We start from the raw sequence: 90,816 nt of genomic DNA, 5'->3' as shown, positions 1-90,816 counted from the left end.
TTTTTATATCCTTTATCCCGTAACAATATATGCTTTTCAAAGTACGCCAATAGTTTTCCAGTTACTTCTAAGTAGTTGCTTAATTAAATATCTTTTCAGAATTTCCATCTACTTTTCGAGTGTCTTCCCTAATTTACTTTAAATGGCTAATTAAAAATTTTTTATTATGTTTTCTTAATTTATTATATTTTTTTAAGTAAGCTACAACAATAACTAGATGCTTACAATTAAAACGTGAAATCTTACATTTCTGTAAGTATACAATTTTGCAATTTAAACTCATATTATAAAATCTAGATTATTTTTCACATCAAAACAAAAAAAACCCCAACTTAAAATTAAATTGGGGTTTCTATATTATTTTTGAGGTGCAAAATCAACTTGATTTAATGACATTATTGTAATTATATCGCCATCATCTAAATTTACAGTTACTTGTTTCACTCCAGAATTTCCTAAAATTTCATTTACTTTAGGCATTTGATTCTTACTGTAAACTACAAAATTTCCTTCTCCAACTACTGGTGTCACTACATATCTTCCACTACCAATATCTTCTCCTACACTCCACCTTCCACTATAAAGTGATGTTACTTTATAGTCTGTAATAAATGGAGCTGTAACAGGTTCAAAATGTGTTTTGTTTATACCTTCTAATTGTATTTGTTCATCCTTTACGAGCTTAACCCTTGCTTTAGAAATTCCCATATCTCCTACATTTCCTAAAATCTCATTTACAGTTAAATCTGGTTGCTGCGTATTTTGAATTATAAAATTGCCCTGTCCATCTGCTGGAGTGACATCATATAATCCTTCTTCTATATCTTTCCCTACTGTAAATGTACCGGCTCCCAAATCTGTTACTTTTCCCTGAACCTGCCTCTGCTTAATCTCTTGCTTAGCAGCCGATTTATCTGTATCTTTATTAGTTGAAGCTTTCATATTCGAATTACTACTTGTACTATTAGTTGATGTCTTAGATTGATTTTCACATCCTAATACCAAAGCAATACTGCCAATTATAATAAGTACAAGTGTTATAGTTATTACTTTATGTTTCATAAAATAATTTCCTCCCTAACTTATATGGCTTTAAATATATTGTAATAAAATAGTAACATCTTACTCTAAAAAGTACTAATTCTATCACTTAAATTTGCCTATTTCTTCTTTCAATTTTCCCATTCTCTCACTTGACATTGCTATTTGTTCAACTATACTGTTAGTTTTAGAATTAACATCATCTATCTTTTTAGCAACATTTGTTGTACCCTCAGCTCCCTGTGATGAAGCTTCAGCTAGCTGATCTATAGTTCTTACCATATCATTTACTGATGTTGAAAGGTGCTTTGAAGTACTACTAAAATTTCTTTGCAATATCCTCTATAGCATTTCACTTTTTATCTGAGTAATTTTGCTTTGCATTTCTTATTCCTTTTCATTCATTGTATTAGAATCCGTAGCAATTATATGTTCATACTCTAAAACCCTAAAATCAGAAGTCATATCGCTAATGTTTTGTGAATGCTGCATTGAAGGCATCCATGTTTCATCTATAAATATTATTTCCTTCTAAGTTTAAATTGTTTACATATTTTAAATTAATTTACATCAATTTAGTTATACCCTCCATTAACTAAATTACATTTGAGTTATATATCGTGCCCAAATTTAATTCCTTTACATAATAAAAGTAATTGACAAAGCTTACTCTTTTAATCCAAAAAAGTCCATTACAGTTTTACAAATACTAAAAAAGGACTTCTATAACATAACTATTATAAAAATCCCTTCTCTTATTTTTATCCGATGACTACCTGATCTAATACTCCCACGCGCACAGCGAAAGCGACTATCACCAAATCAAAGATTTGGAATATCTGCTTTTTTCCAAGTGGGAGTAAAGATCAGCTATGTCCCTGGATAACGATTTTTCCTAAAGGATAACGCCTTCTAAGTGCTGAAGCACTAAGAATCCTGTTAATAAGCATCAGGTGGAGTCAAAACTCCATCTGATGCCAAAAACTCTGTTTATATAGCTCTTTTAAATCCTTTTCCCATTATTTCAGAAGCATCAGATATACTTATAAAAGCTTTTTTATCACAAGAAGTAACAATCTTTTTTAATTCAGGTAACTGAGATAAAGGAATTATACAAAAGAGTATCTTTTTTTGTTTTTCCGTATAGGCACCTTCTCCATAGAGCATTGTTACTCCACGGTTAAGGTCTTCAAGTATATGTTTAGTAACATCTCTTTCTTTATCAGTAATAATGATTACCGATTTAGATTTATATAACCCTTGTACTACTTTATCGAGTACAGCAGATGTTAAATACATAGCTATTAACGTATAAAGAGCATTAGGTATTCCAAATATAAAAGCACTAATAGAAACTATAATAAGATTTATATAAAAAGATATTTTTCCTATATCAAAATTAGAATGCTTTTTTCTAATGAGCATAGCTATTATATCCAAACCACCTGTAGACCCATGATATGAAAAAACAATGCCAAATCCTATTCCATTTAAAACTCCACCATAAATACAATAAAGTAAATTATCATTAATATGTAATATATTTGATATAGGTTGTGTAAGAATTAATCCTATTGAAAATGTTAACATTCCTATCAATGAATAGATAGTAAATCGTTTATTTAATTTTATTATGCTTAAAATAAATAAAGGAATATTTAATATAAGTACAACATATCCTGCTTGTATTTTAAATAAATACTGTATTATTAAAGCTATTCCAGTAACACCACCGCTTAATAAATGAGCATGAGTTAAAAACATGTTGACACTAATACATCCCAAAAAACTTCCCAAAATAATAAGCACTACATTTATAATGTCATCTTTTTTTATAAATTTCATAATAAATTTCATATTTTTATAACGACCCCCTTCCTAATTAGTATATTTATTATAATAGTTTTTTCTCACAGGTTCAATATTACAGATTTTTTACTCATACTAATACACACTTATATATTTTTTAAAAGTATAAGTGTGTACCCAAAATAATTCTATTCTCAAAATAATATATAAAGATTAATATAACCTATTATTTACTAATAAAATATCACTTTTTTCTTTTTATTTGTCCTTCGACAATGTTAGGCTGGGATAAGATGGCTGCAATACTACAATTTTTATCAACAAAATCGTTCATCTTTTTAATTTCTTTGTCATCTGCATCTGTTTTAACCAAGATATCTACTTTGATATTTAAACCTATTCCATTTTTAATTTCATCAAAATCACCAGTGATTTGAGCCTCACATTCTTCTAAAGTAATTCTCCTTTTCTGAGCATAACTACTTATCACCATTAATTTGCATCCAGCTAAAGCCACTAATAGCATTTGACCTGGTATGGCACCTTCATCCTTTCCGCCATTCTCAATTGAATGGTCCATAATGTATTCATGATTTCCTACTTTAGCACATACTTTAAATGTTCCATCCAATTTTGCATTACATTTAAGTGTTAACATTACAAACTCACTCCCTCAATAATTTATCATTCTAAGTTATTCTTTATTTGCATTTTAACGTGTTTGTATATAATATGTGACTTTCTATTGTAATGTAAATAAATCTTTATATTTTTTTTACTTTACTTTCAAGTTTATCTGATGGCTACCTACTGTAACACTCCCTCTTCTATCAAAGGAGATACTAGAAATCTTGAGCTTCAGCAATTTAGAGTTCTTATGCTGTGTATAATAGTAGGTACACCCCTAGATAATTCATCTAAACTTATTGGTAGAAACAAAACTCTAAAAGAAAAGTGACTATCACCAAATCAAAGATTTGGGATATCTGCAATTGTAAATTGACTACTAACATAAACAATATCAATGATAAGACGCTTGTATTTTTATCAACATGCGTTTATTATAAAATGCGCGTTGTATAACTTCAATCATTAATCTATTGCGATTTTGTTGGTTATTCATCATATAATAGACATGTGTTGAATAATTATTGAAATTTTTTTGTGGAGGTTTTTTATGGAGGAAAAGAAACTTGATAGGCGTGTGAGAAAAACTAAAAATGCTCTACTTCAAGCCTTGACAAAACTTATGTATAAAAAGAAAGTTAATAGTATTACAGTAAAAAAAGTTTAAAGATGCTATAAAGCTCTGCCAGATTCCTCTAGACGATACATCCTCGGAAGCAGAATCTCACTATGTTATGCCTTTCGCTATATCAGGCTGTATTGGAGTAATACAACAATGGTTGAAAGATAACATGATTGTTTCTCCTAAAGATATGGCTGCCATTCTTGTTAAAATGCTTTAATTTAGAGATATAAGATAATTAAGTTCTGTTTTGCATAAAAAACATTTTGGATTAATTTATTTTTAACATTGATCCAAAATGTTTTTTATTTACAACAAAAATGTTTTGTCTCAGTTATGTAGCTTAAAACATTTTTTTACTCATTTCATCTATTGCCTTACTTACTGTCTCATATACATTTGGGAAATACCCCTTAGGTAAACCCGCAGTCAGGCATGGAATAAAATATTTCTTTCCGTTAGCTTTGCAAGCTTCTTCCACATGTTTGATACAATTTTCAAGTGTCCAATCCGGAAAATCAATCAAACCGCTGTGGAGCCCTCCCATAAAGGATATTTTTCCACCATATTGCTTGATCAGTTCAGGAATGTTATTAGTGTTCATAACGCCTTGCCAGATATCGACGCCCATTTCGATCATATATGGAACTAGGTTAGCGGCATAAGAATCACTGTGGTGAACAATCAATTCAACACCATTGGCTTTATAGTAACCATAGATTTTTTTATAAGACGGAAGAAAGAACTCTTCAAACATTTTAGGAGCCACAAAAGAATTTTTTTGGCTGCCCCAATCATCATGATGGAAAATGCAATCTGGATGAAGTTTTTCAACTATCACTTTTGCAACATCCATCTCATACTGAGTAATGGCATCAATTAACTCATGCATAGCTTCAGGCTCTTCATATAAACCCATTAATGCATCTTCCATACCCATAAGATGATGTGTCATTTCAAAGACACCTGGAGCATAGAAAGGTGCCACAAATTCCTCGTTACGGTCGACAGAATTGGCATGAGCAATAGCTGGAGCCCAAGCTTCATTGGAAGTTGGAATTGTAGGAATTTTAACATACTTCTTCCATTCAGTAACATCTTTTAAAACTCTGTGTTCGTCATCATGAACAGGGAACGCACCAAGTTGACCTTCTGGCCACTGCCATGTTATCCCCCAATTATCTTTCCAAGTACTACCGTAGTTAGATCTACTTCCCAAAGGCATTTCCATGATCATATTCAAAAATTCATATTGATTAACAAAACGATCCGGATTTCCACCTTTAATAGTTTCGAGTAAATTCTGTCTTTTAGTTAACATACAACAATACCTCCTTATATTATTTATGATATATTTATGCCGTTGCTAATTCTTTAGCTTTAACTGCAGCACTACCTGCATCAGGTGTATATGCATCTGCTCCTATTGAAGCCGCAAATTCAGCTGTTACAGGAGCACCACCAACCATTATCTTGAATCCTTTTAATCCACTTTCTTTTAAAGTCTCAACTGTTTTCTTCAAAGCTGCCATTGTTGTAGTAAGAAGTGCTGAACATGCTACTATTTTTACATTTTCATTTGCCTTAACTGCTTCAACAAATTTATCAGCAGGTACATCTACTCCAAGGTCTACCATTTTAAATCCAGTGCTTTCCATCATCATTGAAACTAGATTTTTACCAATATCATGTAAATCACCTGCAACTGTTCCAATAATACATGTGCCTAATGAAGTTGAAGCCCCACTTGCAAGATGAGGTTTAAGCACTTCTACACCTCTTGACATTGCTTTTGCTGCTATTAACATTTCAGGTACAAATATTTCTCCTGTGGAGAATTTATCTCCTACAACACCCATTGAGTCAATCATAGCTTGAAGTATATCTTCTGCTTTGCTTCCCTCATCTAGTGCTTCCTGCACCAATCCTTTAATAAGTTTAGTTTTACCTGCCTCTAAATTAACTTTTACTTCTTCAATTTTAGACATTATTTTTTTCCTCCTTATTGTTTATATAATTATTTATCCTCATCATTATCCTTATTATTTATGTAATTATTTCTTTTTACCAAATATTCCTTCTCTGTATGCTCTAATATATTCCATGCAGTACTCGTCTTCACCTAATAGTGCTTCTGTTGCAAACAACATTCCTATTAAATCCTGATTTAATGGATCAAGAATAAAGCTGTCCATTCCTGCATTCATAGCCAATACTGCAAATGCCTGATTGACAATTTTCCTGGCTGGAATATTAAAGGAGATATTACTAACAGCTCCAACAACATGAATCGTAGGATACAATTCTTTGATTTTCTTCATAACTTCGGTTACCATGGTAATCCCTTCTTCTGATGTACACAGCATTTCAATCAAGGGATCAATATGCATTCTGGACGGATCAATGTTGTATTCTTTTACTTTTGCCATTAACTCTGCAAATACATCCAAACGGTCTTTAGCAGTCTTTGGGATTCCTTTGTCGCTGTTCAAGAGAGCAACACACTGCCATTTTGTATCCGCTATTGCAGGGAATGCCACGTCAATCTTGTCCCCTTCCATTGACACGGAATTGAAAAGGCCTGGCTTCTTACAGTATTTCATGGCTTCTACACATGTGTGGGGGTTAGGACTATCCACTGCAATAGGCACATCGGTTGCATCCTGTACTATGTCTATAAGCCATTTCATTGTTTCCAATTCGATATCATCATCCACTGAAGCACAAACATCAATAAAATCTGCACCTGCTTCTGTTTGCTTTATTGCAAGATTTCTTATGAATTCTGCATCTTTTGCTGCAATGGCTTTACCCGTGGAAGGAATCGCTCCATTAATTTTTTCACCAATTATTATCATAATATACACCCCTTCTTTAAACATTTACTTTAAGTTACAATTACATCAATTAATACTACAACACTTTAAATTTCTTTGATTTGTACCTTATGCTTTTCATCTAAGCTTTTTCCACTTTTAATAAATCCAATACGACGCCAATAACAATCAAACGGCATACCAACATATAGTAATCGTTGACAATTGCAATAGCATTGACTAAATTATCATTTTTAATACCTAATATAAATTACTTACAATAGATATCACAACCATATCACCCATTATATACATAGTTGATAAAAATAAAGCAGCGAGAGTCATAAAATTAGATCGGGTAATTTTACAACATTTTTGGATATTATATGTTTATCATCCTACACCAAAAAGTCCCATTAAACATTTACATTAGGAAAATATAACCTTTTTCAGCTGTTCACAGCATTTAGTTAACCCTAATCATGATATGTATGTGTTGTGTTAATTGAAAAGATATGCCATAATTTGCCATTCTCCTGACTTAATTTATACATTTTTTATTATCATATAAGTAACAGAAGAACCAGCAGAAAGCGTTGTAATTTATCAACCATTTGATATAATTATATTATAACAAATGGAAATTTGTAATTCTATTTGCAGAATATACATTTTTTAAAAAATAATTTATACAAAATGTATGAATTAGAGGTGCTCATGAAATTAAATGCATATATTATCAAAGACTACATATCATTTCCTATAATAACAAGTTTTTTGAATTCCAATCCTATTGATTGCAACCTGGAACGTGTGACGGTTTACTGTCAAGATAAGACACGGCAGTCTTCCGATTTGACTTTGATTAAATTAGATGAGTTAATCTCACTTCGAAATTCTGAGCAGGATGGGGCATATATTTGTTTTGGATATGATAAAAGTATAGAATTTAACAAAAACATGGATATTATTTTTGTAACCTCAGAACTTAATCCACTAGAAATAATGGAAAAGCTGCAAGATACGTTCAACCTGTTTTCAAATTGGGAGAAAAATCTGCTAGAATCGTTAGCCAATAATGCTCCACTAAGGGAACTAGGTGAATCTGCACTTCCGTTCATAAACAACCCGATTGCAATATATACGCCGGGACTTCGAAACATTTTTTTCTGTGAGAGAAAAAAAGCGAGAAATCTGATGCTGTATTCAGAGGAAGACACCAATAAATATTTAAGTCCCGAAGAAATTGATGAACTAAAGTTTAATCCGGAATTTATCAGCACAATAGATGCTACGGAACCAACATTATTTTCTGCAGAAATGTGGGGATATCGAATTCTGTTTTACAACATTCGCATTTGCGACATTTACGTAGCGCGCATAGTAGTCAGTGAAACAGAGAGGCCATTCAAGGTGAGTGACTCCCCGTTACTGAAATTTTTAAGCAGCATATTAGAAGTTTCCATGGTCAAGCAAGATTTCCCGATGAACGATCATCCTAAGGGCTTTGAAACAATCATCAACCAGATTTTAGATAAACAAAGTGTGGATGACTCAAAACTGCAGAAAATTTTACAGTATAAGAACTGGAATATAACGGATTGCTATTTCTGCATTGCAATCGAAGTCAGTAGATATGACCAAGTGATTCATACGGTTTCAACTATTGGCTCCATACTTGAGGCAAATATTCCAGGAAGTGTAGCTTTAGAGCAGAAAGACTATATTTTGGCGATTGTGAATTTAAATGCAGCGACTAAGACAAGAGATGAACTTCTATCCGTATTGGTTTATATTTTAAGAGACGGACTTTTGAAAGCTGGTATAAGCGAAGAATTCCACAATTTTAAAAATCTCAATGAATACTATCTTCAAGCATGTGATGCAATCCGTATTGGAAGCATTTATGATGAAACAATTTGGTGCTACCGTTATGAGCAATACGCTCTAAAGCGATTAATTCTCCGGGCAGCGGCTGAATCAAAGATAGAAGCTCTCTGCCCCAAGGGCTTACTTAGGTTAATGGACTATGATAAAAAACACAGGCGGGAATATACCAAAACTTTGAAAATATATTTGCAAAATAACCTGAGTGTTGCAAAAACTATCCGGCATCTTTATGTGCAGAGGGCAACATTTTTATATCAATTGAAGCGGATTCTTGAAATATCCAAATTAGATTTAGATGATCCTAAAGTCAAGCTTCATTTACTAATAGTATTTGAAATAATGGAAGAAAGGAAATTAATTTTGAATGCCAAAGAACATCCTTTTAAAATTTGATATAAATCCTTATTTCTATAAAACAGCATAACAATTTATTATATAAAAAAAATAAGTGCACGTGTTAAATCACTAATGATGTGTCTAACAATTACACTTTTATGGTACTAAAAGAGACATTTATAAATAAAATATAATTATTTATAAATGTCTCTTTTTTTGGATTTCTAAGTCTCTCATGTACTAAATCTTTTACTTCTTCCTAAAAGTAAAATTGGGAAATAACCTAGTTTATGCACCATTTGCTTATTTATTTTTAAAAATTTATGTCAATTTCTATCGCTGAAGATATTAGGCATTTTCAAAGAAATAACTAGTCAGTATGCTAGCCTATTTTCTTTCAAATACCTTAATCCAGTATCATAGAATCTATAAAATATTCCTGAAAATCATCTCTTTTTGATAACTCTATATATGTTGTTTTATTAATAATATCTGCTGCATTCTCTCTTATTTGTTTTGATAGCAAATATGTTTTAGCTCCACCACCTGCACAATTGCCCACAGATTCAATCTTACCCTTGAGTTCTTTTGGTATCATACCTATATCAACAGAGCTTTCTATATCCATATAATTACCAAATCCACCGCCAATATATACTTTTTCTATTTCATTAAAGTTTATGTTCTTTTCTTTTAAAAGTATTTTGATACCAGCACATACAGCAGCCTTTGCTAATTGAACTTCTCGTACATCCTTTTGTGTAAAGGTAATACTTTCCTCATGTATACTATTTTGTGCTAGAATAAACTGTCTCATATTATCTATCTCAACGATCCTATTCTGATAATCCTTGTTTTCCACTTCGTCCGCTCCTGCCATTCTACCTGCTTCATCTAATATTCCAAACTTCACAAATTGTGCGACAGCATCCAACACTCCTGATCCGCATATTCCGCAGGGTTTTTCATCTCCTATTGTTTCATATATTTTATCCTTTGATAAATCAATCTTGCTTATAGCTCCTTTTACGGCACCAATTCCATACTTAATATTTGTACCTTCAAAAGCTGGTCCAGCAGCCGTAGAGCAAGTTACTACTTCATTTTTATTGCCCAGCGCAATTTCTCCATTAGTTCCAAGATCTAATAATAATGAGTATTTTTCTGAATTTAACATACCACAGGATAATATACCCGCAGTTATATCACTTCCTACAAAAGCTGATATACCAGGAAGTAAGCTTACCATTCCTTTAGTCTTAATTCCAATCTCCTTAGTTTCAAGCTCCAGTGCCTTTGTAACCACCGGGATATATGGGGATTTAGTTATATTTTCACATGGAAGTCCAAGTAATAGGTGAATCATAATAGTATTTCCAACAATAACTATATCATATATGTTATCTTCACTTATGTTATTTTTTTTACATAACAGTTCTATCATATCATTAAGCTGACTTACAATATTATCCTTCAATATACCTAATCCTTTTGGATTCTCAATAGTAAAATTTATTCTTGAAACCACATCAGCCCCATAACTCCTCTGGTTATTAACTCTTGAATCTATATCTATTACTTTCCCATCATTTAGATTTAATAAATAGATTACTATAGTAGTTGTGCCTACATCTACAGCCAATCCATAGTTTTGCTGCAAACAGTTACCCTTTTCTAAGTGTAAAAGACGATTCTTATAAAGTGATGCAGTAACATTAAAATCAGCCTCTCTTAACAAATTACTTATTTGAGGTAAATATTGTAAACCAATAAGTAAATCATCACTTTCACAAGCATCACTTAACCTTCTATAATCATCTCGTTGATCATTAATGGATGGTTTCTCAATTACTAAATATTTTTTCTTAACTACAGTATCTAGCGTATATTGCTGTTCTGTCCCATTTATTAATACTTTCATATCTTTATTCTTTTCTAAAAGTACTATTTCTACATCTTCATTTATAGTAAAATTACAGGATAACCTAAATCCACTCTCTAACTCTTCTTTAGTTAACTGTTTTATATCAAGTGGAGTAGGTTCCTTTAATCCTTTTATTACTTTAACTTTACATTTTCCACAAATTCCTTTTCCATTGCAGGGACTATCTATAAATATTCCCTTATCCATTAATACATTAAATAAATTTTCCCCTGATTTAACCCTTATAATATCTTTACCCTTTTCTGAATTAATAATAAGTTCAATTTTTTTATTCAAAATATTCATGTAATTCCTCCTATGAAGTATTTTTCTTTAAATATAATTATATTCTACTTGAACTGACTTATGTAATGTGCAGAACCTATGGAGTAATTGAAATGTCATTAATAGAAAATGGCGATATAAGATAATTAACTTCTTTTTTGCATAAAAAACATTTTGGATTAATTTATTTTTAACATTAATCCAAAATGTTTTTTATTTACAACAAAAATGTTTTGTTTCAGTTATGTAGCTTAAAACATTTTTTTACTCATTTCATCTATTGCCTTAGTTACTGTCTCATATACATTTGGGAAATACCCCTGAGGTAAACCCGCAGTCAAACATGGAATAAAGTATTTCTTTCCGTTAGCTTTGCAAGCTTCTTCTACATGTTTGATACAATTTTCAAGTGTCCAATCCGGAAAATCAATCAAACCGCTGTGGAGTCCTCCCATAAAGGATATTTTTCCACCATATTGCTTGATCAGTTCAGGAATGTTATTAGTGTTCATAACGCCTTGCCAGATATCGACGCCCATTTCGATCATATATGGAACTAGGTTAGCGGCATAAGAATCACTGTGGTGAACAATCAATTCAACACCATTGGCTTTATAGTAACCATAGATCTTTTTATAAGACGGAAGAAAGAACTCTTCAAACATTTTAGGCGCTACAAAAGAATTTTTTTGGCTTCCCCAGTCATCATGATGAAAAATACAATCCGGATGAAGTTTTTCAACTATCACTTTTGCAAAATCCATCTCATACTGTGTAAGGGCATCAATTAACTCATGCATAGCTTCAGGCTCTTCATATAAACCCATTAATGCATCTTCCATACCCATAAGATGATGTGTCATTTCAAAGATACCTGGAGCATAGAAAGGTGCCACAAATTCCTCGTTACGGTCGACAGAATTGGCATGAGCAATAGCTGGAGCCCAAGCTTCATTGGAAGTCGGAAGTGTAGGAATTTTAACGCATTTCTTCCATTGAGTAACATCTTTTAAAACTCTGGGTTCGTCATCATGAACAGGGAAAGAACCAAGCTGACCTTCTGGCCACTGCCATGTTATTCCCCAATTATCTTTCCAAGTACTACCGTAATTGAACTCAACTCCCAAAGGCATTTCCATGATCATATTCAAAAATTCATATTGATTAACAAAACGATCCGGATTTCCACCTTTAATAGTTTCGAGTAAATTCTGTCTTTTAGTTAACATACAACAATACCTCCTTATATTATTTATGATATATTTATGCCGTTGCTAATTCTTTAGCTTTAACTGCAGCACTACCTGCATCAGGTGTATATGCATCTGCTCCTATTGAAGCCGCAAATTCAGCTGTTACAGGAGCACCACCAACCATTATCTTGAATCCTTTTAATCCACTTTCTTTTAAAGTCTCAACTGTTTTCTTCAAAGCTGCCATTGTTGTAGTAAGAAGTGCTGAACATGCTACTATTTTTACATTTTCATTTGCCTTAACTGCTTCAACAAATTTATCAGCAGGTACATCTACTCCAAGGTCTACCATTTTAAATCCAGTGCTTTCCATCATCATTGAAACTAGATTTTTACCAATATCATGTAAATCACCTGCAACTGTTCCAATAATACATGTGCCTAATGAAGTTGAAGCCCCACTTGCAAGATGAGGTTTAAGCACTTCTACACCTCTTGACATTGCTTTTGCTGCTATTAACATTTCAGGTACAAATATTTCTCCTGTGGAGAATTTATCTCCTACAACACCCATTGAGTCAATCATAGCTTGAAGTATATCTTCTGCTTTGCTTCCCTCATCTAGTGCTTCCTGCACCAATCCTTTAATAAGTTTAGTTTTACCTGCCTCTAAATTAACTTTTACTTCTTCAATTTTAGACATTATTTTTTTCCTCCTTATTGTTTATATAATTATTTATCCTCATCATTATCCTTATTATTTATGTAATTATTTCTTTTTACCAAATATTCCTTCTCTGTATGCTCTAATATATTCCATGCAGTACTCGTCTTCACCTAATAGTGCTTCTGTTGCAAACAACATTCCTATTAAATCCTGATTTAATGGATCAAGAATAAAGCTGTCCATTCCTGCATTCATAGCCAATACTGCAAATGCCTGATTGACAATTTTCCTGGCTGGAATATTAAAGGAGATATTACTAACAGCTCCAACAACATGAATCGTAGGATACAATTCTTTGATCTTCTTCATAACTTCGGTTACCATGGTAATCCCTTCTTCTTATGTACACAGCATTTCAATCAAGGGATCAATATGCATTCTGGACGGATCAATGTTGTATTCTTTTACTTTTGCCATTAACTCTGCAAATACATCCAAACGGTCTTTAGCAGTCTTTGGGATTCCTTTGTCGCTGTTCAAGAGAGCAACACACTGCCATTTTGTATCAGCTATTGCAGGGAATGCCACGTCAATCTTGTCCCCTTCCATTGACACGGAATTGAAAAGGCCTGGCTTCTTACAGTATTTCATGGCTTCTACACATGTGTGGGGGTTAGGACTATCCACTGCAATAGGCACATCGGTTGCATCCTGTACTATGTCTATAAGCCATTTCATTGTTTCCAATTCGATATCATCATCCACTGAAGCACAAACATCAATAAAATCTGCACCTGCTTCTGTTTGCTTTATTGCAAGATTTCTTATGAATTCTGCATCTTTTGCTGCAATGGCTTTACCCGTGGAAGGAATCGCTCCATTAATTTTTTCACCAATTATTATCATAATATACACCCCTTCTTTAAACATTTACTTTAAGTTACAATTACATCAATTAATACTACAACACTTTAAACTTCTTTGATTTGCACCTTATGCTTTTCATCCAAACTTTTTCCACTAGTAATCGTTGACAATTACACTGTCAACGACAGAAGTAAACGTCAACAAGACAAAGCTGACAATCAGTAACATCTTTTTGTTTATTCTGTCTAACCAACAAAACAAAAATTACACCTATTATGGATCAATCTGATGATAATAGCATTGACTAAATTATCATTTTTAATACCTAATATAAGTTACTTACAATAGATATCACAACCATATCACCCATTATATACATAGTTGATAAAAATAAAGCAGCGAGAGTCAGAAAAGCAGATTGATTGCTTTCACAATATTTGGGGATATGATATGTTTATCATCCTACACCCAAAAGTCCCATTAAACATTTACATTAGGGAAATATAACCTCCTCAGCTGTTCACAACATTTAATTGACTCTAATAAATATATATCTGTTACGTCAATTAAAAGGATATGTCATAACCTCTAATTTTCATGACTAAGTTCATACATTTTTTATCATCGTATAAATAACAGAAGAACTAGCAAAAATCGTCATAATTTATCAACTATTTTATATGATTATATTATAACAAATGGAAATTTGTAATTCTATTTGCATAATGTACATTTTTTTAAGAATAATTTATACAAAATGTATACATTAGAGGTGATCATGAAATTGAATGGATATATTACTAAATATTACTTTTTTTTCTCTTTGCCATTGATATAACTACTCTTCTCTCTTTTTAGGCAAAGCAAAAGGGACTTCTATAACATAACTATTATAGAAGTCCTTTTAAATATATAATCTATCTTATGTAATCCATCTCAACTCTTGATATCTAAAACTTATAATATCAATTGGCGGGAATATGTGAGAATCGAACTCACCCATCGTGGTATTAGCACGACAACACAGTTTTGAAGACTGGCAGGCACACCAGCACCTATCTACTCCCATTTCAAATCACCAAGTACTATTATAAGTAAACCCAAACCCAATGTCAACGAATTCATACGTGATTAATAAAGGATTCTTTTATCATCTATTCTCTTGGTAAACTTTATAATATCAAAATGCTCCATAAGTGCCAAAGCATACTTTCTGCTAGTTTGCAGCTCATCTCTAAACTCAGCAATTGATATACTTGCATGCTCCTTTATAAAATTTATTACAATATCTTTAGCTTTTTCATAATACTCAGAGAGGAGCCAGAAATTCTCAGAAACTTTAACTATGTCTTCACTATCAACTAAAGATTCAAATACCATTTTAAATGATTTTTTATCCTTGCACATACCCTCTAAATCTGAATACTTTGGTGGAATAAATTTTTGCTTTTTAAACTCACTCAGTATACTTTTTCTAATATCATTTTGCATATCATTGTATTTAGGTTGAAAATCTATTAGTGATACAAAATTTTTGTAAATCTTTATAACATTTTCATTTTCCAAAAGCTCCATTATACAATCATATATTTTTTGCTTAATTTTTTTTCCAAATACTTTATTTTTAATTTCCTCTTTTGATATTCCTATTTTTAAAGGATTATCTTTATGAAACTTTTCTAATATATCCTCTAATATATTAATTTTTTCATTCAAAAAATCCTTATGAAGATATACAGTTTTTTCTCCTCCATTTAATATTACTATTGTTCCACTATCTACTAGCCTTTTTAACTGATCCTTTATGCTGACTTCGTTTTTACCCAAAGCTTTTAATATATCCTCTTCTTTAGGATAATTTTCACTTAAATTTTTAACGACACCCTCTAGTATATTTTGTGTATTCCCTTTTTCTTTTATTCTTAACTCTTCTATATATTCCTCATTAAATCTTTTAGCTTTCTTAGCAGAAGGTTCTATTATAGTTCCTCCACCTATTGTACTCATAGGAGAATAGCTTCTTATTACAAATCTATCTTTTCTCTGGGAAGTAAGCTGCTTTTCCAATCTAAATTGAACGTAAGAATCTTCTCCTGGATTTACTTCCTTCTTATCAAGTATCACTACCCTACATATGATTTCACTAGTACCATGGTAAATCCTTACCCTTTGTCTATTCTTCAAAGGTTTTGGTGCACTCTTTAAATAATATAATTTACAATCTATCATGAGAGATGGTTCCATTAAATTTTCTAGTGATATGACATCTCCTCTATCTATACTGCTAGTTTTTACATTGGCTAAATTTATTCCGCATCTTTCACCTGCTTCAGCTTTTTTTACCTGCTTATCATTTATTTGTATGCCTCTCACTTTAGATAATACTTTGGAAGGATATATTTGTACTTGTTCACCTTCTCTAATACTTCCACTAATTACAGTACCCGTTACAACTGTGCCAAATCCACTTATAGAAAAAACTCTGTCTACTGGAAGCCTAAAATGTCCTCTTACATCTTTACAGGAAACATCTTCTGTAAGTCTATCTATTTCTTTTGCCAGAGAATTTAAACCAATTTTAGTTTTAGAAGAAACTTTGCATATGGGAGCATTCTCTAAAAAAGTTTCTTTAAACTCTTTCTTTATATCCTCTATTACCATATCCAGCCACTCTTCATCTACTAGATCTATTTTAGTAACCACAATAATACCCTTACTTACATTTAAAAGTTGAAGTATTTCAAAGTGCTCTCTAGTCTGCGGCATAACTCCCTCATCTGCTGCAATCACCATAAGTACCAAATCTATGCCACTAACCCCAGCTAACATATTTTTTATAAATTTTTCATGACCAGGTACATCTATAATTCCGGCTTTTTTCCCTGATGGCAAATCAAAGAAAGTAAATCCAAGGTTTATAGATATTCCTCTTTCTTTCTCTTCTTTTAAAGTATCAGTTTCCCTTCCCGTCAAAGCTCTTATAAGTGCAGTTTTGCCATGATCTATATGTCCCGCTGTTCCTATTACAACATGCTTCATGCAAAATTACCTCCAAACTGAAATGTATCAAGTTAGGCATTTGAAAGAAAACACCTTAAACTACAACTCTGTAAAAGCATCTACCAAAACGTCAAAATCTCTATCTAATATAGTCCTTAAATCCATTATAACTTGATTATGCGCTAACCGTACAATTATAGGTACTCCTCTTTTTCTAAACTTTTTATCTACCTGCTCTGGTGATACACTACTGCTTTCAGCTTTAATTACATATGTAGGTATTTTTTGTCCCGGCATAGATCCCCCTCCTACCATGGAATAATCTTTTTCTACAGTAAATTTAAAATTCAAATTCTTATTTTCAAGCTTCTCCTTCAAAATAAAAGCCCTGCGCTTTTGCTCATCTTCACTTGCAAGTATCATATGCAGTGTTGGTATATTTTTTATTGCTTCACTTTCATCTAGATAATATTTTAATGTGCCTTCAAGAGCTGCAAGAGTCATTTTATCTATTCTAAGAGCCCTTGTAAGCTGATTTTCTTTCATCTTGTCTATATATTTTTTCTTTCCTACAATTATGCCCGCCTGAGGCCCTCCCAGCATTTTATCTCCACTAAAAGTAACTACGTCAACACCTTTATCTATACTTTCCTGTACTGTAGGCTCATACTCAAATCCATATTTAGAAAAGTCTACAAGTGTTCCGCTTCCTATATCCTCTACTACTGGTATCCTGCTTTTTACTGACAGTTTCACCAGTTCTTCTAAAGACACCTCTTCTGAAAAACCAATTATTTTGAAATTAGATGTGTGAACTTTTAAAAATGCTCCCGTATTTTCACTAAGGGCATTCTCATAATCTTTGAGATGGGTTTTATTAGTTGTTCCTACTTCCACAAGGTTAACTCCACTGAATTCCATAACTTCAGGTATTCTAAAAGAGCCCCCTATTTCCACCAGTTGCCCCCTGGACACTATGGCTTCCTTTCCACTGCAAAGAGTATTTAAAACCAAGACTACTGCAGCTGCATTGTTATTTACAACTAAAGAAGCCTCTGCTCCTGTAATCCTTTTAATCAGCTCTTCTACGTGGCTATACCTAGATCCTCTTGTGCCCTTTTCCAGATCGTATTCCAAATTACTATAATTATGAGCTGCGTCAATTACATTTTTTAAAGCACCATCACTTAAAATGGATCTTCCTAGATTAGTATGTATGATAACTCCTGTAGCATTTATTACATTTTTCAAGTTGGGCTGTTTTTTTTGTTCAATTATTATTCTAAAGCTTTTCAATATACCTTCTTTTGTAAAGTTTTCAATTTTACCTTTTAAAATAAGATTTCTATAATTGTCTACAGCTTGTCTCAAAGATTCCATTACAATTTCTTTCATTGTAGTGCCAGTCTCTAATTTTACAATTTCTTCGTTCAAGAGTTCATCCATCTTAGGAAGTTTTCTTAATAATTGTTTTTTATCCACAACTTGATTTTCACCCCTTTAAACCATTATTCTACTTCTATATATTTCTTCACCTGAATAGGTATGACTTCACCTATTACAGAAGATTTTACTTCAAGCCTTGAAAGTTCCTCCATAATTTTAATACCTTCTGACCTGCTGCAAGTTATAAGAAGCCCACCAGATGTCTGTGGATCAAATAAAATATCTTCCATCCACTCAGGTACATTTTCTATTGAATATTTACCTTTCAAATAGTCTTTATTTCTATATGCACCTGCCGGTACCAATCCCATTTCGGCATATTCTCTTGCCTCTTGTATATAAGGTATTCTACTTGCATAAAGCTTTAATGTAACACCAGAGGCAGAAGCCATTTCATATGCGTGTCCCATAATTCCAAAACCAGTCACATCTGTACAAGCGCTTACAGAGTATTTACTTACTATTTCTCCTGCATACTTATTTAAAGTAGACATAACTTTAACTGCCTTATCATACGCTTCTTTAGATGCCATTTCTCCTTTTATGGCAGTATTAATTATTCCTATACCTAACGGCTTAGTAAGTATAATTACATCCCCTACTTCAGATCCACAATTTTTAAGTATGTTATTAGGATGTACGAGTCCCATAACTGACAACCCATATTTAGGCTCATTGTCCTCTACAGTGTGGCCTCCCACTACTACTGCACCTGCTTCAATAACTTTATCAGCACCACCTTTTAGTATTTCTCCTAGCACCTCTTCAGGAAGACAGGAAGGAAAACAAACTATATTAAGTGCTACTTTAGGCTTTCCTCCCATGGCATATATATCACTTAGAGAATTTGCTGCAGCTATTTGACCAAAAGTATAAGGATCATCCACTATTGGTGTAAAAAAATCAAGTGTTTGTATTACTGCTGTATCATCATCTAATTTATAAACCGCAGCATCATCCGAAGTTTCTATACCAACCATTAAATTTTCGTTTTCCATTCGAGGTAACTTACCCAGTATTTTAGAAAGGGCCTCCGGTCCTATTTTAGCTGCTCACCCAGAAGTTCGAGTAAGTTCTGTTAGTCTTTTATACTTCAAAATAACACCTCCAATAGAAATTCATTCTCTACAATATTGTACACCATTTTATAACAAACTTCATCTGTCTACATTTACCTTACATCTATCTTATCCTTTATCTTTTCAATGGTTTTATCACCTATTCTTCCCACTTTTTTTAAATCCTCAATAGAAGAAAATTTACCATTTTTTTCTCTATAGTCTATTATCTTTTGGGCAGTAACATCTCCAACTCCAGATATTGTTTTTAATTCCTCTTTGGAAGCCTTGTTTATATTTACCCTTCCGTCTTGTTCTACTCCTCCACTACTGCCTCCTTTTCCTCCGGATTCAACCTTATTTGATCCATTATCTCCTTTTTTGTCTACATATATATAATCTTCATCCTTTAACTTCTTAGCTAAATTTAGTTTACTTGTATCCGCTGCAGCTGTAAATCCACCTGCTTCCTTTACGATATCCTGTATTCTACTATCATTTTTCAATTTATAAACTCCAGGATTTTTAACTTCTCCATTTACATATACGGTTATGCCCTTATCTGATTTACTTTTAGAAGCTTCTCCAGTATTATCCTGATCTTTAAATACTTCTTCACTCTTCACTGCAGTATTACTGGATGGCCTTGAATTCACATATCCTATAATTAAGAATAAGGCAAATATAATCAAAATAACAATTGAACCTATAATTTTTTTCTTATCTCTCATTACTATTCTCCTTTTAGGCATTTTCAAAGAAATAACTAGTCAGTATACTAGGATATTTTTTATCATACTGCGTCGGTAGAACCCTTAGATAGGATTCACTATCTGCGGAACCTGCCTCCTTGTCTGATAAACAAAGTTCTTGGCACCTGATGCTTAGAAATTGTTATCCAGGGACATAGCCGCTCTTTACTCACACTTGGAAAAGTGTGAGTATTAGAGCGGGTTAGTCATCGGATAAAAAATATCCGTCGCATCTTTGACTTGTTATTTTATTTCAAATGCCTTATATAATTGTAATTTGCAATGAAATATATTTATGTTTATAATTTAAATTATTGACAATTTAAAAAAATTATGTCGCATATATATTATTTTTTTGATATAATATTTAGGAATTGTCCTAAAGGAGGAAAAAATGAAAAGAATAGTCACATTTGCACTACTGTTTTTGCTTATTTGTTCTAATAATCCCTATGGAGTAGTTCATGCTAAAGAAATGCCTCCTCCTGTTTCAGCTGATGGCGCTGTAATCTTGGATGCAGCTACTGGCCAGCTTTTGTATTCTAAAAACCCAGACACTGCGTATCCACCAGCATCCACTACCAAAATAATGACTGCACTTTTAACACTTGAAAATACAAATTTAAATGATAAAGTTATAATCGGTAAAAATCCACCAAATGTATATGGAACTAGAGTTGGACTCTGTGAAGGCGAGCAATTAACTGTAAAGGATTTGTTATATGGTTTACTGCTAGCTTCAGACAACGATTGTGCAGAAGCACTAGCAGAGCATATAGGTGGTACTATGGATAAGTTTGTAGTTAAGATGAATAAACGGGCTAAGGAACTTGGCGCCAAAAATACCAATTTTGTAAATCCTACTGGATTATTTGATGAAAACCATAAAACCTCAGCAAGGGATTTAGCTCTAATGATGAGAGCATTATCTAAGCATCCTGAATATTCTAAGATAGCTACTACTATATCTTACACTATCCCAGCTACCAACAAATCCCCACAGCCAAGAGAAGTATGGAATGAAAATAAATTGATACAAAAACAATCCACCTATTATTACAGTGGATGCCTAGGAGGTAAAACAGGATATACTGTACAATCATTTCACTCCTACGTATCTACAGCTACAAGAAATGGACAACAGCTTATAGTTGCACTAATTCATGATAAAAATAAAACTTTTTTTCCTGACGCAGTATCCCTATTTAATTTTGGATTTAACAATTTTACCTTTACTAAATTGTACCAAAAAGGAGCTTTAGTCACAACTTATAATAAAGATGGACTTTCTATTCCACTAATTGCTGCTTATGATTTTTACTATATTAAGCCTAAGGATGATACAAATGTACCCCAGGTAACCCTAAAGGATAAAAACTTAATGTTTAGATTCTTTAAAAAGGGAGATATAGTTGACGAAGCTTCTATATCCTTTGAAGGAAAAGAAATAGGGAAATTAAAGCTTGCAAGCAGTATAGCTCATGGTGAAAAACAAGTATTAAATTCTAATAATATGCAAAAAATTATCATGAAAAATAAGTATTTACTCGCTGTACCAATTATCATTATAATTTTAGCTGTTGTATTTGTGTTGAAAAAACGTGTATTCTCTAACAAATAATCATATTAAAATAAGCTGAAACTTAAAATACATAGGGTTTCAGCTTATTTTTTCTATTAATTTTAGAATATCTTCTGGAATAGCAGTTTCTAGCTCCAATATCTTATTTCCCCTAGGGTGTGGAAACTTAAGCCTATACGCATGAAGTGCCTGCCTATTTATATACATACTGTCATCCTCTTTTCCATACAATGTATCTCCATAAAGAGGATGACCTAAATAACTTAAATGTACTCTTATTTGGTGGGTTCTTCCCGTTTCTAACATAAGCTTTAATAACTGATCATTCTTAAAATCCTTTATTACCTTATAGTGAGTAATACTTTTCTGTCCTCTTTCATCTATAATTCTTCTTATATCTTCTCCTTCTTGCCTATATATTGGTAAATCTATAGTTCCTTCATTTTCTTTCATCTTGCCATGGATAACAGCAATGTAACTTTTTTCAAATTCTTCACTCTTCATATCTCTTGCCAGAGCCATATGAGCAAATTGATTTTTTCCAACTATTATAAGACCTGAAGTATCCATATCCAATCTGCTTACTAATCTGACTATACAGTCTTCTCCTTTTTCCTTAAAATAATACATAAGTCCGTTAGCCAAAGTACCTGAGGGATAACTTCTTGTAGGATGCACCACTATACCTGGTCTTTTATTTACAACTATCAGATCATCATCTTCGTATGCTACTTCTATATCCATCTTCTCAGGCTCTACATTTTGAGATTCTTCTTTTACAAGGTTTAAAGATATACTTTCCCCTGACTTTACTATATGGTTTAATTTTACCCTTTTATTGTTTATCTCTATCCTTCCACTCAAGGCCGCCCCTTTTATAAGTCTGCCTGAAAGTCTCTGAACTCTTTGCAGATAATATCTCAATTTCAAGCCTTCATCTTTTTCGTCTACTGTAAATACTATCTTATTTTCCTTCATACAACTCTTCCTTTCTGTATCAAACTGCTAAATATAATTAATAGTTATGGATGATTCTCTTAAGTGTTAGGAGTTTCTAACTTAAAATAAACTTATACGTAGAAATATTTTACAATAAGCAAGTACATTTAAATATTTTGCATATAAGTCTTAGTGGAAAATTCACAAAAAATTTAGGACTTTTGAATTGTCTGAGGTACGAGTTTTCAAAAGCCCTTATGTTTTTGTAAATTTTCTGCTTAGACTTATCAAAACATTTAATCGTACTTGTAATTGTAAAAATATTCGGAGTATAAGTTTATTTTTCGTTTAAGAACTCTACAATTAATCAACTAATGCTATTACTTCTACTTCAACCAATGCATCTTTTGGAAGCTTTACTTCTACACAAGATCTTGCAGGCATATCCTTTTTAAAATATCTTGCATATACTTCATTTACAGCTGCAAAATCTGACATACTTTTTACATATACAGTAGTCTTAATAACTTTATCAAAACTTGTTCCTGCTTCTTCTAGTAAAGCTTTTATGTTTTCAAGTGACCTCTCTGTTGCCTTTTTAATGTCACTTGAGACTAATTCTCCTGTAGATGGATCCAGTGGAATTTGGCCTGATGTAAATAAAAAGTTTCCAACCTTAACAGCCTGAGAATAAGGTCCTACAGCCCCTGGCGCTTTTTTTGTGTTTATTATTTCTTTTTCCATTATAAAAAAACCTCCTAAAATAAGCTTAAAATTTATAATATACTAATTATAGCGTATTTACTTGTATACAATTAAAATTTATCTATGAGCTTTTTTAAAAACCAAATAATTTCTGCCGCTAATTGTATTTACATGCAAGAGTTGTCCCCTATCAATTACAACTTTTATAGTATTATTAAAGGCATCTAAAAGCGCAGTATCTAAATTTGTAAACGCCTCTTCTCTAAGTATTTCTACTCCTGGGAAATTTCTTAAAGGCTCTATGTAATCTGCAATATACACTATCTTTTCTAAAAGATTCATATCTTTTTTACCTGTGGTATGGCAAGCTACTGCACTCAATATTTCCTCATCATAAATCCCCATAACATTTTTTGCTATAACTGCAGCAATGTTTCCATGGAGAAGTTGAGGATTTAATGCACTTACTTCATCTATAGGAATCTGATTCTCATGTGCCATAGACAAAATTTCATCATTTGACATGTGCTTAGCACAATCATGAACAAGCCCTGCTGTACTTGCCTTTTTAACATCCACATGATAAAATTCAGCTAACTTTATTGCCGTATCCTGTACACTCAAACTATGCTCATATCTGTTTTTCTTCAGCTTCTCATTTAAATATTCTTTGATCTGTTCTTCACTCCACATCCCTTATCACTCCAAAAAATTATTTAATTTTATTTATAAAGATTATGTTGTTTAATAATGTCATAAACACTCTCGGGAAGAAGATAACTCACATTTCTGCCCATTTTAATATTTTTTCGTATATCTGTAGAAGAAATATCAAATAGAGGAGCATCTAAATATATAATTTTAGTAGAATACTTTTTTTCTATTTTTTCTTTCTGTTCTTTTATGTTTTGTGCAGTAAAATCCGGAAACCCTGGCCTATTAAATACTATAAATTGACACAACTTAAATATATCCTCTACCCTGTTCCAATTTTCAATGTCCATTAGACAGTCTACTCCTGTTAGGAAATACCATTTGGTTTTCCTTTCGACTTTATTAAAATGTTTTAAGGTATTATACGTATAGCTTAAATTAGGCTTATTTATTTCATATTTACTTACAGAGAATTTACTTTCCGTACCTACAGCTGCCTTTACCATCTCGTATCTCAAAAAAGCACTTGTTACATCTTTGTTCGCTTTATGGGGAGGATTACCTGTCGGTATAAATACAATATTATTTACTCCCAATCTATATAAAGTTTCATAAGCTATATGTATATGTCCATTGTGTATTGGATCAAATGTTCCCCCAAAAATAGCTTTTTTAACCATCTATTTTCTCTCCATTTATTTTTTTATTACATTACATAATCAAATTCAAAATCATTCAGCTTAACTACATCCCCATCTTTAATTCCCATATCCATTAATTCTTGCATAACTCCTTTGTTTTTAAGTACCTTATAAAAATATCGTAATTCGTCAGGATCATTTACATTGACGCTTCCAAGTAACCTATCAACAAAACTTCCTTCCACTATAAAAGTATTTTCTTCTTTTCTTATGTTATAAGTAAATTTCTTTTCTTCAGGTACAAATTTATCTTCTTCATTTATTTCAATATTTTCTACAGGTATAGTACTTAGTATCCTAGCAGCTTCCTTCATAAGTTCTTTAACACCCTGTCCTGTAGCTGCAGATATTTTAAATACCTTGTCATATCCTAATTGACCAACTTTTTTTCTGAAGTTCTCAAATAATTCATTATCATATAGCATATCTGATTTGTTTGCAGCAATTATCTGAGGTTTATCCCAGAGTTTTACATCATACTTTTTCAATTCATTATTTATTTTTGTAAAGTCATCGAAAGCATCTCTTCCTTCAATTCCTGATATATCTACTACGTGTATTAAAAGTCTTGTCCTTTGGATATGTCTTAAAAATTCAATTCCAAGGCCTACTCCTTCTGCTGCACCTTCTATTATACCTGGTATATCTGCTATTACAAAGCTTTTTATTCCTGAAATATTAGTTACTCCCAGATTAGGAGATAATGTTGTAAAATGGTAATTTGCAATTTTAGGTGTAGCCTTAGTCACTATAGACAAAAGAGTTGATTTGCCTACATTGGGAAATCCTAAAAGTCCTACATCTGCCAGTAACTTAAGTTCCAAGGATATATATCTTTCTTCTCCTGGCATTCCTGGCTCAGCAAAATCTGGTGCCTGCCTTACAGGAGTTGTGAACCTCACATTTCCTCTTCCACCTCTTCCACCTTTTGCAACTATGCATTTGTCTTCAGGATGAGCAAGATCTGCCATTATTTTATTCGTTTTCACATCCTTTACAACTGTTCCCATAGGTACCTTTATGTAAAGATCCTTTCCATTTCTTCCAAAACACTTAGATCCTGCTCCATTTTCACCTTTTTCTGCACGATACTTTTTCCTATATGCAAAATCCAAAAGTGTAGTGCTTTCTGTATCTACTACAAGTATAACATCTCCGCCTTTTCCGCCATCTCCACCATCTGGTCCTCCAAAGGCTACATACTTTTCCCTTCTAAAAGAAATGGATCCATCTCCACCATCTCCAGAGGTTACAAATATTTTAGCTGTATCTACAAACATGTCGCTCACTTCCTTTCAAAAGTTAATTATATTAAATTAAAAAATCACTTTATTCTAAATTCTATTATTCCCACAGATAAGTAAGTAATTCACTCTAACCACAGTATACAACTTTTTTCTTAAAATAAGGAATTTTAAAAAAGCACCCTCATTAGGGTGCCTTAATAATACTATTCAGCTGCTAATTCTTCTAACTTTAAAGGATATACGCTGGCCTTCTTTTTAGTCTTTCCTACTCTTTCGTATCTAACTACACCATCTATCTTTGCAAATAAAGTATCGTCAGATCCTCTTCCAACGTTAGTTCCAGGATGAATTTTTGTTCCTCGCTGTCTAACTAATATGTTTCCAGCTAAAACAAACTGTCCATCAGCAGATTTAGTACCTAATCTTTTAGATTCACTATCTCTACCATTCCTTGAACTACCTACTCCTTTTTTATGGGCAAATAGTTGAAGATTCATAATTAACATAAAATTACACCTCCTCTACCTTTACATTTATATATTCACTAAAATTAAATTCAATACTTTTCAAACCGAGTAACATAGTTTTCACAAGTACCTGACATTTTAAAATGTCATCCTGTTTCATATCTTTTAAAGAAAAGCTTAAAAATCCATCCTTTATAGAGTACTTTAATTTAAGCTTTAACACTTCTGTTATTCCTATTACAGTAGTTTGAGATATGGCAGAAACAGCACTACACACCATGTCATACCCCTGGTTGACTGACTCTGCATGGCCTTTAAGTACAACTGAAACCAAATTACAGGATTCTCTTTTAAAAAACGCTTCAATCATAATTACGCATCAATTTTTTCAATTTGTAATTTAGTGTAAGGCTGTCTATGTCCCTGCTTCTTTCTGTAATCCTTTTTAGCCTTATACTTGAAGACTATAACTTTTTTAGCTTTTCCCTGTGCTAATACTTTAGCACTTACTTTAGCTCCTTCAACTACAGGTTTTCCAATAACTACACCTGCGTCATCTTTACCTACTACTAAAACTTTGTCAAGTTCAACTGTTGAATCAACTTCAGCATCTAATTTTTCAACATATATAACGTCTCCTTCTGAAACCTTATACTGTTTTCCACCAGTAGCTACAACTGCATACATTTAAAACACCTCCTCAATCCAGTCTCGCCTAAAAGGTATATAGAAAATCCATTCTTTCTATAATTTATAAAACCTTTTTTGAGCGGTCTACAAATGCCATTTTAACACATATGTTATTGTTTGTAAAGTTTTTTCAATTTACTTTAAACTCTTTCAGATGTTCTATCTGGCTCATAAACTCAAGGGGTTCTATCTTATAAGATACTTTCTTTTCATAAGTAATATATATTCTCTTATCCCCAGCACCTATGCTTTTTATAAACCTATCCATATTATTTTTAACATCTTTTTCATAAGATACATCTATCTGTATGTGAAAATCTTTTACATCCCTGTCACAACTTATATTTGAAATTTCATTTCTTATGAGAACCATCATATAAGATAGTTTTATTTTTTTTCCCGTTCCATCACAGTACCTGCAATCTTCCTCTATATAATCATATATTGGTTTACCCTGTCTTTTTCTAGCTATCTGCACTAGATTCAACTCCGTAAAAGGGTATATAACAACCTTACTTTTGCTATTTAAGAAACCAGCTTTAAGTTTGTCCATAACCTTTTTCTTATCTGCCTCATCCTCCATATCTATAAAATCTATTAATATTATTCCACTTAAATTTTTAAGCACTATTTGCCTTGCAATTTCTTCCGCCGCTTGTAGATTAGTTATAAATACTGTTTTATCCATTTTATTATTTCTTATGTTTTTACCCGAATTAACATCTATTACAAACATAGCTTCTGTTTTATTTATAACTATATATCCACCACAATTTAATTCTATTCTATTATTTCGTAAATTTAATATTTCATGTTCCATATTATAATGAGACAGAAGAGTTTTTTCACCCGTATACAGTTCTAGGTGTACATTTACATTGCATACACCTTTTAGAAAATCCTCTATATATTTATAATCCACATCATTGTTTACATATATCTTTAAATTACTATCCCACAATCTATCTCTAAGTACTTCACCCAGCGCACCCCCACTATCAAACATGAGTTCAGGTTTTAGGGCATACTGAGCTTTATTTTTTATCTTGTTATATATATCATTCAATTTATGGATTTCTTTATTTATAAATTCTGCTGGAACATTCTGGGCATCGGTTCTTATCATTACCCCAATACCTGATGGTATTTTTATTTTCTCCAATATAAGCTTCTTAAACGATTCATCCTGTATTTTTTGTGAAAACCTCATGCCTTTGCTAAAATTACTTAAAACGCAATATTTACCTGGTAAGCTTATAATCTTAATAACTTTGGCTCCTTTTCTTCCATAATCTTCCTTTGTCACCTGTACCAAAATTTTTTCACCTTTTTTTAAGTTAAGATTTCTAAACTTGCTATCCATATACATATAGGCATTTCTCCTGCAGTTTATATCTATAAAAGCACATTTTATAGCTGGTACTACATTTTTAACTACACCTATGTACACTTCTCCCGGGTAAGCATTGCCCCTTTCTTCCTGAATATGGCATTCTTTTAGAATACCATTTTCCTTTATAGCAATTCTCAAAAAACCTTCCGCACTTCTTTCAACAAATACTTCTTCCAAACCATAGTTCACCTCTCCTTCAGGTTAATATAAGTCTGATACATACTCATATAATGGGAGTAACTTATTCTGTCTTCTCCCATATACTTCTTCTCTCATTATATCAATAAAACAATCTTTGTCAGCATTTTCAGTATTATCTTGTATAAAGCTTGATAAAAGTTCTGGAGATAAATTTTCTACACTTCCACAGCTTATCACAGTTTCTATCCTAAGTTTATTTTCAAAAACATCATAGTTCAATTTCTTTATTAACTTTTTTATATCTATTTCCTTTTCTCCCTTTTTGGTCTTCTTTATTGTATTCCAAGCTGGGGATTTCATTAAGTTTTCCATGCTTTCTTTAAGTTTACTTATGTCTTTATATTTTATGTTGATTATGTACTTAGCTGCATTTATTTCTGCCATAGATTTAAACACTTTTTTATTTTCTACATTTTTTACCTTATCCACCCTTAACACTTCTATTCCACTAGGTGCATTTTTATTTAATTTTTCTTTAATATGATCTTCTAAAACTTCTTCTTCAAAATATAAGTCCATATATTCTCCGCAGGAATAAACTCCTACAGCTAGAGGCTGTGCTATAGACATATTTATATGTGGATTAAATCCCTTAGAATATTCTACAGGAAGCTCTGATCTCTTTATCATCCTCTGTATGGTTCTCAATAAATCAAGGTGTCCTATGAATCTTATACTATGTTTTTTACTGAACTTTATTAAATACTGAGCCCTCAAAGCATTTACCTCCTAAATTAACATTAACTCCGCAATTTTTACATCCCAATCTACAATCTGGAGTTACTTCAGCCTTTTTAGCCTTTTCATTTTCCTCTATTAGGAATTTCTTATTTACTCCTATATCTATGAAATCCCAGGGAAGTATTTCTTCATAACTTCTATTTCTATAAGCATAAAAATCGCCATCTACATTACATTCTTTAAAGGCTTCCTCCCATAAATCAAAATTGAAATACTCCGACCAACTATCGAACTTAGCTCCTTTTTCGTAAGCTTTAATAAGTACTTCACAGAGCCTTCTATCTCCCCTTGCAAATACAGCTTCCAAATAGCTTAAAGGACTCTCATGCCAATTATATACTATATGCCTACTGTTTATGGAAGATCTCAATTCTCTAATTTCTTCTTTAACATCTTCCATTTTTATTTGAGCAGTCCACTGAAATGGTGTAAAAGGTTTTGGCACAAATATTGAAGTACTAACTGTTACTTTTAATCCCTTTTTTCTTTTATCCTTAGGTACTTTGAAATATTCATCCACTACTTTTTGGGATAAATGTGCAATTTCCTTTACATCTTCCATTGTTTCGTAGGGAAGCCCTATCATAAAATACAACTTTATGGTAGACCATCCAGACTCAAAAGCACTGCTTACAGAATCCATCAAATTTTTCTCTGTAACACCCTTATTTATTACATCTCTCATTCTCTGACTTCCTGCCTCTGGTGCAAAAGTAAGTCCAGTTTTTCTAACTTTTTGTATTTCATTTATAAGTCCTACAGAAAAAGAATCTATTCTAAGTGAAGGCAAGGATAACCCTACTTTGTCTTTTTTATGTTCATTTATAAAATTAACAACTAAATTTTTTAAATCTGAATAATCACATATACTCAAAGAAGTAAGAGATACCTCCGAATATCCTGTACTTTTTATAAGCTTATCTGCTGTTTCCAAAAGTTTAGATGTTTTTTTCTCCCTTACAGGCCTGTATATCATACCTGCCTGACAAAACCTGCATCCTCTAGTACATCCCCTAAAAGTCTCAAGAGTTATCCTGTCATGTACTATATCTGTATAAGGCACTATAATTTTATCTGGATATTCCACATCATTAAAATTTTTGATTATCCTTTTAGTAATCCTAGGTGGCACATCATCATAAAGCGGTTTAAATTCTCTTATGGTTCCATCTTCATTATAGTTTACATCATAAAGAGAAGGCACATATATACCCTCTATATGGCACACCGCCCTCAAAAATTCTTTTTTTCTTCCTTTATACTCTTTGTAAAGGTCCATAATCTCGTTCATCTGTTCCTCTGATTCACCTAAAGCAAACATATCTGCTATATCAAAGAGAGGTTCAGGGTTATAGGCACAGGGCCCTCCACACATAATTATAGGATCTTCTTCTCCTCTATCAGAAGCCCTAATAGAAAGTCCAGCTAAATTTAACATATTTAAAATATTAGTATAACTCATTTCATATTGAAGAGTGAACCCTATAAAATCAAAATTCTTTATAGGATCTTTGCTCTCAAGTCCATAAAGTGATATATTATTTTTTCTCATAAGTTCTTCCATATCAGGCCAGGGTGCAAATACTCTTTCACAATAAGTATCTTTTCTTTCATTTAGTATATAGTAAAGTATTTTCATACCAAGGTATGACATTCCAACTTCATATACATCCGGAAAGCAAAATGCATATCTAATATCTACTTCATCCTTATTTTTTACATAGGAATTCATCTCCCCTCCAATATATCGGGCAGGTTTTTCCACTTTAAATAATATATCATCAGAAATTCTATTCATTAAAAATCCTCCTCTTAGGTATCATTCCTATATTTTAGCATAACCAAAAATAATTTAAAATATATAAACCTAAGGCAAAGACAAAATCTATACAATCTTGTTCTTTCCTTAGGTTAAAAAGTATTATTTATCATTTAATATTTCAATAAATTTTTCTAGAGTTATATTTCCATATAACTTCAACCCTTCTATAATTTCTTCTTCGTATATTGTATCTATTAAATTCATCTCATCATCTAAGACCATAAATGTATTATACTTATTCTTATCAAATAGCCCCATAGCTGTAAGCAAATTCTGTTTATAGTATATTGATAAAGCCCTGTTTTCAATATAACCTCTCTTTATAAATTTGTACCTTTTTCTAATTATATCACCCATAATTATATATGATATCCTTTCATTTTCCTTTAAAGAAGTAGTAACTATAAATATCCCTATTATTCCTATACTAAAATTGCTATATCCATTTAAAAATAAGAGAATGTACATAAACATAAGTGATATTCCAATAAGTATACTTGTCATTATCATAATTCTATTTGCTTTTCTATAAGTCATTTTTAAGTTTAAGATGCTTCTCAATATTCTTCCTCCATCCAAAGGAAAAGCCGGTATTAAATTAAATAATCCTATAGCTAAATTTATAGAGAAGAACATATAGAAAATGCTTGAGCAAAAATTCTTATATGCAAAATAAAAAACTGCGCTAAAAATTAAATTAGCTGCAGGACCAGAAATTGAAATCATTAGATCTTCTCTTGGAAATGCTTCATCTATATCTTTAAGTTTTATAACTGCCCCTATTGCTATAAATTCTACGTCAAATCCAGAAAATTTATAATACCTAGCAGCTAAATAGTGAACCATTTCATGAAAGAAAACTATAATAAAAGTATAAATAAGTTTCCCTTTATACCCTATAAAAATCAGAAATATCACATATGGTATAAAATATTTACTTATTTTAATCACAGAAATACCTCTTAAAATTTATTCTTCTTCATTTACTCTAATACGATTCATTACATTTTCAGCCCCGTTTTTAATATCATTTATATTTATATTTTTGAGTTGAGTTTCTATTTTGCTATAATCATAATTTTCATTCACAACTTCCTTAGAATAACTATATACACTTTTAGTCTGTGGAGTTTGTACAATTTTACAAACTATAACGAATGCAAACAACACTAACACTCCTATTAGATCCCTTATAATTCTCTTGACCAAATAATTACTCTTTTGAAAAAAGAAACCCCCACTACTTCTTATTCTATCATGGTGCGGTGAGTAATTGGCTCTTCCTTTTAAAGAATTATAATAATTTTGGTATTCCGAATCATAATTTCCCAATATAGATTCCCCCATTTAAAATGATACACATAATTATATATATTTAAGGGGCAACCTATTTATTACTTAAGCATATTTTTAATAATTAAAAATTAAGAGTTAATAGTTAATAGTTATGGATGATTTTTTTCCGTTAACACTTCAAAAAGTCTAAAACATAGGCTATTGAAGCAAAGCTTCAATAGCCTATAAATTTAAAATTTTTCATAACATAGTGAAGAAAAGTTCTCACTAACTATTAATTCTTCATTCTTAACTATCAACTAAAAAATATAGCTTGTCTACTAATTATGTGACTTTAGTGCTTTTACAAAAACTTCTGCAGAACCTAAATTAGTAGCTAGAGGAACACAGTGAACATCACAGATTCTAAGTAATGCAGCAATATCTGGTTCATGGGGCTGTGAAGTTAAAGGATCTCTTAAAAAAATAACTATATCCATTTCTCCCTGTGCCACTTTACTTCCTATTTCTTGATCCCCACCTAATGGTCCTGAAAGAAATCTATTAACTTTTAGACCTGTCATCTCATTTATAAGCTTTCCTGTAGTTCCTGTAGCAAAAATCTCATGACCTTCAAAAACATCTTTATATCTTTTTACAAAATCTACTATATCGTCTTTTTTCTTATCATGTGCTATAAAAGCAATTCTCATATAAATTTCCCCCTAAAAATTAATCTTTTTCCTTCTCATACCTATGTTTAAAATTAAACCTATTTCTATAAATGCTGCAAGCAGCGAACTTCCACCATAACTCATAAAAGGCAATGTTATACCTGTTATAGGAAGTAATCCTATAGTCATACCTACATTTTGAAAAATTGAAAATAACATCATTGAGGCTATTCCTACACATACTATAGATCCAAAAATATCTTTAGCTTCCCTGGATATTTTTATGGACCTATAAAGTATAATAACATAAAACAGTATCAAAGCTAAAGCCCCAACAAGTCCCCATTCTTCTCCAACTACAGAAAATATAAAATCTGTATGGGCCTCTGGTACATACCCTCCTGATATCTGAGTTCCCTTCAAGAATCCTTTTCCCCAAATTCCACCTGAACCAATTCCTATTTGTGATTGGGTAACCTGAAGAGCATAAGACATTTGATATTTTTCAGGATTAAACAAAGATATTATTCTCATTTTTTGATATTCTTCTATAAGAGGTGTATTTAAAGCTATAACTATTAAAACAGTTAATGCCAAAAGCCCTCCTATTAATACTCTTAAATCCAATTTTGCAACAAAAACTATTCCAAGAACTGCAAAAAAACATACCATTGTCATTCCCATGTCAGGCTGTTTTACAATTAGAGCCATAGGAATAAGTGGATAAATCATAAGCTTCATAAAATTTTTTACGTTGTTTATATTTCCTTCCATATCCTCTAGTTTTTTTGCAATCATTAATACAATTCCTATTTTTGCAAATTCAGAAGGCTGCATGCTAACAGGACCAATTTTAATCCATGATGAAGCTCCATTAACCGTAGCCTGAAATGCTGGTATGCAATTTATTATAAGTAAAAACACACAAAACCAGTATATTATACCAACATAACCTTTTATGACAGAATAATCTACTAGAAGTATAAAATAAGTTAGTACAATCCCTACAGCCATATACATAAGCTGTGATTTTAAAAAATGAGTTCCATCACTCATATGGGAGGCACTATAAATATTTAAACTTCCAAAGATACATATAATTATGGCAGTAATTAGTATAGGAAAATCAAATTCCCTTAAAAGCTTCCTGTTTATGACAAATTTTTCAAGCATTTTATACATCCCTCCAATGCAACTATAATGATTATAACACAGGAACATAAAAAAGCTATGCATAATTTATACATAGCCTATTTATTATACTTAACCTTTTTTATAGGTATACTGGCCACAAGTGCTGCTGAATTTCCCGTTAATTCCTCTGAATTTGTCATTTTTACATCTATTTCAGAACGATCTATCTCCATATATTTTGAAAGTACTTTAAGTATGTCATCTTTTATATTGTCTAATACTTCCTTTGACATATCACATCTGTCGTGTATTAGTATTAATCTCAATCTTTCTTTAGCTACATCTTTGGAAGATTGCCTAGAGAACATCTTAAACAAATCCATTCCCTTACTCCCCCTTTATTTAATACCAAATAGTTTCTTTATTGAAGAAAACAATCCTTCATGGCTAGTATTCAAATCCATAAGAGGCACTTTTTCCCCTGTTATTCTCTTAGCTATATTTCTAAATGCTTGTCCTGATAATGAGCTGCTAGTGAGTACTATAGGTTCACCCTTATTTGTAGAAATAGTTATATTTCTGTCATCCGGCACTACTCCTATAAGTTCTATAGCCAAACTATCTAATATATCATTTACATCCAGCATATCTCCATTTTTAGTCATTTCATAATTTATTCTGTTTACTATAAGTTGATGTTTTTCAATTCCTTTAGCATCTAACTTTCCAATGACTCTGTCAGAATCCCTAACTGAAGTAACTTCAGGATTTACTACAACTAATGCCCTATCTGCCCCTACTATTGCATTTTCAAATCCATGCTCAATTCCTGCAGGACAATCTATAATTACGTAGTCATATTCACTTTTTAATTCTTCAATTAAATTTAGCATATCTTGGGTACTTATATCATCTTTATCTCTTGTTTGTGCTGTAGGCAAAAGATACAAGTTTGGTAGCCTCTTATCCTTTATAAGAGCCTGCTTTAATCTGCACTTGTCTTCTACTACATCAAGTATGGTAAATACAATTCTATTTTCAAGTCCCATAAGAACATCTAAATTTCTAAGTCCTGTATCTCCATCTACTACTACTACACTTTTATTCAAAGCAGCTAATGCAGTGCCTATATTTGCCGTAGTAGTAGTTTTTCCCACTCCACCTTTGCCTGATGTTACTACAATTGCTTCTCCCATCTATACTACCTCCATCAAATAAATTTATTAGACAAATCTCTCTTAATATATGAACGTATACAATTAACGATAATCATCTAAGCAATAAAACCATCTATAGAATATTATACTAGACATAGCAAGAATAATCCAGAATATTATTCAGTACAATTTATACCAATTATATAGCTTTAAAGTTACTAACAAAGAACTTCAGCATAAAATAAAGCTGAAGTTCTTACTAACTATGAGATATCAAATAAACTTATTAGGCAAATAGGGTTCTACTATTATTATATTTTCCCTAATCTTAGCTACTTCTGGATACTGTGGTTTAATATTGTCCTCTGGTGATCTGGTAACTATGTCTGCAATTTGAAGCATTTCCGGCTGCAAACAAATTGAAGCAACTATAGCTTTTGCATTCCCCCCAAATCCAGCATGGGCATATCCATGAAGCGCTCCAAAAACTATTATATTACCCCCTGCATATATTTCGGAACCTGCATTTACATCTCCAATTACAACTATATTTCCCGAATAATTTACTATTTGACCACTTCTAACCGTCCTATGTAAAAATTTAGTTCTTCCTTCGTAAATTCCCGAAAATACTTTGCTTGGTTTTTCACTGCTGTCCTCAAATATGCAATCCTTTATGAGAAATTTTTCAAACAATATATTTTTAAGTTCATTAAATTGCTTTTCATTTAAGCTCTTTAATTCTGTTGTTATTTTCAGAGTACATCCCTTATAAAACATTTTTCCAGTTGAAAGCCTTTTAATTAAACTTTCAAGCATTTCATCAAAATCTTTAAAACCATTATTATTTATAATTATATTTATTCCATCTCTATTACCCTTAATTACTATATTATTATTCCTCATAATTAGCCTCCATAAGTCACCTCATATATTATTTCAACACTCTTTACATAAATCCTTCCTAATCTCCAACTTTATTTTTTAATATAATACTTGTTCTGGAAATTCTTATTTAAGCTAAATTCTAATTAAAACTATTATCATATAAGGGGCTGTCACATTAAGAAATTTACATACAATATATTGTTTTAAAGATTAATGATAAACACAGTATATTGTAATATTTATTCTTAGTGCGACAGCCCCTTTATTTTAATTACTGTTTTGTTGAGTACTTGTACTAGTAGGTGTACTAGTAGTTATACGGCCTGTTTCAGCAAAGTATGCTGAAAAAATATCTCTTGTTACAGTAGCTGCACCATATCCTCCTTGACCACCATCAAACAGAACTGCACATACTGCTATTTCAGGTTTATCAAGAGGCGCAAACCCAACATATTCAGAATAGTCGGTTCTACCTATTTGTTCCTGATTTCCTAAACTTGCAGTACCGGTCTTTCCTCCTGTACTTATAGGAAATCCTCTAAATATCTGCGCTGCTGTACCGCCTTCATTAACTGATCCCATTCCAGCTTTAATGGCCTCTACAGTTTCTTGATTAATTCCAGTTTTCTGTATGACTTCTGGTTTAACCTGCTCAATAATTCCTCCGTTAGAATTTAAATATTTGTCTACCAAATGTACTTTATATCTAGTTCCACCATTCACAAGAGTGGCAATATAATTTGCCATCTGAAGAGGAGTAAACTCATTCAACCCTTGTCCTATAGCAGCATTTTCTATATTAGCCGGTACCTTTAACTGAGCATTTGCATCTGAAACAGTTATACTGTATATGACATCAATCAAATCATCCATCTTTTCATCACTTATATCCTTTTTGTTATTAGGATCTTCCTTTACAAGTTCAGAAAATAATTCTTTGTATTTTGCTTTATCAAAAGCACTCTTTCCATCTTTTACAGAATTCTTTATCAAAGTTTTGATATCATTTTTAATTTGCTTTATCTTGCTTGAATCACTGCTATTATCATATAGATTAAGTGAAGCTACCTTATGACCCTTATCATCCTGACCATCTCTAAGATCAGCCATAACCTGCCACAAATAAGTACTAGCATAGGTATTTTTATTCGATACTGTATTGTATACTTGCCCAAACTTTTCTGGGATTTCTATCCCAGTGGATGCTTTTACATCACTATTTACAGGAACGCCAAGTCCAAACTTCCATGCATATTTGGCAAGTCCATCGTCTCCAAGAGCCTCACGAATTCGCTTACCTACAGTCATAAAATAAGGGTTACTGGATACTTGTAGAGCCTTTGCCAAATCCACTACTCCTTTTGGACCATCCAATATAAACTTTACAATTTTTCCGCCCTGATCAAACTGTCCAGTATCATCTACACAAAAGCCTGGATTTATTACTCCACTTTCAAGACCTGCAATAGCAGTCATTGGCTTAAATGTAGAACCCGGAGGTATTAAAGACTGAGTAGCATAATTATAAAACGGTTTTGGATATATGTCATAAACATCCTGTCTTATAGTAGTGTTATTTTTTATACTTGTATCAAGTGGGAATAATGTATTTAGTACCTGATCCTCTGTCTCTCCTGGAAAGTTTGAAGTTATATTTCTCTTTTCTATATATTCCTTCCCAAAAGCTCCTAAATCCGGATTGAAATATTGTTGATATAAATCTTGAGAAATCATTCCAGGAACTGCAAACATGTTTGGATCATATCCTGGCCTGCTTGCCATGGCAAGTACAGCTCCCGTATTCACATCAAGCACCACTGCTGCTCCTCTAGTTGCATTGGTAGTATCAGATCTATCCTGTCCGTAAGGATTAGCTCTGAGACTTGCCATAGTAGTATCAAGTGCATCTTCTGCTGCTTTTTGAACCGTGGAATCCACTGTTAGCTGAACTGTTTGACCTGGATAAGAGTCCTTTGTACCTAGTTCTTGAACTATTTTTCCATTTTTATTCAACTTTACTATTTTTCCTCCCTTTGACCCTTTCAATCTATCTTCAAGCGCACCTTCTATACCTGCCTGACCTACATAATCACTACTTACATCATAACCTTTTTCCTTGTATTTATCATAATCAGAAGATATTTTAGATATATATCCTATAAAGCTAGATCCCAGTTCCTTATTAGGATAATATCTTATAGGCTGGGTATCCACATCTATTCCCGGGAGTTCATTTGACATTTGTAAAAATTTAAAGGCAGTATCCTTTTTTATATTACTTGCAACTGTTACAGGTTTATACCCAGAATAACTCTGCATTTTTAAAGTATCCTTAATAATCATATATCTTCTCTGATCTTCTAAAGAATATGCACTACTTATTTTATACTTGGCAATAAGCTTTTTGAAAGTATCCTCTGGAGTTATTTTGAGTAGTTCTTTATTCACTAAACTCTTCAAATCATCTTCAGATATATTTTTATTTTTGCTTTTAATTTTCTTTTCTATTTCGTCATTTAATCCTCTATCCCTTTTAAACTTAATTTCAAGATTCTTTCTAGTTTCTTCATCATCACTTCTAAATTCAAACCTATAAGGATTTATCTTAAGTTCAAAATCATCCTTCTGACTTTCCCCACTTTCATCTAGTATCTTAAATACTTTACTCATAGTAGGAAAAAAAGTCTTATCATTTTCATCCGTTTGATTGTATATGAGCACATAACTTTGGTTACTAGTAGCTAAAATGTTACCTTTATTGTCCAAAATTTTTCCTCTTGGTGCCGCTTCCTGTATTTCTGTCAAAGATTTATTATTGGACTGCTCTTTATATTCCTGCCCCTTTACTACTTGGAGAAAGAGAAGTCTTCCAGCAATAGTTGCAAAAATAGCTACCATAATAACTGCTAGTACAGTATATCTTGTAATATTAGAATGCTTCTTCTCTTTCAAAAAATATCATCTCCACCTTTAAAATTTCCACTTAGCTTCCATATAATCTTTACTACAAAGATTATATATTGGTTTATACATAAATATACACAAAACCATATCATAAATTCCTGTGAAAAATACATTTTTTATATTCACATACACTCCACATGAGTATAAAATGCCCATTATTAACAAACCCTTAAACAAAACAAGTAAAAAACAAGAAATAACAGGAATAAGTCTTCTTTTTCTAAATATACTATTTCCTACAATACCTGCAATTACACATACTATCATATTTGTGAACGAGTTTATTCCAAAACCATATGAAAAGTATATATCCTGAAGTAACCCTGCAAACACTCCAAGCCACATACCTTCCCACGTTCCATTTACAATGGAATAGCAAATTACAAATATTATAAGTAACCCTGGATAAAAACTCTTCACCGCAAAAAAAGGCATCAGTGAATTATCCAAAATAAATAGCAGAACTGATAATAGAACTAATACTAATAATTTTTTCATTTTACATCCACCCTAGTATTTTATATCCGTTTTGTCTTGAGGCACCACAATAAGTAGCTCCTGAAGCTTATCAAAATTCACATAAGGTTTTATCAAAGCATTTTTCATTACTTTTCCCTTATCATCCTCTACACTTATTACAGTTCCAATTCTTATTCCTCTAGGATATGAACTATTAATTCCTGATGTTAAGATAACATCTCCCTTTTTTATAGTAGAGTCCTGTGGAAGATAATATAATTTTGCTAAAAATTGATTATTACCATCACTGTATCCTTTTACCATACCACTATTTGTCACATCATTTGTATCTGTCGAAGTACCTTCAATAGTCCCACCTACTGCTAGATTTTCGTTAGCCAGAGACTGTACTATAGACCAACTGCTTTCCACATGGACAACCTGTCCCACCAATCCATCAGCAGTAACTGCGACCATCTGCTTTTTTATACCGTCCTTACTGCCTCTATTTATTGCAAATTCATTTAAAATTCCATCACTACTTCTACCTATTACGTCACAGCCTATATAATCATATTCTGATTTTTGGCTTTTAAAATTCAGCTCTTTTCTTAGTTGGGAATTATCATTTTTAAGTGAATTATATTCTACTAATTTATTTTTTAGTGAACTATTTTCCTTCTTCAATTCCTCATTTTCACTTTTTACCCTAGAAAAGTTTATTATAAAACTCAGAGAATTTTTTATACTATTATTGACCTTGTATAATCCTCCTTGAAAAGAATTAAAAGTAACACCTATGCCATTTCTTACAATTGAGTTGCTATTACCCTTGATACTAAAAGAGATCAAAGCTAAAAAAATAATCGAAAGTACTATTATAGCTAATACAAGTTTATTTCTCAAAAATCTCATAATACATCACTATTTTCTACTAGCTACTATTTTATCAATAGTATCAAGAGCTTTTCCAGCACCTAGTGCAACACAATCAAGAGGTGCTTCAGCTATATGAACAGGCATATGTGTTTCTTGATTTATCAACTGATCCAATCCTCTAAGCATAGCTCCACCACCTGCAAGCATAATTCCTTTGTCCATTATATCTGATGCAAGTTCTGGTGGTGTCTTTTCAAGGGTAGTTTTTATAGCATCAATTATTGCTGCTACAGGTTCCTTAAGAGCTTCTCTTATTTCACCTTCTGTTATATTTATAACCTTAGGTAACCCTGATATTAAGTCTCTTCCTCTTATCTCCATGGAATTTTCTTCACCTATATCAAAAGCTGAACCTAATTCAATTTTTACATTTTCCGCAGTTCTTTCACCTATCATTAAATTGTATTCTTTCTTTATGTAGCCTATTATAGCCTGATCCAACTCATCACCAGCAATTCTTAAAGATTTACTTGTAACAATTCCTCCAAGTGATATTATAGCTACTTCTGTAGTACCTCCACCTATATCTACAATCATACTTCCTGTTGGTTCATTTACTGGAAGTCCTGCGCCAATAGCAGCTGCCATAGGTTCCTCCATTAAAAGCACGTCCCTTGCTCCTGCATGCTTTGTTGCCTCTTCTATTGCCCTTTTTTCAACTTCCGTAACTCCAGATGGAAAGCATACAAATATCCTAGGACTAGTAAATGCTGACTTAGGACTTACTTTTTCTATAAATTTTCTAAGCATAGTATGAGTAACATCAAAATCAGCAATAACGCCATCTTTTAGCGGTCTTATAGCCACAATATTACCAGGAGTTCTTCCTATCATATCTTTTGCTTCATTACCTATTGCCATTACCTTCTTTACATCATTATTTATAGCAACTACAGAAGGCTCTCTAAGTACTATTCCCTTTCCTTTAACATATATGAGTGTATTAGCTGTTCCTAAATCAATTCCCATGTCTCTTGACATTCCAAAAAATCCCATTTATATTACTCCTTTCAATATCCACAAATTCCTTTTTGTTTTAAACTAACATATATTTCGTTTCCTATTATAAGATGATCTAATAGCTGTATGCCTAAAAGTTCACCGCATTCTTTTAATCTATGTGTTATATTTATATCCTCATTACTAGGTGATGGATCTCCCGAAGGATGGTTATGGCACACAATTATAGATGCACTATTTTTCTTTATAGCATAGTAAAATACTTCCCTTGGATGTACCAGTGCAGAATTTAAACTTCCTATAAATACATCTCTAATGCCTATAACTATATTTTTTGTATTCAACATAATAACTTTAAAATATTCCTGCTTCAATCCCTTCATTTCTTCCATGACAAGCATTGCTGCATCTCCTGGATTGCATATCTTATAATCATCACCATCCCTATAGGATTTGAATCTCTTTGCCAATTCCACCACAGCAAATATTTTAGCAGATTTTGCCTTTCCAATGCCCCTAATATTCATAAGATCTTCTAAATTAGAATTAAAAATTCCATTTAGTCCTCCATTGTCTTTTATAATCCTGCTGCTTAAAGATATTATATTTTCTTTTTTTGTACCTGAACCAAGTATTATTGCCAAAAGTTCTGAATTAGAAAGAACTTCTGGTCCATATCTGAATAACCTCTCCCTAGGTCTTTCATTTTGTGGTAAATCCATAATTTTTACTAATTCATTCATTTAAAAACTCCTTATTATAGATTTAACCCCATCTCACTTAACATATTATACAACTTATTTAAAGGTAATCCTACTACATTATAATAACATCCATGGATTTCTCTTACAAAAACTCCTCCATGACCTTGAATGCCATAGGCACCTGCTTTATCCTTATATTCTCCTGTTTTTAAATACTCCCTTATGCGTTTATCGTCTATTTTAGAAAATATTACACGAGTACACACAAAGTCCTTAATTATTTTATTTGAGGATTTATCTATAATTGCTATGCCTGAATATACCTTATGCTCATTTCCGCTTAAGGATTTCAGCATATGAAAACCTTCCTCTATACTACGTGGTTTTCCAAGTACCTTTTCTTTAAAAAATACTATTGTATCACATCCTATTATTATAGAACTACTGTCTTTCAACTTTGAGCACACATTTTTAGCTTTACCTTCAGCTAGCTCCATAACATAAGAACCACAATTTCCATTAAATTCAACAGAATTTTCATCAAAATCACTTACCATAACTTCAAAATTTCCTGTTAATCTCTTTAAAAGTTCCTTTCGCCTACTGGAAGCCGAAGCCAATACAATCTCCATGTCATCACTTCCTAATATCTTCTATATAGTATTATAGCCACAATTATACCAATTATAGTCATAATGTTTATACTAAACTTTGCTCCTAAAGTCAATACTACAACCTTAAGATTTAATATAACTGGTTCAGTCATCCCTACAGAATAAGAATTTTTAAAAAAGTTTAGAAAACTAAAATTATTTCCAATAGCATCTCCTATAAGACTTCCACATATAGCTCCTAAAATTATAAGAAACCATAAAAAGCTCTTACCTTTTTCAGCCCCTCTCACAAAAATCCCCCTACCTTAACATTATATCTTATATAGTTTATCATTTAATAAAAGCATAAACAAGTATATATATTATTGTTCAAAAAAATTTTTTAATTAAACATAAAAATGACAAGTATTGGTGTAAATGTCCCCGTACTTGCCCTTATATTATGACCGATTATCTTAACAAGATAAAATTAATTAGATTTTACTTTTTTTAATATATTAAATATATACATATAATTTTCTTCAGCTTTATCCTTCGTTATTTCTTTAGGAAGCTTGTTTACATATTCTGTTAAATCTTTTAAAACTAATTTATTATTGCCATTTTCCGTTTTTTCACTTTTTAAAGAAGAACACCATTTTTTTAATTCATCTGTTTGTATAGATTTTACATCTTGTTCTGAAAGCTTATTTAGTATCTCTAGATTTGCATTTATTATTTCTGCTATTTCAACATTACACAGATCATCCCTCTTTATTGTAAATGCCATTTTTGAATTGTCTATTTTTTGGTCTGTAAGAGATTTCATCATTTTTTCTCCAACATCCTCTTGAAACACACCTAAAAATACCCTTGTCTTATCTGAATCCTGTATACAAAATGGAAATCCATATTTAGCTAACAAACTCTTTTCCTCTGCTGCGTTATTTTTATCTTTATAAACTCCACCTTGTACAGCTATAAATTCAGTAGATTTACCATCTACAGCTGAACTACTCTTATCAGAAGTATTTTGAACCTTATTTTGAGATACAGTACTGGCCGTATTGTCATTTAAATTTCCTGATGTTCTAAATACCACTTTAAATATAAAAGTTCCTAGTATAAATGCAGCTGCAAGTATTATACACGTAAAAAACACAAAAGACTTAGTACTTTTCTCTCTTTTTAAATCATATCGTGTGTACTTCATTTTTTCACCCCTAATTTTATACTATTTTTATATATTAATATTATGGGATAAAAAAATTATTACTGATAATTATTAAATTTTTTTCATAATTATCATGTCCATGTGCTTTCCATCTATGTCATAGAAATTCTTTACTATTCTAATAGCTTTATACCCAGCACTTTTCCAGATATTCATGTTTTCAATTTCATTTTTAATTGTTCTAGCAAAAAATTCAGTCACATCATATTCTCTAGAAAAATACTCTATTATTTCTTTTATTAAAATGCCCCCTAAACTTGTATTTTTATATACTTCAGATAGATAAAAATACCATATCCAAAGTTCATTTTCATTTTTAAACTCAATTCTCCCCTTTAATATTCCTATTAAAATACTGCCCTTTTCTATTTTTAAAAAGAACTCACACTGACTTATATAGCTCTCCAAAAATCTCTCTCTTAGATCTTCTAAATTTGTTTCTCCCTCTAGGAAATCCTTCCTATTCATCAATTTTTGTATGGACACTAAATCTTTTTCTTGCACATTAGAGATTTTTATATCTTTATATTCTATTTTAACATCCAGCATTGCTTCACCTCTTTTGTACATTTAATTTGATTTAACTCTATTAAAGGATTATACTTTTAAAATTCTACACAAATTTAAAAATTCCTTTATTTATTAAATCAATTGACATAAAAACAACACTGAATTCTTAAATCACTAATTCCAATTAACTACATTACCATTAGTAGACTAATTTAAAACTCTAGCTCCCTGTAAATCTGGATCAAGTAAAATAACCTTCCAAGTATCTTCTAGTTCACTTAAGAAATTTTTCATGGAACTTACAAATTTCTCTGCATTTTTATCCACTACTGCCATAAGTGTAGATCCTGAACCACTTATAAATTCTCCTATAGATCCTAAGTCTTTGGATTTTTTAAAAACATCATCAAAATTTCTTATTAAACTTTTTCTATAAGGTTGATGGATTTTATCTTCAAAACATATTCTAAGTTTGTCAAATTCATTGTTATAAAGAGCACTTATAAGCATAGCAGACCTAGAAGTGTTAAATATACAGTCCTCTTTTAAATAAGATTTAGGTAGAACTTCCCTAGAAAGAGCTGTGCTAACCTTAAAAGATGGTATCATAGCAACAAATTTTAACTTATTTGGTACATTTACCTTTGAATGTTTTATATCCTCGCCCACTTTTATAGATATTACCATTCCTCCAAGTGCTGCAGGTACAACATTATCAGGATGTCCCTCTATTTTCGTAGCCAAATCAATTACATCTTCCATATCCATTTTATTTTCCATAATTGCATTTGCAGCTGTTATACCACCTACTATACATGCAGAACTACTTCCAAGCCCTCTTGACATAGGTATATCACATTTAAGCACATTTATTTTAAATCCATTATAAGAATATCCTTGTTCATTCATAGCACTCACTATGCTTTGGTATATAAGATTTTCCCTAAAATCCTCTTCTAACTTTAATCCACCATTATATATTTCAGTTTTTCCAGTTATTTCTTCAACTTCAATTTCATTGTATAATTTGAGTGCCATACCTAAAGTATCAAATCCCGGTCCCATATTTGCTGTAGTCGCCGGCACCCTAACTTTGACTTTAGTCATATCTAATATCCCTCCAATTTTGTAAAAACCTTTGCTAAAATTCTATTCTCATTATTTATCTAAAACCAATAACTTCTTCACAGACTGCACATTTTTTTCACTTTTTACTTTTTCAATATATTCATCTATTAAATCTTCGTTATCTGCATTTACAAAAGCTACAACTTCTTCCTTATTTCCAGAAACACTATTAGACAAAATATAACAGCTTTTAAAACTTGAAGATATACTTTCTATAATTTCTACTCTATTTTGTGTTTTAATTCTTAAAAGCCATTTACTTTTTAAATTCCAGCTCTTATTTATACTAGCCTTTTCACTACTAAAAGTAATAGTTTTTTCTCTTTTATTTTCAACTATATCTGCTATATCTGCAAAAACTGCACTAGCTGTAGGAAACATACCTGCTCCTTTTCCTGAAAACATCACGTCTCCTACTGCATCTCCTTCTACTAAAATAGCATTGTATTCATTCTCAATTTTCCCGAGCATAGAATCTTGTTTTACCATAACTGGCATAACAGTTGCATATATATCATCTTCAGATACCTTACTGATTCCAAGAAGTTTTATACTACACTTTTGCATTTTGGCATATCTGAAATCATCGCTATCAATTTGTGTAATTCCTTCTATATTTATATTCTTCCAATCCACTCTTCTGTTATATGCAATAGTAGATAAAATTGAAAGCTTTCTAGCTGCATCATATCCTTTAACATCTGATTCTGGATTTGCTTCTGCAAAACCCATTTCCTGAGCAAGTTTTAAAGCTTCTTCATAACTCATACCATTATGACTCATTTTTGACAATATAAAATTTGTAGTACCATTTAATATAGATTTGATACTCTTTATTTCATTTCCCACAAGACATTCATTCATTGATTTCAATATAGGTATTCCCCCTCCAACACTTGCCTCAAAATGAATGGTAACTCCATTTTTTTTAGCTAACTGCAAAAGCTCATATCCTCTTTCTGCCATCAAATCCTTGTTAGCTGTAACTACATGTTTTTTCATATTTAAAGCTCTTTTTATATATTCATAAGATGGATTTAGCCCCCCCATAGCTTCCACTATGATATCCACCTTTTCATTGAATATATCCTCTATATTTTCTGTTAAAAGCCCCCTATTTTTATTGTTTAAGTGTTTATCTACATTTCTAACCAAAATTTTTGATATTACCAATTCCTCATCTAGTTCATCTTTAAATTTATATCTATTTCTAGATATAAGTTCAGCTACTCCACTTCCTACTACTCCATATCCAAGCATTGCTATATTTGCCATTTTACTTCCCCCTAATTATTTAATCTTATCAAGTAATTCTAAAACTCAGATAAATTTATTTAAGTATTAAGTTACATTCTAATGTTAAAAAAACCCTTCCCTACTGGGACGAGTTTTATCGCGTTTCCACCCAATTAACAGTGTCAATTTTTAGTTATCACTAAAATAACTAAGCCCCATTACAGCCTAGGATATTCATCCATTACTTAAAAGCCATTACTGTCTCTCAATATCCATAACGCAGATCTGCGGAAATACCTACTATTAAATTTCAGTATACAACTCAAAGGTGGTTTTCAATAAATATTAACTTAGGGAATATTACAGCCTATGAATCCCCCTCTCTAAAAGCAATACATTATTTACTTTTCCTTTTCATTGTTTTTGCACATAATTAAAACAAACTTCATCTATTCCACTGCTACCAAACTTACACTTATAACGCTGTCTAACTTACCTATCTCTTCAACAAGTTCATTAATTTCTACTTCCAATTTAGAAGCATCAAAAGTTATAGATACAGCAGCCGCATTATTTATGGGTATATCCTGATTTAAAGTCAATATGTTGCCCCTTCTTTGCGCTATTTTATCAAGTATATTTGATAGTGACCCAGTCTTATGAGCTAATATAAGTCCAATAGTTACCTTGTGACTTGTTATACCTTCAGATAATGTAAACACTGAATCTTTGTACTTATAATAACTGCTTCTACTTATGCCTACTTTCTTTACACCTTCTGATATGTCTTTTACACAACCAGTTCTCAAAAGTTCTTTTACCTTTACAACTTTGTCAAACACATCAGGAAGTATTTTAGTATCAATTATAAGAAATCTATTATTCATAAAACCCCGCCTTGTCCGTCATTCAAATACACATGTATGTTGTTGAAGTATATGAATTATAATATCATAATAAAAATAAATATTCAACAGTTTTTATGAAAATTTTTATCTCAAAATGCAAGTAATCCTTTACATGCAAATTATATTTTAATTAAGAGTTAACTCGACTTTCGAACATATAAAATTTTGACTTAATATAAAAAAATTACGACGTAATTTTTCAAGAGGACAATTGACAGAGGACAGAGGACAATGAAGGTAAGTTTTCCTCCTTACGTCAGAAAACTAATTTATTTTTTTAGGATTGTTTTGCTAATGCAAAACAATCCTAAAATTTATATAAGTCAACGATATTTCGCTTTAGCCAAATGAGCCATTAAAAATTTAATTAAAAATTTTTCGTAGTGCAGCGGAGAAAAATCCTCCTTCACTGTCCTCTGTCAATTGTCCTCTGTCCTCTCAAAAATATTGCTTCGTAATTTTTTTAAACTGCAAAACTTGAGGCATTAATAACTAAAAATGCATAATCAAATATAAAGTTTTAACTAAAAAATAAACTTGTGCGTAGAAATATTTTACAATAAGCAAGTACATTTAAATATTTTGCATATAAGTCTTAGTGGAAAATTTGCAAAAAAACTTAGACCTTTTGAATTGTTTGAGGTACGAGTTTTCAAAAGGTCTTAGCTTTTTGTAAATTTTCTGCTTAGACTTATCAAAATATTTAACGTACTTGTGGTTGTAAAAATATTCGGAACACAAGTTTATTTTTCGTTTAGAAACTCTATATATTTTCTTTAATCTTCAAATATTATATATGGTACTGTAACTATAGCTATATTTCTTCTTCTCAAAAGCATGGTTTTAATAAATAATGCCGTTTGATTATGAAGTATATTTCCCCACCATTTTGTAACTACAAATTGGGGAAGAACTACAGTAACTGTATCCTTAGATCCTGCTGAGTACTCTTCGGATTCTATAAATTTAACAAGAGGACCCACAATACTTCTGTAAGGTGATTTTTTTACTATTATTGGTATGTCCACATCATATTCGTGCCATTTTTTCAAAAGCTTATTTGTAGCCTCATCATCTACAGAAACATGAAAAACTATTATATTTTTAGAAATTGTTCTTGCATAATTTAAAGCTTTCAAAAAAGATTTATTCAAAGTGTCAATAGGAACTATTACGTATCTCTTTTGTTCTGCAAAATTTATTTCTTTAGGTTTTTCATCAATAGATAGTCTTAACTGTTCTGCTACTTTAGTATAATGTTTTTTTATAATCGCCATGAAATATACTATAGTTGGTATAAGTATAAAAACTATCCAAGCTCCACTTGTAAATTTTGTTATTCCAAGTAAAACAGCTGTAAATAAAGTTACAGAAGCACCTACACCATTTATAAAAGCTCTGTGAACCCACCCTTGTTTCCTTATTTTAACCCATCTTACAAGCATCCCAAACTGTGATAATGTAAAAGATATAAAAACTCCTACAGCATAAAGAGGCATTAAATAGTGAGTTTCGCCATTAAATAATACAACTAATAAACAAGATATAATTCCTAAAGTTATAATTCCATTAGAATATCCAAGTCTTTTTCCCCTTTTGGCAAACTGTCTTGGTGCAAAACCATCCTTAGCTATATATGCTAAAAGCATTGGAAGTCCTGCGAAGGCTGTATTACTTGCCATAATAAGTATAATTGCAGTAGTTGCCTGAATTATATAAAACATAACATTGTTCCCAAATACCTGAGCTGCTATCTGAGCTACTACGGTTACATTAGAATTAGGAACTGAATGATATAATGTTGCCAGGTAAGATAAACCTAAAAATACTATAAATACAGTAAAAGAAAGAAGTCCTAATACTTTCTTAGCATTTTTTTGACACGGCTCTTTGAAGTTAGGTATTCCATTACTTACTGCTTCAATACCCGTTAAGGCTGTACATCCTGAAGAAAAAGCCCTTAAAAATAAAAAGAGAGTTATATCTCCTGTAACCTGAGGTACTTTATAAGCAGCTACTGGAGTATATCCAAAAATTTTAACCTTACATATTCCCCATGCAATCATAACTAGTATAGATATAATAAACAAATATGTAGGTACACCAAACATTTTAGAAGATTCTCTAAGTCCTCTAAGATTTCCTATAGTCATAAATAGTATTAGCAATAAAGTTATTTGAACTTTATATGGAAAAAGTGATGGAATTGCAGATGTTACTGCTGCTGTTCCTGCACAAGCACTGACTGCAACGGTAAGTATATATCCTATAGTAAGTGATGCGCCTGCTACAAGTCCTGGTGTTGTACCTAGGTTATCTTTGGCTACAATGTATGATCCACCACCGCCTGGATAAGCGTCTATAGTTTGTCTATAAGACATAGTAACTAAAAACATTAAAAGTACAATACACAATGTAGCATAAAACATATATTTATATGACATTATTCCAATTACAGGTATTAATACCCAAAGTATTTCCTCTCCTGCATAAGCCACTGAAGAAATAGCATCACTAGATAATATAGGTAGTCCCCAAAATACATTTAATTTTTCACTTTTTAATTCTTCAGTTTTTAAACTTTTTCCTATTAAAAGTTTTTCTAATTTAGATCCCATTTTTTTGCTCCTCTAAAAGTAAATTTTCTTTTAAGTTTAGTATGGAATGATTATATATTATAATTAACTTTTATCATAACCTTCTTTTGAATATTTAAAGCTTATTTTAAATTAAATTAGTCAATCTAAAGCTTAAAAGTAGGTTATTTATCTATATTATTCATTAATTCTTCAATTTAATACGATTTTAGCATACTACTAATTATTGACTATTAAAACTATTGATTATTTTTCACATATAATGTATTTATAATTCTAATTAAGCAAATAAAAACTATATTTATATGTGTTATATAAATATAGTTTTTATAAGTATCCTATAATTGAACAATATTATTGCCCTTTAAGACCAATATATCAAATTTCTAATATGTACTTATTTTAAATCATGTGCCAGTTCTTTCATCTCAGTAGTCATAGATAATACTTCCTGTAACCCAGAATTAATTTGCTGGATAGATGCTGCTTCATTTTCAGTAGTTTTTGATGTATAATCAGAAGTTTCCAAGGTTTTTGAAACAGAAGTCTGAATATTTGAAGTAAGTTCTATAACTTTAGCAGCAGTTTCCTTTGAACTATCCGAAAGTTTTCTTATTTCGTCTGATACTACACCGAATCCTTTTCCAAATTCTCCCGCCCTAGCAGCTTCAATAGCCGCATTTAATCCAAGCATTTTTGTCTGATCTGCAATACTTTTTATAGAACCTATAATTTCATATATTTTAGACGACAGCTCCTTTATACTTTGAATCTCTTTATTTAAAGATTGTTGATTTTCTGAAACCGTAACAGCAGAAGATGCTAGTCCTTCCATAGCTTGAGATATTTGCTGTAAACTTTCGTTTATGTTTTTACCCATATGTTCTAACTTGTATTGATTATACCCAAGTTTAGATAAAGTATTTGCCATCATATATAATACCTTTGCTATAGCTTCTACTCTATCTTTTTCTACAACTTTTACTTTTCTAAGTGCCTCTATGTATTCATTTGGATCTACTCCTATTTCTAGGGCTATTTTTCTAAATTTATCTTCATCAGGTGGTGCCGTCAAAACTTGTCCTCCAATAACGCTGCCAATAATCTTACCTTGTAATACTATTGGAGCTGCATAATCTGTAAGTCCAGCATGACAAGTATAAACAGCAGGTTTACCTGTTCTATAAGATTCTTCTCCACCTTTTTTATCACATTCCTGGCACCTTTCATTGCCAATTTTACATCCTCTTGTAAGCTTCATGCAGAAATCGGTAAAACAACTTCCTTCAGTTACAGGTGAACCTGTATCATCTATAGAAACACTTGCAGTTCCAGTACCTTTTGAAAAATTATCTTGAAGTTCTTGCAAAAACTTCAAGTCAATTATGTCCTCTATTTTCATTTCCTTAAAATCTTTTTGCTGAGTTTTATTATCCATATCTACATATATCCCTCCTAATTAATACAAGCATAACTTATTATATATTTATCGTAATTATAATCCATTTACTTTATATAATATAACTCAACTCTAGCACATATAAAATTTTAACTTAATATAAAAATATTGCGAAACATTTTTGAGAGGACAATTGACAGAGGACAGAGGACAATGAAGGTAAGTTTTCCTCCTTACGTCAGAAAACTAATTTATTTTTAAGCTTGTTTTGCTAAAGCAAAACATCGCTTAAGTAAGTATCTAAAATCTATGATTTTCAGATACTTACTCACTAAAAGAATACCCATGAAAAATAAAAGGACATAAGTTTCTTTTAAATTGAAGATTTTTCGTAGCATAGCGGAGAAACATCATCCTTCACTGTCCTCTGTCAATTGTCCTCTGTCATCTCAAAAATATTGCGACGCAATATTTTTAAACTACGAAAGTCGAGTTAAGAATTAATTACACTTTATTAATTAGCGTTCATCCCATTCAATAGAATCTACAATACCTACGATAGAAGCATCTATTGGTATATCATTTTGAGAATCACTAGAATTTCTTGATCCACTTCCTGTAACCACAATTACAGTATCATTAGCACCTGCACCTACAGTATCTACAGCAACAAAATGATCACCTATTAAATTTTCTTTTTCATCTATTTTTTTTACTATTAATAGTTTGTTTCCTATAAGCTTTTCACTTTTTTGGGTAGAAACAACCTTTCCAACAACTTTGCCTAAAAACATACATACCCTCCTTTATTTAAGTTTTTCTAATCACTAGTATTATACAATTAAAATATTTGGCAATATTTTTCTACTTTTAATTATTTACATGTTATTTTTCGTTTTTTATTAGTATCACAACTATATTGCAATTTTAAACTTAAATCAATTTTCAGATTTATAATTATATAAATTCAAATCTATGTCATACTTAGTTATCTTTCTGTATATAGTTGCCTTGCCTATTCGTAGTAATTCAGACGCCTTCATGGCATTTCCTTTACAATATTCAAGTGCATTTCGTATACATCGTTCTTCTACTACTTCTAAAGGTAAAATTTCTTTTGATAAATCATTACTTATTTGTATTTCAGCTTTTCCACTCCTACCAATCAAGTACTTTGAGGTTATCATGGTATCCTCGCAAAGATAATAAGATCTTTCCACTACATTTCTAAGTTCTCTTGTATTTCCTTCAAAATTATACCTCTTCAACTTTTCTATGTAGGAAGGGTCTATATACTTGGGATCACATGGATTCTTAATATTAAGCTGACTCACAAAATACTGGGCTAAAAGTTCTATATCTTCCTTTCTGTCTCTTAGAGGAATAAGATGAATATTCATGACATTAAGTCTATAATAAAGATCTCCTCTAAAATTTTTGTTTTCAACCTCATCTTTAAGTACCCTATTGGTTGCCGCAATTACTCTTACGTCAATAGATTTTTCATAATTTCCTCCAACCCTAACTATTTTAAGGTTATCTAATACCCTTAAAAGTTTTGACTGAATATCAAGTGGGAGTTCTCCTATTTCATCTAAAAATATTGTACCTCCATCTGCTAATTCAAATTTTCCTGGATTTCCTCCTTTTGATGCACCAGTAAAGGCACCTTTTTCGTATCCAAAAAGTTCACTTTCTACTAATTCTCTAGGTATTGCAGCACAGTTTACAGCTACAAAAGGCCCCTTACTTCTACTGCTGTAATTATGAATAGATTGGGCAAATACTTCTTTTCCTGTGCCGCTTTCACCTTCTATGAGTATATTACAATTTGTTTTAGCTGCTCTTTTAGCTAACTTTATGACAGTTTTCTCCCTTTCATTTTTTGTAATGACATCATCAAAAGTAAATGAAGCCTTATAACCCACTAAATTATTTACCATCTTATGTAGGTTTTTAGTATCTCTAATAGCTAGTACTAATCCTATTATTCGTCCTCTTAATTTTACAGGCACCAAATTTACAACACATCTTATCCTTTTTCCATCTATATAAAAACTACAATCTTGCGACCATTTGTTTTCTCCAGTAAGTACCACAGTTTTTAATATTTCATCCTTTAATATTTCATTTAAATAAGTTAAATATAAAGTTTCTTCTTTCACTCCCAGTATTTTAACAGTTGTTATATTAACTTTTTTTATTAAAAGGTTTTCGTCTGTAATTATGAGACCATCGTAACAGCAATCAAAAATAGCTTTAAGTATAAAAGATGATATATCATATTCCAATATACTGTCCATATCAATCCTGCACATACTACCTACATCATCTAGGAAACTCATATCTTCCATTCTTTAACCTCCTTCTATATGTAAATCTTCTATTTAGTTTTAGTATATCACATTTTGAGAACAATCATGAAAAATCATTGTATCATTATGATAAATATTTATATAATATCATAATGATATTGACTTTTTGTGTCATTATGATATTATATAAATATAAAGTGTCTTGTTTCAACAGGACAACAATTGGCACAAGAGTTGCTTAAATATAAATGTGAATATATGTTTGAAAAAACATTTTAATAGCCCTAAACCTAAAATCTAAGTAAAAATACTCCAGCATAGTTAGACCCCTATGCTGGAGTATTTTTTACTTATCCAAATTTCTTCTTTAATCTTTGTACTTTGGTATTTAAAAAATTGAGTTAAGTTATATACAACAAAAAACTAAGAGCTTTCACCATATGGCTATGATGAAAGCTCCTAAATATTATCTATAGTTTTATCCGATTGCTACCATTGCTAACCCCCCATCTTCTTCAAAGCGGGGGATAATCACTGCTACGCACCTGAACCTAAGAATCACTTGATATACTTTTTAGCTTACTTCACGTTCGTCGTCATCTTTTTTTTCAACTATATTATTATTGTCATCATAAGTAACTAGTTTGAGAGATTTTGTAGGACAAACTTCTATACAAGCAGGCCCTCCATCCCTATCCTGGCAGAGATCACACTTATTTGCTACCACTCTTCCTTTTCCATTCACAGTAGGATTACCTTCCTCACTCATCTTAAGTCCCTTTTGGTCTACAACTTCTCCATCCCTATATTGAGAAGCTAATTCAATAGCTCCAAAAGGACAAGCTAACATGCAGATTTTACATCCAACACATACATCTTTATTTACACTAACATAACCATTTTCATTTGAAATAGCGTTAACTGGACAAGCTTTACCACAAGGTGCATCTTCGCATTGTCTGCATTGAACAGGAGCACTTACTTTAGCAGTTTTTATCACATTTAAGCGAGGATTAAAATTAATCTTGGATACATTTGTGTTAAAAAAGTCCCCTCCTGAATGTGCAATACCACAAGCTGCTTCACAAGTCCTACATCCTATGCATTTATTAGGATCTGCTACTACGAGGCAATTCTTCATTTTATTAACTCTCCTTTTTTCTTGAGATATATTTAGTGTGCAATAATTCATGAGACTTAGCTCCTAATGGTTTGTCTAAGAACTCATCATATATTTTCTTTATTTCTGGATTTTCATGTGATTTTCTATAAGTAAGATTAGCGTCATGATTATATAGTCCCTTTTTCCTATTATTATAAGCTTCCTCTTTATCTGAATCAAGTATAACTTTAGGTTGTCCTCCACCACTTATACATCCTTGAGGACAGGTCATAACCTCTATAAAGTGCAAATCACATTTGCCTGCCTTTACTGATTCCATAACGTCTTTTACATTTTTTAAGCCGGAAACTACTCCTACTTTTAGTCTAATATCCCCTAAATCTACTTCAGCAGTTCTAAAACCTTCTCCACCTCTTACCATAGTAAGATCTATACTTGGAATAGTTTTTTTAGTATAAAGTTCATATCCAGTTCTAAGTGCTGCTTCCATAACTCCACCTGTAGCACCAAATATAGTTCCTGCACCGGTATACATACCAAGAGGAGTATCAAACTGTTCTTCTTCAATAGTATTAAAATCTATATCAGCATCTTTGAACAGTTGTGCTAATTCCCTTGTAGTTATAACTGCATCTACATCCCTGTGTCCACTGTCATGCATTTCTTCTCTTTCACTTTCAAATTCCTTGCATGTACATGGCATAACAGATACATTATAAATTTTAGCCGGATTAACCTTATTTATCTCTGCTCCATAAGTTTTAAATATAGCTCCAGCCATCTGATTTGGAGACTTACAACTTGAAAGATGAGGTAAAAGTTCTGGATATGTTTGTTCTGCATATTTTACCCATGCTGGACAACAAGAAGTAAACATTGGCAAAACTCCGCCTTCAGCTACTCTTTTTAGTAACTCACTACCTTCTTCCATTATAGTAAGATCTGCACCAAAGTTTGTATCATATACTTTGTCAAATCCTAATTTTCTGAGTGCAGCTGCCATTTTTCCTTCACTTAAAGTTCCAAGAGGCATTCCAAAATCCTCTCCTATAGCAACTCTTACGGCAGGTGCACATTGCACAATTTTAAATACATCTTTGTTTTGTAAAATTTCTTTAACACTCTTTGCCTGACCTTTATTATATGCTGCAAATAATGGTTCATCTACTTCCTTTAACAATCCTCTATCAAATAACCTTTTGCTAACTGGAGTAGGAACATCGTCGTATACAGATTGATAGCCTTTACAAACTTGAATGCATTGTCCGCACATAACACACTTTTCAGTATTTATCTTCTGAGGTTTACCCTGTTCACCTTCTATAGCATCTACAGGGCAGACATCCGCACATCGTCTGCAGCCTGTACATAATTCTTCATCTATATTTATCATAGAAGTACTAGTTGGCATATTTAACATTCCTTTCTTTTCCGGATTTTTATAACTTATAAATTAGAGATTTGCGTTTATACTTAACAGTTCCATAGCAGCTTTCACACTACGATCTTTTTTATCTTCTCTAGGATCTACTAACCTCAAGGCCTCTTTTGGACATTCTTTGACGCAAGCAGGTTCTCCTCCCTCTTCCTTACATAAATCACATTTATAAGCTGCTGCTCTTACTTTAACCTGAATTCCTCCTGTAACTACTTTACCTTGAGTTCTAGGCAGTAAACTTACAGCACCTACCGGACATACTATTGTACAGGTCTGACATCCTATACATGCACTTTCATTTATAATGATACTTCCATCTTTTTCAACTATAGCATTAACTGGGCAGGCATTTAGACATGGTGCATCCTCACAATGTCTGCATTGTACTGGCATTACATTTCCTTTATTTTTAACAAAGAATAACCTTGGAGTAACTTTATTATTCATAGTTCCAATGGTTTTTCCTTGAGTATCTTCTCTATGTTTTGCAGCACAGGCAATCTCACAAGATCTACAGCCTATGCACTTGTCAGGATCGGCTATTACAAAAGAATTAAACTCTGGTTTCATTTAAATTACCACCCCTCTTTTAATTTTCACACGTTCTCAAAAATATTTTTGACATCTTTGGCTGTAACTTTCTTCTTGCAGCTGCTGCACATAAGTTTTTCTGGCTGCTCTTTTCCAAGCCTATTGTAAGCATATTTTACATGTTCTTCTGTAGCAAAATATTCTCCGCACAAATCACACTTAACCATCTTGAATTTTTTGCCCCATATTTCTCTTTCTCCATCTTTATCCACAACCTTTATTGCATTAGTTGGACAAACATTTGCACAGGAAGCACATCCTATACATTCCGGTGAAGATTCGTGATATGGAGTTGCTACTTCTTTATACATACCCCTATTAACTGTTGAAATTGCTCCAGTACCTAATTCCTTGCAAGCTTTTGCGCAAAGTCCGCACAAAACACAATTTTGTTCTGGATCCAATTTGAACCTCTTTACTCTCTTTTCCTCTACTCCAAAGGCTTTAGCTAATTCATTTACCTCTTTATTTTCAGGGCATCTTACTTTTAAAAGCATAACTATGTTTTTTCTCATTCTCTTTATTTCATCGTCATTAGTTATAACTTCTACTTCCTTACTTACAGGGAATATACAGGAAGTTACTATCTTTGCACGTCCCCTATCTACTACTTTAACTATACATAGTCTACAGCTAGCAAGCCCAGGCAATGCATCGCTGTGACATAATGTAGGTATATATATGTTATTTCTTCTTGCTATTTGTAATATGAATTCTCCTTTTTCAGCTTCACAAGCTTTTCCATCTATTGTAATTTTCATATCTACATTCACCTCCCTATAGAACCTTAACAGCATCAAACTTACAGATGTTCATGCAGTTACCGCATCTCAAGCACTTATCAGCATCTATTGTATGTGGTTTCTTAATTTCCCCTGTTATACAATCAGCTGGACAATTCTTTTTACACATATCGCATCCCTTACATTTATCCTCGTCTATACCAAATGTAGTAAGTTTCTTACAAACTCCTGCTCTACATCTCTTATTCTTTATATGCTCTTCAAATTCATCTCTAAAATATCTTATAGAAGCAATTACTGGATTTGGAGCACTCTTACCAAGACTGCACAGAGATGCCTTGCTTGTCATGGAACATATTTCAAGAAGCTCTTCTATGTCTCCTTCTTTTCCATCACCATTGCATATGTCAGTGAGTATTTCAAGCATCCTCTTTACGCCTTCTCTACAAGGTACACACTTTCCACAAGATTCTTCAGCCAAGAAGCTCAAGTAATATCTAGTTACATCTACCATACAGGTTCTATCATCCATTACGATCATTCCGCCTGAACCCATCATGGAATCTGCTTTAACCAAAGTATCATAATCTACTGGCAAATCTAAATATTCAGCTGGTAAACATCCACCTGAAGGTCCACCTATCTGAACTGCCTTAAACTTTCTATCATTTAATACTCCACCGCCAATATCATATATTATTTCTCTAAGAGTAGTTCCCATAGGTACTTCTACAAGTCCAGTATTCTTAACTTTTCCAACTAATGAGAATACCTTTGTTCCCTTACTCTTCTCCATAGTTCCTATAGCATGATACCAATCTCCGCCTTTTTCAATTATTATAGGTACATTGGCCCAAGTTTCTACATTATTTAAAACTGTAGGTTGTCCCCACAATCCTTTTTCTGTAGTGTGTATATATTTAGCTCTAGGTTCACCTACCATACCTTCTATAGACGACATAAGTGCAGTAGATTCACCACATACAAAAGCTCCTCCACCTCTTACTATCTGTATATCAAAGGAAAAATCAGTTCCTAATATATTATTACCTAATAAATTTTCATCTTTTGCTTTATTAATAGCTTTCTGCATATTTTCTACAGCAAGTCCATATTCATCTCTTATATAAGCAAATCCATTTGTACCTCCTACTGCATAAGCACATAATGTCATACCTTCTATAACACTGTTAGGATCTCCCTCCATTATACTTCTATCCATAAATGCTCCAGGATCTCCTTCATCACCATTACATACTACATATATAGGTGATGTATCAATATCTGCAGCAGTTTTCCATTTACGTCCTGTTGGGAATCCTGCTCCACCTCTTCCTCTAAGACCTGATTTTGTTATTTCTTCAAGCACATCTTCAGGTTTCATGCTGCTTATTGCTTTTTTAAGAGCTTTGTATCCGCCTCTTTCAACATAATCTTCCAAACTTATTGGATCTATTTCACCAACATTTCTGAGAGCAATTTTGTATTGTCTTTTACAAAATTCACTTTCTTTATGATTTCTTAATCTCTGTTTTGTAGCAGTCTCAAAATATAATAATTTTTCAATTATTTCCCCATTCATCAATGTCTTTTTTACTACGTCTTCTACATCTTCTACTTTAACTTTAAAATATGCAATGTCATCTGGATATATTTTCAGTACAGGACCTTTCTCACACAATCCATCGCAACCTGTTGCTTTTAATTTAACATTTACTTCTGCATTTGCCCCTAATTTAGCTATTTGTGCCTTCATTTCTTCATATACTTCCATACTGCCTTTAGCTAAACAACCTGTGCCACAACATATATTGACAGTTTTTTTATCACTCATCACTCTCACTCCTATACTCACTAAGAATTTCTTCAACCAGTTTAGGTGTTAAATTTCCATAATATTTGTCATTTATCATCATGACAGGAGCTATTGCACAGCATCCTATACAGTTAACTGTATTTATTGAAAATTTGAGATCCTCTGTAGTTTCACCTGGTTTAATTCCTATTGCCTTTTCAAGTTCATCCATTACAACCATAGAACCAGCAACATGGCAAGCAGTTCCATCACATACAGTTATTATGTTTTCCCCTTTTGGAGTAAGGCTCAATGCCTTATAAAAAGTAGCCATACCATACAGTCTACTTACAGGCGTGTCCAAATACTTAGCTAAATTCTCCAGTGCTTCTCTTGGTATATATTTGTACTTTCTCTGTATATCCTGTAGTATAGCAAGAGTAAATCTCTGCTCTTTAGGATATTTTTCAATTACATCTTGTCCAGACAGGTCTTCATTTTGCTGTTTAGTTAACATTAAATACTTCACCCTCCCATTTGAATATTATAATTGATTTCCCCCTTAAAATATTAGAAGGAATAAGATATTAGCTCTAAACCAAAGATTTGAGCCTCTATACTTAAGAAATAATTTTAAAACATATAACACATTTAATTTAAAATTATTTTAATTACCTTATTTAAAAATTAAAATATAAACTTAGTCCTATTTAATTAGGGACTAATTATTAACATTAAATATTATATTATTTTTATATAACTATATGATTAATTTTTTAAGATTATATTCAAAAATATGTTAACAGAAATTACTATATTATTCTCTGTGGATTTGTATATACATTCATTCTTTCTCCTCTTACAAATCCAATTAATGTAACATTTAAAGCTTTTGCAAATTCTATAGAAAGACTTGTAGGTGCAGATTTAGATATTATTATAGGTACCCCTAGCCTAGCAATTTTATATACCATTTCAAAAGATACTCTGCTGCTCACAAATATTATTTTATCCTTTAAATAAATATTTTTTATAAATGCCTCACCTATAAGCTTGTCTACAGCATTGTGTCTAGCCACATCCTCACAAATAGATATTACTTTATCTTCATCACAAAGAGCTGCACAATGTGCTCCTCCAGTGAGTTTAAACGTCTTGGAATATCCAAGATTGTCCATCATTAGATCATAGATTTTATCGACATGAATGTAAACATTATCATTGTTGATTATACTAATTTCCATGGAATCAATAATATATGAAAAGAACTTACTTTTCTCATTTTCATTAAATGTTATAGGAAGCACTTGCTTTGAATACAACTCTTTATTAAATTGGCTATTTTTCAAAGTTACCCTGGACGCTCCACTTTTTTCATCTATCTCTAGAGATTTTATTTCATCTAGAGATTTTATAACACCTCTAAAGGCCAAGAAACCTATTGTTAATTCCTTAAGTTTTTCAGGCGTACATAAGAGTACTGTCAAATGTTCACCATTTACAAATACATTTAAAGGATATTCACAAATAGTTGATTCCTCTACTGTCTTTTTACATTCTTTGTCATATTTGACTACATGAAGTTCCATGGTTTTCTCCATTTTTGTTACCTCCTATAAAGTCGTTCTCAATAAAATCAGCTATTTTTTTTGTATCATTTATATCAAATACAGGAATATCAGTTATTAAGTTTTCATTGGTTACAATAGCTACAAAATTTTGAAAATTATATTTAGAATTTTTGTAAAGTAAACATTTGCTTGCATTTTTCCTGTATACTTCTATTTTAGGAAATTCGTTACCCTTGAAGCCTTCCACTATTACAATATCTACATCTTGAAAAAGCAACAGCAGTTCTTCTATACTTTTGGGTCCACTTACTTTTTTTATCATAGCCACTGTATTATCCGATGCAATAACAACATTGTCCGCACCTGCCTCTGTAAATCTAAAGCTGTCTTTTCCTGGGTAATCTATCTGTAACTTATGAGCATCATTCTTTATTGCACCAACCTTATATCCTCTGCTTTTTAGAATTCTTATTATTCCTTCTATCAAGGTAGTCTTACCCGAATTTGAACTAGATGAAATAATAGAAATTACTGACCTCTTATTTGAATATAAATTTTCCATTTAAAATATCTCCAGCTTTTGCTATACTAGTTCCCTTTTCCATGATGACGACTCCATTTGACTTAGTAAGCGTAAAAAGCCCATTGGAATCTTGTCTTCCTACATCATAGGCATAATAACGGTTATCTTCCTTTTTTATGTTTACATACATATAGCAGTCTCTTTCTTTTCCTGATTTAAAATCATCTTTTAAAGTTACAGGAAATTCTTCAGGAAACGCATCATCTCTTCCAATCATTTTTTTAATAGATGGTGCTACAAAACTTTCAAATGAATTTATTACCGAAAGCGGATTTCCTGGAAGTCCAAAGAACAATTTATCTTTAAAAGTTGCAAAAACAACTGGTTTTCCTGGTTTAATAGCTACCGAAGTAAACTTTATATCTGTTCCTATTTTCTGAAGAACATCTTCTATAAAATCGTAATCACCTACAGATGCTCCTCCAGTAGTTATGATTATATCTCCCTCTTCAAATGCAGTTTTTATAGCATTAAAAATCTTATCCTTATCATCTCTTATTATTCCATACGATTTAACTTCTGCATTTAAATTTTTAATAAGGGCAATTAATGTATATTCATTACAATTCCTTATTTTACCTTGCATTAAGTTTTGATCTATATTTATAAGTTCATCCCCAGTATTTATTATTATAATTTTAGGGGCTTTATAACATTTTATTTTAGTATAACCTAGTGATGCCAATAACCCTATTTCTGCAGGTCTCAAAATCTTTCCTTTTCTTAAAGCAACATCACCAATTTTTATCTCCTCACCAGTTTTAAATATGTTGGTTCCAGGAGATACCTTTTCTAATACATGAAGTTCTTTTCCTTCTACTTTTACTTTTTCTATTTGAATAACTGCATCTGCACCTTTTGGCACTGGAGCTCCTGTCATTATTTTTATCGCTTCGCCATTTTTCAATACTATATCAGAAAAATCTCCCGCCTTTATGCTTCCTTTAATCTGAAATTTTGACATTTTTTCCTTAGTATCTTCACTTTTTAAAGCATACCCATCCATACAGGATTTGTCAAATGGGGGAAGATTATCTTTTGAGCTTATATCCTCTGCCAATACCCTGTTAAGAGAATTTATCAACGATATATCTTCACCTTTAAGCAGTTTTGTGTTATTCATTACTATATTGAATGCTTCATGTACGTCTATCACAGTCTATCAACTCCTATTGATTTAAAGCTTTTGGCTAAAAGACCTCTTAATCAAGGTCTTTTTAGCCATCTTTATATTAAAATATTAAACATTCATCTTTTTCTTTAAAAGATCATATTGATCTTTTATAAACTTTTCAGCTTCTTTCTGATCTTTTATAGCTTCTATTTTTACTGCACAATACTTTAATTCAGGAGTTTTTGATACTGGATCTAGATTATTAGATGTAAGTTCATTACATGCGCCTACCCACCATTGATAGGTCATATAGACTGCTCCTTTATTTGCCCTTTCAGTAACAAGTGCACGGGCAACCACAGAACCTCTTCGTGAACTTATTCTCATAAGCTCGCCATCTATTATTCCCTCAGCCTTTGCATCCATTGGATTAATTTGTACATATCCTGGTTCATCGGCTAACTGCTGAAGTGCCCTACAGTTTCCTGTCATTGTTCTTACAGAATAATGTCCTACTTCTCTAACTGTAGAAAGAACAAGTGGATAATCTTTATCTGTCTGCTCTACAGGAGGTCTCCATTCTGCTGCAAATAAGTTTGCTTTTCCAGTAGGTGTATTAAATTTATTACCTTTGTAGAGATAAGAAGTTCCAGGATGATTTTCAGATGGACAAGGCCATTGGATTCCTCCTAATTCTTCGAGTCTCTTATAAGTTGCTCCTTTGAAATTTGGACATAAATTTATAAGTTCATTCCATATTTCCTCAGTATTGTTATAATGCATATTATAACCCATAGCACAGGCAATTTCTGAAATTATTTCCCAATCTGGTTTAACATCTCCCTTAGGTTCTACAGCTTTTCTAAATCTCTGGAATCCTCTATCTGCAGAACTAAAGACTCCTTCATGTTCTCCCCAAGACGTGGAAGGTAAAATTACATCTGCATGGAGTGCAGTTTTATTCATAAATATATCCTGAACTATTACAAGTTCCATTTTATCCAGTGTCTCTCTCATTTCATTAGAATCAGGATCACTTTGAACTGGATCTTCACCCATTATATAATATGCCTTTATTTTATCTTCTTTAAGCGTTAATTCAGGAACTTGTGTCAGGTGATAACCAATTTTGTTTGGAAGTTTAACACCCCAAGCTTTTTCAAATTTTTCCCTAATTGCATCGTCAGTTACACTTTGATAACCTGGGTATACATTAGGAAGTGCTCCCATATCACAAGCACCTTGAACATTGTTCTGGCCTCTTACAGGTCCTATACCTACATTAGGTCTTCCAAAATTACCAGTTAATAATGCTATAGAAGCTAGTCCCTTAACTACATCTACAGCTTGAGCAAATTGACATACTCCCATACCATATAATATCATGGCATTTTTAGCACCTGAGTACATTTTCATAGCTTCTACTATATCCTCTGAAGGTATACCAGTAACTTTTTCTGCATATTCAGGAGTATAATTTTCAACTATAGATCTATATTCTTCAAAACCAACAGTATGATCTTCTACATATTGTTTGTTATAAAACTGTTTATTTATAAGTATGTTGGCAAAAGTATTTACAAGAACCATATTTGTTCCATTTTTTATAGGGAGCCATAAATCTGCTATCCTACCAGACTCTGTTATACGTGGATCTACAACTATTACCTTTGCACCCTTTTGTTTTGCCCTAACTATTCTCTTAGCAACTATTGGATGCGAAGCTGCTCCATTATATCCAAAAATAAGTAGTAAATCTGTATCATCTATTTCATGTATACCATTTGACATAGCACCATTTCCTAAAACGTAAGCCAGACCGGCTACAGAAGGAGCATGTCAAACTCTGGCACAGTGATCTACGTTATTGGTTCCAATAACCGCCCTCATAAACTTTTGCATTATGTAGTTTGCTTCGTTTCCAGAACCCCTAGCACATCCTGTTCCCATTATGGAATCAGGTCCATATTTCTCTTTTATTTGTGACAATCTTGAAGCCGTAAAACTAATAGCTTCATCCCAGCTTACCTCTTCTAACTCTCCGTTTTTTCTTATCATCGGATGTTTAATTCTAGATGTCAATATTTTAGGATCGTTTAAAAAATCCCAACCAAAGTGTCCTTTTAAACACAGTGATCCTTCATTTGTCCTACCATTAGCAGGCTCTGCTTTAATTATTTTGCCATTCTTTACATGCAAGTATAAATTACAACCAGCGCCACAGTAAGGACAAACAGTTAAAACTTTTTTATCCATTGTTTTACCCCCCAATAACTTTATATATTAAATTTACCTATAAATTACTTTTACCGATTACAATTTCATTTTAAAATATTCAGAATTTAAAGTCAAGGTTACTAAGGTTACTTTTGTTTAATTTTTTTTAATACTTTATTGAGACTTTATTGCAATTTAAAATAATAGTTCCATTTTTTAATCACTTTTTAAATATAGTTTTAAAATATATTTAAATGAAATACAGATGCATTATGCTGGACATAAAAAGAGAGATCTCTCTCAACCTCTCTTTAGAAATCATAATCTTAAAGATTACTTTTATTTTATCCAAAATACCGTTTAACTTTACTTTGACACCTATCCCAAAATAGGTGGATGTCCTCACAGATGTCTCCATCCTCCTAAACTTTCAATTACAATTATAAGTAGGCTTCATGTACCCATCTAAATATTGAACTTCCGTTTACATAACGTAGGTTCAAAACTAAAGCTTACGTATACCTCAGATCTTTTATAAATATTTAAAATGCTTTGATAACGTTTTTACAGACTTATTATATAATAAGTCATTTGGCCTGTCAATTATACTTTATATATTTTTTTACAATATCTATTGAAACTGTAAAATATGCACATATCTGTACTACTATCATATACATATCTGTACCATTATTCTAGTAAATAGTTCCACACAATCCTTCAAATTTTGCAACTATTCCATCGAAATTTTACTTTCCAACTTTTCCTTCAATATCCTTCCAAACTTCTTCATCCTTTTTATCTTTAATTATCTTATATTCATTTCCTTTTATAGATGTATCAAATTGGCAAATAGCAGAATAAATACAATAACTACATCCTGTCTTGCTTTTATTTTTATATGGAGCTGCCTCTATATCCCCTTCTAGTATCTTTTCACTTAAATCTACTATTGTGCTTCTTACATATTTCCTTAGTAATTCAAATTGCTTCCTAGTTGCTAGAGACGATTGAGTCTTTGAAAGGTTGCCATCTTTCTTTATGGAAGCACATATAATATCTGAAGTTCTTTCCATTTCACTATCCATTTGCCTTATTATCTCAGGATCATTTAAAAGCAATCCATTCATCCTAAGACTCTTAAGTATCCTCTTCTCTATCTCAGAGTCACTTATATTTCCTTCTGTTTTTATTATGGGATCATCCAATTTAAAATATAATATTCCTCCCGGTATACCTTCTTTATTAAATTTTTCATCCAGTTCCGCAAGTATGGCATCCAAATATATTAAAAGCTGCATTTGAAAACCATAATATATGTCTGACAGCTTAAATTCCTTTGTACCAGATTTGTAGTCTATTATTCTAAGATATACAACTGAATCCTGCTCTAATAAATCTATTCTATCCACTCTACCTATGAGACTAACTTCTTCTCCCGAGTGAAGTTTTATTGAAATAGGAGGTATATCTCCGGAGTCTCCAAAAGAAAGTTCATAAGCCCTTGGTACAAACTTACCTCTTTTCATATGTTCTGCTATAAGCCATACTGACCTTGTAAGTATTTTTTTTAAATTATCTGTAATATGTTTATACTTCTTTGAACTGTTCAATATGGATCCTGGCATACCACTTAAAGTACTATCTACTACAACTTTTACATTTTCCTCACACCAATTCCTATCTATATCATTCCAGGTTAACTTTTTTTCTTTTAACTGTATGGAAAACTTTTTAAGTATATCATGCATAAAGCTTCCTAAATCCGGAGAACTTAAATTATACATTTTTCTATCTTCAACTTTAAGTCCATACTGTACAAAATATGCAAAAGGGCACTCTGAAAATTTCTCTAATCTTGAAACACTTATATTCAAATGGCTTCCATAAAGTCTTCTAACTTTACTTTTATCTAAAATTTCAATGTAATTGTTATATGAAAATCCTTTTAAAACAGTTTCAACTTTCTTACTCCAACTAGGATCATTTTTATACCATCTATATACGTTAATCCAAAGTGGATCTACAGAATTGTTATCTTCTATGCTTCTTCTTATATTTGAAATCAATTCATTAAATGTATCTTTAGGTCCATTTACAGCTTCTATTCCTGCTTTATCTCCCAAAATACCTTTTAAATTACTCTCTTCTTGAACCTTAGGAAATAATTTTTTTATAATAGATATGACAATAGATTGTCTCTTACTTTTTCCCTCTTCATCACTCATTGAATAGCTTAATGTTAAATATTTGTCTGCTTTAGTAAGTATTCCATATACTAAAAGTTGTTCTTCAAAAGCCCTGCTTCTAGTATCTTTTGCAAGTTCCATTCCTCTTTTCCTCAATTCATCCCTGTCTTCATCCGTAAATACTCCATCTGCAGATATAGATGCTGGAAATATTCCATCGTTAACTCCAACAATATAAAGTATTCTTACATCGTGACTTCTTAACCTGGTTACACTACTGACTAAAACTTGGTCTAAGGATGCAGGTATTACTCCTATTTCATATTGAGAAAAGCCATTTGCAAGTACTTCACTAAATAGCCCCATTCCAATGGATTCATCTCCTATAACAACTGCTATTTGATCTAATATATCTACTACTATATTCCATATTTGGCTATACTCATTTGCTTTATCTAATTTAGAAGTATTTCTAAATTTCTTTATAAGTGCCTCCACTTTTTCTGGCACCTCTAAATTGAGCAAAAAATTATATAGTCCTTCACACATCTGTTGTCCTGTCTTCTTACCTTTTATATCCTCTGAAAGCTTTAAAATAGGTTCTCTAACTTTATCCCTTATACAGTTTATCTTTTTTAAATATTCTGTCTCTTCTTCAGATATTTCTTCATCAAAATTTCCATAGTTTATTCTATAATTCCACGGCTTTGGATCAGTCCACTTTTTTCCTATTATTCCATTGGCAAGCACATAATTTTCTAACATATCTATCTCGTCAAATTCTAAATTCAAAAGTCCCGTTTTTAAATATCTAAATACAGCTTCATAGGACCAATTTTTTGAAAGTATTTCTACAGCCGAAATTATTAAAATTATAATAGGACTATCATCAATTTCCCTTTTTTTATCTATAAAATAAGGTATATTATATTGATTGAACACAGCTTTTATAATATTTTCATATCCATCTAAATCTCCCGTCACAACTGAAATATCTCTAAATCTAAACCCCTCATCCCTGCACATTTTTAATATATCCCGAGCAGTATTTTCCACTTCAGTATATTTATTTAAGGCTTTAAATATTCTTATACTTGAACTTGATCTTTTATAAGTTTTGTAAGGATACGAAAAAATGTATTGTTCTAGATGCCCAAGCTCTGCATTACCTTTAAATCTGCTGTAAGAATTAGATTTTAATGCCATTGGTTTGTCATAAGCTATATTATTATTTTTAGCTATTTCTAAAAGTTTTTTTTCGGTGATTTTTGTAGGTAAAAATAAATCCATACTTTCAAGAGAAGAATTCTCGCTTAAAATATCTGTACATAAGGTTACATTTGTCCTATATGATTTACATATAATCTTTTCCAGCACTTTATATTCTTGCGGCGTAAAACTATAAAATTCATCAATCCATACTTCCGCATTGTTAAAAAAATTAGATCTATCAAGTTTTTCATATAGCAGGGATAGTATATCATCAGAATCTATATAATTCTTATGAAGCCTCTCTTGAAACTCCGAGTAAATTATTATTATATCTTCTAACTTGTTTTTCAGATTTATATTTTCTATTCTATCCAAGCTATCTTGTAAGAGTTTAATTGATATGTTATACTTTTTTAATTCAGTTATCATATCTGAAATCATATTTACAAAGCCTTGTTTTTTAGTAGATTTCCCAAATACTTTTAATTTCTTTTTATTCCTCTCTATTATTTCATAGAGAAGTATAGCTTTTCCTGAATCATTTACATGCTTTCTTGTACCACCACCTACTTCACCAAACACTCTTTCTGCAGCTCTCTTAAAGCTCAATACCTGAGCTTTTAACATACCCTTTTGTCCCACTGATTTTAATAAATTTTTCTCTGCTTGAAAAGAAAATTGTTCAGGTACCAAAAGTATGAGGTTTCTATTCTCATTTTCTTCTATTCTCTTTTTTATGCTCTGAAGGCAATAATAACTTTTACCACTTCCTGCCCTTCCATATATAAACCTTATGCTCATAATAATCACACACCTGTAATATTAATTTTTCTTCATATTCTTAATTAATTTATTCCATTCATCTACATAACTTCCTAATGACCACTGAGACATAACTGCTGTTTCTCCATTTTTTAAGTCAAACTCCTTGTCTAGTTTGCCTATTTTTTTATTATTTAAAGAATAGATTTTTAACTCAGTTTCAGTTAAAACAACTATAAAATCCCTATTGGGAGAAGTATATGCATCTACTGCATCTGGTATCTCTTTTTTTATTACATCAAATGATGGATATAAATCATCATAATCAGTTAGAATTGTGGGAGCTGCATACATCACATCAAAATCACCATAAGGAATTCTTCCTCTTAGCATCCATCTTCCGCTTCTCCTATCTACAGACCAATTAGTTTGTAACTTATTTTCATCTATTTTATTTTTACTTAAGTTCATCTTTTTTAAATACAAATCTGTACTATATTTTAATCTACTCCCTGCATCATCCCCAAAAGCTTTAGAAAAATCCATCTTATTTCCATTGAAATTATCTAGAGGAAGTACACTAAAATCTCCTCTTTCAAATCTTTGGTCACCATCATCATCATTATAAACTTTCTTGTCATCCATAGAAATATATTCTTCACCTACAAATAATATTTCGCTGCTAATCCCAGAAATGCTGCGATATTTAATTCTTGAAGTTTTATTGTTTCCAAGGGGTTCGCCCCAAACAATATCCTTTTTCACATCTTTTTCCCATACTTTTTTTACTCCAACCTTCCAAAATCCACTTTTCCTTGGGACTACTAAATCTTTTATATTAACAATAGGCATAATCTTCCCATATGAGGAACTTATCCACAAAGTTCTATAATTATACCCTAGTCCCGACTCATCAATACACTTAAGTCCTAAAAGCAATCCGGATTTAGAATTCGTCTCTTTTTGACTCTTTGGAATTATAAGCTTAGGATTATTTTTATCTATATTTTTATCTATATTTTTAAATTCAGAATTGTTTATTTGTGTGCCGTACTTAACGAAAAAAAATATTATTCCATCTGTAAACTTTAACATTACGTTTTTATTTATCTGAATGAATTCATCAAAAAAATTATCTTCAGAAGACACAGTAACTACTTTTATGCGTTTTTCATTTATCCCTATGGAAGAAGGATCAATTTTAAAATTACTTTGAAAATAATCTTTACTATCTAAAACTTTTACTTTAAAACTAGGATTTTTGCATATCAAATTATCAAAGTATACTCCTTTATCACTGAATTCAGCCTTTTCACCTAGCATACTTTTAGCCTTGTCCTCAGAAATAGAAGAGTCACCTGTAAATACATATCTATCTAAAATCCATGTTCCTGCTATAGGTAAATTTATGTTCTTTACGGGAACAATGTTGGGATTAAGAGAGGAATTTATATTTTTATACACTACAAATACTATACATACAACTAAAATACCAATAAGTGCAGTAAGCTTTTTCAAAAATATCACCTTTTCTAAAATTCTAGTTGTCTTCTACTGGAATGGTCAAGGTTATTTCCGTTCCCTTAACCAGTTCACTTGTTATCTCAATTTTTCCTCCATGAAGTGAAACTATTTCTTTGCATATTGATAGTCCTATTCCATTGCTGCACTTGTCACTTTTGCCTTTAAAAAACTTCTCAGTGACTTTTGGAAGTTCATCTTCAGGTATCCCGATTCCAGTATCATCTACTATCATAATTAAGTTTTCATCTCTCACGAAAGCCTTTAAAGTTACCTTTCCCCCTTCTTGTGTAAATTTAAAAGCATTGTCCAGCAAATTGTTAAGCACCTGTTTAATTCTATTTTCATCCAGTAAAATCAAAGGCATGTTATCCTGAACTTTTACAGAAAAGTTTATATTTTGTCGCCATGCCCTTAGAGAAAATTGTTTTTTTATATATTCTATAGTATTTTTTATATCTACATAATCTTTTTTCAATGTAATTTTACCAGATATAAATTTAGAAAAATCTAAAAGTTCTTCTACCATTTTAGTTAGCCTATCACTTTCATTTTCTATTATCTCAAGTCCAGTTTGTAATTCTTCCTTATCACTGAAATCTCCAGTTCTCATAGTAGACGCCCATCCCTTTATAGATGTAAGTGGGGTTCTGAGTTCATGGGATACGGATGCTACAAATTCATTTTTTAGCTTCTCATTTTTTAATATTTCATCTGCCATAAAATTTAGTGCATCAAATAGTTCCCCTATCTCATCGTCTCTCTTTTTCTCAATTCTCTCATTAAATCTTCCACTAGCCATTTTTCTTGCCATAGCTGTGACCTCTCTTAACGGTCTTGTTATACTATTTGAAATGAACACACTTATAATTCCTGCCATTATTATTACTGCAATTCCTATAAATATGAGCATAAAAGATATTTTTTTTATTATCATGTCCACTTCTGAAAGAGAAGTAACAAATCTAAGTACTCCTTCAACTTTTCTATTAGATTTTAAAGCTTTAGATACATACAACACTTTTTCACTAGTTTTTTTATCTGTTTTTATAGAAATGCCTAATTCTCCATTTAAAGCATCTTTTATGTCTTCACCATTCACTTTACCAGGTATAAAGTTTCCTATAGAATCCATAAGCATTCTTCCTGAAACATCTATTACTTGAACTTCTGCAGAAGTATTTTTCCAAAATATATCTGCATTGTCACTTATATTTTTTTTTAAACTGGAAGAAGCTAGATAGCTATTATAAAAATCTACGGAAACTTTTATCTGATTAGAAACCATATTCTCCATATTTTTATAATAGTATCTGCTAATGGAAAATATTAAAAAAGATTCAATTATCACTACAGTAAAAATTATTATAAATAGATAGCTTCCTATCATTCTTTCCTTTATTCCATTTAACATATTATTCTTTTCTCCACCTATACCCTACTCCCCAAACAGTCTCAATATACTTTGGTTTTGAAGAATTTTCTTCTATCTTCTCTCTAAGCCTTCTAATATTTACGTCAACTATTTTTGCATCTCCAGGATAGCTATACCCCCAGACAAGATTTAGGAGTTCATTCCTATTTAAAGCTTTTCCTTGATTTTCTATAAATATTTTCATCAACATATATTCTTTTGGGGTAAGTTCTAATTCCTGTTCACTTCTATAGACTTTCATGGCTCCTTCATCTATTTTAAATTCACCCGATACAAGCACTTCATTTTTACTATCACTTTGTAATCCTATTCTCCTCAAAAGTGCATTTACTCTAGCTATTAACTCTTGGGGGTTAAAAGGTTTTATTACATAGTCATCTGCTCCAAATCCAAAACCCATTATCTTGTCCGTATCCTGACTTCTGGCTGTAAGCATTATTATACCCATCTTAGGAAATTCTCTTCTAAGTATTTCACAAGTCTTGAATCCATCCATTCCAGGAAGCATTACATCTAATATCGTAACTATTGGATCTTCAACTCTTGCCTTTTCTAAAGCTCTTTCTCCCGTACTTGCTTCTATCACTATAAACTTGTTTCTTTTAAAATTTATTTTTAAAAACCCTCTTATAGAAGCTTCATCTTCCACTATTAAAACCTTTTTCACACAAACTTCCCCCATATTTCAATTATCAATTTCAATTTAAAAGTATATAATCTCTCAAACTACAATTTTTTAACCTTTAACTAAAGTTACCAACTTCTTTTGAATTCAACTACCTATATAGATAGTCAACTCTACAATTAAACTTATCCAAATTGTCAGTTTGATTTAAATTCTAAAGTTATAAATACAACTGAGGTTTATAATAAGCACTTTCAAGTAATTATAGATTAAACTTTATAATCTATAGGGGCTCCAATTGAAATTTAAACTTATACATAACATATAATGACAAAATTGAAGGAACATTTAAAAACTTTTCCATAAGTCTTAGTGAAGTATTTTAGAAAATCTTAGGAGCTTAAATATGTTTGAGGCACGAGTTTATCTAAGTTCCTTTAGATTTTCAAAATACTGAACTTTAGACTTATTAAAGTTTTTAACGTGATGAAATTTGTCATTATATGATTTAAGTATAAGTTGACTTTTCATTTAGAAACTTATATAAGGATTACTTCTTTTGAAGCATATCTGCTATAGCAGCCATATTACCAAGAGAAGAAATGGACTCATTTGGCAATATCAATTTATTTGCTGGATTTTTAGCCATTTCCTTCAATGCTTCTACCTGTTTAAGTGCTATTACCTTTTCATCTGTACCTGAATCAATTATAGATCTATTAACAAGGTGAATTGCCTTGGACTGCGCTTCTGCTACAGATTCTATTGCCTTTGCTTTACCTTCTGCCTCCAACATTTGAGACTGTCTCAATCCTTCAGCTCTTCTTATATTTGCTTCCTTTTCAGCTTCGGCTTGCAGTATCTTGGCTTGCTTTTCACCTTCAGCTCTTGCTATATCACTCTGTTTCTGACCTTCTGCCTGAAGTATAACAGCCCTTTTATCACGCTCTGCCTTCATCTGTTTTTCCATAGCTTGCTGAATCTCAGCCGGTGGAATAATGTTTTTAATTTCTACAGACAATATTTTTATGCCGTATGCGTCTGTTATCTCATCCACTACTTTTAAAAGCTCTGCATTTATTTTATCCCTTCCCGACAGTACTTCATCTAAGGTCATATCTCCTACAATATTTCTCATATTGGTTATAGTTGAAAAAACTATACCTGCTTTGTAATCTTCTATATTATACACAGCATCCTTAGCACTTAATATCTTGTAAAAAATAACATTGTCAATAGATATCTTTACATTGTCTTTAGTTATAACACTTTGAGGTTCAATATCTAGTATCTGCTGTTTATTTGAAATTTTTCTTCTCGCAAAATCAGCAAAAGGAATTAGAAAATGCCATCCTGGTTCCAATACCCTATGAAATTGTCCAAATCTCTCTATAATAGTTACATAACCAGTGTTTACTACCTTCATAGAAGAAACTATAACTGCAATAATAGCTACAAGTACAATCAAAATGAAAATTTTACTTATCATATATTTACATCTCCTTTTTTATAATAACTTTATTTCCTTCCATACCAATTATCTTTACGGTATCTCCATCCTTAATAGTATATCCTTCATTCTTTATATTCCAGTATACTCCATCAATTCTTATTCCATTATTCTTTTCCATTTCCTTATCTATAGTGACCTTCTTTCCCACATAAGTTTTTTCCCTAAGCAAAGTAGGTTTTATAGATTTTTTAATATTCTTTTTAACTATAGGATAACAAACAGCTGTAAGCACTATACTAACTGCTAAAAATACTACAAGTTGAACTATAAAGGAATATTTTAATATTCCTGCTACAATGGCAGCAATCGCTCCTATAGTAAACCATACAAATAGGAAAGCACTAGTTACCATGTCTACAAATAGGGCTACTAAACCAATTACAGTCCATAAAATAATATTAAACATGCAAATTCCAACCCCCTATCAAAATTTTTCTATCTTTATATTATAAATAGTATACTACATCTATTCATCAATAAAACTGATTTTATATAAATTTTATTTTTACATCCATAAATTAAAGCTAGCATCTGAAGGCATTCTCCAATCTCCTCTAGGAGATAAACTTACAGTACCTACCTTAGGTCCATCTGGAATTGCAGATCTCTTGAATTGTTGAGTAAAAAATCTTTTTGTAAATACTTTCAGCCATTTACAAATAACATCATTAGTATAATCATTTTTAAAAGCTTGTTTTGCCAAAAACAATATCTTCTCAGGCGAATAACTATGCCTAACAAAATAATATAAGAAAAAGTCATGAAGCTCATATGGACCCACTATGTCTTCTGTCTTCTGAGCTATCTTTCCATTTTTGTCTTTAGGCAAAAGTTCTGGGCTTACTGGAGTATCAAGTATATCTATTAAAATATCCGATATATTTTTTGATACCTCTTTATCTGCTACATATCTTACTAAATATCTTACCAAGGTTTTAGGTATGGAACAATTCACACTATACATAGACATATGATCGCCGTTGTAAGTGCACCATCCAAGTGCAAGCTCAGAAAGATCACCTGTCCCAATTACAAGTCCACCTTCCTTATTTGCTATGTCCATTATAATCTGCGTTCTCTCCCTTGCCTGGACATTTTCATAAGTTACATCATGTATTTCTCTGTCGTGGGATATATCTTTAAAATGTTGAAGGCATGCATCTACTATGTTTATTTCTCTAAGTTCCGTTCCTAAACTTTTACACAAATCCACCGCATTATTATAAGTTCTATCTGTAGTACCAAATCCCGGCATAGTAACAGTTATTATATTGTCTCTCGATATCTTTAACATATCAAAGGTTTTCACTGTAACAAGCAAGGCCAAGGTAGAATCAAGTCCACCTGATATACCTATAACCGCTCTTTTTAAATTAGTATGACTTACTCTTTTAGCAAGAGCAGAAGTTTGTATATTAAATATTTCCCTACATCTAATTTCCCTTTCATCTTTACCTGAGGGTACAAAAGGATGTTTGTCAACAGTTCTGTCAAATTTTCCATAATCCATAGTTTCAAATTGAAATTTAACTTCTATAGGTTTCTCCAAAAATAACTTTACACTATCTCTAAAGCTTACATTTCTTAAACGCTGTGCAGCTAATCGTCCTAAATCTACAATTGTAGTAATAACTTGATTTTCTCTTTTAAATCTTTCTCCAGATTCTAGAATTGCTCCATTTTCAGAAATACACATATCCCCGCTAAACACTAAGTCTGTAGAAGATTCAAACACTCCACAAGATGAATATATATAAGAACACATGCATCTAGCACTTTGAGATGATATTAAATTTCTTCTATAAGTGGATTTACTTACGACTTCATTAGATGCAGAGAGGTTTCCTATAATGTTTGCACCCATAAGACATAAATAACTGCTTGGAGGTACTACTGTCCATAGATCTTCACATATTTCAATTCCAAATTTGAAATTACCACAGGTAAATATCAAGTTTGTTCCAAATGGAATATCTTCTTGAAAATAAAAGTTAACCTTTTCATCTGTAACCTTTAGCCCCTCTGTAAACCACCTTTTTTCGTAAAACTCCTCATAATTTGGAATATAACTTTTGGGAACAATACCTAGAATACTACCCTGGAATATTATGTATGCACAATTATAAAGACAACAATTATATGTAAGAGGTGCCCCTACAGCTATTAGTATGTCTATATCTTTTGAGTAATCACACAGCTTTTTTAAAGCTTCTACGGATTTCTCCAAAAGCAGCTGCTGTTCAAAAAGATCTGCACAGGTATACGAGGTTATACAAAGCTCCGGAAAAACTACAAGCTTTGATTTTTGCTCTAGAGCTCTATCTATACAAAGCTTTATATTATTTAAGTTAAATTCTATATCTGCTACATTTGTTAAAGGACATGCTGCAGATACTCTTACAAAATCCATTGATGACATTATATTTTCCTCCCTAATAATCTTTTAACTTTTATTATATACTTTATATTATAAGTGATATAAAGCAAATTTAAAGCTATTTATGAGTTTAATCTTAAATCCTAAGAAATTGCCTTTTCATTTAGATAAGTGTAAACTGTACAAGGATATTTTTTACTTAGGAGGAGGAAAATATGACTAAAGATAGATTAGCAGAATTAGACATAATGAGAGGAATTGCTTTTATTTTAGTAGTAATACAGCACACTTTTGGCGGTTATTCTTTTATAAAAGATATTTCTCTAGGAAATAGACTTATTTCAAAATTTATTTATTCAATAGGTAAAACTGCTGTACCTATGTTTGTAGCATTAACTGCCATATGCCTCATTTATGTATATTATGATCATATGAATGTATTAAACTTCTATATCAAAAAATTAAAATTTTTAATTTTACCTTATATCTTTTGTTCCCTTATAAATGATTTAATTTTAAACCACAGCACCTATGGTTTTACAAACTTTATAGGACAAATAGTTACCGGTAGTTCTGCCTACCATTTATGGTATATGGGCATGATAATCAGATTATATTTATATATACCCTTAATCTTTCTATTTATAAAGAAATTAAATGGTACAAGCACTTTTATAAAAAAATCGTTTTTTATATTTTCTTTTGTGCTATACTACTTAATGCTAAAAAACAACAATCATGTTACTTCTGCAATTGGAAAATTATTATTTGGAACACCATCTAAATTGCAGCAAAGTTTTATAAATATAACACCTTTACTATGGATTTTTTATTTTGTAGTGGGATCATATATGATTTTTAATTATACAAATTTAAAAGCTATAATAAAAAAATACAAATATGCACTTATTGGCGGATACACTATACTTTTATCATATTTTTATTATGATGATGTAAAAGATTTTATAGGTAATCCACTGCCATTTATTAAATTTGACCATGCTTTATATATAGTATATGTAACTACAGCAATACTTTTCTTCTATATGCTATCTCTTTATATAGACACCATCAACAAAAAAATTAGTATTTTACTATCATTTATAGGAAAGTATTCTTTTCCAGCATATATGCTCCATATTATTGTTATTCAAAAATGGTCAGAAAAGATACCTTCAACTCACTATCTATATAGTCCATTAATAAAACTTTTAGTAACTATAATAATAACTCCTATTATTTGTTGTATGATAAGTTACATTCCTGGAAGTAGATACCTGATAGGTATTAGATCAAAATTTAAAAACAAATCTATAATAGTACAGAAGTTAAAAATAAATGTTAACAGGTAGATTGTTTTTGTTTAAATGAATTTATTTATTCTTTTTATGTACTAACATTTTAATCAATGAATCTTACTTAGTGGGAATTTTTTTCTCCCACTAAGTTTAGATGAATTATCTAGGGGCATAACTACTGTTATCTCCCACTTTGATAGAAGTGGGAGTGTTACAGTAGGTAGCCATCAGATAAATTCAAATTCAATAATATTAATAAAAAAGAAGACTTTGGGAAAAATATTCTAGAGAAAATCCAATATTCTATTTGAAAAAAGCCAGCTTCAGTTGGATATAAATATATTTGGGTAAGCTTCTTTAGATAGCCATTATATAAAACCTACTTTAAATACTAACTTAACTAGCAGTAACTATAATATTATTATATAATATGTTTGAAGTAGAAGTATTTTAAACATTACAGGGGAGTGAAAATATAGTTGATACTAATAGGGAAATTTAATAAACTAAAAATAACCAGGGAAGCAAGTTTCGGATACTACTTAGATGCAGGAACAGGTAGAACTAAAGACGATATACTTCTTCCTAAAAATGATATTACTGAGGATACCCTTTCCATTGGCGATGAAGTCAATGCATTCATATATAAGGACTCAAAAGACAGAATAATATCCACTTTAAAAAAACCTAAGGCAGAAATAGGTGAACTTGCATATTTAAAAGTTGTAGCTAATACTAGTTTCGGGAGTTTCGTAGATATAGGCTTGGAAAGAGATGTACTTGTACCTTTAGCAGAACAAAAATATAAGCTTACTCCAGAAAAATACTATTTATTTTATCTATATGTAGATAAAACCAATAGAATTGCAGCTACTACGGACATAGACAGATATCTGCTTACCTTAGATGTTGAGAACAATGAAGAAGATGAAAAATACACACTTGGCAGTGAAGTAAAAGGGACTATTTATGGATTTCAAACCAATAACAGTGCTATGGTAGCCGTAGATAATCTTTATCGAGGGGTTATATTGAATAATGAATATTTTACAGATATTTATCCTGGGGATGAACTCAAATTAAGAATAAAAAGAATATACGAAGATGGCAAATTAGGACTCACTCCTAGAAGCGTACCTAAAAATGAAAGATTATCTTTAGAGGAGTCTATATTAGATTATTTAGAAAATCATAATGGTTTCATGCCATATAATGATAAAAGTTCTCCAGAAGATATAAGAAATACCTTTCATGAAAGTAAAAATTATTTTAAAAATGCTTTAGGTGGACTCATGAAAAGACACCTTATCCTACAAGATGAAAACGGAACAAGACTTAAAAACACCAAATAATATAGGGGTTTGCAGCTTGAAAGTTAACTTATGCAGGCCATGTAATGACAAATTTCAACACCATAAAAACTTTTGACAAGTCTAAAGCTCGGTATTTTGAAAATCTAAAGAAGCTTATATAAACTCGTACCTCAGACATATATAAGCTTCTAAGGTTTTCTAAAATACCTCGCTAAGACTTACGGAAAAGTTTTTAACGTTGTTTTCAATTTTGTCATTACATTTTATGCATAAGTTTAAATTTCAATTGAAAACCCTATATTCTAACTTAAAAATCAACTTATGTGCAGGAATATTTTTACAATAATGAAGCTCTTTTAAATATTTAATGAACTGAAGGTTGTAAGAAATATCCGGAGTATAAGTTGATTTTTTACTTAGAAACTTTACATTTTCTACAAACAAGCTTTATAATTTCATTCACTAAAAGAGGTACCAAAGAAAGTGCTAATACAAATATCCAATCATTTATTGTAAGTTTAAACACTTTAAATATTGAAGACAAGAAGGGTACTGTAATAACTATACTTTGCATTATTATACCGACAACTATTGCACCTATTAAATACTTATTACTGAAAATTCCAACCTCAAACATAGATTTTTCATGATGTCTAATACTTAAAGTATAAAATAGCTGTGATACACTTAACACTACAAAAGCCATAGTCTGCGCATGTATAAGTGAATTAGCATACAGCTTAGTTCCTATATAAAAGGCAGCTAAAGTAAGTACTCCTATTAAAATACCGTTCACTACTAAAAATACTCCGCTCTTACCTGAAAATAATCCTTTACGTGGATCTCTAGGTTTTTCTTTCATTATATCAGGATCATCAGGATCTACTCCAAGAGCTAAAGCTGGAAGACTATCCGTTATAAGATTTACCCAAAGGAGATGAATTGGCCTTAAAATTGTAGGCCACCCCAAAACTATTGCCATAAATAGTGCTATTATTTCTCCTATATTGCATGAAAGAAGAAATAATATAGATTTTCTTATATTATTATATATATTTCTTCCTTGTTTTACAGCTTCCACTATAGTTGAAAAGTTATCATCTGTAAGCACCATATCTGCAGCTCCTTTTGCCACATCTGTTCCCGTAATTCCCATTGCTACGCCTATATCTGCAGTTTTTAATGAAGGCGCATCATTTACACCATCTCCTGTCATAGATACTATATTCCCTTTTTTCTTCAATGCCTTTACTATATTTACTTTATGCTCTGGAGATACCCTAGCAAATACTTTTAAATTATCGATTCTATCATGTATATCTTTTTCTGATAATTTATCAAATTCAGCTCCTAATATAGCCTGAGACTCGTGATCTGCTATACCAAGTTCTTTTGCTATAGCAAAAGCCGTATTTTTATGGTCCCCAGTTATCATAACTATCCCTATGCCAGATTTTTTACACTCATCTATAGATTTTTTTACATTTTCTCTAGGAGGATCTATCATTCCCACAAGACCCACAAAGGTCAATCCACTTTCCATTGAATCAATTTGGATTTTAGGTGAATCTATAACTTTAAAGGCAACTGACAAAACCCTAAGTGCTTCATTTGACATAGAATTTGCTGCATTAAGTACATTTGACTTTAATTCTTCTGTAAAAGGGACAGCCTCTCCCTTCAGATATATATTTTCACAAATTTTAATTAAATTATCTACTGCACCTTTCGTAATTATACGATACTTATTCCCATATTTATTTAAAGTAGTCATAAGTTTTCTGTCTGAATCAAAAGGTATTTCATTTACCCTACTGTGTTCCTTGTTTTCATCAGATTTAAATACATTGAATTTAACACCCATTTCTAAAAGTGCAATTTCAGTAGGATCTCCAGTCTTAGAACTTTCTGAATAAGTAGCATCATTACAAAGTACCATATTTTCTACAAGTTCTTTATGTATATTATTTTTTAAATCAACAGCTGAAATGTTATTTAAAATATTGTCTGCATAAAACTTTGTAACAGTCATCTTATTCTGTGTCAAAGTCCCTGTCTTATCTGAACATATTATATTTACAGAACCGAGTGTTTCTATAGCTGGGAGTTTTCTAATTATTGCATTTTTACCTATCATTCTCTGTACTCCTACTGCAAGCACTATAGTAACCATAGCTGGCAGACCTTCAGGAATAGCAGCTACAGCTAAACTTATAGCCGTTAAAAACATCTCAAATAAATCTCTCTTTTGAATCAATGATGTTATAAACATAAGTACACATATAATAATAACTACAAAGCCAAGCATTTTGCCAAGCTGACCTAACTTTCTCTGCAGTGGAGTTAAATTTTTTTCATCATTATCTAACATTTTGGCTATTTTACCTATTTCAGTATTCATGCCAGTTGCTACAGCCACACCTATACCTCTTCCATAAGTGGCTAGGGTGGACATAAATGCCATATTTTTTTGATCTCCAAGAGCTATATCCTGATCTTCTAAAATATCTTCTACATACTTATCAGAAGGCACAGATTCTCCTGTTAATGCAGATTCCTCTATTTTCAAATTTCCGGTTTCAACAAGTCTTAAATCACAAGGAACGTACTTACCCGCATCTAATATGATTATATCTCCTACTACTATATTTTCAGAAGAAATCTCTATAACTTCTCCATTTCTTTTAACCAATGCTTTAGGCACCGAAAGCTTTTTTAGAGAATCCAATGCTTTTTCAGCTTTTGATTCTTGAATTAAGCCTATTACTGCATTTAATACAACTACAACCATTATTATGATTGCATCACTTATTTCACCAAGTGCCGCTGAAACCACTGCCGCTGCAACCAATATATATATAAGTACATCATTTACTTGTTCAAGTAAAAGCCTTAAAATTGATTTTTTCTTTTTTTCAATTAACTTATTTTCTCCATATTTTTTTATTCTAATTGAAGCTTCCTCAGATGTTAATCCATTTATTACATCTGTAGCAAATTCTTTTGTTATTTCTTCAATACTTTTTTTGTACCACATAAAATCCCCTGCCTTTCATTCTATTTTTTGAATTCACCGCAATCTTATACACATTAAATACTTATTGTTGTCACAAAATGATACTCTGCAGGATAATATATGTTTATATATTATCAAAATCAAAAAATATGTATTTTAATTTAATTTTAAATACAATTAACTATATTTTTCACAAAATATTATATATAATAGATATATAACTCGACTTTCGCAAGTTACGAATTAATAATGAAAAATTAATAGTAATGGAGGATTATTATGGAAATTTCTAGAATTGGTGTAACTTCTAAACCTTCTTCAAGTAATAAAAATATATCTGTTAAAAAAGACTTTTCCCAGAGTTTTAATTCACAAATGGAGAAAAAGTCAGAGCAGGAACTTAAAAATATGTTTGATAGTATAAAAAAGAAAGGAAACAGACTTGCCATAACAAAGTGCTATTCAGATGTAAGATCTTATAAAAAAATGATAAAAGAATACCTTGAATCCGTCTTAAGTTACATGTATAGCGTAAAAAAGGATATAAGCTTCTGGCAAACTCAATATTTCATAACTGTAGATACTATAGATAGTAAATTAGAGGAGTTAACTAATATGCTCATGAGTGAACAAAAAGATAACTTAAACGTAGCAGCTACTATAGACGATATAAGCGGTCTTTTAGTAGATATATATAAATAAGGGCTTATTTATATAACTGAGGCTAACAAAAGAATTTCTTCATTATCATTATATATTTTGGGAAATTGGGTTATTGGAAGTGGATTAGTACCTTTTCCAACTTCTATAGTAAATCCAGGTCTGCCATGGCTTTTTATGAACCAATCCTTATATCCTGAATAAGATGTTATTCCTGAAGTCTGTTCTAATCTATATCCACTTACCCTGGCAAACAATTCTCCTATCCTCCTTGATTCTGGAGGTGTAAGTGCATTGTACTGCCAGTAAATAACCTCACCCTGACTGTGATATGCCAAAACTAACCTAAAATTATGACTATTTGTAAATACTACCATAGACCTAGTTTCAGGTTCTGATTCAGGATAAGGCCCTGAATACCTGGTAGGTCCTGGACCATATACACCATAACTGGGCTCTGCAGCTTTTGAAAACTCCCACCCTGCATTATAGTTATGATTAATATCTACTCCTCTATTGTTAGCTTGCCAATCCTTAGAAAAATTAGTTTTTCCTTTATTCCACCTTATAAGTTCATTATAAAACGGATTACTTCTCTGTAATCCATTTAAAACTAAATCCACGCCATCTGGATTTACCATTGGAACTATATATATACTACTTCTCCTCCATATATCAGCAGGGCTATAACCTCTTATATTTCTGCCCTCTGCGTAAGCTTTTGCAAAGTTTTCTATAAACTTCATTAAAAGTGGGGTGGTAATCCATTCCAAACTATGATGAGATCCATTATAAGATACCTCATTAGGACCCACTCCAAGTCTCACATAGTAAATCTTCCTTCCAAGCACACTTTGTCCTGCATTTCCTATAATTATAAAAGGATATCTAGCTTCTAGTCCCACTAAATCTTGTTCCAATATATCATAAGTGTAATTTATATTTGTATCAACTACGTCTATATCATAAGGCACCTTAAGTATTGTTCCCGGGATCAACCCCAATGCATGTACTTGTGGATTAGCTACTGTTATTTTGTAAACTTGAGTTTTATATTCTTGGGCTATATTATACAATGTGTCCCCTGGCTTTACAATATAAGTATTATAACCAAGTATAAAATCTCGTAAAACCCTATACGTATTAGGACCTATTATGCCATCAGGAGCTAATCCATTATTTTTTTGAAAATTTTTAACTGCTTCCTCTGTTTCTCTGCCATATATCCCATCTATGGTATTTAAATTGTATCCTATTTTCCTCAGCACAGCTTGTATTTTCATAACCTGAATGCCTATGGAGCCCAGTTTAAATATTGGCATATGAATTCCCCTAAATATTATTACTATATTATTTTTATGCAAACTTTATAAATATGTGATTAATGTATTGTTTTCTAATATTCACTATAATTTTTAGCCCTTTCAATATAGTCTTCTGCTGACCATCTAAGAGACTTCTTTTCTTCCAAAGTAAGTCTCCTAATTACCTTTGCAGGTGAACCCATACATAACACCCCTGAAGGTATTTTTTTATTTTTAGTTACCAAACTTCCTGCTCCTATGATGCTCTCGGAACCAATTTCCGCATTATCTAAAATTATAGAGCCCATACCAATTAAAGAATTATCTCCAATTTTGGCTCCATGTATCACTGCATTATGACCAACAGTAACATATTCTCCTATCTCTGCTGGGCTTTTTTCACCAGTATGAACAGTGCAGTTATCCTGTATGTTACTTCCTTTTCCTACATATATATTACTTACATCACCTCTAAGTACAGTCCCAAACCATATGTTTGCATCTTCACAAAGTTTAACTTTTCCTATAACTTCTGCATTATCTACTACAAAACAGCTTTTATCTATATCTGGTACGTAATGTTCAAATTTTCTTATCATATAATTTACTCTCCTTAAGAATTTAATATTTGAAAACCTATATTTAAATTATAAATCATTATAGTTGCAAAATAAAAACATATGAAGAAAAAAAACTATATTATTTTAAAAATATGCTAAAATATAATACATATTATGAATTGAGTTTTTCTAAAATATATCATATAATATAATGACACTATATATGGTATTTATGTAATCTTATTTACACTATATATAGTATTTTTATTTAATTATGCTTATGGAAACTAACAATTTCATATAACACTTTAATTAAAAAACCCTTAAATATTATTTATTAGGAGGTAGGCCAATTGGACTGCGTAAAAGACTTGTTTAAAAGATACTTTACAAAATCTCTTAAACAAAACAATAATAAAACAGTATATGATTTATTTAAATGGAAAAAAGTTGACGTGTTCTTAAAAGATCATAAAACAGGAAAAGTATTAGTTGATATGAAGAATCTAGAATTTCCTGAAAATTACTCTCAAAATGCTTGCGATATAATAGCTTCTAAATATTTTAGAAAAGCTGGAGTTCCTGGAGAAAATGGTTATGAAAATAGTATGAAATCTGTAACTCACAGGATGGTAAATTTCTGGTGTGAATCACTAAAAGATGAAGGACTTATAAAAACAGAAGAGGAGTCTTCTATTTTTTATGATGAATGTGCATATGCTCTCTTAAATCAGATGTGTGCTCCTAATTCTCCTCAATGGTTTAATACAGGTCTTAAATTATCTTATGACATATGTGGTGCTAAACAGGGAAATTACTACTTCGATGAAAACCTCAATAAAGTAGTAGAGTCTAAAGATAATTATACAAGGACTCAGGCTTCTGCTTGCTTTATACTTTCTATTGAAGATAAACTTCTAGGATCACATTCCATATCAAATCAATTTGTCACAGAGACAAAATTATTTAAGGGAGGTTCTGGAACTGGCACTAATTTTTCTACTATAAGAGCAAAAGGTGAAAAATTATCTGGTGGAGGCTCTTCTTCCGGACTTATGAGTTTTTTAAAAGCATTGGATAAAAATGCAGGAGCTATTAAATCTGGTGGTACTACAAGAAGGGCTGCAAAAATGGTATGCCTTGATGTAGACCATCCCGAAATAATGGACTTTATAAACTGGAAATCCAAAGAAGAAGACAAAGTAAGAGCTCTTGGTAAAATGGGATATGATACAGATATCGATGGTGAAGCTTACGAAACTGTATCTGGTCAAAACAGCAATAATTCAGTAAGATTTTCCGATGAATTTATGAATAAGGTAAGCAAATTAGAACAAAACCCAGATGATACCATTGAGCTTATTGGTCGAACTGACCCAAAGCTTAATAGGATAGAAAAAATAAAAAACATATGGGATGCCTTTAATAATTCTGCCTGGAAATGTGCTGATCCTGCACCTCAGTTCAGTACTACATTTAATGCCTGGCACACCTGTCCTGCAGGTGAAGATGGCAAACTAAATGCTCCTTATAACAGGATAAATTCTACAAACCCCTGCGGAGAATATGCTTTTTTGGATGATACTTCCTGTAACCTTGCTTCTATAAATATATACAAGTTCTATAATATAACCAATAACACTTTTGACATAGAAGGATATTTGCACATAATAGATCTTGTTCAGCTTATTCTTGAATCTTCAATACACTGGGGACAATTTCCTACAGAAGATATAGCTAGAAAAACTTATCTTTTTAGAACCACAGGACTTGGTATATCAAATATAGCTTCGTTATTTATGGTTATGGGGTATCCTTACGATTCAGATGAAGCTAGAACTTTAGCTGCATCACTTGTTGGAATACTTACAGGTGAGTCTTATTACGTATCTTCTCTTATGGCAAAAGAAATAGGTCCATTTAAAAAGTTTGAAATAAATAAGCCCTATATGATGAGAGTTTTAAGAAATCATGCCAGAGCAGCCTCTGTAGATATAGAGTCTCTCCAAGCAATTCTAGGGAATAACTTTTCAAATGAATTTGAAGATCTAAATTATGTTCCGTTAAAAGTAAAACACAGCGTTTTAAAAAAGGAAGGACTTTCTTACATAGGAAAGACTTTAAAAGATTGTTGGATAAATGCACTTAAAAGTGGTATCAAATTTGGATACAGAAATGCCCAAGTTTCAGTTATAGCACCTACAGGAACCATATCCTTCGCCATGGACTGTGGAGCTACTTCAATAGAACCATTTTTCAGTCACATTGTTTATAAGAAGTTATCTGGAGGAGGATTCATGACTATTATAAATCCTGTAATAACCATTGCCCTTAAAAACCTAGGCTATACCTCTGAACAAATAGAAGACATACTGTCCTATGTACTTGAAAAGGAAAATGTATCTGAAAATGACTATACTTATGAAAAAATACTGGATGGCAAAATAGAAGGTGCACCTCACTTAAAAGATGAACACCTAAGCATATTTGATACTTCAAATAAATGCGGCAGCGGCGAAAGATATATTGATCCTATGGGACATGTAAAGATGGTAGCTTCTTTGACCCCTCTTATATCGGGTTCCGTATCTAAAACTGTAAACTTGCCTAAAACTGCTTCAGTACAAGATTTTAAAGATGTTGTTCTTACCTCTTGGAAACTAGGAGTTAAAGGCATTACCCTTTATAGGGATTCTTCTAAAGCTGCTCAGCCTTTAAATACCACTTTGTCAGATTCCAATGATATAAATATCGAAGATTTTACCTATAACCAACTTTTATCAAAGGTAAAGGAACTACAAAAAGGAATAAAGTATTCAAAGCGAGATAAAATTATTGGAATTCGTAAAGGAACTACGCACCCTGCTCAAATAGATGACGTTAAAATATACACTACAGTAAACAGAAATTCTAATGATGAAATATCTGAAATATATATAACTACAGATAGAGAGGGTACTATAATAATGGGTCTTCTAAATTCCCTGTCTAAAGCAATATCCGTTATGCTGCAATACCATGTTCCACCTCAGGATATATCACGAATGCTCAGGGGACAAAAATATGAGCCTTATGGATTTGTTCAGAAGCATCCCTACATAAAATATGTATCCTCAATTTCAGACCTTATAAGTAAAGTAATTGATATAGAACTGGGAGATTTTTCAAGGTGTCAAGTTAAACCTGAAAATTACGATAAAGACAGCTTAGTTTTAGGCAATTCTTCACCTGAATTAAACACCATAAAAACTAATGTAAATGAGACAAAAATAAAAAAAATAGATGGTGAAAAAGTTTATGGTACAGTATGTCCTACTTGTTCAAGCACTAGAATGGTGAGAAATGGCACCTGCATGGTATGTCTTGACTGCGGTTCTACTACAGGATGCAGTTGATTGGTAAAGTAGTTGGTTAACAGTTTAAAAAAATTACAAAACAATTTAATTGGAAGTTGAGTTAATAAATATAAATTTAATTAGGTGGGTGTTAAATTTGAAAAAAATACTACATGTAATAGCTCAAAGGCCTGAAAAAACAGGCAGTGGTACATATCTTCAAGCTTTAATAGAGCAGGGAGATAAAAAAGGTTATTCTCAAGCTGTAATAGCAGGTATCCCTGCAGATGAATTTAACATACACTTTAAAGAAAATGTTAAGTTTTATCCTGTAGTTTTCCAAACAGAAAAGCTTCCTTTTCCCGTAGTAGGTATGACAGATATAATGCCTTATAAAAGTACTATGTATAGAAAATTAGATAATGATATGCTAATCAAATGGAAAAATGCCTTTTCTGAAGTTCTTACAAAATCAGTAGCAGAATTTAGACCTGATATAATAATAACTCACCATTTGTGGATACTTTCCGCAATGGTGAAAGAAATGTTTCCACTTATAAAAACAATAGCAATATGTCATGGTACAGACTTAAGGCAAATGGATTTAGCTCCTAATTTTAATAATTATGTATCCAAATATTGCAGAAATATAGACAATATAGCTGCTCTGCATGAAGATCAAAAAAATGAGATAATAAAAAAATATCAAATATCCAAAAATAAAATTACTGTAGTTGGAGTTGGTTTTAATCCAAACATTTTCTATACTAATGATACTGAAAAAAACATGGATAAGATAAAACTTATTTATGCCGGAAAATTAAATTTTGCAAAAGGAATTCCATCCCTTATAAAATCTTATAATAAACTAGATATAGATAGAAATTCTATAGAACTCATTTTAGCAGGCTCTGGCACAGGCAGCCAATTTAAAGCCATTGAAAAAATGGCTGAAGAAAGCAGATTAAGAATAATATTAAAAGGTTCGATTTCTCAAAAAGAATTATCAAAGCTCTTTAGAGAAAGTCATCTTTTTGTATTTCCATCCTTTTTTGAAGGGCTCCCTTTAGTATTAACTGAAGCCCTTGCATCTGGCATGTTAATAGTAACTACAAACTTGCCTGGTGTCAAAGATTTTTTTGGAGATTACATTAACAAAAAAGGTTTAATAGAATATGTTAAAATGCCTTCTCTGAAAAGTTTAGATGAACCTTTTGAAGAAGACTTACCTAACTTTGAAAAGGAATTTTCCAAGTCTATAGAAAATCAATTAGAAAAAATTAAAAATAAATACTATAAAAAAGACCTAAAAGTAAAACAAATTATAGATAATATGTCTTGGAAAGGTGTTTTTAATAAAATAGAAAATTTGTTTTAATTCATAATTTACTTCAACATTGCCCATTGTATACAACTTATTTTTTATACAATGGGCTTATTTTTTATATTATTCATCAAATAAAAATAAGCTCTAGATACTTAGAAACGAGTATTTAAAGCTTATTTTAGATAACAATTTTAAAATATATTTTCGTCAGTCTATGCTATGATTGAAAGATTAAACACTTAATCATTAGAAGAAAAAAATATAAAAATTTTAACTAAATTTTAGAGTATCTCTTATTCCTTCCAATACCTGTCGTACAGGTTATTCATGTGTTTAGGCATTTTTTCATTGCTTCTTCTTCAAACTTATTTTCAATCTTACGTATGTTCTCAATCTCCTGATCCGTAGCCCTTTCAGCTGCAAATTTAGCAATTATAGGAGTTTTCATTTTAGCTAAAATACCAAAATAAATTTTGTGAAATACTAACTATATTATCCGTATTAATTAGTGATAAGATATAGGTAATTGCGAAACTCACTGATAAAAATGAATAAAAGATGTTTAGAAGTTGCAAAAGCATTGTTAGAAGTTTAAAGACAAATTTTTATGATTTGAAATAACCATATTGATAAAAAAAGGCGCAC

General features: G+C 31.5%; 77 protein-coding genes, 1 tRNA gene, 1 other RNA gene, 1 pseudogene and 1 other annotated feature. Of the genes and pseudogenes, 8 read left to right on the top strand and 72 right to left on the bottom strand.

Annotated features, from left to right (window positions below; all coding sequences use genetic code 11):
• Positions 1-357: 357 nt before the first annotated feature.
• From CLCOS_RS18455 to CLCOS_RS18440, 4 genes are all read right to left on the bottom strand, one after another.
• Positions 358-1,062: a hypothetical protein gene (locus CLCOS_RS18455; RefSeq protein ID WP_063602642.1), complete on the bottom strand. Its 705-nt coding sequence runs from the start codon at positions 1,060-1,062 to the stop codon at positions 358-360.
• A gap of 84 nt (positions 1,063-1,146) precedes the next feature.
• Positions 1,147-1,377 (bottom strand): hypothetical protein, encoded by a 231-nt coding sequence (locus CLCOS_RS18450; RefSeq protein WP_063602641.1) that lies wholly within the window; start codon positions 1,375-1,377, stop codon positions 1,147-1,149.
• A gap of 654 nt (positions 1,378-2,031) precedes the next feature.
• The gene (locus CLCOS_RS18445) at positions 2,032-2,898 is read right to left on the bottom strand and encodes a YitT family protein (protein WP_013237430.1); all 867 of its coding nucleotides are present in this window, start codon (positions 2,896-2,898) and stop codon (positions 2,032-2,034) included.
• Between the two features lie 196 nt (positions 2,899-3,094).
• Complete coding sequence (locus tag CLCOS_RS18440) at positions 3,095-3,508, bottom strand: OsmC family protein (protein ID WP_013237429.1); 414 nt, start codon at positions 3,506-3,508, stop codon at positions 3,095-3,097.
• A 703-nt stretch (positions 3,509-4,211) separates the two neighbouring features.
• On the opposite strand from CLCOS_RS18440, the gene CLCOS_RS22870 reads away from it, so the two are divergent.
• Entirely contained in the window at positions 4,212-4,319 is a 108-nt protein-coding gene (locus tag CLCOS_RS22870; protein WP_242867066.1) for a TetR-like C-terminal domain-containing protein, read from the top strand.
• Between the two features lie 123 nt (positions 4,320-4,442).
• Here CLCOS_RS22870 and CLCOS_RS18430 read toward each other — a convergent pair whose 3' ends face one another.
• From CLCOS_RS18430 to CLCOS_RS18420, 3 genes are all read right to left on the bottom strand, one after another.
• Positions 4,443-5,420: a uroporphyrinogen decarboxylase family protein gene (locus tag CLCOS_RS18430; RefSeq protein WP_065080058.1), complete on the bottom strand. Its 978-nt coding sequence runs from the start codon at positions 5,418-5,420 to the stop codon at positions 4,443-4,445.
• Positions 5,421-5,454: 34 nt separating this feature from the next.
• A complete protein-coding gene (locus CLCOS_RS18425) occupies positions 5,455-6,087 on the bottom strand; it encodes a corrinoid protein (protein WP_063602640.1) in 633 nt (210 codons plus the stop codon).
• A gap of 66 nt (positions 6,088-6,153) precedes the next feature.
• Positions 6,154-6,957, bottom strand: coding sequence for a methyltetrahydrofolate cobalamin methyltransferase (locus CLCOS_RS18420; protein ID WP_063601795.1), 804 nt, complete (start codon positions 6,955-6,957; stop codon positions 6,154-6,156).
• Positions 6,958-7,632: 675 nt separating this feature from the next.
• Between CLCOS_RS18420 and CLCOS_RS18415 the strand changes: the two genes are divergently transcribed.
• Positions 7,633-9,198 carry a PucR family transcriptional regulator gene (locus CLCOS_RS18415; RefSeq protein ID WP_063602639.1) on the top strand — a complete coding sequence of 522 codons (1,566 nt, stop codon included), beginning with the start codon at positions 7,633-7,635 and terminating at the stop codon, positions 9,196-9,198.
• Between the two features lie 349 nt (positions 9,199-9,547).
• Here the strand turns inward: CLCOS_RS18415 and CLCOS_RS18410 are convergent, their stop codons facing one another.
• The 9 genes and pseudogenes from CLCOS_RS18410 to CLCOS_RS18375 form a co-directional block, all read right to left on the bottom strand.
• The gene (locus CLCOS_RS18410) at positions 9,548-11,371 is read right to left on the bottom strand and encodes an ASKHA domain-containing protein (protein ID WP_063602638.1); all 1,824 of its coding nucleotides are present in this window, start codon (positions 11,369-11,371) and stop codon (positions 9,548-9,550) included.
• Between the two features lie 230 nt (positions 11,372-11,601).
• Positions 11,602-12,579 (bottom strand): uroporphyrinogen decarboxylase family protein, encoded by a 978-nt coding sequence (locus tag CLCOS_RS18405; RefSeq protein WP_065080057.1) that lies wholly within the window; start codon positions 12,577-12,579, stop codon positions 11,602-11,604.
• Between the two features lie 34 nt (positions 12,580-12,613).
• Positions 12,614-13,246 (bottom strand): corrinoid protein, encoded by a 633-nt coding sequence (locus CLCOS_RS18400; protein WP_063602640.1) that lies wholly within the window; start codon positions 13,244-13,246, stop codon positions 12,614-12,616.
• Between the two features lie 66 nt (positions 13,247-13,312).
• Positions 13,313-14,116 (bottom strand): annotated as a pseudogene (locus tag CLCOS_RS18395) (methyltetrahydrofolate cobalamin methyltransferase).
• Positions 14,117-15,047: 931 nt separating this feature from the next.
• Positions 15,048-15,144 (bottom strand) — tRNA-Sec (locus CLCOS_RS22145).
• Positions 15,145-15,208: 64 nt separating this feature from the next.
• Entirely contained in the window at positions 15,209-17,116 is a 1,908-nt protein-coding gene (selB, locus tag CLCOS_RS18390) for a selenocysteine-specific translation elongation factor (protein WP_063601794.1), read from the bottom strand.
• 60 nt (positions 17,117-17,176) lie between these two features.
• Complete coding sequence (selA, locus tag CLCOS_RS18385) at positions 17,177-18,559, bottom strand: L-seryl-tRNA(Sec) selenium transferase (RefSeq protein ID WP_063601793.1); 1,383 nt, start codon at positions 18,557-18,559, stop codon at positions 17,177-17,179.
• Positions 18,560-18,585: 26 nt separating this feature from the next.
• Entirely contained in the window at positions 18,586-19,620 is a 1,035-nt protein-coding gene (gene selD, locus CLCOS_RS18380; RefSeq protein ID WP_087877534.1) for a selenide, water dikinase SelD, read from the bottom strand.
• 74 nt (positions 19,621-19,694) lie between these two features.
• Positions 19,695-20,312, bottom strand: a complete 618-nt coding sequence (locus CLCOS_RS18375; RefSeq protein ID WP_063601792.1) for a helix-hairpin-helix domain-containing protein — start codon at positions 20,310-20,312, stop codon at positions 19,695-19,697.
• Positions 20,313-20,727: 415 nt separating this feature from the next.
• Here CLCOS_RS18375 and CLCOS_RS18370 point away from each other — a divergent pair, with 415 nt between their 5' ends.
• Complete coding sequence (locus CLCOS_RS18370) at positions 20,728-21,954, top strand: D-alanyl-D-alanine carboxypeptidase family protein (RefSeq protein ID WP_063601791.1); 1,227 nt, start codon at positions 20,728-20,730, stop codon at positions 21,952-21,954.
• Positions 21,955-21,993: 39 nt separating this feature from the next.
• On the opposite strand, the gene CLCOS_RS18365 is transcribed toward CLCOS_RS18370, so the two are convergent.
• From CLCOS_RS18365 to CLCOS_RS18105, 52 genes are all read right to left on the bottom strand, one after another.
• Entirely contained in the window at positions 21,994-22,893 is a 900-nt protein-coding gene (locus CLCOS_RS18365; protein WP_063601790.1) for an RluA family pseudouridine synthase, read from the bottom strand.
• Between the two features lie 324 nt (positions 22,894-23,217).
• Positions 23,218-23,598 (bottom strand): RidA family protein, encoded by a 381-nt coding sequence (locus tag CLCOS_RS18360; protein ID WP_063601789.1) that lies wholly within the window; start codon positions 23,596-23,598, stop codon positions 23,218-23,220.
• Positions 23,599-23,676: 78 nt separating this feature from the next.
• A complete protein-coding gene (yqeK, locus tag CLCOS_RS18355) occupies positions 23,677-24,252 on the bottom strand; it encodes a bis(5'-nucleosyl)-tetraphosphatase (symmetrical) YqeK (RefSeq protein WP_013237411.1) in 576 nt (191 codons plus the stop codon).
• Between the two features lie 29 nt (positions 24,253-24,281).
• On the bottom strand, positions 24,282-24,893 hold the full coding sequence (gene nadD / locus CLCOS_RS18350) for a nicotinate-nucleotide adenylyltransferase (protein ID WP_013237410.1): 612 nt from the start codon (positions 24,891-24,893) through the stop codon (positions 24,282-24,284).
• A gap of 26 nt (positions 24,894-24,919) precedes the next feature.
• On the bottom strand, positions 24,920-26,194 hold the full coding sequence (obgE, locus tag CLCOS_RS18345; RefSeq protein ID WP_013237409.1) for a GTPase ObgE: 1,275 nt from the start codon (positions 26,192-26,194) through the stop codon (positions 24,920-24,922).
• Positions 26,195-26,364: 170 nt separating this feature from the next.
• Positions 26,365-26,667: a 50S ribosomal protein L27 gene (rpmA, locus tag CLCOS_RS18340; RefSeq protein ID WP_013237408.1), complete on the bottom strand. Its 303-nt coding sequence runs from the start codon at positions 26,665-26,667 to the stop codon at positions 26,365-26,367.
• A gap of 4 nt (positions 26,668-26,671) precedes the next feature.
• Entirely contained in the window at positions 26,672-26,998 is a 327-nt protein-coding gene (locus CLCOS_RS18335) for a ribosomal-processing cysteine protease Prp (RefSeq protein WP_063601788.1), read from the bottom strand.
• Between the two features lie 2 nt (positions 26,999-27,000).
• Positions 27,001-27,315, bottom strand: coding sequence for a 50S ribosomal protein L21 (gene rplU, locus CLCOS_RS18330; protein WP_013237406.1), 315 nt, complete (start codon positions 27,313-27,315; stop codon positions 27,001-27,003).
• Between the two features lie 133 nt (positions 27,316-27,448).
• A complete protein-coding gene (locus CLCOS_RS18325; protein WP_063601787.1) occupies positions 27,449-28,888 on the bottom strand; it encodes a ribonuclease E/G in 1,440 nt (479 codons plus the stop codon).
• A 24-nt stretch (positions 28,889-28,912) separates the two neighbouring features.
• Positions 28,913-29,629 (bottom strand): TIGR03936 family radical SAM-associated protein, encoded by a 717-nt coding sequence (locus tag CLCOS_RS18320; protein ID WP_063601786.1) that lies wholly within the window; start codon positions 29,627-29,629, stop codon positions 28,913-28,915.
• Positions 29,598-31,451: a TIGR03960 family B12-binding radical SAM protein gene (locus tag CLCOS_RS18315; protein ID WP_063601785.1), complete on the bottom strand. Its 1,854-nt coding sequence runs from the start codon at positions 31,449-31,451 to the stop codon at positions 29,598-29,600. The genes CLCOS_RS18320 and CLCOS_RS18315 overlap by 32 nt, the downstream gene beginning before the upstream one ends.
• Positions 31,452-31,574: 123 nt before the next feature.
• Entirely contained in the window at positions 31,575-32,426 is an 852-nt protein-coding gene (locus CLCOS_RS18310) for a M50 family metallopeptidase (RefSeq protein ID WP_063601784.1), read from the bottom strand.
• Positions 32,427-32,444: 18 nt separating this feature from the next.
• Positions 32,445-32,807, bottom strand: coding sequence for a hypothetical protein (locus CLCOS_RS18305; RefSeq protein WP_063601783.1), 363 nt, complete (start codon positions 32,805-32,807; stop codon positions 32,445-32,447).
• Positions 32,808-33,091: 284 nt separating this feature from the next.
• On the bottom strand, positions 33,092-33,463 hold the full coding sequence (gene mgsA, locus CLCOS_RS18300; protein ID WP_013237400.1) for a methylglyoxal synthase: 372 nt from the start codon (positions 33,461-33,463) through the stop codon (positions 33,092-33,094).
• Positions 33,464-33,475: 12 nt separating this feature from the next.
• The gene (gene rodA, locus CLCOS_RS18295) at positions 33,476-34,597 is read right to left on the bottom strand and encodes a rod shape-determining protein RodA (RefSeq protein ID WP_063601782.1); all 1,122 of its coding nucleotides are present in this window, start codon (positions 34,595-34,597) and stop codon (positions 33,476-33,478) included.
• 77 nt (positions 34,598-34,674) lie between these two features.
• Positions 34,675-34,941: a cell division topological specificity factor MinE gene (gene minE, locus CLCOS_RS18290; protein WP_013237398.1), complete on the bottom strand. Its 267-nt coding sequence runs from the start codon at positions 34,939-34,941 to the stop codon at positions 34,675-34,677.
• A gap of 15 nt (positions 34,942-34,956) precedes the next feature.
• Positions 34,957-35,754 carry a septum site-determining protein MinD gene (gene minD, locus CLCOS_RS18285; RefSeq protein WP_013237397.1) on the bottom strand — a complete coding sequence of 266 codons (798 nt, stop codon included), beginning with the start codon at positions 35,752-35,754 and terminating at the stop codon, positions 34,957-34,959.
• A gap of 234 nt (positions 35,755-35,988) precedes the next feature.
• Positions 35,989-36,621 (bottom strand): septum site-determining protein MinC, encoded by a 633-nt coding sequence (gene minC, locus CLCOS_RS18280; protein WP_063601781.1) that lies wholly within the window; start codon positions 36,619-36,621, stop codon positions 35,989-35,991.
• 249 nt (positions 36,622-36,870) lie between these two features.
• Positions 36,871-39,555, bottom strand: coding sequence for a penicillin-binding transpeptidase domain-containing protein (locus CLCOS_RS18275; RefSeq protein WP_063601780.1), 2,685 nt, complete (start codon positions 39,553-39,555; stop codon positions 36,871-36,873).
• A gap of 18 nt (positions 39,556-39,573) precedes the next feature.
• The gene (gene mreD, locus CLCOS_RS18270; RefSeq protein ID WP_063601779.1) at positions 39,574-40,065 is read right to left on the bottom strand and encodes a rod shape-determining protein MreD; all 492 of its coding nucleotides are present in this window, start codon (positions 40,063-40,065) and stop codon (positions 39,574-39,576) included.
• Positions 40,066-40,077: 12 nt separating this feature from the next.
• Positions 40,078-40,941: a rod shape-determining protein MreC gene (gene mreC, locus CLCOS_RS18265; protein ID WP_063601778.1), complete on the bottom strand. Its 864-nt coding sequence runs from the start codon at positions 40,939-40,941 to the stop codon at positions 40,078-40,080.
• Positions 40,942-40,950: 9 nt separating this feature from the next.
• Positions 40,951-41,961 carry a rod shape-determining protein gene (locus CLCOS_RS18260; RefSeq protein WP_013237392.1) on the bottom strand — a complete coding sequence of 337 codons (1,011 nt, stop codon included), beginning with the start codon at positions 41,959-41,961 and terminating at the stop codon, positions 40,951-40,953.
• A 14-nt stretch (positions 41,962-41,975) separates the two neighbouring features.
• Positions 41,976-42,668, bottom strand: a complete 693-nt coding sequence (radC, locus tag CLCOS_RS18255) for a RadC family protein (RefSeq protein WP_013237391.1) — start codon at positions 42,666-42,668, stop codon at positions 41,976-41,978.
• 14 nt (positions 42,669-42,682) lie between these two features.
• Entirely contained in the window at positions 42,683-43,261 is a 579-nt protein-coding gene (locus tag CLCOS_RS18250) for a Maf-like protein (RefSeq protein WP_013237390.1), read from the bottom strand.
• Between the two features lie 11 nt (positions 43,262-43,272).
• Positions 43,273-43,533 (bottom strand): DUF4321 domain-containing protein, encoded by a 261-nt coding sequence (locus CLCOS_RS18245; RefSeq protein WP_013237389.1) that lies wholly within the window; start codon positions 43,531-43,533, stop codon positions 43,273-43,275.
• 179 nt (positions 43,534-43,712) lie between these two features.
• Positions 43,713-44,435, bottom strand: coding sequence for a hypothetical protein (locus CLCOS_RS18240; protein ID WP_013237388.1), 723 nt, complete (start codon positions 44,433-44,435; stop codon positions 43,713-43,715).
• Positions 44,436-44,507: 72 nt separating this feature from the next.
• Complete coding sequence (locus CLCOS_RS18235; protein ID WP_013237387.1) at positions 44,508-45,005, bottom strand: GNAT family N-acetyltransferase; 498 nt, start codon at positions 45,003-45,005, stop codon at positions 44,508-44,510.
• A gap of 168 nt (positions 45,006-45,173) precedes the next feature.
• Complete coding sequence (gene thrB, locus CLCOS_RS18230) at positions 45,174-46,073, bottom strand: homoserine kinase (protein WP_063601777.1); 900 nt, start codon at positions 46,071-46,073, stop codon at positions 45,174-45,176.
• Positions 46,074-46,124: 51 nt separating this feature from the next.
• Positions 46,125-47,369 (bottom strand): homoserine dehydrogenase, encoded by a 1,245-nt coding sequence (locus tag CLCOS_RS18225; protein WP_013237385.1) that lies wholly within the window; start codon positions 47,367-47,369, stop codon positions 46,125-46,127.
• Positions 47,370-47,470: 101 nt separating this feature from the next.
• Positions 47,471-47,757: a binding site (T-box leader), on the bottom strand.
• Positions 47,758-47,779: 22 nt separating this feature from the next.
• Positions 47,780-48,217, bottom strand: coding sequence for an ACT domain-containing protein (locus tag CLCOS_RS18220; RefSeq protein ID WP_013237384.1), 438 nt, complete (start codon positions 48,215-48,217; stop codon positions 47,780-47,782).
• Between the two features lie 797 nt (positions 48,218-49,014).
• A complete protein-coding gene (locus CLCOS_RS18215; protein ID WP_013237382.1) occupies positions 49,015-50,856 on the bottom strand; it encodes an APC family permease in 1,842 nt (613 codons plus the stop codon).
• A gap of 376 nt (positions 50,857-51,232) precedes the next feature.
• Positions 51,233-52,273 (bottom strand): PocR ligand-binding domain-containing protein, encoded by a 1,041-nt coding sequence (locus CLCOS_RS18210; protein WP_063601776.1) that lies wholly within the window; start codon positions 52,271-52,273, stop codon positions 51,233-51,235.
• Positions 52,274-52,752: 479 nt separating this feature from the next.
• Positions 52,753-53,028 carry a EutN/CcmL family microcompartment protein gene (locus tag CLCOS_RS18205; protein ID WP_013237380.1) on the bottom strand — a complete coding sequence of 92 codons (276 nt, stop codon included), beginning with the start codon at positions 53,026-53,028 and terminating at the stop codon, positions 52,753-52,755.
• A 144-nt stretch (positions 53,029-53,172) separates the two neighbouring features.
• Entirely contained in the window at positions 53,173-54,552 is a 1,380-nt protein-coding gene (locus tag CLCOS_RS18200) for a sigma-54 interaction domain-containing protein (RefSeq protein WP_242866959.1), read from the bottom strand.
• Between the two features lie 571 nt (positions 54,553-55,123).
• Positions 55,124-55,690, bottom strand: a complete 567-nt coding sequence (locus CLCOS_RS18195; RefSeq protein ID WP_013237378.1) for a 4Fe-4S dicluster domain-containing protein — start codon at positions 55,688-55,690, stop codon at positions 55,124-55,126.
• A 4-nt stretch (positions 55,691-55,694) separates the two neighbouring features.
• Positions 55,695-57,083 carry a [FeFe] hydrogenase, group A gene (locus CLCOS_RS18190; RefSeq protein WP_013237377.1) on the bottom strand — a complete coding sequence of 463 codons (1,389 nt, stop codon included), beginning with the start codon at positions 57,081-57,083 and terminating at the stop codon, positions 55,695-55,697.
• A 42-nt stretch (positions 57,084-57,125) separates the two neighbouring features.
• A complete protein-coding gene (locus tag CLCOS_RS18185; RefSeq protein WP_063601775.1) occupies positions 57,126-57,680 on the bottom strand; it encodes a 4Fe-4S dicluster domain-containing protein in 555 nt (184 codons plus the stop codon).
• A 26-nt stretch (positions 57,681-57,706) separates the two neighbouring features.
• Complete coding sequence (locus CLCOS_RS18180) at positions 57,707-58,462, bottom strand: 2Fe-2S iron-sulfur cluster-binding protein (protein ID WP_023162856.1); 756 nt, start codon at positions 58,460-58,462, stop codon at positions 57,707-57,709.
• A gap of 16 nt (positions 58,463-58,478) precedes the next feature.
• Positions 58,479-60,278, bottom strand: coding sequence for an NADH-ubiquinone oxidoreductase-F iron-sulfur binding region domain-containing protein (locus CLCOS_RS18175; RefSeq protein WP_013237374.1), 1,800 nt, complete (start codon positions 60,276-60,278; stop codon positions 58,479-58,481).
• A complete protein-coding gene (gene nuoE / locus CLCOS_RS18170) occupies positions 60,271-60,756 on the bottom strand; it encodes an NADH-quinone oxidoreductase subunit NuoE (RefSeq protein ID WP_013237373.1) in 486 nt (161 codons plus the stop codon). Before nuoE ends, CLCOS_RS18175 begins: the two co-directional genes overlap by 8 nt.
• A 295-nt stretch (positions 60,757-61,051) precedes the next feature.
• A complete protein-coding gene (gene fdhD, locus CLCOS_RS18165) occupies positions 61,052-61,840 on the bottom strand; it encodes a formate dehydrogenase accessory sulfurtransferase FdhD (RefSeq protein ID WP_063601774.1) in 789 nt (262 codons plus the stop codon).
• Positions 61,803-62,372: a molybdopterin-guanine dinucleotide biosynthesis protein B gene (mobB, locus tag CLCOS_RS18160; RefSeq protein WP_023162854.1), complete on the bottom strand. Its 570-nt coding sequence runs from the start codon at positions 62,370-62,372 to the stop codon at positions 61,803-61,805. Before mobB ends, fdhD begins: the two co-directional genes overlap by 38 nt.
• The gene (locus CLCOS_RS18155) at positions 62,350-63,549 is read right to left on the bottom strand and encodes a molybdopterin molybdotransferase MoeA (RefSeq protein WP_063601773.1); all 1,200 of its coding nucleotides are present in this window, start codon (positions 63,547-63,549) and stop codon (positions 62,350-62,352) included. Before CLCOS_RS18155 ends, mobB begins: the two co-directional genes overlap by 23 nt.
• Before the next feature lie 84 nt (positions 63,550-63,633).
• Positions 63,634-65,763, bottom strand: coding sequence for a formate dehydrogenase subunit alpha (gene fdhF, locus CLCOS_RS18150; RefSeq protein ID WP_082853577.1), 2,130 nt, complete (start codon positions 65,761-65,763; stop codon positions 63,634-63,636).
• 302 nt (positions 65,764-66,065) lie between these two features.
• A non-coding RNA gene (ssrS, locus tag CLCOS_RS18140) (6S RNA) lies at positions 66,066-66,257 on the bottom strand.
• Positions 66,258-66,473: 216 nt separating this feature from the next.
• Positions 66,474-69,926 carry a helicase-exonuclease AddAB subunit AddB gene (gene addB, locus CLCOS_RS18135; RefSeq protein ID WP_063601771.1) on the bottom strand — a complete coding sequence of 1,151 codons (3,453 nt, stop codon included), beginning with the start codon at positions 69,924-69,926 and terminating at the stop codon, positions 66,474-66,476.
• Positions 69,927-69,947: 21 nt separating this feature from the next.
• A complete protein-coding gene (locus CLCOS_RS18130; protein ID WP_242866956.1) occupies positions 69,948-71,414 on the bottom strand; it encodes a hypothetical protein in 1,467 nt (488 codons plus the stop codon).
• A 13-nt stretch (positions 71,415-71,427) separates the two neighbouring features.
• Positions 71,428-72,822: a sensor histidine kinase gene (locus CLCOS_RS18125; protein ID WP_063601769.1), complete on the bottom strand. Its 1,395-nt coding sequence runs from the start codon at positions 72,820-72,822 to the stop codon at positions 71,428-71,430.
• 1 nt (position 72,823) lies between these two features.
• Complete coding sequence (locus tag CLCOS_RS18120) at positions 72,824-73,510, bottom strand: response regulator transcription factor (protein ID WP_192847921.1); 687 nt, start codon at positions 73,508-73,510, stop codon at positions 72,824-72,826.
• A 508-nt stretch (positions 73,511-74,018) separates the two neighbouring features.
• Positions 74,019-74,957, bottom strand: coding sequence for an SPFH domain-containing protein (locus CLCOS_RS18115; protein ID WP_013237364.1), 939 nt, complete (start codon positions 74,955-74,957; stop codon positions 74,019-74,021).
• Positions 74,958-74,961: 4 nt separating this feature from the next.
• On the bottom strand, positions 74,962-75,387 hold the full coding sequence (locus CLCOS_RS18110; RefSeq protein WP_013237363.1) for an NfeD family protein: 426 nt from the start codon (positions 75,385-75,387) through the stop codon (positions 74,962-74,964).
• 99 nt (positions 75,388-75,486) lie between these two features.
• Positions 75,487-77,403, bottom strand: coding sequence for an NAD(+) synthase (locus tag CLCOS_RS18105; RefSeq protein WP_192847922.1), 1,917 nt, complete (start codon positions 77,401-77,403; stop codon positions 75,487-75,489).
• A gap of 170 nt (positions 77,404-77,573) precedes the next feature.
• On the opposite strand from CLCOS_RS18105, the gene CLCOS_RS18100 reads away from it, so the two are divergent.
• Both CLCOS_RS18100 and CLCOS_RS18095 read left to right on the top strand, forming a co-directional pair.
• On the top strand, positions 77,574-78,710 hold the full coding sequence (locus tag CLCOS_RS18100; protein ID WP_063601766.1) for an acyltransferase: 1,137 nt from the start codon (positions 77,574-77,576) through the stop codon (positions 78,708-78,710).
• Positions 78,711-79,135: 425 nt separating this feature from the next.
• Positions 79,136-80,008: a CvfB family protein gene (locus CLCOS_RS18095; protein WP_063601765.1), complete on the top strand. Its 873-nt coding sequence runs from the start codon at positions 79,136-79,138 to the stop codon at positions 80,006-80,008.
• A gap of 373 nt (positions 80,009-80,381) precedes the next feature.
• Here the strand turns inward: CLCOS_RS18095 and CLCOS_RS18090 are convergent, their stop codons facing one another.
• The gene (locus CLCOS_RS18090; RefSeq protein WP_063601764.1) at positions 80,382-83,006 is read right to left on the bottom strand and encodes a calcium-translocating P-type ATPase, PMCA-type; all 2,625 of its coding nucleotides are present in this window, start codon (positions 83,004-83,006) and stop codon (positions 80,382-80,384) included.
• A 258-nt stretch (positions 83,007-83,264) separates the two neighbouring features.
• On the opposite strand from CLCOS_RS18090, the gene CLCOS_RS18085 reads away from it, so the two are divergent.
• Positions 83,265-83,687 (top strand): YaaR family protein, encoded by a 423-nt coding sequence (locus CLCOS_RS18085; RefSeq protein WP_063601763.1) that lies wholly within the window; start codon positions 83,265-83,267, stop codon positions 83,685-83,687.
• 8 nt (positions 83,688-83,695) lie between these two features.
• Here the strand turns inward: CLCOS_RS18085 and CLCOS_RS18080 are convergent, their stop codons facing one another.
• Together CLCOS_RS18080 and CLCOS_RS18075 are read right to left on the bottom strand one after the other, a co-directional pair.
• Complete coding sequence (locus CLCOS_RS18080) at positions 83,696-84,967, bottom strand: M14 family metallopeptidase (protein WP_063601762.1); 1,272 nt, start codon at positions 84,965-84,967, stop codon at positions 83,696-83,698.
• A gap of 74 nt (positions 84,968-85,041) precedes the next feature.
• Positions 85,042-85,548 (bottom strand): gamma carbonic anhydrase family protein, encoded by a 507-nt coding sequence (locus CLCOS_RS18075; RefSeq protein ID WP_063601761.1) that lies wholly within the window; start codon positions 85,546-85,548, stop codon positions 85,042-85,044.
• A 314-nt stretch (positions 85,549-85,862) separates the two neighbouring features.
• Here CLCOS_RS18075 and CLCOS_RS18070 point away from each other — a divergent pair, with 314 nt between their 5' ends.
• Both CLCOS_RS18070 and CLCOS_RS18065 read left to right on the top strand, forming a co-directional pair.
• Positions 85,863-88,904 (top strand): vitamin B12-dependent ribonucleotide reductase, encoded by a 3,042-nt coding sequence (locus CLCOS_RS18070; RefSeq protein ID WP_063601760.1) that lies wholly within the window; start codon positions 85,863-85,865, stop codon positions 88,902-88,904.
• Positions 88,905-88,992: 88 nt separating this feature from the next.
• Positions 88,993-90,222 carry a glycosyltransferase family 4 protein gene (locus CLCOS_RS18065; protein ID WP_242866954.1) on the top strand — a complete coding sequence of 410 codons (1,230 nt, stop codon included), beginning with the start codon at positions 88,993-88,995 and terminating at the stop codon, positions 90,220-90,222.
• Positions 90,223-90,496: 274 nt separating this feature from the next.
• Here CLCOS_RS18065 and CLCOS_RS23020 read toward each other — a convergent pair whose 3' ends face one another.
• On the bottom strand, positions 90,497-90,619 hold the full coding sequence (locus CLCOS_RS23020; protein ID WP_153042963.1) for a hypothetical protein: 123 nt from the start codon (positions 90,617-90,619) through the stop codon (positions 90,497-90,499).
• Positions 90,620-90,816 lie beyond the last annotated feature (197 nt).

It is taken from the genome of Clostridium coskatii (assembly GCF_001675205.1).
Lineage (GTDB): Bacteria > Bacillota > Clostridia > Clostridiales > Clostridiaceae > Clostridium_B > Clostridium_B ljungdahlii.
Note: the sequence above shows the minus strand (reverse complement) of the source record. Positions and strands in the feature narration are given on the sequence as shown.

Coding starts and splice junctions, on each gene's coding strand:
- selB (WP_063601794.1), bottom strand. CDS start 17,116: ATGAAGCATGTTGTAATAGGAACAGCGGGACATATAGATCATGGCAAA.
- rplU (WP_013237406.1), bottom strand. CDS start 27,315: ATGTATGCAGTTGTAGCTACTGGTGGAAAACAGTATAAGGTTTCAGAA.
- mreD (WP_063601779.1), bottom strand. CDS start 40,065: ATGAAAAAATTATTAGTATTAGTTCTATTATCAGTTCTGCTATTTATT.
- CLCOS_RS18370 (WP_063601791.1), top strand. CDS start 20,728: ATGAAAAGAATAGTCACATTTGCACTACTGTTTTTGCTTATTTGTTCT.
- CLCOS_RS18175 (WP_013237374.1), bottom strand. CDS start 60,278: ATGAGTGATAAAAAAACTGTCAATATATGTTGTGGCACAGGTTGTTTA.
- CLCOS_RS18375 (WP_063601792.1), bottom strand. CDS start 20,312: ATGAGAGATAAGAAAAAAATTATAGGTTCAATTGTTATTTTGATTATA.
- minC (WP_063601781.1), bottom strand. CDS start 36,621: ATGAGGAATAATAATATAGTAATTAAGGGTAATAGAGATGGAATAAAT.
- CLCOS_RS23020 (WP_153042963.1), bottom strand. CDS start 90,619: ATGAAAACTCCTATAATTGCTAAATTTGCAGCTGAAAGGGCTACGGAT.
- nadD (WP_013237410.1), bottom strand. CDS start 24,893: ATGGTTAAAAAAGCTATTTTTGGGGGAACATTTGATCCAATACACAAT.
- CLCOS_RS18240 (WP_013237388.1), bottom strand. CDS start 44,435: ATGAAGTACACACGATATGATTTAAAAAGAGAGAAAAGTACTAAGTCT.
- CLCOS_RS18455 (WP_063602642.1), bottom strand. CDS start 1,062: ATGAAACATAAAGTAATAACTATAACACTTGTACTTATTATAATTGGC.
- CLCOS_RS18360 (WP_063601789.1), bottom strand. CDS start 23,598: ATGGAAAAAGAAATAATAAACACAAAAAAAGCGCCAGGGGCTGTAGGA.
- CLCOS_RS18410 (WP_063602638.1), bottom strand. CDS start 11,371: ATGAATATTTTGAATAAAAAAATTGAACTTATTATTAATTCAGAAAAG.
- CLCOS_RS18445 (WP_013237430.1), bottom strand. CDS start 2,898: ATGAAATTTATTATGAAATTTATAAAAAAAGATGACATTATAAATGTA.
- CLCOS_RS18205 (WP_013237380.1), bottom strand. CDS start 53,028: ATGTTTTTAGGCAAAGTTGTTGGAAAGGTTGTTTCTACCCAAAAAAGT.
- minE (WP_013237398.1), bottom strand. CDS start 34,941: ATGGATTTGTTTAAGATGTTCTCTAGGCAATCTTCCAAAGATGTAGCT.
- CLCOS_RS18090 (WP_063601764.1), bottom strand. CDS start 83,006: ATGTGGTACAAAAAAAGTATTGAAGAAATAACAAAAGAATTTGCTACA.
- yqeK (WP_013237411.1), bottom strand. CDS start 24,252: ATGTGGAGTGAAGAACAGATCAAAGAATATTTAAATGAGAAGCTGAAG.
- CLCOS_RS18440 (WP_013237429.1), bottom strand. CDS start 3,508: ATGTTAACACTTAAATGTAATGCAAAATTGGATGGAACATTTAAAGTA.
- CLCOS_RS18080 (WP_063601762.1), bottom strand. CDS start 84,967: ATGCCAATATTTAAACTGGGCTCCATAGGCATTCAGGTTATGAAAATA.
- CLCOS_RS18210 (WP_063601776.1), bottom strand. CDS start 52,273: ATGGATAATAAAACTCAGCAAAAAGATTTTAAGGAAATGAAAATAGAG.
- CLCOS_RS18250 (WP_013237390.1), bottom strand. CDS start 43,261: ATGGAGATTGTATTGGCTTCGGCTTCCAGTAGGCGAAAGGAACTTTTA.
- CLCOS_RS18115 (WP_013237364.1), bottom strand. CDS start 74,957: ATGATAAGTAAAATTTTCATTTTGATTGTACTTGTAGCTATTATTGCA.
- CLCOS_RS18110 (WP_013237363.1), bottom strand. CDS start 75,387: ATGTTTAATATTATTTTATGGACTGTAATTGGTTTAGTAGCCCTATTT.
- CLCOS_RS18420 (WP_063601795.1), bottom strand. CDS start 6,957: ATGATAATAATTGGTGAAAAAATTAATGGAGCGATTCCTTCCACGGGT.
- radC (WP_013237391.1), bottom strand. CDS start 42,668: ATGAATGAATTAGTAAAAATTATGGATTTACCACAAAATGAAAGACCT.
- CLCOS_RS18415 (WP_063602639.1), top strand. CDS start 7,633: ATGAAATTAAATGCATATATTATCAAAGACTACATATCATTTCCTATA.
- CLCOS_RS18425 (WP_063602640.1), bottom strand. CDS start 6,087: ATGTCTAAAATTGAAGAAGTAAAAGTTAATTTAGAGGCAGGTAAAACT.
- CLCOS_RS18195 (WP_013237378.1), bottom strand. CDS start 55,690: ATGAAGAATTGCCTCGTAGTAGCAGATCCTAATAAATGCATAGGATGT.
- mobB (WP_023162854.1), bottom strand. CDS start 62,372: ATGGAAAATTTATATTCAAATAAGAGGTCAGTAATTTCTATTATTTCA.
- CLCOS_RS18235 (WP_013237387.1), bottom strand. CDS start 45,005: ATGCTGGATGTTAAAATAGAATATAAAGATATAAAAATCTCTAATGTG.
- CLCOS_RS18125 (WP_063601769.1), bottom strand. CDS start 72,822: ATGTTAAATGGAATAAAGGAAAGAATGATAGGAAGCTATCTATTTATA.
- rodA (WP_063601782.1), bottom strand. CDS start 34,597: ATGCTTGAAAAATTTGTCATAAACAGGAAGCTTTTAAGGGAATTTGAT.
- addB (WP_063601771.1), bottom strand. CDS start 69,926: ATGAGCATAAGGTTTATATATGGAAGGGCAGGAAGTGGTAAAAGTTAT.
- CLCOS_RS18185 (WP_063601775.1), bottom strand. CDS start 57,680: ATGAAACCAGAGTTTAATTCTTTTGTAATAGCCGATCCTGACAAGTGC.
- CLCOS_RS18400 (WP_063602640.1), bottom strand. CDS start 13,246: ATGTCTAAAATTGAAGAAGTAAAAGTTAATTTAGAGGCAGGTAAAACT.
- CLCOS_RS18075 (WP_063601761.1), bottom strand. CDS start 85,548: ATGATAAGAAAATTTGAACATTACGTACCAGATATAGATAAAAGCTGT.
- mreC (WP_063601778.1), bottom strand. CDS start 40,941: ATGAGATTTTTGAGAAATAAACTTGTATTAGCTATAATAGTACTTTCG.
- CLCOS_RS18365 (WP_063601790.1), bottom strand. CDS start 22,893: ATGAAGGAAAATAAGATAGTATTTACAGTAGACGAAAAAGATGAAGGC.
- nuoE (WP_013237373.1), bottom strand. CDS start 60,756: ATGTTAACTAAACAGCAAAATGAAGACCTGTCTGGACAAGATGTAATT.
- fdhD (WP_063601774.1), bottom strand. CDS start 61,840: ATGGAGAAAACCATGGAACTTCATGTAGTCAAATATGACAAAGAATGT.
- CLCOS_RS18335 (WP_063601788.1), bottom strand. CDS start 26,998: ATGATTGAAGCGTTTTTTAAAAGAGAATCCTGTAATTTGGTTTCAGTT.
- CLCOS_RS18200 (WP_242866959.1), bottom strand. CDS start 54,552: ATGTGCAGGATTGATATGGACAGTATATTGGAATATGATATATCATCT.
- CLCOS_RS18180 (WP_023162856.1), bottom strand. CDS start 58,462: ATGAAAATTACAATAGATGGAAAAGCTTGTGAAGCTGAAAAAGGAGAA.
- CLCOS_RS18190 (WP_013237377.1), bottom strand. CDS start 57,083: ATGCCAACTAGTACTTCTATGATAAATATAGATGAAGAATTATGTACA.
- mgsA (WP_013237400.1), bottom strand. CDS start 33,463: ATGAGAATTGCTTTTATAGCACATGATAAGAAAAAAGACGATATAGTA.
- CLCOS_RS18315 (WP_063601785.1), bottom strand. CDS start 31,451: ATGAATAGAATTTCTGATGATATATTATTTAAAGTGGAAAAACCTGCC.
- CLCOS_RS18085 (WP_063601763.1), top strand. CDS start 83,265: ATGGAAATTTCTAGAATTGGTGTAACTTCTAAACCTTCTTCAAGTAAT.
- CLCOS_RS22870 (WP_242867066.1), top strand. CDS start 4,212: ATGCCTTTCGCTATATCAGGCTGTATTGGAGTAATACAACAATGGTTG.
- rpmA (WP_013237408.1), bottom strand. CDS start 26,667: ATGTTAATTATGAATCTTCAACTATTTGCCCATAAAAAAGGAGTAGGT.
- minD (WP_013237397.1), bottom strand. CDS start 35,754: ATGGGAGAAGCAATTGTAGTAACATCAGGCAAAGGTGGAGTGGGAAAA.
- CLCOS_RS18100 (WP_063601766.1), top strand. CDS start 77,574: ATGACTAAAGATAGATTAGCAGAATTAGACATAATGAGAGGAATTGCT.
- CLCOS_RS18220 (WP_013237384.1), bottom strand. CDS start 48,217: ATGAATAATAGATTTCTTATAATTGATACTAAAATACTTCCTGATGTG.
- CLCOS_RS18260 (WP_013237392.1), bottom strand. CDS start 41,961: ATGGGATTTTTTGGAATGTCAAGAGACATGGGAATTGATTTAGGAACA.
- CLCOS_RS18430 (WP_065080058.1), bottom strand. CDS start 5,420: ATGTTAACTAAAAGACAGAATTTACTCGAAACTATTAAAGGTGGAAAT.
- CLCOS_RS18215 (WP_013237382.1), bottom strand. CDS start 50,856: ATGGGATCTAAATTAGAAAAACTTTTAATAGGAAAAAGTTTAAAAACT.
- CLCOS_RS18225 (WP_013237385.1), bottom strand. CDS start 47,369: ATGGCAAATATAGCAATGCTTGGATATGGAGTAGTAGGAAGTGGAGTA.
- thrB (WP_063601777.1), bottom strand. CDS start 46,073: ATGACTAAAGTCAAAGTTAGGGTGCCGGCGACTACAGCAAATATGGGA.
- obgE (WP_013237409.1), bottom strand. CDS start 26,194: ATGTTTGTAGATACAGCTAAAATATTTGTAACCTCTGGAGATGGTGGA.
- CLCOS_RS18405 (WP_065080057.1), bottom strand. CDS start 12,579: ATGTTAACTAAAAGACAGAATTTACTCGAAACTATTAAAGGTGGAAAT.